Origin of the sequence: Mesorhizobium sp. B2-2-4 (genome assembly GCF_006442375.1) — a bacterium.
Taxonomy (GTDB): Bacteria; Pseudomonadota; Alphaproteobacteria; order Rhizobiales; family Rhizobiaceae; genus Mesorhizobium.
The window spans coordinates 391,730-502,524 of the sequence record NZ_VFWB01000001.1; the positions used below are offsets into that span (position 1 = coordinate 391,730).

Below are 110,795 nucleotides of genomic sequence, written 5' to 3' on the forward strand. Positions count from 1 at the left end.
ATGCAGTTCGCCAGCAAGCCATTCATCGCCGATGCGCTTGGCGGCCGCGGCGCCGCCCCACAATCCTATCTGCAGACCAGCTATGCCCTGGTATCGCAATCGCTCGGCACCGTGTTCGGCGTGGCGCTGGCCTTGCTGGCGCTGGCCATACTGGTGCGCGACGTGCTCGCCGAGGCGACGTCGAAATCGGAAACGGACACGCTGTCGCGGCTCCTCAACCGCGGCGGCTTCGAGCATCACGCCGAGAGGGCGCTGGGGGAAGCGGCGCGCCGGGGCGTCCCAGTCGCGCTGGTCATCGCCGATCTCGACCACTTCAAGTCCATCAACGACAATTACGGCCATGCCTCGGGCGACCGGGTCATCGAGGCCTTTGCCCGCTTCCTGCGCGAGGCCGCGGCCGACCACCATGTCGCCGGTCGTATAGGCGGCGAGGAGTTCGCCATCATCCTGCCAGGCACCAACCTTGCCGCCGCGCGGCTGTTCGCCGAAGGCGCGCGCAGCGCCTTCGGGACGCTGCCCATCGACGGGCTCCCCGCCGACAATCGCTGCACGGCAAGCTTCGGCGTCGCCGAGCTTCATGCCGGCGAGCATTTTTCCGATCTGATGCGGCGTGCCGATGAAGCGCTCTATCAGGCCAAGGATGCCGGGCGCGACTGCGTGCGCGTTTCCGCCGGGCCAGCCAGGCCAGAGGCCGTGGCGCTGTTCAGCGGCAGGGGCTGAGCTCGGGCATTTCGCCGTCGGAGAGGCCATACATATAACTGCGCCCCTTCACGAACACCGGCGGCCGATAGCAGTCGCCATAGCCCGACATCTCGTCAGCCCCGTTCTCGTAGATCACCTTGGGCTGGCCGGCGCTGGTATAGTCGGACAGCTGCTTGGCGAGCTTGCCTTCGCCGACGAGGATGCGCTTGTAGCCGGCGGCACTGTCGATGACGAGATTGCCGAAGGAATCGGCGTAGACCCGATCCTGGTGGCGTCCGTCCGCCAGCGCCGGCGCGGCGAAGCCGACGGCCAATACCGCCACTGTGAGCGCCGCAAGGCGCGATCTGCCCGAATTCGAACGCATGGCGTCCTCCATATTGGAGACAAAGCCTCCTCGATTCGGAAATTAACCTTTTCTTAACCTTTGTTAAGAGGCTGGCGCGGTTCTCACCCATGTCTTGATAAACATGGTTAACGAGGCACATGACGCGATCGTGATCGACGGTCGCGAGGCGCTGGTGATGAAGGCGGGCTCGCGCCGCTGACCTGCACCCGCTGAGCCGAAGCCCGCGCCCGCCACATATATGCTGCACCGCAGCGAGAACGGGCCGGCTTGGCATCGTCGACGCCTAATCGATTGAAGCCCGGACCTGCCTTTTAATCAGACTAAATTACGTTTTCGAAACGGTTTTCTGGCTTTGACGCGGTGCAAAAAGAGCATTAGAAACCGGCTGTCCGAAGTCGCAACCGGAAGCGGCAATGCCGCATTTCCACCTGAGGCTCCAGGAACGCCGAACTGGGGGAGCCATGAGCAAATCACCAGCCACCCGCGAATTCGCCAGACGTGAACGGCCGCTTTCGCCGCACCTCAGCGTGTACCGGCCGCCGATCACCATGACGATGTCGATCATCCATCGCATCACCGGCGGCGCGCTCTATTTCGGCACGCTCCTGGTCGCGATATGGCTGATGGCGGCGGCGAGCTCGCAAGCCACTTTCGATTGGGTGAGCTGGGCCTTCGGAACCTGGCTCGGACGGCTGATCCTGTTCGGCTACACCTGGGCGCTCATGCACCACATGCTGGGCGGCGTGCGCCACCTGATCTGGGATACCGGCGCCGGTCTCGAAAAGCATACCGCCTCCAAGATCGCCTGGGCGACCCTGGCCGGCTCGGTCCTGCTCACGCTGCTGATCTGGATCGCCGGCTATATGGCGCGAGGAGCCTGACCATGAGCACTGGAAAGACCGACATGCGCACGCCGCTGGCGAAAGTCCGCGGCCTGGGGTCCGCCCGCGAAGGCACCGGGCATTTCTGGCGCCAGCGCCTCACGGCAATCGCCAACATCCCGCTGATCCTGTTCTTCACCGGGTTCCTGGTCGCGCTCAACGGCGCCGGTTATGCGGAGGTGCGGGCAGCGCTCGCCGACCCGCTCGTGGCGCTGATGATGGCCCTTGTGCTCATCTCGCCGCTTTATCACATGCGGATCGGCATGCAGGTGATCATCGAGGATTACGTGCATGGCGAAGGCATGAAGCTGGCGCTGATCGCCCTCAACACTTTCTTCACCGTAGCGGTCGGCGTGGCTTCGCTCTTCGCCCTGCTCAAACTGGCATTCGGAGGCTGACGTTTTGGCCAAGGACGCGAAAGAAGCCAATACGGCAGGCTATACCTATGTCGACCACAAATTCGACGTCGTGGTCGTCGGTGCCGGGGGCGCGGGACTGCGCGCTACGCTGGGCATGGCCGAACAGGGCCTGCGCACCGCCTGCATCACCAAGGTTTTCCCGACCCGCTCGCACACGGTGGCGGCGCAGGGCGGCATTGCCGCTTCGCTTTCCAACATGGGCCCGGACTCCTGGCAGTGGCACATGTACGACACCGTCAAGGGTTCGGACTGGCTGGGCGATGTCGACGCCATGGAATATCTGGTGCGTGAAGCGCCGGCCGCCGTCTACGAACTCGAGCATTACGGCGTGCCGTTCTCGCGCACGGAAGAGGGCAAGATCTACCAGCGGCCGTTCGGCGGCCACATGATGAATTACGGCGATGGCCCGCCGGTGCAGCGCACCTGCGCGGCCGCCGACCGCACCGGCCACGCCATCCTGCACACGCTCTACGGCCAGTCGCTGAAGAACAACGCGCAGTTCTTCATCGAGTATTTCGCGCTCGACCTGATCACGGAGCCGGACGGCACATGCACCGGCGTCGTCGCCTGGAACCTCGACGACGGCACCATCCACCGCTTCTCGGCCAAGATGGTTGTGCTGGCGACAGGCGGCTATGGCCGCGCTTATTTCTCGGCCACATCGGCCCACACCTGCACCGGCGACGGCGGCGGCATGGCCGCGCGGGCGGGGTTTCCCTTACAGGACATGGAGTTCGTGCAGTTCCACCCGACCGGCATCTACGGCGCCGGCTGCCTGATCACGGAAGGCGCGCGCGGCGAGGGCGGCTATCTCGTCAACTCCGAGGGCGAGCGGTTCATGGAGCGCTACGCGCCGTCGGCCAAGGACCTTGCCTCGCGCGATGTCGTCTCGCGCTGCATGACGCTGGAAATCCGCGAAGGCCGCGGCGTCGGCAAGAACAAGGACCATATCTTCCTGCACCTCGATCATCTCGATCCGGCGGTGCTGCACGAGCGGCTGCCCGGCATCTCGGAATCGGCAAAGATCTTCGCCGGCGTCGACCTCACCAAGGAGCCGATTCCGGTGCTGCCGACGGTGCACTACAATATGGGCGGCGTGCCGACCAATTACTGGGGCGAGGTGCTCAACCCGACGATCCTTAATCCCGATCGGGTCTCGCCCGGCTTGATGGCGGTAGGCGAGGCCGGCTGCGCCTCGGTGCACGGCGCCAACCGGCTGGGATCGAACTCGCTGATCGACCTGGTCGTGTTCGGCCGCGCGGCGGCGATCCGTGCCGGCCAGGTCATCGACCGCAAGTCGGCAATCCCGTCGCCCAACCAGGCCTCGGTCGACAAGATCATGGACCGCTTCGACCGGCTGCGCCACGCCAACGGCTCGACGCCGACGGCGGTTCTGCGCGAAAAGATGCAGCGTGCCATGCAGGAAGACGCGGCGGTGTTCCGCACGCAGGAATCGCTGGAGAACGGTTGCAAGCGCATTTCGCAGATCTGGGGCGAGCTCAAGGACATAAAGGTTTTCGATCGCTCGATGATCTGGAACTCCGACCTGGTGGAGACGCTGGAGCTGGAAAACCTGATGGCCAACGCCATCACCACGGTCTACGGCGCCGAGGCCCGCAAGGAGAGCCGTGGCGCGCACGCGCGGGAGGATTTCTCGGCCCGCGACGACGCCAACTGGCGCAAGCACACGCTCGCCCATCTGAGCGAGACCGGTGAGGTGACGCTCTCCTATCGTCCGGTGCACACCGAACCGCTGCTGGCCGAAAAGGACGGCGGCATCAGTCTCGCCAAGATCGCGCCCAAGGCCAGGGTGTATTGAAATGACGTCCAGCCGCGTCATCCGAAAGGACCTGAGGTAATGGTCGAACTCACGCTCCCCAAGAACTCGAAGATCCAGCAGGGCAAGACCTGGCCGAAGCCGGAAGGCGCGACCAATCTCAGGGAATATCGCATCTACCGCTGGTCGCCGGATGATGACGAGAACCCGCGCATGGACACATATTTCGTCGACATGGACGATTGCGGGCCGATGGTGCTGGATGCGCTGCTCTGGATCAAGAACAAGATCGACCCGACGCTGACCTTGCGCCGCTCCTGCCGGGAAGGCATCTGCGGCTCCTGCGCCATGAATATCGACGGCTCCAACACGCTCGCCTGCACCAAGGGCTGCGACGACATATCGGGTGCCGTCAAGATCTACCCGCTGCCGCATATGCCCGTCATCAAGGACCTGGTGCCCGACCTCACCAATTTCTACGCCCAGCACGCCTCGATCGAACCGTGGCTGAAGACGGTCTCGCCGCAGCCCGCCAAGGAATGGCTGCAGAGCCATGAGGAGCGTGAGAAGCTCGACGGGCTCTACGAATGCATATTGTGCGCCTGCTGCTCGACCTCTTGCCCGAGCTATTGGTGGAACGGCGACCGTTATCTCGGCCCGGCAACCCTGCTGCAGGCGTATCGCTGGCTGATCGACAGCCGCGACGAGGCCACGGGCGAGCGGCTCGACAATCTCGAGGACCCCTTCCGGCTCTATCGCTGCCACACCATCATGAACTGCGCGCAGACCTGCCCCAAGGGCTTGAATCCGGCCAAGGCGATCGCGGAAATCAAGAAGATGATGGTGGAGAGAAGGGTTTAGGCGCTCGCTCGCGGCAATCTTGAACGCAGCGATCCTTCGCGCCCCCTTTCTCCGGCAGGACAAAAGGGGCGCTGTCTTGCCAGCTTCAAAAAGGATTGCAATCCAATGACGGACCTCCCCATCCTGTCTCCTCCCGAAGCGCGTGTGCTCGGCTGCCTCATCGAGAAGAAGGAGCTGACGCCGGACGTCTATCCGTTGACCCTCAACGCAGCGCTTGCCGCCGCCAACCAGAAGACGGCGCGCGAGCCCGTCATGGCGCTGGAGCAGACAGAGGTGCACCGGGCGCTAAAGCTGCTCGAGCAGAAGGGGCTGGTGCGGCAGATGTTCGGCTCCCGCGTCGAACGCTACGAGCACCAGATGGCGCAGCGCTTCTCGCTGACCACGCCTCAGACCGCCTTGGTCGGTCTGCTTTTGCTGCGCGGGCCGCAGACGGCGCATGAATTGTTGGCACGCAGCGAGCGCATGGCAAGGTTTTCATCGATCGAGGGTTTGCGCGGTGAACTCGATATGCTGATCGGCCGTCGACCGCCGCTCGTTCAGGAAATCCCGCGCGGTCCAGGCCAACGCGAGGACCGCTATGTGCATCTCCTCGCCGGGCCGGTTGACGTTGCCGCCCTGTCGGCGCAGCGCACTGCATCGGCCGTGCCCGCTTCCGACCTCGAAGCGAGAGTGGAGGCGCTGGAGCAGGAAGTCGCAGCCCTTCGCGCCCGGCTCGACGCGCTGGGCGCCTGAGCGGTCGGGCGTGTCCGGCGCGACCATGCGCGCCGGGATGCCGGGGTCTCAGCCGAGCCTGGCGTTGAGCGATACGTTGATGGCGCCCAGCGCTTTGGAAACAGGGCATTCGGCCTTGGCCTTCTCGGCCAATTCCTTGAACTTCGCCGCGTCGATGCCGGGCACCTTGCCGACAAGGGTGATCGCGCTGCCCGTGATGCCGGTGCCGGGAACCAGCGTCACCACGGCCTTGGCGTCGAGTTCGGCTGCCGGGGTGCCGTTCTCGGCCAGGAAATGCGACAGCTGCATGGCGTAGCAGCCGGCGTGCGCGGCCGCGATCAGCTCTTCCGGATTGGTGCCGGATTTGCCGCTCTCGTCCTCGAAGCGTGCCTTGAACGAATAGGGCGTGCCGTTCAGGGTCCCGCTCTGGCTGTCGAGCGTGCCTTTGCCGTCCTTCAGATTGCCCTTCCAGACGGCGGTTGCGGTGCGGTCCATGAATTCCTCCTTGGTTGTCGTGAACTTGTCCAGGTGAGCCCAGCGTCCGGCCAACTATAGCGCGGGCATGCGCGAAGACCACTGCGCTGTTTGGACCACGGCGTGATGACGGTTCATTCCTTTCGAAAAAAATCCGCGTGCAAAAATGTCGGCTTCCATTCGGCCCGACCGTCCTGCGGGCGACCACGGGATTGTGGCCGGATGGAGGTTCACATGGACAATCTGTTTTTCGCAATATGGAAGACCCCGGGCCGCAAGGCTCAACGACGGCAGGACTTCTGGCTGGAGCCGCCGCCGTCCGGTGTCCGCAGGCTGCTGGCGGCTGTCGCCATCGTCGCGGTCGCGGCATGCCTTCTCGACCATGCGGCAGCGGTCGAAGGCAAGGCTGACACGCTCGTCGCCGCATCCTATGATTCATCGCAGCAAGGGAGCGCGAAATGAAATATGTCTGCCTGGTCTATGGTGAGGAGAAAGACCTCTACGCGCTCACTCCGGAAGGATCGGCCAAGCTCGACGCCGATTCGCTGGCCTATGACCGGTCCTTGGACCAACAAGGCAAGCTCATCGTCGCGCAGGCGCTGCAATCGGTGAAGACCTCGAAGACCGTGCGCCGTCGCAAGGGCAAGCGGCTGGTCACCGACGGCCCGTTCGCCGAAACCAAGGAGCAGTTGCTCGGCTTCGTCATGATCGAGGCGAAGGACCTCCAGGAGGCGCTGGACATCGCCGGCGGCATTCCGCTGGCCGAACTCGGCACGATCGAGGTCCGGGCGATCTATGACGTGCCCGGGTCATAGATGGCGCGGCGGGTCAGATCGCCTCGCCCTTCAAAAGGCGCGGCGTGCCGGCCGAAAGCCCCGACGCCTGGCGGATGAAGAATTCCTTCAGCCGCGGCATGCGTTCGACCAGGCCGAGGCCGATGTCGCGCACCGCGCGCAGCGGGCCGATATCGTTGGAAAACAGCCGGTTCAGCACATCTGTCGTGACGCCCATCTGCACCGTGTCGAAACGGCGCCATTGCTGGTAACGCTCGAGCACGTCGAGCGCGCCGATATCCTGGCCCAGCCGGTCGGCTTCTACGATCACCTCGGCCAGGGCGGCGACATCCTTGAAGCCGAGATTGAGGCCCTGGCCGGCGATCGGGTGGATGCCGTGGGCGGCATCGCCGGCAAGCGCCACGCGCGGCGCGACGAAGGCGCGCGCGATGGTAAGACCCAGCGGCCAGGCGCGCGGCTTGTCGGCGACGCGGATCTCGCCAAGCTTGAGGCCGAAACGCTGTTCCAGTTCGTGCTCGAAGAGGAGGTCGTCGCCGGCGACCAGCGTCTGAGCATCTTCCGACCGCTCGACCCAGACGATCGACGAGCGGTTGGAGCCGTCCTCGCCCGGCTTCAGCGGCAGCGTGGCGAAGGGTCCGGCGGGCAGGAAATGCTCTTCGGCACGACCGTTGTGGGGCCGTTTATGTGCCACGGTGCAGACGATGCCGGACTGGCCGTATTCCCACTTCACCGTCTTGATGCCGGCCATGTCACGCAGCTTCGAGTTGACGCCGTCGGCGGCGACCAGCAGCCGCGCCTTCAGCGTCGCGCCGTCGGCCAGATGCACGGTGATGCCCGCACCATTGGTTTCGAACCCTTGCACGGCAACGCCTTCGATGATGTCGACGCCGAGCTTTTCGGCGCTGCGGCGCAAGGCGCCGTTCAGCACCCGGTTGGCCACCATATGTGCGAAGGGCTCGCCCGGCGCCACCTCGCCGTCGAAGGTGAGGAAGACCGGGCGCACAGGATCGGCGGTACGCGAATCGGTGATGATCATCTCGGTGATCGCCTGCGCTTCCGGCGCGATCTCGGCCCAGACGCCGAGCCGCTCGAGCATGCGGCAGGCGGCCGCCGCAATGGCCGAGGCGCGCCCGTCCCTTTGCCAGGAGCCGGCGGGTGCGGCATCGACCAGGGCCACGGCAAGCTCCGGTTGCGCCTGTTTCAGCGACACGGCGGCAGCCAGGCCGACATAGCCGGCGCCGGCGACCAGAACATCGAGCCCGGACCTGGTTTTCGCCTCTGCCTTGCCTTCCATGGTCTTCGCTCCTTGCAAGCCAGCCTGCCATCCGCCCTTGACGGCCCGTCCTTCCTGTCGGAAACCCGCCGAGGAAATCTTGAGGCGAGGTCACGACACATGACGGCGGCCATGGACGAGCTTCTGCGCATTCTCGACCTCGAGAGGCTGGAACACAATCTGTATCGTGGTCGCAGCCCCCAGGTGGAGTGGCAGCGCGTGTTCGGCGGCCAGACCATCGCCCAGGCGCTGGTGGCGGCGCAGCGGACCGTCGAGCCCGACCGCTACGTGCATTCGCTGCACGGCTATTTTATGCGGCCGGGCGACATCAAGGTGCCGATCATCTACGAGGTCGACCGCATCCGCGACGGCGGCTCCTTCACCACCCGCCGGGTGCTGGCGATCCAGCACGGGAACGCGATCTTCTCGCTGGAAGCCTCGTTCCAGGTCGATGAGAAGGGGCTGGAGCACCAGTTCGCTTTGCCCGACGACGTGCCGCCGCCGGAAGGGCTGAAGACGCAGCGCCAACTGCTCGAAAAGGCCGACCGGGTGCCGGAAGCGGTGCGACGCTTCTGGGCGCGCGAGCGACCGCTGGAGCTCAGGCCGGTCAATCTCCAGCACTATGAAAGCCGTGACAAGCTGCCGCCCCGGCAGAATGTCTGGATCCGCCTCGCCGGTCCCGTCCCAGACGACCGCGCGCTGCAATCGGTGTTGCTCGCCTACCTTTCCGACATGACGCTGCTCGACACCTCGACCTTCGCGCATGGGCGCGGGCTGTTCGATCCCGACATCCAGGCGGCCAGCCTCGACCATTCGATGTGGTTCCACCGCCCGCATTCGCTTGACGGCTGGCTGCTCTACGCGCAGGACAGCCCCTCGAGCTCGGGATCACGCGGATTCAGCCGCGGCACGCTCTATGCCCGCGACGGCACGCTGATCGCCTCGATGGCCCAGGAAGGCTTGATCCGGCTCAAGCGTTGAGCAGTCCTTTCGCCCAAAGCCTTCCAAATAGGCGTTTTCAGAAAATTGCTTAATTATTGAGCAGAAGCTGTGCCGCGCCCATCGGCACGGTGCGGTTGCGGGCGCGTCAATTCCTTTATTTACAACAGGTTAACACGCTGCTTCGGCAATTGGCACGGAGCTTGAATCCTCGTCGGCACTCTCCGGCTCCTCGGGATCGGTGAAGGTGTGCAAACGCGGGGGACCGCAACAGCAAAAGGGTGAAACCTTATGAAAATCGTGATGGCAATCATCAAGCCGTTCAAGCTCGACGAGGTACGCGAAGCGCTTACCGCCGTCGGCATCCAGGGCCTGACCGTCACCGAAGTCAAAGGCTACGGGCGTCAGAAGGGGCACACGGAAATCTATCGCGGGGCGGAATACGCGGTCAGTTTCCTGCCGAAGATCAAGATCGAGGTCGCGGTCAGCGCCGACATGGTCGACAAGGCCGTGGAGGCCATCACCGCAGCCGCCAAGACCGGTCAGATCGGCGACGGCAAGATCTTCGTTTTCGGCATCGACCAGGCGGTGCGCATCCGCACCGGCGAAACAGACACCGACGCGCTCTGAAGCGGCGAACACGTATTCCAATGGAGAGTTCAATGAATATTCCTTCCACCTTGAAGAAGACGGGACGCGCCGCCCTTTTTGGCTCGCTCGCTCTCGCAGCGTTGGGCAGCGTCGCCGCCCTCGCGCAGGAAGCGGCTCCGGCCGCGGCTGCCGCCGCCCCGGCCGCTCCCACCCCGGTGCTCGACACCGGCAACACCGCCTGGATGCTGACTTCGACGGCGCTGGTGCTGATGATGACCATCCCCGGCCTGGCACTGTTCTACGGCGGCATGGTGCGCAAGAAGAACGTGCTTGCCACCGTCATGCAGAGCTTCGCCATCACCTGCCTGGTGACGGTGCTGTGGTTCATGTTCGGCTATTCGCTGGCCTTTTCCGACGGCGGCGGCATGAATGCCTATCTCGGGGGCTTCTCGAAGTTCTTCCATCACGGCATCACCACCTCGACGCTGTGGGCGCCGGGCGTGGCCAACATTCCTGAATTCGTCTTTTCGATGTTCCAGATGACCTTCGCCATCATCACCCCGGCCCTGATCGCCGGCGCCTTTGCCGAGCGCATGAAGTTCTCGGCCCTGCTGATCTTCATGGCGCTGTGGCTGCTGGTCGTCTATGCGCCGATCGCGCATTGGGTCTGGGGCGGCGGCTTCCTCGGCGCTGCCGGCGTGCTCGACTTCGCCGGCGGCACGGTCGTCCATATCAATGCCGGTGTCGCGGGTCTCGTCTGCGCCCTGGTCCTTGGCAAGCGCGAAGGCTACGGCACCACCAACATGGCGCCGCATAACCTGGTCTATTCCGTGATCGGCGCTTCGCTGCTGTGGGTCGGCTGGTTCGGCTTCAACGCCGGTTCGGAACTCGCCGCCGACGGCCTCGCCGGTGCCGCGATGCTCAACACCCAGGTTGCCACCGCGGCAGCGGCGCTGGCCTGGATGTTCGCCGAATGGATCGTCGCCAAGAAGCCCTCGGTGCTCGGCATCATCTCCGGCGCCGTCGCCGGCCTTGTCGCGGTGACGCCGGCTTCCGGCTTCGTCAACCCGACGGGCGCCTTCATCGTCGGCATCGTCGCCGGCGTCGTCTGCTACATCTCGGCGGTCAAGGTAAAGCACATGTTCGGCTATGACGACTCGCTCGATGCCTTCGGCGTCCATGGCGTCGGCGGCGTGGTCGGCGCATTGCTGACCGGCGTGCTCGCCGACCCGGCAATCAACAGCCTGTCCTCGGGCGCGTCGATCGGCAAGCAGCTCTACGGCATCGTCTTCACCATCCTGTGGACGGCAATCGCCACCTTCGTCATCCTCTACATCGTCAAGGCGCTCGTCGGCCTGCGTCCATCGACCCAGGAAGAGGTCGAGGGTCTCGACATCAGCCAGCACGGCGAAGTGGTGCCGTAAGGCCTCTTTGCCATGGGACCGGCGGACCTCCTCCCGCCGGTCCCATCTCTTTCTGTAATCGCGTACGGAAAACCGCTGCACGTCTTCTGGAACTTGAAATCCCGTCGTGACGCTCCGCAAGGTGCTCACGCCTTGAGGCCCGGATCGCTCCGGGCCTCTTTTTTGGAGCCCGTTTGATTGAACGAGCGCAATCACGTTCGCGTGATTGAGATTTTCGAGGAAACATCGGACGTCTTGGCATCGAACTCCCGGGCACGACCACTGTTCGGCGGTCGTTGCAAACAATAGGGAAGGAAACTATCCAATGAACGTCAAGAATATCTGTCTCGGCGCGCTCGCTCTTTCCATGGTCAGCGGCATGGCATTTGCCGGGGCTCTCGACGAACCCGACAATATGGCCCCGTTCTTCACCGATTCCAGCATGAAAACCATGAAGCCGATGGCGGAATTCAAGACCGCTTTCATGGCCATGCCAATGGAAAAACAGGATACGATGAAGAAGGAATGCCAGGACGCGGCGATGAGCAAGCCGCACGCCGAGTTCTGCGCCAACGTCCAGGCGCTCGGCGGAGCCAACTGAGACCGCAGCGGATCAGGCCCACCGAGCCTGATCACCCTGCCGTTGCCGATGCAGAAATGGCGGGCCGTGAGGCTCGCCATTGTTACTTGCGGCAGGCGGGTGGGGCCCTTGCCATGGTTAATGCGGCCTTAACCTTCCCACGCATAGTCTGGCAGCCAAATCTGCCGAAGTGCGTCACGCGCTCGGGCCAGGCAATCACTGACGGGGAAGAGCATGCGTTCAGGGGCTTCAGCACCGCTCGCGCTGACCGATACGGGGCACGGCATCCAGGCATTCGCGCGACGCCAGGTCGGCCGGCTTGTCGGCGCCGGCATGTTCGCGTTCACCGCTTTCGGCGTCGCCAGCCTGGCCACCTGGAATGTCGCCGACCCGAGCTTCTCGCACGCCACAGCCAACACCGTCACCAATGCCATGGGCTATGCGGGTGCTGTCTTCTCCGACATCGCCATGCAGTTCTTCGGCCTTGCCGCCGTGGCGGCGCTGGTTCCGGCCGTGATCTGGGGATATCTCCTGTTTTCGGCGCGTGGCGTCGACAGGCTGCCCAGGCGCGGTCTGTTCTGGTTCGGCTTTGCCCTGCTGGCCGCTGCGATCGCCGGCTGCGTGGTGCCGCCCAAGACCTGGCCGCTGCCGACCGGGCTCGGCGGCGTGTTCGGCGACATGGTACTGAAGATTCCGGGCGTCGTCATCGGTGGCTATCCGACCGGGCTGGTGGCCAGCGTGCTCGCCATTCTGATGGCCGGTCCGGCGCTATGGCTGTTCGCCTACGGTTCGGCGCTGATCGCACGCAAGAACGGTTTCGCCGTCATGGAGGAACCGGCCGCCGCCGATCCGCGTGAGGATGAGCTGCTGTTCGACAATGACGAGGATGAAGGCGACGAAGGCATGCTGGCGCTCGGCGCAATGACCCATTGGTGGCTTTCGTTCCGCGCGTGGATGCACCGCCGCGCCGTGCGCCGCAGGCAGCGGCGGGACGAATTCGAGCCGGGAATGGAGCCGCGCGCCAGCGCCTGGCGGCGTGCCGCCGAACGGGTCGAATCGGCCGAGTTCGCCGAGCAGCGGATGAGCCCGGATGGCCGTGCCCGCGTCGAACCGGAATTCTTCGCCGCCATGGTCAACGACCGCAGCGTTTCCGTCGATCCGGACGATGACGTCTTCGACGATCGCTTCGACACCGGCGATGACGATGTCGATTTCGACGATGAACCCCTCGTCCAGCGTCGCGCGGCTTCCACCGCAAAGGTCCAGCCGTTCCGCTCGGATGCCGCCACGCGCGTTGAAGCGCCGGCGCCGCGCCCGGCTCCGGGTGCGCGCGTCCAGCGCGAGGCGCAGGCCTCGTTGATCGGCTCGGAAAAATTCGAGATGCCGTCGCTGCATTTCCTGTCCGAACCGAAGAACGTCGCGCGCGACCCGAGCCTCTCGAAAGACGCGCTGGAACAGAACGCCCGCCTGCTCGAAGGCGTGCTGGAGGATTTCGGCGTCAAGGGCGAGATCATCCATGTCCGCCCCGGCCCCGTCGTCACGCTCTATGAGCTGGAGCCTGCGCCAGGCATCAAATCATCGCGCGTCATCGGCCTCTCCGACGACATCGCCCGCTCGATGAGCGCCATCGCCTGCCGCGTCGCCGTGGTGCCGGGCCGCAACGCCATCGGCATCGAATTGCCGAACGCCAAGCGCGAGACGGTGTATCTCAGGGAAATCATGGCCAGCCGCGATTTCGAGACCACCAAGGCCAAGCTGGCGCTGGCGCTGGGCAAGACCATCAACGGCGAGGCGGTCATCGTCGATATCGCCAAGATGCCGCACGTCTTGGTCGCCGGCACCACCGGCTCGGGCAAGTCGGTCGCCATCAACACCATGATCCTGTCGCTGCTCTACCGGCTGACGCCGCAGGAATGCCGGCTGATCATGATCGATCCCAAGATGCTGGAGCTCTCGGTCTATGACGGCATCCCGCACCTTTTGACGCCTGTCGTCACCGACCCGAAGAAGGCGGTGGTTGCGCTGAAATGGACCGTGCGGGAGATGGAAGACCGCTACCGCAAGATGTCGAAGGTCGGCGTGCGCAATATCGACGGTTTCAACGCACGCGTCCAACAGGCGGAGAAGAAGGGCGAAAAGATCTCGCGCACGGTGCAGACCGGCTTCGACCGCCAGACCGGCGAGGCGATCTACGAGACCGAGAATCTCGACCTCGAGCCGATGCCCTACATCGTCGTCATCATCGACGAAATGGCCGATCTGATGATGGTTGCCGGCAAGGACATCGAGGGTGCCGTCCAGCGCCTGGCGCAGATGGCGCGCGCCGCCGGCATCCATGTCATCATGGCGACGCAACGTCCGTCTGTCGACGTGATCACCGGTACCATCAAGGCCAACTTCCCCACCCGCATCTCCTTCCAGGTGACGTCGAAGATCGACAGCCGCACCATCTTGGGCGAGCAAGGCGCCGAGCAGCTGCTCGGCATGGGCGACATGCTCTACATGGCCGGCGGCGGCCGCATCCAGCGCGTGCACGGCCCGTTCGTCTCCGACGACGAGGTCGAGAAGATCGTCGCGCATCTGAAACTGCAGGGCGTGCCGGAATATCTCGACGCCATCACCGAGGACGATGATGAGGACGAGGACGAGCCCTCCGGCAAGGGCGGCTCGGGCGGCGGCGGCGGCAATTTCGAGGATTCCGACGATCCTTACGACCAGGCGGTGTCCGTGGTGTTGCGCGACGGCAAGGCCTCGACCAGCTACATCCAGCGGCGTCTGGGCATCGGCTACAACCGCGCCGCTTCGATCATCGAGAAGATGGAAAAAGAAGGCATTGTCGGCCCCGCCAACCATGCCGGAAAACGCGAGATCCTGGTGCCGACCGAAGAGGACAAATTCTGATCGCGACAAATACCGGCGGCAACTTTGAACCTTCTGGCGCGTTCAAGCGGTCAAGCAGTGTTCGCGCCGTCAAACTTCAGCCCAACTGGGGGTTCAGGACAACAACAAATCAGGACTCAAGATGAGAGTGACCGACATGAAAAACGATCTTTCCGCGCTCGGCAATCTTGCCCCGACGCGCCGTCAGTTGCTTGGCCTCGGCCTGGTGCTCGCGGGCGCTGCCCCCCTCAACGTGGTGCCCGGATTCGAGCTGCTGGCATCCGCGCAGGCGGCCGTGCCGGCGGCCGCGCAGAAGATCGCCGATCATTTTTCCTCGGTTAAGTCGATGAGCGGCGAATTCGTGCAGTTCGGCCCCAAGGGCGAACAGACCGGCGGCAAGTTCTTCCTGGAAAGACCGGGCAAGATCCGTTTCAATTATGACGGATCCTCGAATTTCCGGGTGATTTCGGACGGCAAGTCGGTGGTCATCCTCAACAAGAAACTGAACACGTCCGATCTTTATCCCTTGTCGAAGACGCCGCTGAAACTGTTGCTCGACGACCGGATCGATCTCTCCGGAAACCGCGTCAAGAGCGTCAAGGAAGAGGACGACCTCACCACCATCCAGCTCTCGGACAAGTCGGTGTTCGGCAATGCGCGGATCACCATGATGTTCGATCCGAAGACCTATGATCTGCGCCAGTGGACGATCACCGATGCGCAGGGCAAGGACACCACGGTGATGATCTTCAACACCAAGGAAGGCGTCAGCTTCGCTCCCGACACGTTTGCCATCGACTATACGGCCAATCGCGAGCTGAATACGAAAACCAGATAGCTTTCCTCGCGCTGGCGAAGCCTTTCGTGCAGTTTCGGCGGCGCGGCGCCGACCTCCGCAACTGCTGCAATGCTTGTCTTTATGGCGCGGGGCTGGCAGTAGTTCGGCGATCTTTCGCCGGACCCGCCAAATGCCCTTTTCCATCGCCACCTGGAACATAAATTCCGTTCGCCTGCGCATGCCGATCATCGAGCGCCTGCTCGATGAATACGCGCCCGATGTGCTTTGCCTGCAGGAAACAAAAGTTCCCGACGAGCTGTTCCCCGAAAAGGCCTTCCGCAGGCTCGGCTACGGGCACATCGCCTTTCACGGTCAGAAGGGCTATCACGGCGTGGCGACGGTCGCGCGCCGGCCGATCGCGGTGGTCGAGAAGCGCCGCTTCTGCGACATCGACGACAGCCGGCATTTGTCGGTGACCGTGCGGGCCGGCGGCAAGACGATCCTGCTGCACAATTTCTACGTTCCGGCGGGCGGTGACGAACCGGACCCGGAAGTCAACCGCAAATTCAGGCACAAGCTCGATTTCGTCGCCGAGATGAACGCAATCCGCGCCGAACACAGCGAAGTGTCCGCCTCGGTCCTGGTCGGCGACCTCAACATCGCGCCGCTCGAACACGATGTCTGGTCGCATAAGCAACTGCTCAACGTGGTCAGCCATACACCGGTCGAGACGGAGAGTTTCGAGGCCATGCGGCTGGCCGGCGACTGGGTCGACCTGATGCGGCTCAACGTGCCATCAGAACAGAAGCTCTACACCTGGTGGAGCTACCGCGCGCAGGACTGGGAGGCATCCAACCGCGGCCGGCGGCTTGACCATGTCTGGTCGTCACCGAACCTGGTGCCTGATTTCACCGGCTACGAAATCCTGCGGGCGGCGCGTGGCTGGGAACGTCCCTCGGACCATGTTCCGGTCATCGCGCGGTTCAACCTGGACTGATCAGCCGGGCCGGCGCTTTTCCCACTCCGGCGACAATTGCGTCAAGCCGCTCGGTCGCCATGATGAAGGGCAGGTCATTTTCGGTGGCGCGAACCAGCCGGAACTCCACCTGTCTCTCCCGTTCACTCGGAAAAGCGCGGCGCCAGCTTCTCGATGCGGTGGATCATTGCCTGAAAGTCTTCCAGGATGCGCTGGTGGAGCTGTGCCGCCAAATCCGGATATTCCTCCAGGATGCGGCGGAACATCTTTCGGCTGAGCCGGATCACCTCCGAATCGACCGCGGCCGATGCACTGGTCAGCCGGTTGGTGTCGGCGATCAGCGCCAGTTCGCTCAGCATGGTGCCGGGGCCGGCCGTGCCGATAGGGATGCGTTCGCCTGTCTGCTCGCGGTAGAGCACGATCTCTCCGCTGACCACGATATAGGCCGAATCAGCCATATCGTCCTCGCGATAGAGCTTGTGGTCTGCCTGCAGCAGCATGGTCTCGGCGCCGAAGGCGAGCAGGCGCAATTGTTCCTGCGTGAAGCCCTCGAAAAGCCTCACGGCTGACAGGATGCGGATGTCGTCATCCAGCGCCATCTAGCTGTGTCCCCGAACGGTCAGTCCAATCCCTCCTCTGCGGTGCGATCCAGAATCCCGCTCCAACAGGATCGCACCCAAAAGCAGCCCCGCCCAGACCGCTTATTGGATAATAAAATGTTTAAGGAACCAGCTTGTAGCCACCGCTTTCTGTCACAAGAATTTCCGCATTGGAAGGATCGCGCTCGATCTTCTGGCGCAGGCGATACACATGGGTTTCCAGCGTGTGCGTGGTAACGCCGGAATTGTAGCCCCACACCTCCTCGAGCAGCACGTCGCGCGTCACCACCTTCTGGTCGGCGCGGTAGAGATATTTGATGATCGAGGCCTCCTTCTCCGTCAGCCGCACCTTTGCGCCGCGCGGGTCGATCAGCAGCTTCTGGCTTGGCTTGAAGGTGTAGGGGCCGACCGAGAAGGTGGCGTCCTCGCTTTGCTCGTGCTGGCGCAGCTGCGCGCGGATGCGCGCCAAAAGCACCGCGAAGCGGAACGGCTTCGTCACGTAGTCGTTGGCGCCGGCTTCGAGGCCAAGGATCGTGTCCGAATCGGTGTCGTGGCCGGTCAGCATGATGATGGGCGCCTTGTAGCCGCCCTTGCGCAGGATCTTCACCGCTTCGCGGCCGTCCATGTCGGGCAGGCCGACATCCATGATCAGCAGGTCGATGAGGCCGCCACGCGCCGCGGCGACGCCTTTTGCCGCAGTGGACTCCTGCAGCACGTCGAATTCCTCATAAAGGGACAATTGCTCGACCAACGTGCCGCGCAGGTCGTCATCGTCGTCGACGATCAGGATGGTTCGTGAAGTCATGGATCAATCCGTTGTTTTGAAAAGAAAATTCAGTTGACCGCTGCCTGTTTATGCGGAAGCTGACCGGCACAACAGCCGATCACAGTGATTTGTTCCGTGGCACGATCATACAAGAAAAAACACGATCGCAATGCAGCCGGCGCAATTTTGCGAAAAGGACTGCGGGTGCTGACCGTGCGGGCAAGGCCCGGCCGTCCCAGCCAGGGGCTGCTGCAGGCGGGCAGAACGGTGTTTGCCTGCGCGCTGGGGCGTGGCGGCATCTCGGCGGGCAAGCGCGAAGGCGACGGCGCCACGCCGCTTGGCCAAATGCGGATCCTGTCGGGTTATTTCCGGGGAGACCACTTCTCCAGCGGCCGCATCACCCGGCTGGCGATGACGCCGATCGGGCCTGATCTCGGCTGGTGCGAAGTGCCCGACGACCGAAACTATAACAGGCCAGTCAAGATCCCCTACGGCGCCAGCCACGAACGCATGCGGCGCGACGACAGGCTCTATGATGCCTGCCTTGTGCTCGACTGGAATATAACGCCGCGCCGCCGCGGACGCGGCAGCGCCATCTTCTTCCACCTGGCGCGCCCGGGCTTCACGCCCACGCAAGGCTGCGTCGCGGTGACCGCACGCACGATGGCGCGCCTTTTGCCGCTGCTGTCGGACCGGACGGTGGTGAGGGTGGTAAGGTAGGGAATGGTGTAGGGAATAGGGAATAGGCAGTAGGCAGTAGGGTTCTCTTTCTATTGCCTACTCCTAATTCCTATTCCCTTTCCTTACCTGCCAGCCGATGTCGAGCAGGCCCAGCCGGCCGAGTTCGCGGTCCATGGCGCGGGAGACGTCTTTGCGCGTGGCGCCAACATCGCGCAACTGGCGATCCGACAGGTCCTCGATGTCGTCCTGCGGCAGGCTTGCCGCGACCTTGGCCTGGCGGAGCCAGTCGAACGCGGCGGTCAGCCAGTTCAACCGGCTCGCGGGAGCTCTCAAAGCTATGTGAGACATGATGCGGTTCCTTCCATCCGGACATAAAATCCGGTTTGATATTGGTTCGATGGTTGCATCATGCCCGATTGAAAGATTGGAGAGAAACGAGTAGTTCTTTCCGGATTATCAAGTTTTCTTTGAGGATCAGGGCGCCATGACCGCGTCTGTTCTGGGGCCGCGCTGATGGCCCGCCTGGTGCCGGGAACCCGGGCGCTGAGGACGCTGGAGGCAGCGGCCCGGCATCTCAATTTCACCCGGGCCGCCGACGAACTCGGCCTGACGCCAGCCGCCGTCAGCCACCAGATCAAGGAGATCGAAGACCAGCTCGGCATCGTCCTGTTCACGCGCTCCAGCCGCAGCATCCGGCTGACGGAGGCCGGAACGGTGCTGTTCGAGGCCTCTGCCGATGCGCTCGACCTGCTTGGCAAGGCCGTCTCGCGGGCACAGAAGATGACGCGCGGCACGACGCTGCTGAAAGTGACGCTCGACGCCCAATTCGCGACGAAATGGCTGATGCGGCGGGTCGAGGATTTTCGAAAAAAACATGAAGGCATCGAACTCAGGTTCGACATCGCCTACGGATTGCGGGATTTCGACCTTGACGATGTCGATGTCGGCATCCGCTTCGGCGCCGGCAGATATCCGGGACTTTGCGCGCATCGGCTGTTCGACAACGTCATCATCCCGGTGTGCAGCCCGAGCCTGCTGGCGTCAGGTCCGCCGCTGCGCGAACCGCGCGATCTCTTCCATCACACGCTTGCCCATATCGAATGGGCGCGTCAGGGCGTGACCTGGCCGAACTGGCGCATGTGGATGGCGGCAGCCGGCGTCGACGATTTCGACGACAGCCGCACCATCGTTTTCGGCACCTCGGCCGACGCGGTCCAGGCGGCGATGGAGGGCAGCGCCGTGGCGCTCGCCGATTTCGCCATGGTGGCCAACGACCTTTCCGAAGGTAGGTTGGTGCGGCCTTTCGAACTCGGCATCAAGGTCGCGCCGGAATTCGCCTATTTCCTGGTCTATCCCAAGGAACTGGTGAACGATCCGCGTATCGTTGCCTTTCGCACGTGGATTCTGGAGGAAATGGCAAAATCCCAAACCGCGGACCGGGTGTAGCGGAGGCCTTCAACTCGCTGCGGCGCCGAACCAGCCGACCACGGCGCCGACGATCAACAGCACGCCAAGCCAGTGGCCGCCGTCGATGATGGTCAGGTCCCAGCCGAAATTCTCGTAGCGATGATTGACCGACAGCGTGGTTGCGACGAAGCCGAGCCAAAGCACGAAACCGAAGACCAGTCCCGCCAGCAATGTCGGCTCGCCGCCAGTCACCGCGCCGACGACTAGGGCCATCACAAGCGCCATGACCAACTCGGCGATGAAAGAGATGAGAAACGGCAGCAACGATCTCTTCATGGTCGCCGGATCGAGTTTTGCAGCCTTCAGCCATGGCTTACTCAAACCGGTGTACCAGCCGGCGCCGAACAGCCACGCCAGGATTGCGGCGACGATCACCGCCAGCCAGTTAACCGCTGAAAAATCCATGATATCCCCCTCTGATACGGAGCTCATGGAAACGCCTGTTCAGTGGCGGCGTCAAGCCGGGCGCGCGATGCTCCACCGCCAGACGGTGGTGCGTTTTATTTCGGCATCCTCGAGCGCCCGCGTCACCGGCACCTGGTAGACGCCAAGCGGTTCCAGCCCCGACCGCGGCAGATAAGAGCGGCCGGGATCGCCGATCAGGATATCGGCGCCGCGCCGCTTCAGAGCCGCGAACCAGGGCGTCAGCCGGTCTGCGAACGGCTTGTCGTAGAAGACATCGCCGGCAAGAACCACGTCCCAGTCCGCATCCGTTCCGACGCAGTCATTCTGGACGAATTCGACCGCGACGCCATTGGCTTGCGCATTGAGGCGAACCGCCGTGGCGCAGAACGGGTCGATGTCGGCGGCGGTCACCCCTGCCGCGCCGGCTTTGGCCGCGGCGATGGCGACGAGACCGGAGCCGGAGGCGAAGTCGAGCACGCGCTTGCCCCGCACCATGGCCGGGTTGTCGATGATATGGCGGGCAAGCCCCTGGCCGCCGGCCCAGGCAAAGGCCCAGAAAGGCGGCGGCAGCCCGATCTCGACCAGCTCGTCCTCCGTCCGCTGCCACAGATCATGCGCCTCGTCGGCAAGATACAGCGCAATCTCGGGCACATGCGGCGGCGCCATCAGCGCCGTATTGTCGAGGATGAAGCGTTCGGCGCTATGGCTCGTGAGAACCGTCACGGAGCCGGCGTCAGGCCACCCATGCGGCAGACTTCCTTCCATTCGGCCGGCGTCACCGGCTGCACGGAAAGCCGTCCGAGCCGCACCAGCGCCATGTCGGCGAGCTTGGGATTGGCCTTGACCTGCTCCAGCGTCGGCGGGTTCGGCACATCCTTGAAGGCGCGGATGTCGACGCATTCCCAGCGCGGATCGTCCGATGTGGTGTCGGGATGAGCCAGTGCGCACACTTCGGCGATGCCGACCACGTTCAGCCCCTCGTTGGAGTGGTAGAAGAAGCCGAGATCACCGATCTGCATGGCCTTCATGTTGTTGCGCGCCGCATAGTTGCGCACGCCGTCCCATTGCGTGCCTGCCTTCCCCTTGGCCTTCAACGCCTCGAAGGAGAACACCGAGGGTTCGGATTTGAACAACCAGTAGTTCATTCGTATTGCTCCTCCAGCCTTGTGCCGATTAATTAGCCGCCGGCTTGTTGAAGGTCCAGTTCCACTGGCGGACCTCGACGCTTTCGAACAGTCCCGCCTTGGCATAGGGATCGGCGGCCGACAGCGCCTGCGCGCCTGCCATGTCAGGCGCTTCGACGACGACGAGGCTGCCGTTGGACTTGCCGTCGGCGTCGAGGAACGGACCGGCGAAGGCCAGCTTCTTGTCGCTGTTCAGCCCTTCGAGAAAAGCGAGGTGCTCCGGCCGCGTATCGATGCGCACTTGCGTGCTTCCGGGCTTGTCCTTGCAAATCAACGCGAACAACATGTCTCTGTCTCCTGATGCTGGAATCAATCGTCGGTTTCGGTCTTCAGCGGCCGGGTCATCAAGGCCGCCACAGCCTGCCGGATGGTGATGGTGCCGTCCAGTATGGCGGCGACTGCGGCGATGATAGGCGCGTCGATGCCGCGCTCGGTGGCGATGCGGGCGGCGATCGCCGCCGTCGGCACGCCTTCCGCCAGCGGCAGCCCGCCAAGCGGCTTGCCCTGGCCGAGCGCCAGTCCGTAGGCGAAGTTGCGCGATTGCGTGGACGAGCAGGTGAGCAGCAGGTCGCCAAGGCCGGAAAGCCCCATCAACGTCTCGGGCCTGGCGCCGAAGGCGGCACCGATGCGGCGCAGTTCGACGAAGCCGCGCGTCACCATGGCGGCCTGGGCACTGGCGCCAAGCCCGGCGCCAGTGACGGCACCCGCGGCGATGGCGAAGACGTTCTTCAAGGCGCCGCCGATCTCGACGCCGATCAAATCATCATTCGAATAGCAGCGCAGATTTTCCGCCGAGAAGCGCGCGGCAAGCTTGGCCGCCAGCGCCTCGTCCCGGGCGGCAACCACCACCGCCGTCGGCAAGCCCCGGGCAACGTCCGTGGCGAAGCTCGGACCGGACAGAGCGGCGACCGGATTCCGCGGCAGGATTTCCCCGACGATCGCCGACAGCAAGGCGCCGGTATCGCGCTCGATGCCCTTGGCGCATAGCACCAGCGGGACGCCGGCCGGCATATGGCCGTTGGCGTGAGCAAGCATCGCCCGCAACGATTGCGCCGGCGTCACCGCCAGCACGCAATCGGCACCGTCGAGCGCGGCTTGGATGTTGCTCGTCGCCACGATGCCGGCCTGGAGCGCGATGCCAGGCAGATAGCGTCGATTTTCGCCGTGATCGATCGCGGCGACGGTCTCCGGGTCGCGCGCATAAAGGCGGACGAAATGGCCGGCGCGCAGCATGGCCAGCGCCAGAGCGGTACCCCAGGCCCCGCCACCGAGCACGGCAACGCGCCAGCCGGTTGGCGCGGTCTCGATGCCGCTCCTGCCCTCCTTGCTCATGCCCTTGTTCATGCCTTGGCCCCGCGCCGGCCCGAGCCGATCATCGGCGCGGAGATGCTGTCCAGCGGCCAGCGCGAGCGCGGCACGAAATCGAAGCCGTTTTCTTGCGCCAGGCCTTCGCGCATCCGCTCGATGCCGGCCCAGGCGATCATTGCCGCATTGTCGGTGCAAAGTTTCAGCGGTGGCGCGACGAAGGCGAAGCGCGCCTCGGCGCACAGCCGTTCCAGCGTCGCCTTGATCGTGTGGTTGGCGGCGACGCCGCCGGCGACGACCAGCGCCGGCGCGGCCGTGTCGGGGAATTCCCGGCGGAACCGGGCGAGCGCGCGCGAGACACGGTCGCCCAGCGCGTCGGCCACCGCCGCCTGGAAGGACGCGCAGATATCGGCGACGTCCCGGTCGCTCAAGGGCTCGATCGCGCTCGCCGCCTGGCGCACAGCGGTCTTCAAGCCGGAGAACGAAAAATCGGGCTGCGCCGATCCCTTCATCGGACGCGGGAAGGCAAAACGACCCGCATCGCCCGATGCCGCCGCCTTCTCGACATTGGGACCGCCGGGATAGGGTAGGCCAAGCATCTTGGCCGTCTTGTCGAATGCTTCGCCGAGCGCGTCGTCGATGGTCGTCGCCCAGCGTTGGTAGTCGCCGACACCGCGCACGGCCAGGATCTGTGTGTGGCCGCCGGAGACCAGCAGCAGGAGATAGGGAAAGTCGAGCCCATCGGTCAGCCGCGCCGTCAAGGCATGGCCTTCGAGATGGTTGACGGCGATCAGCGGCTTGCCGGTTGCGGCCGCGATCGCCTTGGCCGTCATCAACCCGACGATGAGGCCGCCGACGAGGCCCGGACCTGCGGTCGCGGCGATGGCGTCGATGTCGGCCAGCGCCACGCCCGAATCGGCAAGGGCTGCCTCGACAATGCCGTCCAGCGCCTCGACATGGGCGCGCGCGGCGATCTCCGGCACCACGCCGCCGAAGGCGGCATGCTCCTCGATCTGCGACAGCACGATATTGGACAGGATTTTGGGCGCGGCATTGCCTTCCAGCGCCACGACGCTGGCGGCGGTCTCGTCACAACTCGTTTCAATGCCCAGAACGCGGATCAATTGGTCGCTGTCCCCTAGAGATTGTGTATCGGGGCAATCCCCGGTAGGAGACGCCCGGAAAAGGCGACTTCGCCTGCCGGGGGTTATCACGGACCGCGCGCCATGCAAACAATCTTGAAGATCGGAACACGCGGCAGCCCGCTGGCGCTGGCGCAGGCGCAGGAAACCCAGGCGCGGCTTATGGCGGCGCATGGTTTGCCGCAAGAAGCGTTCGAAATCGTCGTCATCTCGACCACCGGCGACCGCATCCAGGACCGGCCGCTGTCGGAAGCTGGCGGCAAGGGCCTCTTCACCAAGGAGATCGAGGAGGCGCTGCTCGCCCGCGCGATCGACATTGCCGTGCATTCCTCGAAGGACATGCCGACGCAGTTGCCCGATGGGCTGGAGCTGTCTGCTTTCCTGCCGCGCGAGGACGCGCGCGATGCTTTCGTCGGCAAGGCGGCTAAGACGATTGCAGACCTGCCGCGTGGCGCCAAAGTCGGCTCGTCGTCGCTCAGGCGGCAGGCGCTGATCCGCCGCATGCGGCCGGATCTCGACGTGGTGATGTTTCGTGGCAATGTGCAGACGCGGCTGCGCAAGCTCGATGAAGGCGTTGCCGCCGGCACCATCCTCGCCCATGCCGGGCTGAAGCGGCTCGGGCTCGGCCACGTGGTCACCGATCTGATCCCGCTCGACATCTTTCCGCCGGCGCCGGGCCAAGGCGCGATCGGCATCGAAACCCGCATAGGCGATGGCGACGTCGAACAGATGCTGGCGGCCATCCACGACCTGCCGACCGGACAGGCGCTGGCTTGCGAGCGCGCTTTCCTGGCGGCCCTCGACGGCTCCTGCCGCACGCCGATTGCCGGTCATGCCGTGATAGACGGCGCGGACCTTTCTTTCGCGGGATTGATCATCTCGCCTGATGGCACGCAGTCGCACATGGTCGAGATGAAAGGCCTGGCGCTGGATGCCGCCCGCATCGGTGAAGAGGCGGCAAGGACGGTGCGGGCCAGGGCCGGCGAGACATTCTTCGACGGCTGGGCCTGACGGTGCAGCGCGTTCTGGTGACGCGGCCTCAACCGGGCGCCTCCCGCACCGCGCGAATGCTCAAGGACATGGGGTTTCTACCGCTGCTTTTGCCGCTGACCGAGACGGTGGCCTTGCCGATCGATACGGACCTCGTCATCGGCAATGCCGTGGCCGTTGCGGTGACCAGCGCCAATGGCGTGCGCTTTGCGCCTAAGGAGGTCGTCGCCCGGCTTTCGGACTTGCCTTGCCATGCCGTCGGCAAGAGGACCGCGCAAGCCGCGCGTGAAGCAGGATTTTTGTCCGTCAGCGAAGGTCCCGGCAATGCCGAAGGTCTTGCCGGCAGTCTTGCCGGCGAATTCCAGGGCAAGACCATTGTCTATCTCTGCGGACGCGTGCGCTTCCCGGCATTCGAGCAGCGGCTGCAAGCTGCCGATGTCAGGGTCCGCCCCGTCGAGACATACAACACCCTCGCCGTGACCTATTCGGACGAGGCCGTGCTTGCCCGTCTGTCGGGGCAAACCGCGGATGCGGTGCTGCTCTATTCCGCCAGGGCGGCTGCCGCGCTGCAGGCCCTGGTCAGGCGGCCTGCGCTGCATGAAGCCTTTGACAAGACGCGGGTTTTTGCCCTGTCGCATCGCATCGCCGCTGTCCTTGGCGACGTCGCTGGCGACCGTATCCACATAGCCGCACGGCCCGACGAGGGTGCGCTGCTTTCGCTTTTGCGGCCCCGGTCCTGAGCCGCGTCATCACACCGCCCCTTTTCACCGCTTGGTGATGTGCTAGACCCTCTTTGAACCATCCCCAAGCGAATTTGCGGAGCCCAAGCATGGTGAAGACGCCGAAGATGCGACATTCGAAAAGCCGCCGCGAGCCGGTGACCATCGAACTTGAGCCCGGCGCCGTTTCCCGCATCGCCGACGAGAATGCCGCCAGGGCCGGGGCGCAAACCGACGAGGCCAAGGCGGAGGAAGCCGCGAACGCCTCGCGGCCGGAGGCGCCCGAAGAGCCTGTGCACGCCGACCAGACCGATCTAGAACCCTGGGAGCACGCCGAGGCGACAGCGCCCCGATCGGAACGATCCGCGGAACGCGCCGCCGAGGCGGACGAACCGGCGGCAGCCTACCCCGGTTCCCCGGACGACGCCGCTGGCAAGGCCGGCGCCTTCGACTACAGTTTCGAGGACACATCGGCGAAGCGCGCCGAACCTGAACCGGCCGGGCCAGTGACCGGCGCCTCGGCGGGGAACGGGAAAACCGCATCCGCACCGCCACCGCCGAAGCGGGTCAACGGCATCGCGGCCGGCATCATCGGCGGTGTCATCGCACTGGTCGGCGCCGGCGGATTGCAGTTCGCCGGCCTGCTCGGCGCGCCGGGGTCCGCTCCCAGCGTCTCGCTCGAAGGCGTCAACGGCGAAATCGCCGCGCTCAGAACCGAGATCGCGGATCTGAGGCAAGCCGGCGACGGCGGTGCGTCGGCCAAGGTCGACGGGTTGTCCGCGGCGTTGGATCAGGTCAGGACGGATGTCGCAGCGCTCAAATCGGCGGTCGAGCAAGGCGGAGCGGGCGACAATGCCGGGCTGGCCGCGCTTGGCGACAAGGTCAGGCAGATCGAGACGGCGGTTACGGCGCTCGGCAAGGCCGGCAACCCGGCCCCAGTCGATCTCGGTCCGCTCAATGAAAGGGTGGCCGGCCTCGATGCGCTGGTGAAATCGGCCGGCGAGTCGGCGGCGAAGCAGGACGGCCGGCTCACCGCGCTGGAGCAGTCGGTGGCGCAGCTTTCCGGCAAGGTCGAGGCGCAGGCCGGACAGCCGAAGGTTGCGCTCGCCATCGCCGCTTCGGCACTGAAGGCGGCGCTCGACCGGGGCGCGCCGTTTGGTGCCGAGCTTGAGACCTTCGCCGCGATCGCGCCGGACGCGCCGCAGCTTGCGGCTCTGCGTGCCTACGCGCAAAAGGGCGTCCAGACCCGCACCGAGATCGCATCGCAGATGGATGCCGCCGCCAACGCCATGGTCGCGGCGGCCACGCCGGTCGACGAAAATGCCGGGCTGCTGCAGAACCTTCTGTCGAGCGCCGAATCGCTGGTCAAGGTCCGGCCGATCGGCGCTGTCCAGGGCGCCGGCGCGCCGGAAACCATTGCGCGCATGGAGGTGGCGGTCAATCAGGGCGACTATGCCAAGGCGCTCACCGAATATGAGACGCTGCCCGCGCCTGCAAAGGCGGCCGGCGCCGATTTTGCCGGCAAGCTGAAGGCACGCATCGAGGTCGAGACGCTGATCGATGCGCTGATATCAGGCGCGATGAAGGCGTGAGGAACTGGCGATGATCCGAATCCTGCTCTTCCTCGCCGTCGTCTTCGCGCTGGGCCTAGGCTTTGCCTGGCTGGCGGACCGGCCGGGTGACATGGTCATCACCTTCAACGGCTACCAGTATCAGGTCAGCCTGATGGTGGCGGCGGTGGCGGTGGTCGCTGTCGTCGCGGCGGTCATGATCCTGTGGTGGCTGATCAAGTCGGTCTGGAACAGCCCCTACACCATTTCGCGCTATTTCCGGGTGCGGCGCCGCGACCGCGGCTATCAGGCGCTGTCGACCGGCATGATCGCCGCCGGCGCCGGCGACGGCGCGCTGGCCCGCAAGAAGACCAAGGAAGCGGCCAAGCTGATCCGCTCCGACCAGGAGCCATTGATCCATCTGCTCGAGGCCCAGGCTTCGCTGCTCGAAGGCGACCACGAAGGCGCGCGCCAGAAATTCGAGAGCATGCTCGACGATCCCGAAATGCGGCTGCTCGGCCTGCGCGGGCTTTATCTCGAAGCCGAGCGCCTGGGGGACCGCAATGCCGCCAGGCACTATGCCGGGCGCGCCGCCGGCATGGCGCCGCAACTGGCCTGGGCGGCCGAATCGACGCTTGAAGAGCTGACCGGGCGCGGCGACTGGGACGGCGCGCTGAAGCTGGTCGAGGCGCAGAAGGCGACCCGCCAGATCGAACGTGACGCCGCCAACCGCCGACGCGCCGTGCTGTTGACCGCCAAGGCGCAGTCACTCGCCGACAGCGATCCCGCAGCCGCCCGCACGGCGGCGATAGAGGCCAATCGGCTGCAGCCGGAGTTCGCGCCGGCCGCGGTCGCGGCTGCGACGCTGCTGTTTCGCCAGAACGACGTGCGCAAGGGCTCGAAGATCCTCGAGACAGCCTGGAGGGCCGAACCGCATCCGGAGATAGCGGAGCTCTATACCCATGCCAGGCCGGGTGACGCCGTGCTCGATCGCCTCAACCGGGCGAGGAAATTGCAGGAGATGAAGAAGAACCACGCCGAATCCTCGATGACGGTGGCGCGCGCCGCGCTCGATGCACAGGATTTTGCGACTGCCCGCCGCGAAGCCGAGGCGGCGATCCGGATGGACCGCCGCGAGGGCGCCTATCTGCTTTTAGCCGACATCGAAGAAGCCGAGACGGGCGACCAAGGCAAGGTGCGACAGCTCTTGTCCAAGGCGGTGCGGGCGCCGCGCGACCCGGCTTGGGTCGCCGACGGCGTCGTCTCGGAGCGCTGGGCGCCGGTATCGCCGGTCACCGGCCGGCTTGACGCCTTCGAGTGGCGCGCCCCGATGGAGCGTCTCGGCCAGCTGATCGACAGCCGTGACGATGCGCCGGACGCCCCGGCGGTGGCGATCGAGGCGCCGGGCAGGCCGGCGCAGGAAGAGTCGGTCGAGGTGATCGATCACGCTGGCCCGGGCGGCGAGACGGCCGGCAAGCAGGCCGAGAACGATCAGGACCACGTCAGGCCGGTGACGGCGCAGGCTTTCGCCGCGGTGCCCGCCGATGCCGAGGCCGTCGAACCGGCGCAGGAACTGGCACGCCTGCCGGACGATCCCGGCGTCGATCCGGACGATGCGGCGGAAAAGTCGCCGCGCCGGTTCCGGTTGTTTTGAGTTGGCTGGGTGGCCCGGCCGTTTGGGAATGGATCGATGTTCGAACGCGTTTTGTCGTTTCTGAGGGATTTGCCGACCGGCACCGGCGCCCGCGCCAGCGCCGATGATCCGCGCGTGGCAGCCTCGGCGCTGCTCTACCACGTGATGAGCGCCGACGGCGTGCGCCAGGACGTCGAGTGGGAACGGTTCAAGGCAGTGCTGGCGCAGGCCTATTCGGTCAGCGGCAACGAGCTCGACGCGCTGGCCGCCGCCGGCGAGCGCGCCGACAACGAGGCGATCGACCTCTATGCCTTCACCAGCGTGCTGAAGCGCCACCTCGATGCCGAAGGCCGCAAGGCTTTCATCGGCCTGATGTGGGAGATCGTCTATGCCGATGGCGAGCTGCACGAGTTGGAAGACAACACGGTCTGGCGCGTTGCCGAGCTGATCGGCGTCGAACGCCAGGATCGCATCGAGGCGCGCCGCAAGGCGGCGGCCGCGGCGCCGGGGGCCCGTGGAACGTCGAGCGACGAATAGGATCCATCCGCCGATGCCGCCGATGCCGCCGCGTTCGAAGCCGAGAATCCTGATCGTGCTGCATCAGGAGAATTCGAGCCCCGGGCGCGTCGGCCACATGCTTCTCGAAGAGGGCTTCGATCTCGACATCCGCCGCCCGCCGCTTGGCGATCCCTTGCCAGAGACGCTCGACGGCCATGCCGGGGCCGTGGTGTTCGGCGGGCCGATGAGCGCCAATGACGAGGACGAGTTCGTCCGCCGCGAGACCGAGTGGCTTGAGGTTCCGCTGCGCGAGAACCGGCCGCTGCTGGGCATCTGCCTTGGCGCGCAGATGCTGGTCAACCATTTGGGCGGCAAGGTCGAGGGGCATGGCGAAGGGCTTGTCGAGATCGGCTGGTATCCGTTGAAGGCGACGGAAGCGGGCCAGAAACTGATGCGCTGGCCGGAAATGGTCTATCAGTTCCACCGCGAAGGTTTTTCGCTGCCGAGCGACGCGACCTTGCTGGCGACCGCCGAGACCTATCCCAACCAGGCTTTCCGCTACCGCGACAATGCCTGGGGCATCCAGTTCCACGGCGAATTAACCAGGCTGATGATGCAGCGCTGGGTGGTGCGCGGCGCGCACCGCTTCGAATTGCCGGGCGCCCAGCCCGGCCGCGACCATCTCGGCGGCAGGCTGATCTGGGACATGCACCTCAAGCGCTGGCTGGACGAGTTCCTGGTGCTGATTTTCGGCGGCCGACGGCGCGGTCGCGGCACAACCATCCCCTGATGGCGGGTCGTTTAACGCCTGCTAGTTCGAAAACGTCACGCTCACGCCGCGCTGACGAAAATAAGCCTGCATCAATTTGCGGCCCGAGCGGTTGTTCTGCGCCAGTTTGGTGGGATCGAACACCGCCTGCTTCATCCCCTCTCGTGCCAGCGCTGCCTTAAGCGTCGCGATATGGGCGTCGAGATCGGCATTGTCGGCCCGCAGCGACACATAGATACTCTCGGTTGCCTCAGCCACGGTCGGTTCGCTCACAGGTATCGTCCTTTGGTTGGTCGGGCGGCGGCTTAGCACAGATTCGCAGCCCGCCGATACCGGTGGACCTGAATTCGATGCCCGTCAGTTTCGTCCACTGAGGTGCCGCACCCTTCGGAGCGCCGGGAACAGATAGGCCCACAGGCCGGCAACGGCAATGGCGCCGACGCCGCCGATGACGACGGCAGGCACCGTGCCGATCAGCGCCGCCATGGTGCCGGCGCGGAATTCGCCGAGCTCGTTGGAGGCGCCGACGAAGACCTGATTGACGGCGTTGACGCGGCCGCGGACATGATCGGGGGTCCAGAGCTGGATCAAGGTTTCCCTGATGTAGACGCTGAACATGTCGGTGGCGCCGAGGAAGGCCAATGCCAGGATCGACAGCCAGGTGAAGGTCGACAGGCCGAACAGCACCGTAAAGGCGCCGAACGCGGCCACGAAGCCGAGCATGATCAGGCCCGCGTGGTTGCGGATAGGATGACCAGCGAGCCAGATGGCGACACAGATGGCACCCACCCCTGGCGCCGAGCGCAGCAAACCAAGCCCCCAAGGGCCGAGTTGCAATATGTCGCGGGCATAGATCGGCAGCAGCGCCGAGGCGCCGGACAGCAGCACGGCGAAGAGATCGAGCGAGATGGCGCCAAGCACGATCTTCTCGCCCCAGATGTAACCGAAGCCGGCGAACAGGGTCTGCATGGTCGGCTTGTCGGTCTCGCTGCGCTGCGCCGGCCTCGGTATGGTGAAGATCAGCAGCCCGGCGACGAGCATCAGCGCCGTGGCCGTGCCATAGGCCACCTCGGCCGATACGCCGTAGAGCAGGCCGCCGGCGACCGGCCCGACGATGGTCGCCGTCTGCCAGGCCGACGAGTTCCAGGCGATGGCGTTGGCGAAATCCCGGGGCGGCACCAGATTGGCGAACAGCGACGACGAGGCCGGTCCGAAGAAGGCGCGGGCAATGCCGAACATGGCGAGCACGATGAAGATTGGCAGCGGGCCGCTGATGCCGCGCAGGGTCAGGATGAGCAGCGCGAGCGCGCAGATCGCCTCGAGCAGCACCGCCAGCGCCATGATCAGCCGGCGGCCGAAACGGTCGGCAACGACCCCTGTGACCAGCACCAGGAGCAGCGCAGGCAGGAACTGGACGATGCCGACAAGCCCGAGATCGAGCGGGTCGCGGGTCAGATCGTACATCTGCCAGCCGACCGCGACGGACACGATCATGGTGGCGAATGTGGTGAGGAAGCGCGCCGCCCAATAGCTCAGGAAGGAGCGATGGCGGAACGCGGCATAGCGCTGGTCCGGTGATATCTGTTCGGAGGTCATGGAACGAGGCCCCGTTAGAAGGATGGAGGCCGGCGGGGCACTTCCACGATGGACGCTGGTCCGGCCGGGGAACCCTTTAGCCCAGTTCGACGTATGACGCGCGCAAAAAACAGGTTCTGGATCAAGGATTTTGTGACGTGTTCCATCGAACGCACACGAAACTCACCCGCCAAGACCCGGCGGGACAGGAAAGCCTATCGGGTGTCTCGAAGACCGCATGTCTCCCCCATCGTGCACGCGATAACCTTGAAAGCCGATCCGTGAGCAGCATTCTTTTGGCCTGCCCACTGGCCTGGCCGAAACCTACCAATACATTGGGGTTCTGGCGATAATGTCGAGCGTAACTTCACCCTTATATATCGTCGTCCCTTGTGAATTGGAATAATAGACCATTTTATGCTGGAATAGTCGAAAAGCGTAGGCGTAACCCAGCAATCTTTTTGCTGGAGCCTTTCTGTCAATTGTATTTAAGTACTTGCTAAATCAAGCAGGGCGCTTACTGGATTATTAAGCATTCTCAAAACAGGACTCAAGATCTGGCAATTTTCCCTTGCTAGCCGGCGACATCGGCTACAACCTATGGATACATCAACCGCGCCGGCGGATCGTTGGCATGCTTGGGCGGATGGGCGCTAGGCATGGAGAGGGAAATGGACATTCGCCAAGGCGGCTCCCGCTGGGAGCGCTCCCCTCGACTTGAGGAATTGCGACGGCCGGCCGCAAAGTCGTCGAATGCATGGGCCACAGCCCGGCAATCCAAGCTTCGATACGCAGGGCAACTATCAGGGGTGCAATGGCATCGGCTGCCAGGTCGATGCGCCTGACGATGACAATTCGTCCGATGACGACGATTCCGACTGACAGCCACACTCCGCAAAGGAAGAGGAAAACCACCCATGTCTGAATTCGGCGACTTGGTTCGACGGCACGCCAAAACCGTCATGATCGGGCTGGCGGGATTGATACCGACATCTGCTTTCGCGAACGATGCCTGCGACGGCGTCGAGGTCGAAGTGACGAAGGCGCGCAAACAGGAATATGCACCGCTCGTCGCTTCGGCGATGGACAATAAGTTCAAGCCCGCCCGCGCCAAGTTCATCACCATCTTGGAAAGCGGCAACTGGAGCGCCGCTTATGTCTCCACGCCTGTGAGCGATGACGGCGTGATGTTCTTCCAGACCGTCGACGGAAAGAAGCAGTTTCGTGACGTATGGGGCGGCTATGCCGATCCATCGGAAAAGCCTGGACTGGTATCCTGGGCGAAGAAGCTTGGAGCACCGGAAAAGCTGGCCAGGTGCTTCGCCGAAACCGTTACGGAATGACGATGCCGCTCACCTGCAAAGAGGACGAGACCAATGAAAACCGCAATTCTGACCACCGCCGTGGTTCTGGCCATGCCGGCTTTCGCTTTTGCCAAGGACAAGTGTGCCGACGCCAAGGATCAGGCCACCATGAACCAGTGCGCCGATGCTTCGTTCAGGAAATCCGACAAGAAGCTCAACGAACTTTACAAGCAGATCGAAACCCGCCTGAAGGACGACGCGGATACCAAGAAGCTTCTTGTCCAAGCGCAGCAGAATTGGATCAAGTTCCGCGACGCCGAGTGCAATTTCCAGATCGCGGGAGCGGCCGGAGGCAGCGTGGTCCCCATGCTCCTCTCGATGTGCATGGATGGCCTGACGCAATCCCGGGTCAAGGATTTCGAGGGTTACCTGAATTGCAAGGAAGGCGATCTGAGCTGTTCCGTTCCGGCAGCGAACTGAGGTTTCCTGCCAGTCTGCAGACGGGGTGGAAAATCATTCCCTCAGCGCGCCGGAGATGGCATCGAGCCCGCCCTGCAATTGCGCGCTCGCCATGGAAGAGCGTAAGATCGGGCAGCCTGCCAAGACGGACCGCCGGCAGGCCTCAATCAAACCATTGGCTCAGCGCCGGAATGCGCGCTCAGGCCGAGACCTTGGCTTTCCTGCCCCTGGCCGGCGCTTTCGGGGCGACGGCCTTGCGGCCGAGACCGATCGACTTAGCCAGTTCCGAACGCGAGGCCGCGTAATTGGGAGCGACCATCGGATAGTCCGACGGCAAGCCCCATTTGGCGCGGTAGGCGTCCGGCGTCAGGCCGAAATGCACGCCCAGATGACGCTTCAGCGATTTGAACTTCTTGCCGTCCTCCAGGCAGATGATGAAATCCGGCGTCACCGACTTCTTGGGATTGACCGCCGGCACGAGCGGCGCCGCCACGGGTACGGCCGGCTGGCCGAGCCCGCTGATCGAAGCGCTGACGCTGGCGATGAGGTCGGCCAGGCCGGAGGCGGGCAGGCGGTTCTTCTCGACGTAAGCCGACACGATATGGGCGGTCAGCTCGAGAAGGTCGATATCCTTGCGAGCGTCGTTGCTGTCGTCGGTCAATCTATTTTCCTCCGTCTATGGCGTATGGGGCCCGAAATCGGCACAGTTTCGGATGGGATGATGCGCAAAGTTAAAGTGCGGCGGCGTCTTTGCACGTCCCTCGCGGTTCGTCGCGATGTAGTGCGCCGGAATTCCTAGTCGGCAAATCTGCGCAATGCAACGACTTGGCCCCGCGTCACACATTATTTTGAATAACTATACTGAACTGTAATACTATCAGACGATCAGGGCCTTGTCTCGCCACAGACGAAATCCGCCTTCGAAGGCGCGTGTGTTGTCGCCGCGCCTGCTGTCGGCGGGCAAATCGCCGAGCTTGTCGACATTGCCGCCGCCGATGACGACATAATCGGGCTGCATGGCGGCGCGCAGCCGGTCGACGACGTCGAAAACGGATTTTCGCCATTTCTTCTTGCCGCGTTTTATCAGGCCGCGCTCACCGACATAGTCCTCGAAGCTCTTGCCCTTCTTATAGGGAAGATGGGCGAGTTCCATCGGTTGGGCGACGTTGTCGACGATCATCGCCGCACCCAGGCCGGTTCCCAACCCCAGGAACAGCATGCGACCGCCTTCATAGCTGCCGATGGCCTGCATCAGCGCGTCGTTGACCACCTTGACCGGTTTGCCGAACTGCGCGGCGAAGTCGAAGCCGGCCCAGCCTTTGCCGAGATTGGCGGGATCGAACAAGGGCCTGTTGTGATGCACCGGGCCGGGATAGCCCATCGAGATGACGTCGTAGGACAGTCCGTCGGCCAGCGCCTTCACCGCATCGATCATCTGCTGGGGCCTCAGGTCCGGCCCGGAATCGGCGCGGCGCTCAGCACCGCCTGAGCTGGTGAGGATCTTGACGTGCGAGCCGCCTATGTCGATCGACAGCACGATCGGATCGCCGCTCGCCGCTTTCGGCCTTGCCGTCCTGGCCATGCTGCCCTCTCCCAGCCTATTTCGATGGATTGATCCAGCCGTTCGGCGGCCCGAAGCCGTTCATGGCGGCTGCCGGCCCCCAGGTCTTCGGTTCATAAAGATGCGGCGGCGTGGTGTCGCCGAGGACCGGCCCGACGATGCGCCAGGCAAGTTCGCTGGCGTCCTGGCGGGTAAAAAGCTGGCCATTGCCGTTCATGGCATCGCCGATCAGCCGTTCATAGGGCGGCATATCGCCCTTGCTGTCGTCGAGCGCCGTCAGTTCGACCTGTTCGCCGACCATGTCGTCGCCCGCTGCCTTGCGCTGGGCGCCGATCGAGATCGCCACCTGCGGGTCGATGCGGAAGCGCACATAGTTGGCGTCGTTCGGCTTGATCGGGTCGAAGACATCGAGCGGCGGCCGCTTCAGCCGCACGATCACCTCCGTGGCATGCACCGGCATGTTCTTGCCGGCGCGGATGAAGAACGGCACGTCCCGCCAGCGCCAGGTGTCGACGAGGAAGCGCACCGCCGCGAAGGTTTCGACCGGCGAGTTGGGCGCCACGCCGGGCTCGGCGAGATAGCCGTCGAATTGGCCACGCACGATATCGTCCTTGGTCAGGGTGCGGATCGCGCGCAGCACCTGCACCTTCTCGTCGATCAGGTCGTCGGCGGAACGGCCGACCGGCGGTTCCATCGCAAGCAGCAGGAGGATGTTGAGCAGATGGTTCTCGATGACGTCCCTGACGCAGCCGACCTCGTCATAGAAGCGGCCGCGCCCATCGATGCCGAAATCCTCGGCCATGGTGATCTGCACGCTCTCGACGAAATTGCGGTTCCAGATCGGTTCCAGGAAGGAATTGGCGAAGCGGAAATAGAGCAGGTTCTGGATCGCCTCCTTGCCGAGATAGTGATCGATGCGGAAGATCGACTGTTCGTCGAACACCAGATGCAGCACTCGGTTCAGCCAGCGCGCCGATTGCAGGTCATGGCCGAAGGGCTTTTCCACCATCAGCCGCGCGCCGCGCGCCGTGCCCGATTGCTCCAGGCCCTGGACCACCGTCTCGAACATGGTCGGCGGCACCGCCATGTAGTGCAGCGGCCGCTGGGCGGTGCCCAGCGCGCTCTTCAGTTTCTCGAACGTGGCCGGGTCGCGATAGTCGCCGCTGACATAGCGCAGCAGCGAAGCGAGCTTGGCGAACACCTTCTCGTCGATCTTGCCGAGCGTATTGACGATGCCGTCGCGCGCGCGGTCCTGCAATTTCCTCAAATCCCAGGCGTCGAAGGCGACGCCGATCACCGGTTCGGTAAGCGTTCCCTTGGCGACCATGGCATAGAGGGAAGGAAATATCTTCTTGTGGGCGAGGTCGCCGGTCGCCCCGAAGAGCACCAGCGTATCGGACCGTTCCGGGCTCATGAGCGCGTCTCCCCTGCCGCCGTCACTTGCCGGCCTTCGGTTTTTCGACATGGCCGCCGAATGCATAGCGCATGGCCGACAAGAGCTTGTCGGCGAATTCGGATTCGCCTTGCGAGGAGAAGCGGTCGAAGAGGGCCGAGGACAGCACCGGCGCAGGCACGCCGGTGTCGATGGCCGCTTTCAGGGTCCAGCGGCCTTCGCCGGAATCGGACACCCGTCCGCCAAACTGGGTCAGGCCGGGATCGCTCTTCAACGCGCCGGCGGTGAGATCAAGCAGCCACGAGCCGATGACGCTGCCATGCCGCCAGACCTCGGCCACTTCGGCAAGGTCGATGTCGAACTGGTAGTATTCGGGGTTCTGCAACGGGCTGGTCTCGGCATCGGCCTCGCGCTTGACCTTGCCGGCATTGCCGGCCTTGAGAATATTCATGCCTTCGGCATAGGCGGCCATGACGCCGTACTCGATGCCGTTATGGACCATCTTGACGAAGTGGCCGGCGCCACTCGGGCCACAATGCAGATAGCCGAAGGGCGCCGTGCCGGCCGTCTTGTCGGGAGCGGGCGCACCCGCATCCGCGCCGGGCGCCAGCGTGGCGAAGACCGAATCGAGATGCCGGACCGCGTCATCGGGCCCGCCGATCATCAGGCAGTAGCCGCGATCCAGGCCCCAGACGCCGCCGCTGGTGCCGACATCGACATAGTTGAGGCCTTTGGCGGCGAGCTTGGCGGTCCGGTCGACGTCGTCGTGATAGTAGGAATTGCCGCCGTCGATGATGATGTCGCCGGGTTCCATCAGCGCCGCCACCTGATCGACGATCTTGCCGGTGATGGCCGCAGGCAGCATCAGCCACACGCAGCGCGGCTTGGCGAGCTTGCCGACGAATTCCGCCATCGATGCAGCCCCCGAGGCGCCGTCGCCGACCAGGGCCGCGACGCTTGCCGGGTTGATGTCGTAGACGACGCATTCGTGGCCGTCACGCATCAGGCGCCGGACCATGTTGGCGCCCATTCGGCCCAGTCCCATCATTCCGATCTGCATGGTCTCATCCTTGTGTCTTGAAGAGGATCTGTCGGGAAGGATCTACAGTCTGTCCTGTTCACCAATGATGACGGAGAAGTCGACATTCTCCCAATCGCCGCTGCCGGGCCAGAAAAAAGTGAAGATCAGCGTGCTCCCCTCGGGCAGGCCGGCGACCGGCAGATCAGCGAGGTGGATGCCGAAAGCATTCTCGCTGGTCGCGCTGTCATGCACGGCCGCCCAATTGTCGACGCTCCAATGGACGGTCGCCTTCGCCAAAAGCTCGAGGCGCATTGTCTTGCCGGCCGGCATGGAACGGATTTTGTTGTTGAAGCGCCATGTCCGGAACGGCGAGACGGTCCTATTGTCGATATAGCGTTCGACGCCTTGCGGCGGCATGTCGAACACCGCGCCGTCGCGCAGCGAGCGCAGCAGCTTGATATGTTCGGAATGCGCCCAGACCAGCGGCATGGCGCTGCCCGAGGGCTTGCCATGCAGCAGTTCGCGCTCGGGGAGGTCGGCGCCGTCCCAGATCTGCTCCGGCAACAGGCCGCCCGGTCCGGACGAGCCCTCCATTGCCGCCAGCAGCGAGGTCGCCTTGTCCTTGCGTCCGGCCGCCAGCTCGTAATGGGCCCGTTCGCCGGCGAGCAACGGCCAGGGGCGGCCCTGGCCGGTGCCGTCGAATGGCGCGCCGTCCTCGTGCTCGCCATAGCCGTCGCCGGTGTAGCGATACCAGAGCGGCCCCTGCGGCAGTTGCCGGCGCAGCTGCGCGTCGATGACCTTGACCGTGTCGACGATGCGCGGATCGTCGGCTGCCCTGAGGCCAAAGCGCACCAGGGCCAATGCGTCCGGGCTGACGATTTCCTGCGCCGGCCGGTCGGCATCGCCAGGCGGGCGGTTTTTGATCGGCACATAGCCGTCCTTCGGCGAACCGGCCTCGGCGCTGTCGGGCGGTGCGATGCGGACATAGTAACCCGCGACGCCGGTCGCCTCGCAGCTTGCCGTGCCGGTGACATAGGTCCAGCGCTCGACTTGGTCGTTCCAGCCGTCGGCGGTCTCGCGCAGATAGCTTGCTGCGTCCTGCTTGCCGCAGGCCTCCAGCATATCCGCGGCGGCAAGCAGCGCCGCGATCTCAACGGCGAGCGTGAACGGGCTGTAACCGGAATCCTCCTCCCAACGGTCCTCGCCGGTGACGGGTCCATTGCGCACGACATAGGCTGCGGCGCGCTCGATCATTGGCAGGAAGGCCAAAAGCCTGGCGCGCGGCAAATGGCCCTGGCGCCGCAGCGCATCCGCCAGCAGCAGCGGAAAGGCGCATTCGTCCATCTGGATGCCCGGCCAATAAGCTGTCCCATCGAGCCAGGCGTTCTGCGGCCAGTGGCCATCCGGCTGCTGGATGGAGCAGAGATAGTCGAGGGTTTGCAGGGCCGAAGCGGCATCGCCGGCGGCGAGAAAGCCGCCCGCCGTCTCGACCAGATCGCGCGGCCAGACCAGATGGTAGCCGCCGAGATCGTCGTCGCCCTTGTCGAAGCCCCATGGGATAGACAGGCTGGCGACCGCCGCGCCCGGCATGAGCGATGACCGGTGCGTCGCCAGGACGGCGGTGGAGATCCTGTAGCTGTTCACTCCGGACGCGCCACGGCGGTCCAGCCGCAGCAGGCCAGCCTGCCATTCGCGCCATTGTTCGGCGTAGGACGTCGCCGCCGCCGCGAAACCCTGACTGAGGCTGGCGAAGGCATTTCGAGCGGCCTCTTCGGACGTCGCCCCGAAGCCCAGCGCCAGTACCGTTTTGGTGCTGTTGGCGGAAAACCCGATTTCGCCGGTCAGCGCTACATTGCCGTCCTCGGCTTGCTGAAAGGCTGGATCGAGCCGACCGGTGTTGCGCAGTTGCTGCCAGCCGTCGGAGACGCCGACATAGCCGGCCGAGCCGTTCCGCCAGGGCAGCGATGAGGCCAGCGCAAGGCAAGTGCCGCGGCCCGAGGCGAACAGCACAGGCTCTCCCTCATGGTCGCCGACCCAGGCGGTGTTGCCCATGCCGGCATTGACCAGATGCGGCGCCAGCAAGGCGTGGACGCGGTAGTCGCCCGGCGCGCCCTTGAGCGGCGTGAAGGTGATCTCCTGCAGCAAGGTGGGTCGTGCAGGGTCGGCCAGGATACGCTTCTCGATCCGGTAGGCGCCGTCATCAGCGGTGTTGACCAGCCTGTAGGCTGGCACGCCTTCTTCGAACGGTTCGATGCCATGCGCGGCATCACGTTTTTCTTCCGAGAAATATCCGTTCGGGCCGGTGACAATCAGGCCGAGGTCGCGGGTGCAGGCACTGCCGACACCGGGATAGTAGATCTCGTTCAGGATGCCATGGCTGACCGTGAACCAGACGCGGCTCGACGGCGAAAGCGCCGCGCCGACGCCGCTTTTGGCGCTTGACGTCCAGCGCGCCGGAATTCCCGGAGCCCCCGGGGGAACGATCGGCGTCACTGCCATGCGTCTGCGGCCTCCTGCCCGCATGCCTAGCCCATCCACCGAAGCCTTTTCAATCGTCGCACCGCAATGTGATCAGCGGCATCTTATGGATTGCAGTTGACAGCTCGCCGGCCTTCTGCACTTTTGTCTGACAATAGATAAAAAACAGGTACGCAAGCGCGATAGTCACCAGCAGCCATCAAGACCAGCAACTCGGGAGGAGTATGACATGAAGAAACTGTTCGTCCTGGGCACCCTTGCAGCGGTGCTCGCAGCCGGTACGGCGTTTGCCGACACCAGCGGCAAGAAGATCGCTTTCTCCAACAATTACGCCGGCAATTCGTGGCGGCAGGCGATGCTCGACAGCTACAACGCCGTCACCAAGAAGGCGGTGGCCGACAAGGTGGTCGGGGCCGCCGATGTCTTCACGACGGCCGACAAGGAAGTGCCGACCCAGGCAGCCCAGGTGCAAAACCTGATTCTACAGGGCTATGACGCCATCGTCATCAACGCCGCCTCGCCCGACGCGCTGAACGGTGCCATCAAGCAGGCCTGCGACGCCGGCATCGTGGTCGTTTCCTTCGACGGCATCGTCACCGAACCCTGCGCCTACCGCGTCGTCGTCGACTATAAGGACATGGGCAAGCAGGAAGTCGAGCATATGGCCAAGTTCCAGCCCAAGGGCGGCAACCTGCTCGAGATCCGTGGCCTCGCCGGCACCTCGATCGACGACGCCATCCATGCCGGCATCCTCGAGGGCGTCGCCGCTCACCCCGAATTCAAAATCGTCGGCTCGGTGACCGGCGACTGGGACCAGACGACGGCGCAGAAGGCGGTGGCGACCATCCTGCCCTCGCTGCCCGAAATCGTCGGCATCGTCGACCAGGGCGGTGACGGCTATGGCGCCGCGCAAGCCTTCGCCGCCGCCGGCAAGCCGCGCCCGACCATCATCATGGGCAACCGCCAGGACGAGCTGAAATGGTGGAAGGAACAGAAGGAAAAGGACGGCTACCAGACCTGGTCGGCCTCGATCGCGCCCGGTGTCTCGACGCTCGCCTTCTGGGTGGCGCAGCAAGTGCTCGACGGCCGCAAGGACATTCCCCACGACCTGCTGGTGCCGTATCTCGCCTTCACTCAGGACGATTTCGAGGCCGCTCTGCCGAAGATCAAGGAGGGCGGTGTCGCCACGCACGAATACACACAGGAAGATGCCATCGCGGCCATCAAAGCCAATATCAAGTGAATGTCGCACACGCGTTGCCGTGCACATCGCCGACCGGATATCGTTGAGCATGCCTGAAGGGAACGCGGACATCATCAGACTGAGCGGCGCCGAAAAACACTTCGGCGCCGTTCGCGCGCTTGGCGGCGTCGACTTCACTGTCGGGCCCGGCGAGTGCGTCGGCCTCGTCGGCCACAACGGCGCCGGCAAATCGACGCTCATGCACATGGTGGCGGGCACGCTGACACCCGACAGCGGAACGATCGGCGTGCATGGTGAGGCCGAGGAGAACTACTCGGTGTCGCGGGCACAGCAGCTCGGCATACGCTGCGTGTTCCAGGAATTGTCGCTGTGCCCCAATCTCAGCGTCGCCGAGAACACGCGCATCAACCACGCCTCGCTCACCGGCTTCGGCTGGCGGCGCAAGGCGGCCGAGCTGATCACGGCCAAGCTGGACGAAATCTTTCCCGACCATGGCATTTCGGCGGCCGACATCGCCGGTGACCTTTCAATCGGACGGCGACAGATGGTGGAGGTGGCGCGCGCGTTCACGCTGACCCGCGAGCCGCTCCACCTGGTCATCCTCGACGAGCCGACGTCCTCGCTCGACGCGCACACGGCGGGGCAGTTGCTTGCCTTCGTGCGCCGCTTCGTCGCGTCGGGTGGGAGCTGCATTCTCATCTCCCACGTGCTGGGCGAAGTGCTGCAGAACGCCGATCGCATCGTCGTGATGCGCGACGGCAAGGTTGTCGGCGCCGACGCGGCGAACGCTTTCGACCGCGATAGGCTGGTCGCCACCATGGGCGGCGCCGAAGGACATCGGAGGACCGCCACCGAAATCCGGAAAGCCGAGGCCGGCCCGTTGCGCGTGCGCGCCCGGCCGGCGCGGCAGCAGGACGGCAAGGAGCTGGTGGCCCGCGCCGGCGAGATCATCGGACTTGCCGGCCTGGCCGGCCATGGCCAGACCGACCTGCTGCTGGCGATCTTCGCCGCGGCATCGCGCGCCAAGGCCGGCGTCGAGGTCACCGCACCGGTGGCGCTTGTGGCCGGCGACCGCCAGGCGGACGGCATCTTTCCGCAGTGGTCGATCGCTGAAAATATCGGCATCCGCTCGCTGGCTCGGCTGCGCAACGGGCTGCTGATCTCGCCGCGGCGAGAGGCCGAACTGGCCGGGTTCTGGCAAAAGAAGATCGGCATCCGCACGCCGGATATGAACAACAACATCTTTTCGCTGTCGGGCGGCAACCAGCAGAAGGCTTTGTTCGCCCGGGCTCTCGGCTCCGACGCCGGGATCGTGCTGATGGACGACCCGATGCGCGGCGTCGACATCGGCACCAAGCTCGAGGTTTACGATCTCGTGCGCGAGGAGGCCGGCAAGGGCCGCACCTTCCTCTGGTACACCACAGAAACGGAAGAACTCGACAATTGCGACCATGTCTATGTCTTCAAGAACGGCCGCATCGTCGCCAATCTGACGCGCGACGAGCTGACGGAAGAAAAGATCATCCAGTCCTCCTTCGGCGACGCGGCCTGAGATGACGGCCGTCTCTGTTCAAAACGGTTCGAAGACCTTTGGGAGCGGGGCGGCACGCGCCCGCCTGCTGCGTGGGCTGCTGCCGGCGCTGTCGCTGGTGCTGGTGCTGCTCGCCATCGCCTGGCTCAATCCGCGCGCCATCAGCTATTTCGGCTTCGGCCTGATGCTCAACCTGGCGATCCCGATCGCGCTGGCGACGATCGCGCAGATGTTCGTCATATCGGGCAACGAGCTCGACCTGTCGATCGGCACCTTTGTCGGTTTCGTCGGTTGCGTCACCGCGACGTGGTTGAAGGACGCACCGCTCATCGGCGTCCTCGTCCTGCTCGGATCGATCGGTGTCTATGCGCTGCTCGGCGCGCTGATCCATCTGCGCAATTTGCCATCGATCGTGGTGACGCTGGGCATGAGTTTCGTCTGGCAGGGGCTGGCCATCCTGGTGCTGCCCAAGCCCGGCGGCAAGGCGCCGGACTGGCTGCTGGCGATCATGGCGTTCAAGCCGCCCTTTGTGCCCTTCCCGATCATCGCGGCGCTGCTGATTGGCCTCATCGTCCATTTCGGCCTGATGCGCACCTCCTATGGCGTGATTCTGCGCGGCTCGGGCGGCAACCCGGCTGCGCTCAAACGCGCCGGCTGGTCGCTGCTCAAGACCAAGGTCGTGTTGTTCGCGCTGACGGGTCTGTTCGGCGTGCTGTCCGGCATGGCGCTGATCGGCATCACCACTTCGGCCGATGCCAATATCGGCAATGGCTACACGCTGCTTTCGATCGCCGGCGTCATCCTCGGCGGCGGCGAATTCGTCGGCGGACGCGTGTCGCCGATCGGCGCGGTGATCGGCGCGCTGACCTTGGCGCTGGCGGCATCGCCGCTGCTCACCTTCATGCACATCCCGCCCGACTGGCAGGTGGCGGCCAATGGCGCCATCCTGATCATCGTGCTGGCGGCGCGGGTGCTGATCAGCCGCAAGGAGAGGTGAGCGATGACGCTGGTTAGATCGCTGGCTGCCAAACCCTGGATCTGGTCGTTCGTCGGCGCGCTTGTGGTGTGGCTGGCGACGATCGCCTTCACCGGCGGCTATGGCGCCGGCGGCATGGTAACCGCTGCCCTTTCGCTCGCGGTGTTCACCGTCATCGTCGGCGTCGGCCAGATGTTCGTCATCACGCTTGGGCCGGGCAATGTCGACCTGTCGCTACCGGCCAATATCGGGCTCGCCAGCGCGGTGGCCATGAAGGTGATGGGCGGCAGCGATGCCATGATCGTGGTCGGGCTGCTGGCCGCGCTTGCCTGTGGTGCCGCGATCGGTGCCGTGAACTATCTGCTGATCTGGGCGCTGCGAATACCGCCGATCATCGCCACTTTGTCGGCGAGCTTCATCATCCAGTCGGTCGACATCAGCTATGGGCGCGGATTGCAGATCAAGCCGCCGCCGGGCTTTGCCGATTTCGCCAACCGGCAGGTTCTCGGCATTCCGGTGCTGGCGGTTCTCACCGTGCTGTTTACCATCGGTGCGGCCATCGCCTTGCAGCGCATGATCTATGGCCGCTCGGTGCTGGCGATAGGCCAGAACATCCGCGCCGCCTGGCTCGCCGGCGTCAATGTCGGCCGCGTCCGTTTCCTCACCTACACGCTGTCGGGCGCGCTCGGCGGCATCGACGGCGCGCTGCTCGCCGGTTATTTCCGCGGCGCCAATGTCGATATCGGCAACGAGTATTTGCTGGCTTCGATCGCCGTGGTGGTCATCGGCGGCACCTCGGTGGCCGGCGGCAAGGCCAATGTGCCCGGCGTCTGGGGCGCGGCGCTGTTCCTGGTGCTGCTTTTGACCATGCTCAACACATTCGGCGTCAGCGCCGGCGTGCGCCTGCTTTTGACCGGGCTGATCATAGTCGGCGTCATCACGGCGGCAGGCGGGGAGAAGGCGGTGCGGTGATATTCGCTTCTCTTCAACCGCAACTCGCCAGCGTGCCGTCTTACAGCCTGTCCTGACAAGTCCTGTGCCAGTGCGGCACGCGGTTCCCATTCGCGGCGCAGCCTAGTAAACCCTCCGGATCGCAGCCGGTGTCGGGAGGGTCAACTTGTCCAATTTTGTCAGCGTCGCCAGGGACAGCGACGTCGCCATCGTCGCCATCGACAATCCGCCGGTCAACGCGCTGAGCTTTCATGTCCGCGAACCACTGATGCACGCGCTGGCTGCCTTGCGTGACGACGCATCGGTCGGAGCCATCGTCGTCGCGTGCGCGGGCCGGACCTTCGTCGCCGGCGCCGACATCACCGAATTCGGCAAGCCGGTGCAACAGCCCGAGCTGCGTGCCATCATTGGGACGCTGGAAACCATCGCCAAACCTACGGTCGCCGCCATCCACGGCACCGCGCTGGGCGGCGGGCTGGAGCTGGCGCTCGGCTGTCACTTCCGCGTTGCCGATGCCGACGCCAGGCTCGGCCTGCCCGAGGTGAAGCTTGGACTGCTGCCGGGCGGCGGCGGCACGGTGCGGCTGCCGCGCCTCGTCGGCGCGATCAAAGCGCTCAGGATGATCGTTTCCGGTGCGCTGGTCGGTGCTGATGAGGCGCATGAAGCCGGACTGGTCGATGCTGTGTTCGAGAGTAACGTGATCACGCATGCCGTGAACTTCGCCAGGGAGATCGCTCGCAAGGGCGGGCCGTTCACGCCGGTGCGCGATCGCGATGACGAGATCAAGAAAACCGAGCTGGCCGCTTTCGATGCCGAGGCGGCGGATCTCGCCAGGAAGGCGCGCGGCCTCGACGCACCGATCGCTTGCGCGCAAGCGGTGCGCAACACCGTCACGATGTCGTTCGAGGAAGCTCTGGCTGCCGAACGCGCGCTGTTCATGAAGCTGGTCGCCGACGATCAGTCGCGGGCGCAGCGGCATCTGTTCTTCGCCGAGCGTGAAGCGGCAAAGGTCCCGGGCAAGGATCTTGTCCGGCGCAGGATCGCCCGTGTCGGCGTCGTCGGCGCCGGCACGATGGGCGGCGGCATCGCCATGGCCTTCGTCAATGGCGGTTTTCCAGTCACGTTATTGGAGACCAGCCAGGAAGTCTTGCAGCGCGGGCTCGGCATGATCGACAAGAACTATGCCGTCTCGGTCTCGCGTGGCTCCTTGACCGAAGACGCCAAGCGCCAACGCCTCGCTCAATTCAAGGGCTCCACCGACTATTCCGACCTCGCCGATTGCGACCTGATCATCGAGGCGGTGTTCGAGGACATGGCGGTCAAGAAAGAGGTGTTCGGCAAGCTCGATGCCATGGCCAAGCCGGGAGCGATACTCGCCACCAACACCTCCTATCTCGACATCGACGAAATCGCCGCCTCGATCTCGCGCCCGCAAGACGTGCTCGGCCTGCACTTCTTCTCGCCGGCCAACGTCATGAAGCTGTTGGAGATCGTGCGCGCCGACAAGACCGCGCCCGACGCGCTGGCAACCGTAGTCGACTTGGCGCGGCGGATCGGCAAGGTGGCGGTCGTCGTCGGCGTCTGCCACGGCTTCGTCGGCAACCGCATGCTGGCCGCGCGCGGCTCCGAATCGGAAGCCTTGCTGCTGGAAGGCGCGACGCCCAGCCAGATCGACAAGGCCTTCACCGATTTCGGCTGGCCGATGGGGCCGTTCCAGATGGGCGATCTCGCCGGCCTCGACATTGGCTGGCGCAACCGCAAGGCGCGAGGCCAGACGGCCGTGATCGCCGACATGTTGTGCGAACAGGGGCGTTTCGGTCAGAAAACCGGCCGTGGGTTCTATCTTTACGAGAACGGGTCACGTATGCCGGTCCGGGACCCGCAGGTCGAGGCGCTGATCCGCGGTAAGGCAGCCGAGAAGGGCATCGCGCCGCGCGAAATCAGCGCGGAAGAAATCATCGAGCGCACCCACTACCCACTAATCAATCAAGGAGCGAAAATCCTCGAAGAAGGGATAGCCGCCCGCGCCTCCGACATCGATGTCATCTGGGTCAACGGCTATGGCTTTCCCATCGGCAAGGGCGGGCCGATGTTCTGGGCCGGTCTGGAAGGCGCGACCAGGATCGTCGAGCGGCTCGAATATTGGCATCAGCGGACGGGCAAGGATGTTTTCAAGCCGGTGCGGCTGCTGAAACGGATGGCCGAGACCGGCTCCTGGGAAGCTGGTGCAAGACCCTGATCGAAAGGTGGTCGAAGTGGGTCGGACTATCTTATCCGCGCGTCGATGATTTCGACAAAGCGGGCAAAAAGGCCGGCCTGCGACTTGATCTTGAGCTTGCGATAGATGTTGCGGCGATGGACCTTCACCGTCCCCGGCACGATGCGCATGGCCCGGGCGATCGATTCGGTGGAATGCCCTTGCAGCACCAGGTCGACGACATGCTTTTCGCGCGGCGTCAGGGACAGACTCTTCCAGATATGGGCGCGATCGAACTCGTTGACCGCCGCCAATGCATCGGCTTGCCCGGCCTCGGCCGGCTCGTCGGCGGGAAGGGCGGGCCAGCGCAATCGGGCGAAGGCGACCACCGCCGGCGCCATGTCGCGCAGCAGTCTGGCGTCGGCGGTCCCGAACGGACCTGAAGCGCGCAACCGCATCAGCGACAGCACCAGCGCATCCTTGCCCGGCAGCGGAACGAAGAAGCCGACCTCCTCGGCCAGCCTGGTCTGGCTGTAGTAGGAGCGAAAATATTCGCTGGCGTAGAAGCGGTCGGGCGCCAGCTCGCGCATGCGCCAGAACCCTTCCTTGCGTTCGACCGCCGCGTGATGGAACGGGTCGAGCAGGTATGGGCCTTCCTGATAGAGCGCGACGAAGACATGGCTCTCGGCCGACGAGAAGGTCTCGAACAGCAACGGCGGACGGGCAGCGCCGCGGTAGCCGAAGATCACGCAATGATCGAAGTCGACGTGCTGCCGCAGCCAAGCGACCATCGCCCTGCCGAAGACGTCGCCGCTCGTCTCCCGCGTCGCCGCGACCAGCGCGGCGAGCTGGCTGTAGTCGTCGCTGCGGGACATCCAATACCCCCTTAAACAAGAAAATAGGTCAGATATACCACCTGCGAGGTATATACTAGCTGCCGTTGGCTCTGGTAGCGTCCCGAAATCGCATCGTCCTGTCGCTGGAGCCCGCAGCCTTGACCGCAGTGCCCGACATCGAGTTTCGCGGCGTCACCAAGCGCTATGGCGCGGTGACCGCGGTCAGCGGCATCGATCTGGCCGTGCCGCCCTCCGCCTTCGTTGCCCTGCTCGGACCATCCGGCTGCGGCAAGACGACCTGCCTGCGCATGATCGGCGGCTTCGAACAGCCGAGCGAGGGCAAGGTGCTCATCCGCGGCCAGGACATGGCCGACACGCCGCCCTACAGGCGGCCTGTCAACATGGTGTTTCAGCAATATGCACTGTTCCCGCATCTGGACGTGAACGACAATGTCGCCTACGGGTTGCGCCAGGCACGACCGCGGCTGTCGTCGCGCGAGATCGGCCTGCGGGCAGGCAAAGCGCTGGAAATGGTGCGGCTCGCCGGTTATGGCGGCCGCAAGGTCCACGAACTGTCCGGCGGCCAGCAGCAGCGTGTCGCTCTCGCCCGCGCGCTGGTCAACAAACCGGCGGTGCTGCTGCTCGACGAGCCGCTGGCGGCGCTCGACAAGAAGCTGCGCACCGACATGCAGATCGAATTGCAGAACCTGCAACGCGAGATCGGCATCACCTTCGTGCTGGTCACCCACGACCAGGAGGAAGCGCTGTCGATGAGCGATTTCGTCTGCGTCATGAATGGCGGCCGCATCGTTCAGCTTGGGCAGCCGAGCGAGATTTATGACGAACCGGCCGACCTGTTCGTCGCCGATTTCGTCGGCAAGACCAATCTCTTGAGCGGCGCCGTCGCAGGGCATTCGGGCGATCTGGTGGATGTGAAGCTGGCCGATGGCACCGTCATCGCGGCGCGCAAGCGGGTGGATTTGCGGCAGGGCGAAACCGTTTCGGTCAGCCTGCGTCCTGAATCGCTCAGTCTCGGTGGCCCGACTAGCGGCCCGCTCAAGGGCATCGTCCGCAACCGGATCTTTCTGGGCTCCACGGCGGAATACGCAGTCGAGGTCCAGGGCATCGGAACGCTGCTGGCCAAGGCCGACCACATGATCGGCCAGGGCAATCTCTTCAAGCCGGGTGAACCCGTCGCCATCGGCTTTGCCGCCGGAACGCCGTTGGCGTTCGCGGATCCAAAGAACAACGGGACCAACCAGAGGGTAGAAAAACATGTCGAAATCATATCGTGACGGACTGCCGATAAGCCCCGAGAATTTCGTCGACCAGCTGATGCGCCTCAAGCGCGGCTCGATCGGCCGCCGCGACTTCCTTGGCCTCACCGGCCTCGGCATCGCGACGGCGGTGATGGCGCGCGAGATCGGCATCATGCCGACGTCGGCCTTTGCCGCCGAGAACCTCGGCGACCGCATGTCGATTGCCACCTGGCCCAACTATCACGACCCGCAGACCTTCGAGAATTTCAAGAAGGACACAGGCGTGGCCGTCGAGGTCAACGTGTTCGGCTCGAATGAGGAGATGCTGGCCAAATTGCAGGCCGGGGCGTCGGGCTGGAGCCTGTTCGTGCCGACCAACTACACGATCTCGACCTACAAGAAGCTCGGCATCATCGAGCCGCTCGACATGGCCAAGCTGCCGAATTTCGACGGCACGCAGGAAGATCCGCGCTTCACCTCGGAAGGCACGATCGACAGCACCATCTATGCGGTGCCGAAGAACTGGGGCACCACTGGCTTTGCCGTCAACACCAAGAAGCTGACCAAGCCGATGACGAGCTGGAAGGAGTTCTGGGACACGGCCATGGCGGAAGGCGATGGCCGCACTATGGTGCACGACTATCAGCTGACCACGATCGGCAATGCGCTGAAATATTATGGCTACTCCTTCAACTCGCTGAAGCAGGACGAGCTCGCCAAGGCCGAGGAATTGCTGCTCAAGGTCAAGCCGCATCTGTTCGCGGTGTCTTCCGACTACCAGCCGGGCATGCGCGCGGGCGATGCCTGGATGACAATGTGCTGGACCAATGACGGTGCGCAGCTCCATCGCGACATTCCGGAGATCGCCTATGTGCTGGGCAAGGAAGGCGGCGAGATCTGGACCGACTTCTACGCCATCCCGAAGGACGCGCCGAACAAGCCGGCCGGCTACGCCCTGCTCAACTATCTGATGAACCCGCAGGTCGCGGTCAAGGAGCACCTCGCCAACGGCGCGCCTTCCACCGACGCCCGCGTCAACAAGCTGCTGCCGAAGGAGGTGCTGGACAATCCGATCCTCTATCCGGCGGCCGACCTGTTGACGCCGCTGGAATTTGGCGCTGCGGCAACGCTGACCGATCCGGGTCGCGCCGAGCTGATGGCGCGCTTCAAGTCTGCTTGAGCCAGGCGGGGCAACAAATCCCATTCGAGACAAACTTGACCGGCGGGCCCAGACCCGCCGGCACCGGGGCAATCCTTCGATGCGCGGCATTCGCAAAAATCTGCTGACGGCCATGCTGCTCGGGCCGGCGGCCGCGTGGCTCGTCGTGTTCCTGGTGCTGCCGTTCATGGCCATCGCCGTCTTCAGCGTCGGCGAGCGGGCGCCGGAGGGCGGCTATCAGGCGGCCTTCACGCTGGCGCAATATGCCAATCTTCCGGCGCGGGCGACCGCGTTCTGGAACACGATGGTGCTGGCTCCGGTGGGCGCGCTCGCCTGTCTGCTCGTGGCCTATCCCGTCGCCTATTACCTCGCCCTGCGGGCGCCGCAGCGCTGGCGGTTGATCCTGCTCGCGCTGGTCGTCATACCGTTCTGGACCAGCCTTTTGATGCGTACCTATGCCTGGATGTACATTTTGGGTGGACGCGGCATCCCGGCGCTGCTCGCCTTTGTCGGCATCGAGGACGTCAGGCTGATCAACACGCCGGGCGCCGTCCTGCTCGGCATCGTCTATGGCTATCTGCCGCTGATGATCCTGCCGATCTATGTCAGCCTCGAGCGGCTCGATCGCCGCCTGCTGGAGGCCTCCGCCGATCTCGGCGCGACGCCGCTCTCCACTTTCTTGGGCGTGACCTTGAAACTGTCGCTGCCCGGCGTGATGACCGGCTTCTCGCTGGTGATGATCCTGCTGCTTGGCGAGTACCTGATTCCGACGCTGCTTGGCGGCGGCAAGGTGTTCTTCATCGGCAATGCGCTGGTCGACCTGTTCCTGCAGTCGCGCAACTGGCCGTTCGGATCGGCCATCGCGATCACGCTGGTGCTGGTTTCGGTTGTAGTGCTGATTGCCGCCAACCGCATCTCGACCCGCGTCTCGGGCGCCCGCCGGGTGGATCTGATCTGATGCGCGTCTTCGTCGTAACCGTCTTCGCCTTCCTCTATCTGCCGATCGCGTTGGTCGTGCTGTTCTCCTTCAACGCCGGCCATCATGCCAGCGAGTTCACCGGTTTTTCGGTGCAATGGTACGGCAAGGCGCTGGCGAACCCATTCCTGGTCGAGGCGCTGAAGAACAGCCTGTTCATCGCCACCACCAGCGCCTTGCTGGCGGCGGTGTTCGGCACCGCGGCCGCGCTCGGCCTGGCACGCGTCGGGGTGCGGACCCGCGCCGTCTTCGACGCCTTGCTTGGAGCCGCAATCGTCGTTCCCGGCGTCGTCATCGGCATTTCGACACTGGTCGCACTCGTCCAGCTGTTCGCCGTCGTCAATCCGTTCCTCGCCTCGATCTGGCCGGACGATCAGCCGCCGCGCCTGTCGCTCGGCTATGGTTCGATCATCGCCGCGCACGGCCTGTTTTCGATGGCGCTGGTGACGATGATCGTCGGCACGCGGCTGGGCAGCCTTGATCGCAACTTGGTCGAGGCATCCAGCGATCTCTACGCCACGCCGCTGACGACGTTCCGTTCCATCGTCCTGCCGCAGATCTTGCCGGCGGTGGTCGCCGGCTTCCTGCTCGCCTTCACCTTCTCCTTCGACGATTTCATCGTCGCCTTCTTCGTCGCCGGCGCGCAGACGACGCTGCCGATCTATGTCTTTGCGTCGATCCGGCGCGGGGTGACGCCGGAGATCAATGCCATCGCGACGATCGTGCTCGTCGCCTCCGTCCTGCTCGTGGTGCTTGCCCAATGGCAGCTGCGCCAGCGCAAGCCGTCAAACTAAAGGTCGCATCATGATCCTCGAAGACCGCATCGCCGTGGTGACAGGCGCCGGTTCCGGCATCGGGCGCGCCGGCGCCATGATCATGGCCAGGGAAGGCGCGGTGGTCGTCATCGCGGACAGGGATCGGACCAGCGGCGAGGCGACGGCTTCGGATATACGCGCCGCGGGCGGCCGGGCGGAGGCGGTCGCCACCGACGTCTCGGACGACAATGCGGTCGAGCAGCTCCTTGCCGGTACGCTCGACCGGCATGGGCGCATCGACATCCTGCACAATCATGCAGGTATCCAGGTCGGCGGCACGCTGACCGAGGTCGAGACCGGCGGCATGGACGCTTCCTGGCGGGTCAATGTGCGGGCGCAGTTCCTGGCGGCAAGGATCGTCATGCCATCGATGGTCGCACAGGGCGGCGGCGTCATCCTGAACACGGCCTCCAATTCGGGCGTGTTCTACGACCGCGAGATGATCGCCTATGCGACCTCGAAACATGCCGTGGTGGCGATGACCAGGCAGATGTCGCTCGACTATGCCCGCCACAATGTGCGCGTCAACGCGCTCTGCCCCGGCTGGGTCGACACGCCGTTCAATGGACCGTTCATCGCCCAGATGGGCGGACGCGAGGCAATCGAAGCCTATGTCCGCACCAAGATCCCGATGGGCCGCTGGGCCAGCGCCGAGGAGATCGCCGAGGCGATCCTCTTCCTCGTGTCCGATCGGTCATCCTTCATGACCGGCCAGGCGTTGGTGATCGACGGTGGCGAAAGCATCGGCTGAATCAGCCGTCTGGGCCTTCGGCCGATTGGTGAAAAGCGCCGTCGCCTGCGCGTTCTGGGCCAGAGCCGCGTCGCCGGCCGGCAGCGCCGAAATCAACTCTGACCGGCAGTTCGGACCATGGTCCGACCGGCATGGGACTTCAGTACCACAGCCGTTCAAAAACGTCGATTTCTGTTGGATATCAAGCAGTTGCCGTACCGACAGGTTCCCTGCTCTCTTATTGAGACAGTCTTTGTCTAAAGTTTACTGCGCATAATTAGCGGCTTCTCATACGAACTTACGATAGCAGCGGGCGCAGAGCGGCGTTTCCCCAGGAGACTGACATGACAAACCGGAAAACTGTGTTGGCGGCGCTAGCCGCACTGGCGCTTCTGGCGTCTCCGGCACTGGCCGGCAATGGACACGGCGGAGGCCATGGCGGTGGTCACAGCGGCGGCAATGGCAATGGTGGCGCCCACGGCAACAGCGGCGCTACGCACGGTAAGTCCTCGTCGGCCCGCGGGCAGGTAGCCAAGGCGACAAGGGACGCAACGATCACGGTCGATACGAAGACAAAGGTTTCGTCCCTGCCCAAGGAAAAGAACCTCCACGCCAAGCTCGGCCGGCTGAACTCGCTCCAGCGCAACGTCAACGCCTATATGGATTCCAAGAGCAGGAAATTCGCTGCGCTTCAGGCCTTCGTGGCGCAGTCGGCAAAAGCCAAGGTCGCACAAACCCAGCTGGATGCCCTGAATTCACAGCTGGACGCACTGACATCTCTGACGCCGGACCAGATCGCCGCCATGACCCCCGAGGAGCAGGCGGCCCTGCCTGGACAGATATCGGCTCTGCAGGACCAGATCGACGCCCAGCAGGAAGTGGTCGACGCCGCGGCGGTCGGCACCGACCCGGCCGCGCTCGACGCGGCGTTGACGGATATGGCCAACAAGCCCGTCGACGCCGAGGTCACCGCTTGGGCCCAAGGCGTCCTTGCCGGCAAGATCGACGAGACGGCCGCTGCAATGCAACCGACGCCCTAGCATCGCCAGCGATAACGGGGCATCCGGCCTCACATGTGTTTGCGGCCAACCGCTTCGTGGCCGATGTCTTGTCCGATCACCTCAAGCTGCGGCGGCTGCCGGCATCTATGCCGGTGGCCGCCAATGTCTTTCGGCTGCGGCAATCGCTGCGCGAACGTCTGAAAGCACTCGACCAGCTCGAAAGCCGGCAGTATTAGGTGACTGCCGATCTGCTTCGCGTCCATCTGCGGCTCTCGCAAACTGCGACCGCAAGCGGCCGGCCGCGGCGCTCCCGCGCCGTTCGGCATGATCAGCCGGCCGGATTGAAGAGGAATAATTGACGCGTAAAGCCAGCCCGACCATCGCGCTGTTTCCCGAAGCAGGCTTCGGCGCGGCGTTGAATTGCGTCGGCATCGCGCAGGCCGTGCGGGGCGCCCGCCCCGTCTTCATCTCCCAACCCGGCCTTTCCGGTGTCTTTGCCGACAAGCTGCCGGCGCGCTTCATCGTCAATGTCGGCGGCCTGCGCGACGCTTACCGAGCGGTGCCCGACAATGTCTATCTCGGCGCCTGGTTTCCGCAGTCCTCGGCGGTGGCGAAGTTGGATTTGTTCATCCACCACGGCGGCAACACCGGCTTTGCGAGGCGCTGCGCTTCTGTGTGGCGTCGCTGATCATGCCCTATTGCCGGGACGGCCACGACAATGCACCTCGCGCCGAAGAGACCGGCACCGGCGATCATATCGGCCGTGACGGCTGGACCGAAGGAGTATTGGAGAGAGCCATTCCCGGCCTGCTGGCCGACGACGCCATGCGCGCCCGCCTCAAGGGAAATGCAGCCAGATGGCGCTGACACCCAGAACGTGGCCGCGCAAGCCATACTCTCTCTGATACGGACTTGAACGAAATGCTTGAGAAGAACACGAATACCGCGCCCTTCAGCGATCCCAAGGCATGGTTGGCGCAGCACGGCATCAACGAGGTCGAATGCCTGGTGCCCGACATGAACGGCGTGCTGCGCGGCAAGGCGCTGCCGACGGCAAAATTCCTCACGGCGCTGGAAGACCGCGCGCTTTATCTGCCGAGCAGCGCCTTCCTGGTCAGCATAGACGGGCGCTATTCCGGTTCCATCGACGAGGGTTTTGCGTATTCGGACCCCGACATGCGCATGGTGCCCGATGTCTCGACGCTTTGCCTGGCGCCGGGCGCCGGCGCTGGCAAGGCCTACGTCTTCGCCGACGCCTTCCACATGGACGGCCGGCCATGGATGGCCTCGCCGCGCCATGTTCTGCGCGCCGTGCTCGATCTCTACCGGCAGCGCGGCTGGCGGGCGGTAGTGGCGCCGGAGCTCGAATTCTACCTGACCGCGCCCAATCCCGATCCCGACAAGCCGCTGACCGCGCCGACCGGCGGCAATGGCCGCGCCGAGGCCGTGCAGCATCCCTATGACATGGCGGCGCTCGAGGAATATGAACCGGTGGTCCGGCGCGTCTATGACTATGCGGAGGCGGCCGGACTGCCGCTCGATACGCTGATTCATGAATCGGGACCGGGGCAGTTGGAGATCAACTTCCTGCATGGCGACGCGCTGCCGCTGGCCGACAAGGTGCTGCTGTTCAAACGGCTGACGCGCCAGGCCGCCCAGCAAGACGGCATGTATGCGACCTTCATGGCCAAGCCGATCGCCGCACAGGCCGGCAGCTCGATGCATCTGCACATGTCAGTCATCGACGAGGCCGGCAACACGTTGTTTGCCGGCAGCGATGATGCCGATACCGCGATGTTCGGTTATTTCATCGGCGGCCTGCAAAAATACATTCCCGAAATCATGCCGCTGTTCGCGCCCAACGTGAATTCGTTCCGACGCGTTAGACCAAACCACAGCGCGCCGGCCAACATCGAATGGTCGCATGACAACCGTTCCTGCGGCCTGCGCGTGCCGGCCGGCGGGCGCGCCGCGCGGCGGGTGGAGAACCGGCTGCCGGGTGCCGATTGCAATCCGTATCTGGCGATCGCCGGCTCGCTTCTGGCGGGCTATCTGGGCGTCGAACAGAAGCTGGCGCGCTCGGCGGAAGCATCCGGAAATGCCTACAAGATCAAGAGCACGCTGCCGAAAACGATGGAGGAGGCGCTGGATCGTTTCGAGGCCTGTGAACCGGTGCGCAAACTGCTCGGCGAGGACTTCTTCCAGACCTATCTGCGCGTGAAAAGCGTCGAGCTCGACCTGTTCCAGAGCGTGGTGACGAGCTGGGAACGCGACCACCTGCTCTTGAAGGTGTGATCATGGCATCTTCAACGGGTTTCAATTCCGGTCTCGACATCGGCAAGTCCTACTATGTCGCCACCGCCAATCCGGCGCCGGACCATCCGGCACTTATCGGCGATGTCGAGGCCGACCTGGTGGTCGTCGGCGGCGGCTGCACCGGTCTGTCGGCCGCTCTTCACGCCGCCGAACGCGGCTTGAAGGTGGTGCTGCTGGAAGGCGGCAAGATTGGCTGGGGCGCTTCGGGCCGCAATGGCGGCCAGATGATCCCCGGCCTGCGCAAGGGCGCCAAGGGTCTGGTCAAGCTTTATGGGCCTGAACGGGCAAAGGCGCTGTTCGATCTCGCCTTCGAGGCGCGCAGCCTGGTGCTCGACATTATCGAGCGCCATACGATCGACTGCGATCTCAGGCTGACCGGCCATCTGGTCGGCGCGGTCAACGGCTCCGATCTCAGGGATTTGGAGGAAGAGGCGAAATGCCTCGAGAGCGTGATGAAATTCCGCGACCTCGAGATCCTGTCGGCGGCGCAGGCCCGGGCCAAGGTCGACACGCCCTATCACGGCGCGATGTACGAGCCGCTCGGCGGCCACATGCATCCCTTGAATTACACGCTCGGGCTTGCCCGCGCTGCAAGCGCGGCCGGCGTCGTCATCCACGAGAATTCGGTGGCCGTGCGGCTTGAGCGCGAGCCTTCGATCCGGGTCTCGACGTCAAAAGGATCGGTGCGCGCAAAGCATGTCGTGCTGGCTGGCGACGCGCTGCTCAATGGGCTGGAGCCGCGCGTCAACAGCCGCATCATGCCGGTCGGCAACTACATCGTCGCCACCGAGCCGCTGGAGGGCTCCCGCAACGTCATTCCTGCCAATGTCGCGGTGTCCGACACGCGCTTCGTCGTCAACTATTACCGCATGTCGGCCGACGGTCGCCTGCTGTTCGGCGGCGGCGAGCGCTACACGCCGTCGCCGCCGGCCGATATTGCCGGTTTCGTGCGGCCGCACATGGAAGGCACCTTTCCGCAGCTCAAGGGCTGCCGGATCGACCATGCCTGGGGTGGGCTGGTGTCGGTGACGACGTCGCGACTGCCGCATGTCGGGCACTATGGCGAGGTCTATTACGCGCACGGCTATTCCGGCAAGGGCGTCATCCTGTCGACGCTGTCGGGCAAGCTGCTCGCCGAAGCCATCACCGGCGACGCCTCGCGGCTGGACCTGTTCTCGACGCTGACCCCGATGCCCTTCCCCGGAGGCACGGCGCTGCGCGGGCCGCTCTATGTGCTGGGAATGCTGTGGTATGCGATGAGGGATCGGATGAAGCATTGAGCTCGCGGCCAACCGGCTGATCGTGGCGCTGCATCCAAGCGTGATTCGCCAGCAGGGCAGGAGAGCTGTGGCTGGGTGGTTAAGTTCGCGCAGGCGCTTGACGAAATGCCGGCGCCAAGCGAACCGAGCTACGACATTGCGCGACCTGCACGCGTCGCACCAAGGCGGCGCATGAGGGAAACGGGAGAGCTGACTGACATGGCCGAAGCCTATATCTGCGACTATATCCGCACGCCGATCGGCCGCTTTGGCGGCTCGCTGTCCTCGGTACGCGCCGACGACCTCGGTGCCATTCCGCTGAAGGCACTGATCGAGCGCAATGCCGGCGTCGACTGGCAGGCGGTCGACGACGTTGTCTACGGTTGCGCCAACCAGGCCGGCGAGGACAACCGCAACGTGGCGCGCATGGCGCTGCTGCTGGCCGGCCTGCCGAAGGAAATCCCCGGCTCGACCGTCAACCGCCTGTGCGGCTCGGGCATGGATGCGCTGACCATCGCCGCCCGTGCAATCAAGGCCGGCGAGGCCGAGCTGATGATCGCGGGCGGCGTCGAATCGATGAGCCGGGCGCCCTTCGTCATGCCCAAGGCCGAGACGGCGTTTTCACGCAATGCCGAGATCTACGACACCACGATCGGCTGGCGCTTCGTCAACCCGCTGATGAAGAGTCAGTATGGCGTCGATTCCATGCCGGAGACGGGCGAAAATGTCGCCGAGGATTTTTCGGTTTCCCGCGCGGACCAGGACGCTTTCGCGGTGCGCAGCCAGGACAAGGCCGTCGCCGCGCAGTCCAATGGCCGGCTGGCCAAGGAAATAACCGCGGTGACCATTCCGCAGCGCAAGGGCGATCCGGTTGTCGTCTCGAAGGACGAGCACCCCCGCGCTGGCACCACGATAGAGGCCTTGGCCAAGCTGCCGACGCCGTTCCGGCAAGGCGGCACGGTGACCGCCGGCAATGCCTCGGGCGTCAATGACGGGGCGGCGGCGCTGATCGTCGCTTCGGAAGCGGCGGCCAGGAAATACGGCCTGACGCCGATCGCCCGCATCCTCGGCGGGGCCGCCGTCGGCGTCGCCCCGCGCATCATGGGCATCGGCCCGGCGACGGCGACGCAAAAACTGTGCACACGGCTTGGCCTGACGCCAAAACAGTTCGATGTCATCGAGCTCAACGAAGCCTTCGCCTCGCAAGGCATCGCAGTGCTGCGCCAGCTCGGCATCGCGGTGGATGCGCCGCACGTCAACCCGAATGGCGGCGCCATAGCGCTCGGCCACCCCTTGGGCATGTCGGGCGCGCGCATCTCCGGCACGGCGGCGCTGGAGCTGCGCGAACGCGGCGGCCGCTATGCGCTGGCGACCATGTGCATCGGCGTCGGCCAAGGCATCGCCATCGTGCTCGAACGGGTCTGAACAACCGCTCTCCCGGCTAGTCCAGGAGAGTGGATATGATCGATCTGCCAAATTTGACCATGTGGACAAAAGTCCGGACCCGTTCCATAGTTCCTCGTCTGATTTTTAGAACGGCCGGCTCGACACGGCTGTCGAACAGAGGGGACTGCAATGGAAAACCGGAAGAACAAATCTCATTCAACGCGCGAAGGCCTTTCGCGGCGCAACGTGCTGGAACTGGGCGCGCTTGGCCTGGCCGCGGCGATGCTGCCGGGCGCCGCCTTCGCCAAGGACAAGAAGCTGAAAGTAGCGGCGATCTTCGCCACGCCCATCGAGGAGCCGTGGGACAACCAGATCCATGTCGCTTTGCAGAAGGCCGAGAAGGAACTCGGCATCGAGTATAAATGGTCGGAGAAGGTGCAGACCGCCGACTTCAGCCGCGTCATGCGCGAATATGCACAGGGCGGCTATGAACTGGTGCTGGGCGATGCCTTCGCCGCCGAGCGTGAATCGCGCCGCACCGCCAAGCAGTTCCCGAAGACTGCCTGGCTGTTCGGCTCCGGCGCCGGGCCGGCGGAGCCCAATTTCGGCGTCTTCGACAATTGGATCCACGAGCCCGCCTATCTCTCCGGCATGATCGCCGGCAAGATGTCGAAGTCGGGCACGGTCGGCGCCGTCGCGGCGATGGGCATTCCGGAAGTGAACCGGCTGGTCAACGCCTTCTTCGCCGGCGCCAAGGAGGTCAATCCGAACATCAAGAAGAAGGTCGCCTTCATCGGTTCCTTCTTTGATCCGCCCAAGGCCAAGGAAGCGGCGGTGGCGCAGATCGACGCCGGCGTCGACGTCATCTATGCCGAGCGTTTCGGGGTCATCGAAGCGGCGGTGGAGAAAAAGATCTACGCCATCTCCAACATGTCCGACCAGTCGAGCCTTGGCCCCGACACCGTCATTACCGGCCCGGTCTGGGATATGTATCCCACCGTCGAACAAGCCATAAAACTGGTCAAGGCCGGCGTCTTCACGGCGCAGGACTATGGCGATTTCTCGCGCATGGCCAAGGGCGGTTCTCACCTGGCGCCTTACCATAAGTTCGACAAGACGCTGCCGGCCGAGGTCAAGGACATGGTCGAGAAGAAGAAGGCCGAAATCCTCGAAGGCAATTTCCGCGTCGACGTGGACGAGAACACACCGGTTTCGGATTGAGTTCCTTAACCCTCCCCATTGTGGGGAGGGTCGATCCGCGAAGCGGAGCGGGTTGGGGTCGGCGCCGCACCCCACCCCGTCTTACGATCTTCGCTTCGCTGCGATCGCAAGCCGACCCTCCCCACAAGGGGGAGGGTGAAGCAGAGCCATCTCCGCAGGAGCGCCCTTGCCCGCCCCCCTCATCGAAATGCGTGGCATCACCAAGAGTTTCGGCGCCGTCAAGGCGAACGAAGCCGTCGACCTCAGCGTGGCGCCCGGCGAGATCCTCGGCTTGCTGGGCGAGAACGGCGCCGGCAAGACGACGCTGATGAACGTGCTGTTCGGCGCCTATGCGCCCGACGCCGGCGAGATCCTCATCCAGGGCCGGAAGGTGCGGATCACCAGTTCGGCCGATGCGCTGGCCGCCGGCATCGGCATGGTGCACCAGCATTTTCAACTGGCGCCACGGCTCACGGTACTGGAAAACCTGCTTATCGGCATACCGGGCAAATCCGGGCGGATCGACCGCGCCGGCGGACTGGCGCGGTTGGTTGAAATCAGCCGCCAGCACGGGCTGACACTCGATCCCAGCCTGCCGGTCTCGGCGCTGTCTGTCGGAGAGCAGCAACGTCTCGAGATCGTCAAGGCGCTGTTTCGCGGCGCAAAACTGCTGATTCTCGACGAGCCGACCGCGGTGCTTGCGCCGAGCGAAGTCGACGGGCTGTTTTCGGCCTTGCGGTCGATGGCGGCGCAGGGTCTGGGCATCATCTTCATCTCGCACAAGCTCAACGAGGTGCGCGCGCTCACCCATCGCTGCACGGTGCTGCGGCATGGCCGCGTCGCCGGCCGCGTCGACGATCCGGCCAACACCACATCGGCGGAAATGGCGCGACTGATGTGCGGCCACGAGATCGTGCCGCCGGCCAAGGGGCCGTCGACGCCGGGGGCAGCGGTGCTCACTCTCGACGGCATTTCCACCTCGAGCCATTCGGGCACGCCGCTGCGCGATGTGTCGCTTTCCGTGCGCGCCGGCGAGATCCTCGGCATTGCCGGTGTCTCCGGCAATGGCCAGCGGGCACTGGCGGAGGTGATCTCGGGTGTGCGAGCCCCGGATGCCGGTCTGATGACGATTGCGGGGCAGAAAGTGTCTCGCTTCTCGCCGCGCGAGGTGCAGGCGCTGGGCCTTGGCCGCATCCCGGAAGATCGCATGACGACGGGACTGGTCACCAACTTGCCGCTCGCCGATTCCATGGTGCTGCCGCGCATTGGCACCGCCGCTTTCAGCAGCAAGGGCCTGCTCAAGCCGGATGCGATCCGCGCCTTCGCCGAGGCGCAGATCAAGGCCTATGATATCAGATGCCCCGGGCCGATGACGCGCGCCGGCGCCCTGTCCGGCGGCAATCTGCAGAAGGCGCTTTTGGCGCGCGAGCTCGCCTTCGATCCGAAGGTGCTTGTCGTTTCGCAGCCGACGCGCGGCCTCGACATCGGAGCCGCGCGCTTCATCCATGAAAAATTCCTCGACATGCGCGCCAAGGGCTGCGGCATCATCGTCATCGGCGAGGATCTGGAAGAGTTGCTCGTGCTCTGCGACCGCATCGCGGTGATGTATGAGGGCCGCATCGCCGGCACGCTTCCCAGCGCCGATGCGACGATCGCACGGCTGGGGCTGCTGATGACCGGAGCGGAGGGCCATAGCTGATGTTTCGCCTCGAAGTCCGCAGCTCGACGCCCGCCTGGTTCAACCTGGCTCTGCCGTTGCTGGCGATCGGTGCCGCGCTTGTGCTGTGCAGCGGCCTGATCGCGCTGGCCGGCGCCGGCGTGCTCGAATCCTACGGCGTTATGTTCACGGCGTCGCTCGGCGACAGCTATGCGATCACCGAAACGCTGGTGCGCGCCGCGCCCATGATCTTCACCGGGCTGGCGGTGGCTGTCGCCTTCCGCGCCAAATTCTGGAACATCGGCGCCGAAGGGCAACTGCTTGCCGGCGCGGTGGCGAGCTGCTTCGTCGGCGCGATCCCGATGCCGGGACCGCTCGCCATGCTTTTGATGGCAGTGGCAGGCGCCGCGGCCGGTGCAGCCGTCGCGCTCGTGCCGGCAACGCTGCGGGTGAAATTCAAGGTCGACGACGTCGTCAGTTCGCTGCTGCTCAATTCGGTCATCTATTACGCGCTGATGGCGCTGATCGAAGGGCCATGGAAGGATAGTTTCAGTGGCTATCCGATCTCGCCTCCGATTGAGGATTCGGCCAATTTTCCGGTGCTGATCGAGGGCACGCGGCTGCATCTCGGCGTCATCGTGGCGCTTATCGCGGCACCGCTGATCTGGTTCCTGATCGTGCGCACCACGCTCGGCTTCCAGATCCGGGTCACCGGCGAAAATCCGGAAGCGGCCAGATATGGCGGCATCAATGTCCAGCGGGTGCTGCTCTCGACGGCGTTGCTGTCCGGGGCGCTAGCCGGGCTCGCCGGCGTCGGCGAGGTTGGCGGCGTGCATTTTCAGGTGATGAGCGACATCTCGCCGGGCTACGGTTATTCCGGCATCGTCGTTGCAATGCTGGCGCGGCTCAACCCGCTCGGCGTGGTGCCGGCGGCAATCTTCCTGGCTGCCGTGATGACCGGCGCCGAGGCGATGTCGCGCGCGACCGGCGTGCCGGCCTTCCTCAGCGATGTCATCCAGGGCACGGCACTGCTTGCCATGCTGGTGGCGCTGCTGTTCACCACCTATCGCATCCGCCGCGTCGGAGCCTCCCGATGAGCGCGGTGTTCGAACAGATCTTCCAGGTCGGCTTCTTGGCCGCCATCATCCGCATCGCCACGCCCTTGGCTTTCGCCACCCTCGGCGAAATGTTCTCCGAGCGCGCCGGCGTGCTCAATCTCGGCATCGAAGGCATCATGCTGTTGTCGGCAATGGCCGGCTTCACCGCCGCCAGCCTCAGCGGCAACCTGTGGCTGGGCGTCCTGGCGGCGGTGCTGACCGGCATGCTGATGGGGGCGCTGCATGCGCTGTTCACGGTGGCCCTGGGCCTAAGCCAGCATGTCTGCGGCATCGGCGTGACGCTGCTTGCGTCGGGTCTGGCCTATTTCCTCTACCGGCTGATCTTCGGCCAGCAATCGGTGCCGCCGAGCATCAAGGGTTTTCAGACGCTGCCGATCCCGGTCCTCTCCGACATTCCCGTGCTTGGGCCGGCGGTGTTCAACCAGTTCGCGCTGGTCTACATGGCGATCCTGGCCATCCCTATCGCCGCCTTCGTGCTCTACCGCACGCCATGGGGGCTGTCGGTGCGCATGGTCGGCGAAAACCCGCGCGCCGCCGACTCCGCCGGCGTCAGCGTCATTGTCACCCGCTTCCAGGCGGTCATTCTCGGCGGGGCGCTGATGGGGCTGGCCGGCGCCTTCCTGTCGATGGCGCAGTTCAACGCCTTCACCTTCGGCGTCGTCTCCGGGCGCGGCTGGGTGGCGATCGCCCTGGTCGTGTTCGGCCGCTGGGACCCGTGGCGCTCGGCGGGGGCCGCATTGCTGTTCGCCTTTGTCGATGCCTTGCAGTTGCGCATGCAGGCGAGCGGCCTCGGGCATATCCCCTACGAGGCGTTCCTGATGCTGCCCTTCATCTTCACCATCGTCGCCATGGCGGTGATGTCGCGCAATGCGGTGGCGCCGTCGGCGCTGCTGAAACCGTTTCGCCGGGAAGAACGATAGACGAGTAGGGCTCGGTGTCTTTTCCTCTCCCCCCGGAGGGGGTAGAGGAAGGGCGCCAAGCTGTCCTTGGGACGTCTCACATCGCCGTGAAGCCGTTATCCACGAACAGATGGGCCCCGTTGACGAAGCTCGATTCGTCGCTGGCGAGGTACAGCGCCGCCTTTGCCACCTCTTCCGGTTCGCCGATCCGCCCTTGCTGCGCAGCCAGCGCCGCGTCGGAGACATCGACGCCGAGCTTACCCAGATCGGCGACCTCGCGCAGCCCATGCGGTGTGCGGATGAAGCCGGGGCAGACGGCGTTGCAGCGGATGTTGCGGTCGCGGAATTCCACGGCGATGGCGCGCGCGAACATGTGACAGGCGCCCTTGGTGGTGTCATAGAGCACTTCGTTCGGCGTCGCCGCCACCGCCGAGATCGACGAGGTGCAGACGATCGAGCCGCCGCCGGCCGCGATCATGCCGGGCAGCACGGCGCGGGTCATCAGGAACATCGAGCGCACGTTGACGGCATGCAGCCAGTCCCATTCCTGCACGCTGGTCTCCAGGAACGGCTTTATCACGATGGTGCCGGCATGATTGAACAGGACGGTAACCGCGCCGAACGTCTCGGCCGCGCCCTTCACGGCCGCCTCGACCTGCGCCTCGTCGGAAACGTCGGCGACAAAATGCTCCGCGATTTGGCCGCGCGCCCGGATCGCCGCGGCGGTGGCTGCCGCCGCTTCGCCATTGCGGTCGATGATCGCCACCTTTGCGCCTTCCGCCGCGAACAGTTCCGAGGCCGCCCCGCCCATTCCCGTCGCGCCGCCCGAAACGATGGCGACCTTGCCGGCCAGTCTTGCTCCCATTTCCTTGCTCCTCCCAAATGTCCTTTGGACGATCTCGCATTGTGGCTCTGCCGCGATGCTATCCTGCCCGCGCGGGGCGGCCAATGCACGAATGGATCGGCAAGTGAAGTGCCGTCGAGCGCCGGAAGTGAAACCGACGCTGCCATGTCCGTCGATCACGCCGATGCCGCTCTGCAGCAACTCAGCGCCAGTTCTCACGGCGCTGTTAGAAAAAAATTCTGCGCATGGCCGAAAAATAGCAATCGACAAAGTCTACAACTTTTATAGATTAACCGGCGAGACGGAGGTCGACATGTCCTATATGCAGAACACCGAGACCCGCAGCAGCGGCCAGAGGCTGGCCAATGCCCAGAGCTTCCGCCCGGCCTATGCCGGTGCTTTCGCCTATGTCGTCTTTGCCCTTGCGTTCGTGTTCACCGGGGCTGTTGTTCTGGGCCTCATTCCCTGAGCCGTGGTCCGGCCAGGCTGACGACCCACCGCCTTCAGGCAATCGGAGTTGAATGAACCGGATCCCGGTGCGCTTTCGCGTGCGCCATTGATTCGTATTTGACCGCATCCGTGATTCCAGAGATGGAGGAGATGGCAATGCCGATCGAATTCACGCATGTGCCCGGCAAGACCTATCCTGCCGATAGCGCAGTTTCCTTTTTCTACGACTTTGCCGAGACGGCGACCAGGCTGGCGCTGATCGAGGATGGCGGTTTCCGCAACCTCGTCGTCGACGATCCGGCCGGCCTGCTGACCAATATGGATCTTGCCGCCCAGGTGCTGGACCGCAGCTCGTCGCTGGAAGTGGTCCTCACCCATTGGGCCGGCGTGGTCGAACCGACCGTGGCGGCGCGGCAACTTGCCTCGATCGACGCCCGCAGCGGCGGCCGCCTGGCGCTCAGGATGATCAGCGAGCCGTTAAGCGACGACGATGCCGAAGCGCGTCCGGTCGGACACGGTGTCCTCTGGCAGCGCATCGACGAATATCTGGTTCTGTTGAAGCGGCTATGGTCGAACGAGCGGCCTTTCGACCATGAAGGCGCGTTCTACAGCATCAAGGGCGGCTATGTTCCGCGCAAGGGGCCTCATGGTGCCGACCTCGTCATCCGCATGGGCGGGCAGTCCGGCACGGCACTGAAAGTGGCCGGCCGGCATGCCGACGTCTTCGAACTGGCGCCCGGTTCGATCGACGATGTCAGGCAGTTGATGGAGCGTGTGCGCGGCGCCGCCGCCGAACATGGCCGGGCCGCCAGACTACGCTTCGCCCTTCCGGTCCGCATCCACCGGGGAATTTCCTCGGCAGGGCACAAGGCGGTCGATGTCTCCGGTCCGCCGGCCCAGGCCGCCCTGTCGCTGCTTGCTTACGCGGCTCTCGGCATCGATGAATTCATGATCGTCGGTATCGACACGCCGCGCGAGATCGCGACAGTCGGCCGCGAGACGATCGCGCTGCTGCGCAATTCGCTGGCGCGGCGTGAAAGCGGCGAGTTCCAGCATGGGGCTTTCGCGCAGCGCACGGGACTGGAAACACGGGCAACGGGCTGAACTGCGGAGAAATTTCCTTTCCAACCGCTCTGGCCTGCCGGAGGGTGCTATCCTGCCGTGTCTATGACGTGCGAGGCTGCTCTGCGGTACCTAATCCTTTAACGCGCCTTGTTACCCAGCCGTGACAGGCCTTCAATGACTGCACCAGAATCCGCCAGCACGCCGAAGACGCCGTCTTCGACCGTCACCATGTGAAGGGCCGCCTCATGCGCCCGTCTGTCGCCGCTGGCGCAGGCGTCGGAGATCGTCAGGCACTGGAAGTTGCGATCGCAGGCTTCGCGCAGCGTCGTGTGCACGCAGACATCCGTCGTGCATCCGCAAAACAGAAGATGCGTGATGCCTCGCGCGCGCAGCACGAGCTCGAAATCCGTATAGGTGAAGGCGCCGTTGCAGGTCTTGTCGACGATGATGTCCCGCGGCGCGACGTCGATCTCCGGAACGATCTGAAAACCCGGACCCGAACGAAGCAGGATTTCGGTGCCGTCGAGGCCGGCCCGCCTGCGTCGCCATTTCTCGTAAGGCGTCATGTCGGCCATGTCGGCCCGGTAGCCCTGCCTTGTATGGACGATGCTGACGCCCGCCTCGCGGGCAGCGGCGATCAGCCGGCTCACCGCGGGCAGGATCGCTCTCAACGGCGACGGATCATATCCCTTCCTGGCGAAGTAACCCGTCGTCGACAGGAAATCCTGCTGCAGGTCGATCACGACCAGCGCGGTGTTCTCGGCCACCAGCCTGCCGTCATAGGGAAAGTCGAAGGGTGTCGCCTTGATCATGCGCGGTTTCCTGTTTCAGCGAAGACCTTAGAGCGGTTCATCGCTTCACGGAAACGCTTCGTTGCCTGAAATTCGAAGCGGCATCAGGCGTCACGGTGTTTTGTTGATGCAAAAACTCAACTTAATTGTTGACTAGTAAAGTCATGTTTCATAGTCAACCGGGCACGGTTGCCGAAAACCGGATTGATGACATGCCCGCAGCCGTACTGGAGACGGACCTTGACCGGAATTGACACCCAGACTGCTTTCCACATCGACGCGTTGCGCTTTGCCGTGGGCGAGCGGACGCTGCTCGGTCCGGTTTCGCTCGAATTGCAGTGCGCGCGCGTCTACGGGCTGATCGGCCACAACGGGTCCGGCAAGTCGACGCTGGTCAAGCTTTTGGCGCGCCAGCAGCCGGCAAGCTCTGGCGCCATCACCTTCGCCAGGCGGCCTTTGGCCCAGTGGGGTGCGCGCGAACTGGCGCGGGCGCTTGCCTATCTGCCGCAGACGACGCCGGCGGCGACCGGCTTGACCGTGCGCGAGCTGGCGGCGCTCGGACGTTATCCCTGGCATGGCGCGCTCGGCCGCTTCGGCCAGGACGACAGACGGCATGTCGAGGAAGCGCTGGCCCTGACCGACATGGCCGGCTTTGCCGACCGGCTGGTCGACGAGCTGTCGGGCGGCGAGCGCCAGCGCGCCTGGCTCGCCATGCTGGTGGCGCAGAATGCCGGCGTCATGCTGCTCGATGAGCCTATCTCGGCGCTCGACATCGCCCATCAGGTCGAGGTGCTTGGGTTGGTCAGGGATCTCAGCCGCAAGCGCGACCTTTGCGTCGTCGTGGTGCTGCACGATCCCAACATGGCGGCGCGCTATTGCGACGAGCTGATTGCCCTGAAGGACGGCAGGCTGCTGACGCGCGGCACGCCCGGCGAAATCATGCAAGGCGATGTGCTCAAGGGCATTTTCGGAGTGGAGATGGGCGTGTTCGCGCACCCCGTCACAGGCCAGCCCGTCGGCTACGTCCAGTGACGCTTCAGCGCCACGGCGGGGAAGACTGGCGGCTGTGAGAACGAGGAAGAAGACGATGTCGAGAACCGGTTTGGTCGCAGCGCTGTTTGCATCCGCCATGCTGGCGGCCGCCAGCGCGCCGGCGCAGGAGCAGCCGGCAAGCGGCACGCCCGCCACCATTACGGCGCCAGCACCATCGCCGGCCGCGCCCGCCGCTCCCGTGGGAGCCCTAGCGCCTGCACAGCCGCAAGCCGGGGCCGGTACGGCGGCCGAGCCCTCGCCGGCGCTGAGCTTGCCGCACGATCTGTCGCCATGGGGCATGTTCATGGCTGCCGACATCATCGTCAAGGCGGTGATGATCGGGCTGGCCTTCGCCTCGCTCGTCACCTGGACGATATGGCTGGCCAAGTCGCTGGAAGTGCTTGCCGGCAAGCTTGGCGCTCGTCGCGCCGCGCGGGCCATCGGCAATGCCGCGACGCTGAAGCAGGCGAGCCGCGCGCTCGACCGCAACGGCGGCACCGGCGCCCTGCTGGTGCGGGCGGCGGAGGAAGAAGCGGCACTTTCGGCCGGCGCGCTCGACCATGCCGGCGGCGACGGGCTGAAGGAACGGGTCGCCTCGCGCCTGACACGCATCGAGGCGGCGGCGGCGCGACGCATGTCGCGCGGCACCGGCCTGCTGGCGACGATCGGCTCGACCGCGCCTTTCGTCGGTCTGTTCGGCACGGTATGGGGCATCATGAACGCCTTCATCGGCATTTCGCAGGCGCAGACCACCAATCTGGCGGTGGTGGCGCCGGGCATTGCCGAAGCCCTTCTCGCCACCGCAATGGGGCTCGTCGCCGCGATACCGGCCGTCGTCATCTACAACGTCTTTGCGCGCTCGATAGCCGGCTACCGGCAGATCCTCGCCGACGCCTCGGCTGGCGTCGAGCGGCTGGTCAGCCGTGACCTCGATTTCCGCACGGTGGCGCCGGCAACGGCGCTGGCGGCGCAGTAGCGGGGCAAGACCATGGGCAGCCGCATCCGTCAGACCATGGACGACGATCTCGAGGAAAGCCACGAGATCAATGTCACGCCCTTCATCGACGTCATCCTGGTGCTGCTGATCATCTTCATGGTCGCAGCGCCCTTGGCGACGGTGGATGTCAATGTCGACCTGCCGGGCTCGACCGCGACGCCGGCGCCGCGGCCGGAGACGCCGCTGTTCCTGACGTTGAAGGATGACCTCTCGCTAGCGATCGGCAACGACACCGTGCCGCGCCAGGTTTTCGCCGCCACGCTTGACGGCAGGACCAAAGGCGACAAGCAGGCGCGCATCTTCCTTCGCGCCGACAAGGCGGTTGCCTATGGCGACCTGATGGAGGCGATGAACCTGCTGCGCGGCGCCGGCTACCTGAAGATCGCCCTGGTCGGCCTGGAGGCTGCGCCCGCCGGCGGTGCTCCCGCAGCGGATCCAGGCGGAGCCGCTGGTCCATGACCGGGCAAGCGGCCGCCTCGCCCACGGTGGAGCTGTCGCGCCTCGGCTGGCGCGACCTCGGCCTGTGGGCGGTTGCGGCCGCGCTGGTGCTTGGGGCGCATGTTGCGGTCGCCTATGCGGTACAGAGCTTCACTCCGGTCGACCCGGCGGATGGCGGGCCGCCGCCGGCGCTGGCCATCGAGATGGCGCCGATGGTCGCGACGCCGGCCGTGCCCGAACAAGCCGCGATGTTGGACGCCGCTGTGCCCGACCAGGCCGAGCCGGTCGAGGACACCGAAAAGGCCGCCGAAGCCGAGCCCGAGAAAATGGCCGAGCAAGCGGAGCCCGTTGCCGAGCCGGATGCAACGCCGCCTGACACGACCGAACCGACTGAAACGACGCGGGCTGAGCCGGCCGACCAACCCCCGCTTGAAGAGATCGTCCCTGACATGGTCGAGACGGTCGCGCCTGACGTCGTCGTGCCGCTGCCGCAGCCGAAGCCGGTCGAGACGCCCACGGAAAAGAAACCCGTCCAGGCCAAGGTGAAAAAGCCGGTCGAGAAGCCCAAGCCGAAAAAGGATAAGGCGCCGCCGAAGACGATAACCGCCGCGAGCGCGGAAGCAAAGCCCGCCCCCAGGACAGCGGCGCCGAAATCGGCGTCCGGGGCGTCCGGCGTCAGCCCGGCCAAGTGGGAATCGCGGCTGCTGTCATGGATCAAACGGCATACGCGCTATCCGAGCGCCGCGAAATCGCGACGCTCGCAAGGCAATGCGAACGTCACCTTCACGGTGGACGCCTCAGGCCGGGTGACGTCGGCGCGCGTCGTCCGCTCCTCGGGCGATCCCGACCTCGACCGCGCCGCGCTCGCCGTGCTGCAGGGCGCCACCGTGCCGCCGCCGCCGCCGGAGCTGGGTTCGCGCGTCAGCCGCACGGCGCCATTCGTATTCAGCCTTCGGAACTGATGCATGCCGCCCAAAACTGAGCCCGGTTCGGGAGAAACGACATACACGGATCAAAGCAAGGTCGAACGGTCGGCCTACTGATAGCTCATCGACAGACACAGGGCCTCGACCTGCTCGAGGTAGAAGCGGCATCTCATGCGCAGGATCCTGAGGTTCGGATCGCCGGCGCCGTTGATCTCGATGGTCTGCATCATGAAGTCGAAATGGGCATGGAAGGCATCCACCGCGCCCCAGAGACTGTCGGCGTGCCAGGTGTCGGCTATCGCCGTGGAAACCAGTTGGCGCGCTTGAAGGCGCGCCGCATCCGGCGATGCCGGCCGGCTGGCGATCAGGGCATGGAGGCGGCTGAAGACACTTTCACCGGCATCGGCGCTTTTGATGGCTGCGATCATGTTCATTTGTGGGTTCCCCTCAGGTCGTCGTGCATAAATGCCGGTTCGGCGGGCTGCGGGCGATCATTGCAGCGATCGCGGCGACATCGGCCGGCCGGCCTTGGATGATGTTGCCTCTGCGCCCGCGTGTTCCAACCAAACCAATAGGCCATCTCGATGCGGTCAAGCCGACGGCGGCCTTCCTCAAGGACGGCAGCAGGTCTTGCCGCGCACGTCCCGGGGCACGCCATTGCGCACCGAGATGATGGCCGCATCTGGCTATGCTCTCCTCGGCTGGACGCGATTGTCTTTCGCCTGCGTCTTGGGGTGCATCGAATTGCCGCTGAGCTGCGGATGCCTCGCCGGCCGGGCGCCGCGAAGGACGTCGAAAGCCTCGGCATAAGCCATGCCCAGCAGATAGGACATCATGGGGAAACGGCTTGCTTCGGCCATCTGCACCAGCTCATTGGCCATCGACGCGATATATTGGAGACTGTCGATCTCGGACTGGCGTAGGGATTGGTTGGCCACTTGCTGCTCCTGTGATGTGGTGGAATTCAGGGGACCCCCTCACCGGGCACTCTGAACATAATCAATCGGCTAATTGATCGACCCCGCTGCCGGGCGCGGATCGGTTTCCGGGATAGACAGTGTCAAGGCGTAGATGGGCGCGTCGGTGAGCCGGTTGAGGCCGAGCAGGCGCTTGATCGCCGAGTGGCTGAGCGCCGCGGTCGGGCAGGCCGACAGGCCGTGCCTGGTCGCTGCAAGCATCATGTTCTGGCCGATATGGCCAGCTTCGATCAGCACGACACGATAGGCATTGGCGTCCTCATACTTCCACATGGTGCGGTCGAGCCTTGCGCAGAGCAGGACCAGGCAGGGCATGGGATCGGCCCATTCCTGTCCGCCGACCAGCTCGGAGACTTTCGGCAGGTGGTTCGCCGAAATCCTTTCAAGATCGTGTCCGACAGCCGAGTAGTGATAGACGCCGGGCTCCAGCCCTTCCACCGCCGGCGCGACCACATAGGCTTCGTAGGGGTTTCTCGCGCCGCCGGAAGGGGTCATGCCCAGCGGCAGGGCGCCAATGCAGTTGCTGGTCTCGCCGGTGATGCCCATGCCCGCGAACAGACAGTCGGAAAGCTGTTTCGCGGTGATGGTGGGCGCCGCCGCCGTTCGGTTCGTGCGACGCTGCGCCATCAGGGCAATGAGTTCATTGTCGTCCAGCGCGTCCGGCAGCCGGATGGCCGTCGCGGAATTCCTGAGCACGAGGTCGGGCTGCACGGTGTGACCGGCGCGTTCGATCTGCCGTGCCTCCGCCTGTTCGATGGTCATGAACTCGCTGTCCTGGACGCAGAAATGCATCAGCGCGGTCGGAATGCCCCAGTTCCATTGTCCCGAGAATTGGCTCTCCTGTTCGGCCAGTTGCGACCCGGCGGTCACCAGTGCGGAAAAATCGAGCAATTGGGGGATGACGGCATCCAGCTCTGATCGCGACCATCCGTGGTCCCGCGCGATCTCCGCGGCGGATGCCCATTTGTCCCAGGATGCGAGAAGACCGATCACCTCGGAACTGCATTCGAAGACGCTTCTGGTCAGGAAATTGCACGCCGTGACCTTGTTGGCGCCGGGGTAGAAGACAAGCGTTTTTGCGGAGCGCATTTTCATGATGCCGAAAGCCGAATGCAGAAATGTCATTGCGAAGGCGAGGCGCCGACGAACAACCGTCGCCGGCGCCTCGGGCAGCTCAGCGCTTGTTGTAGTGCATGCCCTGCGAAAAGAAGACGGTCTGGGTGCCTGCGGCAATCGTCAGCTTCGGAGCAGTGTTCACTTTCTTCGCCATTTTCATCCCTTCCTGACCCCCAAATGGGATCTGTTGAAAAGATCCCCAAAAACGGGATCCACGGGCGGAAGGTAAGATCGAAAGAGTTAATGGTTTGTTAAAATGGTAGTAAAACTGCATTAATCTAAATTATCTTTCTTAGCCCTAAAGTACAAAAAATCGATTTTACTCACATACGGAGTAGATGACTGCCGGCATACGCTATTTCCGGATAGAGTTATTCTTATTTAGCGTAAAAAGGGAAGATTCTGACGCGATCAGTCCAGCCCGTCCCGAGCGAGGCTGACCACGAGGTGGTCGAGGCTCGGGTCGTCGAGCTTGACGACGTGCGCCATGCGGATCGCCTGCCGCGGGCCGATGGATACGTCCTGCCGCATGATGACCGACACGAAGGCCGGCCCGGCTTCCGTTAGAAGCATGGCCTTGCCAATCAGTACCGGTTCCGAGATGGGAGCCCACTGCACCGAGATCAGCGATGGTTCACCGGTCTGGCGGCGATTGACGCCGCTGAAGTAGATCCAGTTCAGGCGCGAGATCGCCACGCCGTAATGATTGCCGCGCGCCCGCGCCCATGTCGTTCCCCGGCGCTCCGACCATCCGGTAACCCTTCGGAACGTCACCAGCTCGGCGTCGCGCCGCACGAAGGTCACCGACCGCATCAACAGGTCGGGGCGGGCCGGGATCGAAAAATAGGTGAAGTAGGTGCCGCCCGCGATCGACGGGGCGGGCGGCCGGATCATTTGGTTGAACAGGCTTTCGGAAATCGGTGGCAGGCCGCGAACCGCAGGTTTCGGCGCGCCCGGTTCCCGGTACAATTCGGCTTCGTCGATGCGGAAATAGTCGCAGATCAGCTTGGCTGTCGCTTTGTTCGGAACAGTCTGTCCCTGAAGGTAGCGTTCGAACTGCGTGCGATTGATGCCCAGTTCCCGGCATACCGCGCTTACCGAGGCATGCTCCTTACAGAGCCGTCTGAGATTTGCAGCGAGATACTCGCGAATTGACACGTTTTGCTTCCGCGGGCGGGTTCTTCATATCGACTTCCAAATCCGTATAGCGCCGTCAGCCGCCCCCACCGAAACGCCTTGCTACAACACACAGAAAAAACTGATTTGGTAATGTCACTCTAATGGGGTGGATTCCAAAAAAAATAGCGCGATTCCATAGCGATCACCGCCATAAGTCCAATTGACAGGCGTTTGCCCCGGTAGGCTCTCGCAATCCTTCATGATGGACGGAAAAGGGCGCCAGTGTCGTGACATTTCGCACCGTAGCCACCGACGTGGCTTCGGCTGTTGCAATGCAGCGAAGAGAAGAAAACGACTATCCCGCTGGTGGAGCTGAGGGGGATCGAACCCCTGACCTCGTCATTGCGAACGACGCGCTCTCCCAGCTGAGCTACAGCCCCGTCCAGCGGATGGCGCATTTATCGGGCACGGCAGTTTTCTGTCAAGGCGACGTTTTGCCGAAATCCTGGCGGCCGAAGCCTGCCCTTGCCGGTTTCGCGCGCAATGGCTACATGTCGGCAACAATTGGAGACCGGCATGCTCGCCCTCATTCAAACAATCGTCATGGCGCTCGACCTCTATTGGTGGGTCATCATCATCTCGGCGATCTTTTCCTGGCTCTATGCCTTCAACGTCGTCAACTCGCGCAACCAGTTTGTCGGCAGCATCGGCAATATGCTCTACCGGCTGACCGAACCGGCGCTCAGGCCGATCCGACGTTTCATGCCGGACCTTGGCGGTATCGACATCTCGCCGATCATCCTGCTGCTGATCCTGTTCTTTCTCAGGCAGTTCCTGCTCACCACCGTGGCACCGCTGGTGCTGTGAACCCGATGCTCGCATGAGTGCCCCGTTCCGCATCCGCGAGAACGGCATCGAATTGTTCGTCCGGCTGACACCGAAGTCTTCCATGGACAGGTTCGAAGGCATAGAGAGATCGGCTGATGGGCGAAGCCATTTGAAGGCACGGGTCCGCGCCGTACCCGAAAACGGCGCCGCCAATCAAGCGCTGGAGAAGCTGGCCGCCAAGACGTTTGGAGTGCCGGCCTCAGCCGTTTCGGTTGTCGTCGGCGGCACGGCACGGCTCAAGACGCTGCGCGTGACGGGTGAACCCCAGGTGCTGATGCAGCGTATCGAGGCGCTCAGTGCCTCGGCCTGAAGTTCAATCGCCCAGCGGCAAACGCGGATCGTCGACCTTCAGCGTGTTCACGCTCTGCTTGATGCGGCGCAAATTCTCCAGCACCTTCGGGCCGCGCGTCTCGGCCACCGACGTGACGATCATGTCGACGATCGCCAGCAGCGCATAGCGCGACGATGTCGGCTTGTAGATGTTGCCGTCCTCGAGCGGCTGCAAATGGATGACGGTGTCGGCGGCCCTGGCCAATGCCGAGTCCGGCGCGGTGACGGCGACCGTTGTGGCGCCATATTGCTGCGCGACCTGCACCGCCTCGATGACCGACCGTGCATAGCCGGAAACCGAGAAGGCGACCAGCGTGGTGTCGGGCGTGGCCACGGCGGCGTACATGCGCTGCAATTGCCCGTCGATCTGCGCCAGCACCGGCAGGCCCAGCCTGAACAGCCGGTTCTGCATTTCGGTCGCCATCATCGAGGAAATGCCGCCGGAGCCGACGCACAGCACGTTGCCTGACGTGGCAATGCGCGCAGCGACATCGACCAGCGTCGTCATGTCGAGGTTTTCGCTGGCGCGCTGGATGGCCGATATCGCCGCCTCGGTGATGGCCGATGCGATGCGCTGCTCGCGGGCGTCGCGGCTCAGCGGCTCGGGCGACAGATACTGGCCGCCAATGGCGATCGCCTGCGCCAGATAGAACTTGAAGTCGCGCAGGCCTTCGCAGCCGAGATTGCGGCAGAAGCGGGTCACCGTCGGCTCGCTGACACCGACGCGCGCGGCGATCTCCGAGATCGCCGCCTTGGAGGCGAAATCGAGATCGGACAGGACCAGGCCCGCCAACCGACGATCCGACTTGGTGCCGTCCTGCGACATCAGCTGCAACCGGGTGATGATGTCGGCCGGTGTCTTCATGCCGGTGTCTTCACGCTTGTGCTTTCATAGAGGCAGGCCCGTCGCCTTCTCGAAAAGATGGATGTTGCGCGGCTCGACCGAGACCGGCAGGCGGTCGCCGGGCTTCACCTGCATCCGGTCTCGGAAGACGACGCGCACCGTATCGTTGCCGATAGCGCCGTAGACATGGGTTTCGGAGCCCGTCGGCTCGACGACGTCCACTTTGATGGTCATCGCGTCGGCAGCTTCGCCGATGACAAAATGTTCGGGCCGGATGCCGGCCTCCACCGCACCGCCTGTCGGCACCTCTTTGCCGCCAAGCGCAAGCCTTCCGCCGCCGGTCGATTCGAACCAGCTGTTCGTGGCCGTCGTCTTGAGGGACCCGGAAACGAAACTCATCGAAGGCGAGCCGAGAAAGCCGGCGACGAACTTGTTGGCCGGCCGGTCATAGAGCTCCAGCGGCGGCCCGACCTGCTGGATCCGGCCGCGATCCATCACCACGATGCGGTCGGCCATGGTCATGGCCTCGATCTGATCGTGGGTGACGTAGACGACCGTCGATTTCAGTCTCTGGTGCAGCGCCTTGATCTCGGTGCGCATCTGCACCCGCAACTGCGCGTCGAGGTTGGACAGAGGTTCGTCGAACAGGAAGACCGAGGGTTCGCGCACGATGGCGCGGCCCATGGCGACGCGCTGGCGCTGACCGCCCGACAATTGCCGGGGGTAACGGTCGAGATAGGAGAACAGGTTGAGGACGCCGGATGCCTTCTTGACCTTGTCCTCGACCGCGGCGCGGCTCTCGCCGCGGATTTTCGGTCCGAAGCCGATATTGTCGGAGGCCTTGAGATGCGGAAACAGCGCATACGACTGGAAGACCATGGCGATGTTGCGCTGCTGTGGCGGCAGGTCGTTGGCGCGCACGCCGCCAATGACGAGATCGCCCGAGCTTATCGTTTCCAGTCCAGCCAGCATGCGCAGCAAGGTCGACTTGCCGCACCCGGACGGGCCGACCAGCACGACGAATTCGCCGCTCTCGATGTCGAGGTCGATGTTCTCGAGGATGCTGTGCTGGCCGAAGGATTTCGAAAGATCGCGGAACTGGACGTCGGTCATGGTCACGCTCCCAATATGTCGTCGATGAACGGCAGGCAGCCGGCGGTCAGGCCGGCATCCACCGGCATCACCACGCCCGTTACGCCGGACGCCCGGTCGGAGGCAAGAAACGCCACGGCTTCCGCCACCTCCGAGGCATTGACGATGCGGCCGAGCGGATAGAGCCGCTGGAGCTTGCCGAGAATATCCGGGTTCTTGGCCAGGCGATGGTCCCAGGCGGCGGTACGGATCGATCCCGGACAGACGACATTGGCGCGAACGCCGCTGCGGCCGAGCTCGACGGCGATCGCCTTGGCATAGGCGTTGATACCGGCTTTGGCGGCGGCATAGGCGGGGTTGCCGAAATGGGCGATGGCGTTGACGGAAGAAATGAAGACGACGCTGCCCGAACCGCGCGCCGCCATCGCCTTGACCAGCGGGTCGGCAAAAGTCATCACGCCGGTCAGGTTGAGGTCGACTTCCTGCCCTATCCTGTCGGTCGTCAATGCGCCGAGCGTCTCCGCGCGCGTCCAGCCGGCATTGTTGATCAGGATGTCGGGCACGCCGTCCTTGTCGAGCACGGCCGCGATGGCTGCCTCGACTGAAACCCGGTCGAGAAGGTTGAAGACATGACGCGAGGCGAGGTGCGGGCTTGCCAGCGCCTCCTCCGATTGATCGCAGCCGATCACCCGCGCGCCTCTTCCGGCCAGCAACGCGACGATCGCCGAGCCGAGGCCACCGCCGGCGCCCGTGACAACGACAATGCGGCCTTCGAACTCGGCTTTCGAAACCACGGCGCTTGCTCCTCCGGCAGTTCGAGCAATTCCAGGAAAGTGTATACGGTTTTCCGTCCGGAATTGCGTCAAAACAAAGAGTTAGAGTGGTTCTCCGTTTCCTTGAAACGGTGAACTGCTCTAGGCAGATGTCGGCAGGCTAGTGAATGGAATGTAATTAAGCAACACCATAATCTGCTTGCGTACGGCCAGATCGTCGATAATGTAGGAAAGTCACATAATCCTGCGCCAACATCGGCGTGAGGAGCGCAAAAGCGCGGAACAAAATGGGAGAGATCGGATGAGCATTGCGAAATGGACTGTCGGCTTGATGGCCGGAATGAGCATGCTGGCCTTCGCGGCACAGGCACAAGCCGGCGAGGTGCGCGTCACGGTCGCCGAATACAGCGCCAAGACCGGCCCCTACTTCGAGGAGGTCAAGAAGGAGTTCGAGGCAAAGAACCCCGGCATCACGGTCAAGTTCGAAGTGGTGCCGTGGGATGTGCTCTTGCAGAAGCTGACCACCGACATCACCGCCGGCACCAATGCGGATCTCTCGATCATCGGCACGCGCTGGCTGATCGACTTCGTGCAGCAGGACGTCGCCGAGCCGCTCGACAGCTACATCACGCCAGACTTCAAGGGCCGCTTCATCGACACGTTCTTGTCGCCCTCGATCATGGACGGCAAGACCTACGGCCTGCCGATCGCCGCTTCGGCGCGCGCCATGTATTACAACAAGGAGCTGTTCGAGAAAGCAGGCATCGCCAAGCCTCCGGCCAATTGGACCGAGCTGCAGGAGGACGCCCGCAAGATCAAGGCGCTGGGGTCCGGCACATTCGGCTTCGGCCTGCAGGGCAAGGAGATCGAGACCGACGTCTACTATTACTATGCGATGTGGTCATACGGCACCGAGATCCTCAACAAGGACGGCACATCGGGCTTGAGCACGCCTGGCGCGCTCGAAGCCGCCAAGCTCTACAAGTCGATGATCGACGAGGGCCTGACGGAGCCCGGCGTCACCTCCAACAACCGTGAGGACGTTCAGAACCTGTTCAAGCAGGGCAAGGTCGGCATGATGATCACCGCACCCTTCCTGTCCAACCAGATCAAGGAAGAGGCGCCGAGCCTGAAATACGGCGTGGCGGCTATACCCGCCGGCCCGACGGGCGCGCGCGGCACCTATGGCGTCACCGATTCCATCATCATGTTCAAGAACTCCAAGAACAAGGACGAGGCCTGGAAACTGCTCGACTTCCTGTTCACCACGGAACAGCGCGCCAAGTTCACGCAAGGCGAAGGCTTCCTACCGGTGAACAAGGAAGAGGCCAAGATGGACTATTACGTCAACAATGCCGACCTCGCCGCCTTCACCGCGCTGTTGCCCGACGCCCGCTTCGCGCCGGTCATCCCGGGCTGGGAAGAGATCGCCCAGATCACCTCGGACGCGATCCAGAAGATATACCTCGGCGGCGACCCGGAGGCAGGTTTGAAGGATGCGGCGGCGAAGGCCAACGCCGTGCTGAAGAAATAGGGCGTATCTCCCTGCGCCCGTGGCGCGCCCCACTCAGGCGGGGCGCGCCACATCTTTGGTCTCCCGATCCGAAATCCGCATAAGCAGAACCTTCCGATCCCGTGCGCCGAGGTTGCAGGCCAGCCGATGCAAAATCGCTTCTTGCCCTATCTGCTGACCTTGCCCAGCCTGTTCCTGGCGGCAATCGTGATCTTCTGGCCGGTCTGGGACCTGATCCAGATCGCCACGCATGACGTCAACCGTTTCGGACAGCTGCGCGAATTCAGCGGTCTTGCCAATTTCGCCGCCCTCACCGCCGATCCCGATTTCGTCGCCGCACTGTGGCGCACGGGGATATGGACCGTGCTGGTGGTTGGCGGCGCGCTGCTTCTGTCGATCCCGGTCGCGATCATCCTCAACACCGATTTTTACGGCCGCGGCCTTGCCCGCGTCATCATCATGCTGCCCTGGGCGGTGTCGCTGACCATGACGGCGGTGGTCTGGCGCTGGGCGCTGAGCGGTGAAAGCGGCATGCTGAATTCGGCGCTGCTCGGGCTCGGCCTTATCGATCACAACATCCAGTGGCTGGCGCAGGCCGAGACGGCGTTCCCGATGCAGGTGCTGATCGGCATATTGGTGACGGTGCCGTTCACCACGACGATCTTCCTCGGCGGCCTGTCTTCGATTCCCGACGATCTCTACGAGGCCGCCGCGCTCGAAGGAGCGACGCCGGCCCAGCAGTTCCGCGAAATCACCTTTCCGCTCCTGAAGCCGTTCATCAACATCGCCATCGTGCTCAACACCATCTATGTCTTCAATTCCTTCCCGATCATCTGGGTGATGACGCAGGGCGGGCCGGCCAATTCGACCGACATCCTGGTCACCCACCTCTACAAGCTCGCCTTCCGCATCGGCAAACTGGGGGAGGCTTCCGCCGTGTCGCTGGTGATGTTCGCCATATTGCTGGTCTTCACCATGATCTATGTGCGCCTCGCCATGCGGGAGCAGCGCGCATGAGGAACAAGCTGAAACGAACCGTCGTTGCCTGGCTGCTGCTGGCGCCTTTGATCGTGGTGACGATCTTTCCGTTCGCGGTGATGTTCCTGACCGCGGTCAAGCCGCGGCAGGAGGTGCTGTCGCCGACATGGTGGCCGAGCGAATTCCGCTGGTCGAATTTTGCCGACATGTGGGTGGCGACCGGCTTCGGCCGGGCGCTCGCCAATTCCCTCTATGTCTCGGTGATCGCCACCGTCGGCGCCATCCTGATCTCCGTGCCGGCGGCCTATGCCATGTCGCGCTTTCGTTTTGCCGGCTATGGCGCCTTCCGCCAGTTCCTGCTGATCTCGCAGATGATCTCGCCGATCGTGCTGGTGCTGGGCCTGTTCCGGTTGATGGCCGCCTGGGGGCTGGTCGAATCGACGACCGCGCTCGGCTTCATCTACATGGCCTTCAACGTCGCCTTCACCGTGTGGATGCTGCAGAGCTATTTCGACACCATCCCGCGCGATCTCGAGGAGGCGGCCTGGATGGAAGGCGCCGGCCGCTGGCTGACGCTGCGCAAAGTGTTTCTGCCGCTCTGCCTGCCGGCCATTGCCGTCACCGCCATCTTCACCTTCATCAACGCCTGGAACGAATTCGTCGTGGCGCTCACCATGCTGCGCAGCCAGGAGAGCTATACGCTGCCGATCCAGGTGTTCTCGCTGGTCGCCGGGCGCTACACCATCGAATGGCATCACGTCATGGCCGCCACGCTGCTGGCGACGTTGCCAGTGGCGATCCTGTTCATCTGGCTGCAGCGCTACCTCGTGCGGGGGCTGGCGCTCGGGGCCGTCAAATAGCAATTCCATTGAAATAGCAATTCCATTGAAAAAGTGTGTGGCGGTTTTCCGTCCGGAATTGCGAGAACGAAGAGTAACCTGTCCACGGAGCTTTCATGCGCATCTTCACCGCCTCGCTGGCGACGGAAACCAACACCTTTTCGCCGGTGCCGACCGACAGGGCATCGTTCGAGATGGCCTTCTATGCCGGGCCGGGCAAGCATCCGGAGACGCCGACGCTGTGCTCCTCGCCGATCGTCGCCCTGCGCCGGCGCGCGGCCGGCGAGGGGCTCGACGTCATCGAGGGCACCGCCACCTGGGCCGAACCCGGCGGCCTGGTGCAGCGGCAGACATACGAGGAGCTGCGCGACGAGATCCTCGCCCAGCTCACGGCGGCACTGCCGGTTGAAGCGGTTATCCTCGGACTGCACGGCGCAATGGTGGCGCAGGGCTATGACGATTGCGAAGGCGACCTTCTCGAACGCGTGCGCGGGATCGTCGGCCCGAAGGTGGTGATCGCCTGCGAGTTCGACCCGCACAGCCACCTGACGCCGAAGCGCGTGGCAGCGTGCGACGTCATGGCTTATTTCCTAGAATTCCCGCACACCGATTTCTACGAACGCGGCGAACATGTCGTCGAGCTTGGCCTCGCCGCGGCGCGTGGCGAGATCAAGCCCGTCATCTCGACCTTCGACTGCCGCATGATCCAGGTGCTGCCGACCAGCCGCGAACCGATGCGCTCCTTCGTCGACCGTATCAAGGCGCTGCACGGCAGGGACGGCGTGCTGTCGGTTTCGGTCATCCATGGCTTCATGGCGGCGGATGTGCCCGAAATGGGCACGCGTATCCTCGTCGTCACCGACAATGACAAGGCCAAGGGCGACGCGCTGGCCGAAACGCTGGGACGCGAGCTCTACGCGATGCGCCAAAAGACGGCGATGACGATGCTGAGCGCCGGCGATGGCATCGATCGGGCGCTGGCGGTGCACGCTGAAAAGCGCGGCAGGCCGGTGGTCATCGCCGACATCTGGGACAATCCGGGCGGCGGCGTGCCGGGTGACGGCACCATCGTGCTGCGGGAGCTTTTGGCCCGCGGCATCGACAATGTCGGCGTGGCGACGATCTGGGATCCGGTCGCCGTGACCTTCTGCCGGGCCGCGGGCGAGGGCGCCGTCATCGACCTGCGTTTCGGCGGCAAGGCCGGTCCCCAGGCCGGCGAGCCGATCGACGCCCGCGTCATGGTGCTGAAAGTTCTCGCCGAAGGTTGGCAGAGCTTCGGGCCGAGCCGGGTGACGCTCGGGCCCGCCGCGTTGATCCGCATCGAGGGCACCGAGGTCGACATCATCCTCAACACCAACCGCACGCAGACCTTCGAACCGGACATTTTTTCCAACATCGGCGTCGATCCGCTGGCCAAGGACATGCTGCTGATCAAATCGACCAACCATTTCTACGCCGGCTTCGAACCGATCGCCGCCGAGATCATCTATCTCTCGGCGCCGAGCGCGTATCCCAGCAATCCGGCGGTGACGGATTACAGGAAACTGAAGCGGGCGATTTGGCCAAGGGTGGCGGATCCGTGGAAGCAGCCGATCTCCCCCACAAGGGGGGAAATTGGCTGATCACACCAGCCCCCGCTTCACCATCATGGCTTCCGGCGACGGCATCTTGCCGCGAAACGCGGTGTAGAGTTCTTCCGGATCCTTCGAGCCGCCGGCGGCATAGATGTTCTTTCTCAGCCGCTCGGCCAGCGCGGGATTGAAGGGGTCGCCCGTCTCCTCGAAAGCGGCGAAGGCGTCGGCGTCGAGTACTTCCGACCACATGTAGGAATAGTAGCCGGCCGAATAGCCCTCGCCGGCAAAGACATGGCCGAAATGCGGCGTGCGGTGGCGCATCGCGATGGTGTCGAGCATGTCGAGTTTTTCGAGCGTTTCGGCCTCGAAACGAAGTGGCTCCTCAGGCGCGTCGGGCCTTGCATGGAAGGCCATGTCGATCAGCGCCGAGGCGGTGAATTCCACCGTGGCAAAGCCAGCCCCGAAAGTGCGCGCCGCCAGCATCTTGTCGAGCAGAGCCTTCGGCATCGGCTTGCCGGTCTTGACATGCAAAGCGTGCTTTTCCAGCACCGCCGGCACGGTCAGCCAGTGTTCGTAGAGCTGCGAGGGCAGTTCGACGAAATCGCGGCTGACGGAAGTGCCCGACACCGAAGGCCAGGTGACATCGGTCAGCATGCCGTGCAGGGCATGGCCGAATTCATGGAACAAGGTCTTCGCCTCGTCCACCGACAGCAGCGCCGGCTCGCCCACGGGCGGCTTGGCGAAATTCATGATGTTGTAGATGATCGGGCTCGCGCCGGGGCCCAGGCGGTAGCCTGATTTCAGTGCGCTCATCCAGGCCCCGGAGCGTTTCGACGGCCGCGCGAAATAGTCGGCCAGGAACAGGCCGCGCTCGCTGCCATCGGCATTCTTCACCACGAACACACGCGCGTCCGGATGCCAGGCGGCAATGCCTTTCCTCTCTTCGAAGGTGATGCCGAACAGTCTTGTCGCGACGTCGAAACAGGCATCGATGATCCGGTCGAGCTGGAGATAGGGCTTCAATTCCGCCTCGTCGAAGGCGAATTTCTCCGCGCGCAGCTTCTCCTGGTAGAAACGCCAATCCCAGGCGGCGAATTTTTCGTTGCTGCCGGCTTCCGCCGCCAGCCGTTCCAGCTCCTTTTGGTCGTCGGCGGCCTTTTCCAGCGCCTTTTCCCATACGGGATCGAGCAGGTCGTGCACCGCCTTGGGCGTCTTGGCCATGGTGTCGTCGAGCTTCAGCGCCGCGAAGGAGCCGTAGCCGAGCAGCTTCGCCTTCTCGGCGCGCAGCTTCAGCATGTCGCGCACGACGGCTGTATTGTCCGTCGCGCCGCCATTCTGGCCGCGCATGGTGAAGGCGCGAAAGGCGATCTCGCGCAAGTCGCGGCGCTCCGAGAAGGTCGAGAACGGCTCGTAGATCGAGCGCGACAAAGTGACGGCGTAGCGGCCTTTCTGGCCGCGCGTCTCGGCGGCTTCGGCCATCGAGCTCTTCACGAAATCCGGCAGGCCGGCCAGGTCGGCCTCGTCCAGGAACAGCGCCCAGTCGCGTTCGTCGGCAAGCACGTTCTGGCCGAAGCTGGTGCCGAGCGACGACAGCTCCTCGTTGATCCCTGCCAGCCGCTTCTTGCCATCCGCATCGAGTTTCGCGCCCGAGCGGACAAAACCCTTCCAGGTCTTTTCCAGCACCCGCAACGTCTCGGCATCGAGCTTGAGCGTCTCGCGGCGCCGGTAAAGGTCGTCGATGCGGGCAAAGAGCCTTTCATTCATCGAGATCGCCGAGAAATGCCTCGACATCCTTGGCGAGATGTCGCGCTCCAGCGCCTGGATGTCCTCGTTGGTGTGGGCCCCGGCACGGCACCAGAAGATCGACGAGACATGGTCGAGCGCTTCGCCGGCGAGCTCCAGGGCTTGAAGCGTGTTCTCGATGGTCGGCGTATCCTCGTTCGCGGCAATGGCCTCGATCTCGGCCTCATGCGCCTTCAGCGCCGCGTCGAAGACGGGTGCGAACTCGTCGTCGCCAAATCGGGCGAAATCGGGCAGGCCGAGTGGCCCTTGCCACGTGGTCAGCGGATGGGCGGCGAGGTCGACGGCTTTCGTGGCGGGCATGGATTGTCTTTCGGGCTGGCAGGTCGGGAGGGGCTGAAATCACCGATGTAGGGCGCTCGTCCGGCGCGCGCAACAGCGCTGCCGGTCAGTAGGCTTCGCAGCTTTCCGCAAGCGCTTTCTGCGTGCTGGCCGTGATGCGGTCGCCCGCTATGGCGAAGGTCTCATGCATCAGCATGTCGTTGTCGGGGAAGTCGTAGCAGGCGATCACCGTGGTGACGCCGCCTTCGTTCTTCTCGATCCGGTGTCGGATCGCGGCACCAGCAACCGCACCTTTCCATTCGTCGAGCGCGGCGATGAACTCCTGCTTTCCCTGCACGATGCCGAGGTCGTCGAGTTCGATGCGCACATTGTCGGCGAGCAGGTCGGAAAGTTCGGTGCGGTCGGCGACCAGCAGGGCCGAATACCAGCGGCTGATGATGGCGCCGTCATCGGCACGGGCGGCCATGATCGCCATCAGCAGTGCGGCGGCGGTGAACATGACCGGCCGGATGTTCATTGCCTGGCGTGCCGTTTCGGTCACTCCAGCACCGGGCGCTCGAAATCGCCGGTTTCCTTGTTCATCACCCAGAGCTCGCCGGTCGAAATGTCGAACCAGGCACCGTGCAGCGACAGCCGCCCCTTGCCCTCAAGGATCGAGACGCAGGGAAAGGTCCTGAGATTGGCGAGGGAATAGCGGATCGAGATGCGCTCCAGCGCCGTCTGGCGCTCCGTCGCAGTCATGAAGGTGCTGGCCGACACGGTCTCGGCGGCCGGCGCGATCAGGCTCATCCATTTGCCGATGAAATCGCCCGGCGACAGTGGCGCGGAATTGGCGTCGAGCGCGGCACGGATACCGCCGCAGCGGCCATGGCCCATGACAACGATGTTCTTGACCTTGAGGCTCTGCACCGCGAATTCGAGCGCGGCCGAGGTCGAGTGGAACTCGCCGTCCGGCTCGTAAGGCGGCACCAGATTGCCGACATTGCGCAGCACGAAGAGTTCGCCGGGCCCTGCGTCGAAGATCGCCTCGGGAGCCGAGCGGGAATCGCAGCACGCGACGATCATGGTTTCCGGCGCTTGCCCCTCCCGGGCGAGCTCGCGATAGCGGCCGCTCTCGGTGAGATAGCGACCGTTCATGAAATTGCGGTAGCCGGCAAGAAGGTGGTCGGGAAGGTGAGGCATGGGCGGCTTTCCGGGTTGGAGGCGGCAGCTCGTTGCGGTCGAGAAAACGCTCTAGCGGTAAAAGCCCGTCGCGAGCAATGCAGAATTGTGGGGTTGGTGAGAAATGCCCTGCGTCAGGCGCAAAGCTGGGCAATGTTGTCACGCCCAGATGGCGACCGGTATGCCAAAGCCGTCGGTAAGTGGCGGGTCGGGAAACGGCCGTGCCGTGCAGGCGGCGATGCGGCCGGCGATCAGCATCATCGCCGCCGCATCGAGGAAATCGTCAGCGGCCGCACCGCGCGGCGGCGCCTGATCGAGGAAGTCTATGGCATAGCCGTGCCGGCTAAGCAGCGCCTTGCGTTCCGCCATGCCGGCCGGATTGATGCTGCCCTTGACCTTCTTCGGCAGCAGCATGGCCTGCCCGCCGTTGAGCCGACAGAAAGCCACTTCCGGATGCGATTCGAAGACGCGGCCACGCAGTTCGGGCCGCGAGATCAGCAACGTATCGATCTCGCGTATTTTGCCAAAGATGCCGAATGCCTGGATCGAAACGCCGCGCGGCGGATCGGATGTCGTCCTGGCCACGTCGCTCGCCCGGCGGTGCGCGGCGTACCAGGCTTCGATCGAAGTGAACTCGGCGGTATCGGCGTAGAGTGCCGCACGAGAGGGGATCGAGAAGACGCTGGATTGGCGTGGCCCGAGCAGCGACCTGACCTGCGCCTCCGGTCCGCGCCCGCCCTTGCTCGAAAATTCAGGCAGGCCGATCGGCATGTCGACGGCGACGATCGCGTCGTCGGGAACCGCAGCGAGCAGCATGGCGAAGCTGGCGAAAATTTCGACGGAGGGCAATGAGCCGGGTGCACGTCGAACGACGATCCAGCCGGCCTTGCAGCCGTCGACGCCGGCAACAACGACTTCGGCCGATGTCACGCGCGGCGGTCCCGCCCCGGATGCGTGAGACGGCGAAGCTGCACCATCGCCATCGGGTGCGACAGGCTCTGCGCATCGGTTTCGAGCTGCAATTCGTCGCCGCCGCGTTTGGCCGTGCGCGCCAGGATCTCGTAGACCGCCGCCGTCGTCGATTGCAGCGCCTTGATCGCCGGCTGGCCGGAGAGGATGCGCGCCAGGTAGACCGCCGCTGTCAGGTCGCCCAAACCGTTCGGCGGCTTGTCGATGACGCGGTGCTCGGCGAGCAGCGCCTGGCTGCCGTCGAGCAGAAGATTCCCGGTGCCGCCTGAAATCATCGACGGCGCCGAGGTGACCAGCATGGTTGAAGGCCCCGCATGGAGCGCCGCGGCCATCACCGACTTCAGGTCGGGCAACGGCACGCCGGCCATCCATTCCAGCTCATAGCGGTTAGGGGTAGCAATGTCGGCGATCGGCATCAGCCGGTCGCGCATGGCGATCGCCGTCGGCTCCGGCACATAGAGCCCGCCCGAATCGCCCATTACCGGATCGCAGATATAGACGGCGTCGGGCGTCCTCGCCTTGACCGCGGCGACCAGCGAGGCGACGGCTTCGGCCTGGCCGGCCTCGCCGAGATAGCCCGACAGCACCGCCCCGACCTCGCCCAGCCACGGCGCGCGCTCCAGATCGGCCATCAATGCCTTGAACTGATCGAGCGGCGGCACGATGCGGGTCGCGCGCCCATGGCCGGGATGCCAGGGCAGGAGGATTGTCGGCACCGCCCATACCGGGAAACCCAGCGATTCCAGCGCAAAGACGGCGGCGCGATTGCCGACCGAGCCGCGTGCGACATGGCTGGAAATGACGATGACCGCGCGCGGCGCGTCGGCTTGCTCGGTGCTCATTGGAATCCTAACTGCCCCGGGTGAGGAAAAGCACGAGCCAGACCATCAGGCCCAGCGCCAGCAGCAGCCCAATTATCCGGCCAATGCGCGTGCCCCAGACTTCGATCGGATCCGCGCGGTCGGCATCGGCCGCCGCGACGTGGTCGCGAACGGCCTTCGCGGTCCGCGCCGCGAGCGAAGTGGCGGCCGGATCGGTTTCGCGCGCGACGCGCTCGAGGATGCGGCGCGATTCGGTGTCGCTGTCCTGGCGCTGCACCATGATGCTGTCCTGTTTCGTGGCGACCTTACCGCGTTCGCTCCGTCAATTACAGCGCCTTGCGACCGACCGTAACCCCATCGGTAACCGTCTGCGCCGAGGTCGTTTTCTTGCGCGCCGATTGTGGTAATGCTTCGCATGCAACTTCTACCGAGGGGACCGATCATGTTTGCCCAGCGCCTTGCTTTCCCGACATTCCGCACGCTGCCCGCCTTGCTGGTGATGGCCGTCATGCTGCCGCTGCTTGCCGGCTGCGGCTACAACACCATCCCGACGGCGGAGGAGAACGCCAAGGCGGCGTGGAGTGAGGTGCTGAACCAGTATCAACGCCGCGCCGACCTCATCCCCAACCTGGTCGAGACGGTCAAGGGCTACGCCTCGCACGAAAAGGACACGCTTGACGCGGTGGTCGAGGCGCGCGCCAAGGCGACGCAGGTCACGGTAACGCCAGAAACGTTGAAGGATCCCGAAGCCCTCAAGAGGTTCCAGGATGCCCAGGCAGGGCTGACCAGCGCGCTGTCGCGGCTGCTTGCTGTGTCGGAGGCATACCCGGACCTGAAGGCCAACCAGAACTTCCTGGCGCTGCAGGCGCAGCTCGAAGGTACCGAGAACCGCATCGCGGTGGCGCGGCGTGACTACATCCAGGCGGTCAGGGACTACAATCTGACGCTGCGGACCTTCCCCTCGGTGCTGTGGGCGACGTTCTGGTTCCGCGGCAACGAGCCCTTCGCCAATTTCACGGTCGAGGAGGACAAATTGCAGACGCCGAAGGTCGATTTCGGCACGAAACAGGGCGGATGATTGCCGGATTCCGACGTGGTGATCCTGCTCGCCAATGAGGGACGACGCGCCATGTATCGCGTCGCTGTCCTGCTCCTCGTTCTCGTGGTGCCATTTGCGGCCCTCGCCGCCGAGCTCCCGGCGCTGACCGGCCGTGTCGTCGACAATGCAGGCATCATCGATGCGGCGACCAGGGCGGCACTGACGCAGAAGCTTGCCGATTTCGAGACGAAGGGCTCCGATCAGATCGTCGTCGCCACCATTCCCAGTCTCGGCGGCGAGGAGATCGAGCCCTATGCCAACCGGCTGTACCGGTTCTGGAAACTCGGCCAGGCGAAGGAGAACAACGGCGTGCTGCTTCTGGTCGCGCCGAACGACCGCAAGATGCGCATCGAGGTCGGCTACGGGCTGGAAGGCACGCTGACCGACCTGCACACCAAGCTGATCATCGAAAACGACATGGTGCCGGCCTTCCGTGCCGGCGATTTCTCCGGCGGCATCACCAAGGCCGTCGACGACATGATCATGGTGCTCAACGGCAATCCCGAGGAGCTGGAAGCACGCGGCAAGCGCAACCAGCAGGCGCCGTTCAATTCCGACGATTTGTTCTTCGCCATCTTCATCGGCATCTGGGCGCTCATCTTCTTCGGCAGCATAGCGGCCTCGGTGTTGCCGCCGATCTTCGGCCAGAAGATCGGTCCCGGCCGTTACCGCTGGCTCGGCATGACGTTCGAGCCGAGCCGGCGATCGTCGGGTGGCGGCTGGTCGTCAGGTGGCGGCGGCTGGTCGGGCGGCGGCGGCTGGTCCTCGGGCGGTAGCGGCGGTGGTTTCTCCGGCGGTGGGGGCTCTTCCGGCGGCGGCGGCTCTTCGGGAAGCTGGTGAGAGGGATCATGGCGATACGACCGATCAGCCCGCAGGACCATGAGCGCATCGCCGGGGCGATCCGCGCCGCCGAATCAAGGACCGACGGCGAAATCTACTGCGTGGTGGCGCATGCCAGCGGCAACTACTTCTTTCCGGCTGCCTTCGTGGCGGCTCTCGCCACGCTGCTGGTCAGCCTCGCCGTCGCCTATGGGCTCGAGGCCTGGTGGCTCACCATCCGTCTGCCGCACTTCGTCATTGCCCAGCTTCTGGCGCTGGCCTGCTTTCTTTTGCTGTTATGGGCCTTTCCGGGGCTGCGCATCCATATGGTGCCGAGACGGCTGCGCTATCAGACCGCGCATGACAACGCACTGAAGCAGTTCCTGGCCCGCAACGTCCACCGCACGACCGCGCGCACCGGCGTGCTGGTCTTCGTCTCGGTCACCGAGCGCTACGCCGAGGTGGTCGCCGATTCAGGCATCGACGCCAAGGTCGGCCAGCATGTCTGGGACGATGTGGTGCGCGAGCTTACCGCACATGCCGGCGACGACCGGCTTGCCGACGGCTTCGTCAAGGCGATCCGATCGGTTGGAGCGGTGCTCGCCGAGCACTTCCCGGTCACGTCGGGCGACACCAACGAGCTCGACGATCATCTGGTCGAGATTTGAGCTCCACCGACAGCCTCGAACGCGCATCGCGCAGGCGATGACGGCCTGTGAGAAAGCGTCCTCCGGACTGCCCGGACTCTTGCATTCGAGCGATGCGGGTTTATGGTTAACAAATCATGAATACGCTGAGCATCGATATCCGCAAAGCCGAATCGCGCGACGCCGCGGCGATCGCCGACGTGCATTTGCAGGCTTGGCGCGGCGCCTATAGCGGCATCATCCCGCACCGCACCCTGACATCGATGATCAACCGTCGCGGCGCCGACTGGTGGGCCAATGCCATCCGCCGCGCCGCCACCGTCCTGGTGATCGAGATTGGCGGCACGGTTGCCGGCTACGCCACGATCGGCAAGAACCGGGCCCGCGAACTCAAGCAGCAGGGCGAGATCTATGAATTGTACCTGCGGCCGGAATATCAGGGCATCGGGCTCGGCAGCCGGCTTTTCAAGGCGGCACGGGCGCGGCTTGCCGACCACGGATTGAAGGGCACGGTGGTGTGGGCGCTGGAAGACAATCAGAACGCGCTCGCCTTCTATTCCGGCGCCGGCGGCCGCGATATCGCCGAAGGCGTCGAGATATTCGAGCAGAAGGCGCTGAAGAAGGTTGCTTTCGTCTGGGAATGACCGGCGAGGAACGATCGCGTAAGCGGCGCGAAGCGCAACCTACGCAATCACGACACTGAAACATCTTCTGCTAATGATTGAACGCATTGAATGCCATTGCGTCTTGCTGGGCGTTCTTGAGCACCATTCGCCGCATTGCACCATTTTGCGCCGCCCGCTATCGGTCTGCCAATCGAGAGAGGGATAAGTCATGCGTATTGAAGCCATCGCCACCGGAAAGAATCCGCCCGAGGACGTCAACGTCATCATCGAGGTGCCGATCGGCGGCGAGCCGATCAAATACGAGATGGACAAGGAGGCCGGCACGCTGTTCGTCGACCGTTTCCTGCACACCTCGATGCGCTATCCCGGCAATTACGGCTTCGTTCCGCACACGCTGTCTGGCGACGGCGATCCGATCGACGTGCTGGTCTGCAACACGCGCGCGCTGGTGCCCGGCTGCGTCATCAATGTGCGGCCGATCGGCGTGCTGATCATGGAAGACAATGCCGGCCAGGACGAGAAGGTCATCGCCGTGCCGTCGCCGAAGCTGACGCTGCGTTACGAGAACGTCACCGAATACACGCAGCTGCCCGAGATCACCCGCGATCAGGTGCAGCACTTCTTCGAGCACTACAAGGATCTCGAACCCGGCAAATGGGTCAAGATCGAGGGCTGGCACGATTCCAAATACGCCAAGAAGATGATCGTCGACGCGATCGAGCGGGCCAAGGCAAGCAAGTAGGCCGGCCAGTCGCCTCAGTTCGGCGCGGCCAGCGCCTTCTCGATCTGCGGCAACAGCAGCGTCCGAGCCGTCTCGGCCGTCAGCGGGCCGACATGCTTGTAGGCTATTTTGCCGTCCTTGCCGATGACGAAGGTTTCCGGCACGCCATAGACGCCCCAGTCGATCGCCGTGCGGCCGGCCTCGTCGACGCCGATCGCCTGGAACGGATTGCCGAGATCGCCGAGGAATCGGCGGGCGTTTTCCGGCCGGTCCTTGTAGTTCAGCGCCGCCATGGTGAAGCGCCTGTCCTGCGCCAGCCCCAAAAGCACCGGGTGCTCTTCGCGGCAAGGCGCGCACCATGAGGCGAAGACGTTGACCAGCGTCACCTTGCCGGCAAACGATTTCGAATCGAGTCCCGGCAGGTTCGTGCCGTCCAGCGGGGGCAGGTTGGTCGGCGGCGCCGGCAGGCCGATCAGCGCCGACGGCACCTCCGAAGTGTCGCGCCCCGACAGGAGCTGCGCCAGGAACAGCCCCGCCAGCCCGAGGAAGACCAGCAGCGGCAACAGCACGAACAGGCGGCGCCGGGCCGGCGCCGGCGTTGGCATATCCGTGCTCATGACACGCGCTCCCCGCCCTTGTCGGAGCGTCGGCGCACGCCCGCCGCCTCGAGTTCGGCCAGTTCGCGCTTGCGGGCCCGTTGATCGAGCAGGATCCAGCCGATCAGCCCGGCCAGCGCAATCGCCGTGACGGCATAGGCGGCGGTGACGTAGAGCGCATGCGGGCTCATGCCGTCCACCTCGTCGGCATGCCGCCCGCCAATTCGATCCTTCCGCCGTGCTCGATCATGCCTTCCCTTAGCCCCGCGCCGGTGACCGCGCAATTGGCCGCCGCGCCGCAGCCCTTGCCGGTCATGGCCGCCTCAATCCGTGCCATGGCGCAGCGCCAGCGCCGCCGCCAGCGGTCCGAGCACGGCAAGAAACAACGTCAGCGCGGCAAGAATGAGGAAAGGTTGCAGGAACGGATCGGGATTGGCCGTCGCGCCATAACTCGCCGAAACCCCGAAGATCAGCACCGGGATGGTAAGCGGCAGCACCAGCACCGAAATCAGGAGCCCGCCGCGCGGCAGCGCCACCGCCACCGCCGCGCCGACGGCGCCGATGAAGGTGATCGCCGGCGTGCCGACCAGCAGCGTAAGCGCCGTGGCGCCGATGGCGATCGGCTCCATGTTCATGAACAGGCCGAGCAGCGGCGCGGCGACCACCAGCGGCAGCACGCTGCCCGCCCAATGCGCCAGGCATTTGGTGAGCACCGTCAGCGCCAGCATGTGGCGGTCGTTGCCAAGCACCAGGAGATCGAGCGAGCCGTCCTCGCGGTCGGCCTGGAACAACCGGTCGAGGCCGAGCAAGCAAGAGAGCAGTGCTCCGATCCACAGGATCGCCGGGCCGATGCGGGCAAGCAGTCTCAGGTCCGGCCCGACGCCGAAGGGAATGGTGGCGATCACAGCGAGGAAGAAGATCACGCCCGTCAGCGCCCCGCCGCCGGCCCGAATCGAAAGGCGGATATCGCGGAGGAGAAGGGCTAGCATGATATGAGATACTCGCGCTTGAGCGCCCCCCTCTGTCCTGCCGGACATCTCCCCCTCGAGGGGGGAGATTGGCAGCTTCGGTGGCGCGCCAATCTTTCAACCGTTGTAATTGGCGAAAGCCAAGCTGGCAGCCGATCTCCCCCTTCGAGGGGGAGATGTCCGGCAGGACAGAGGGGGGCGCCGTAGAGTGCCGTCATCAAAAGGCCTGCCCCATCCTCAACGTCTGCGCTCCCTCGATCCCGAGCGGCAGATGCGTTGCCGCGACGATCATCCCGCCCTCGGAACAATGCCCCCTCATCAATCCCGCGAATCGCGCCTCCGAATCCTTGTCCAGACCCGCCGTCGGCTCGTCGAGCAGCCAGATCGGTCGGTGGCTGACCAGCAGTTTCGCGATCGCCGCGCGTCGTCTTTGCCCGGTCGAGAGATAGCCGAACGGCAGATGGCCGATGCCGCCCAGTCCGACCGTCTCCAGCGCCTCCTCGACGCCGAAGGATCCACCGCCGTTGAAGTCGCGCCAGAAGCGCAGGTTTTCCGTCACGCTGAGCGCCGTTTTCATTGCGTTCTGATGGCCGAGATAGTGGCAGGCCGAAGCGATCGACGGAAATTCATCGCCGCCGCCCTCGATCAGCAAATTGCCTTCAGCCTTCGGCAGCAGTCCGGCGACGATCCTGAGCAAGGTCGATTTGCCTGATCCGTTCGGCCCGGTGACCACAAGCGCCTGGCCTTGATCGAGGTCAAAGCCAATGCCCGAAAACACCGTCTCGCCGCCGCGTTCGCCGCCCAGATTTTCGGCGATAAGCCGCATCCCTCGCCCGCCCTGAAACAATCCGCCTCGGCCCCTGCCGCATCGCACAAATTTGCTTTTTAACTGTCTAGAACTATTCCAGAAAATTCTCTATATGCGGTGCATCCGTGCCAGCGGTCGGCGCGGGAACAGAACTAGCGCCGAACCAGCGCACGCGCCGCCTTGAACGGCTCGGGTTGCTTGGGAGCGGACAGCGGAAATGGCCGTACCCGCACCTTTGCGCGTGATTGCATGCCATCGGCGTCCGTTCCCTTTCAGGCTGAACAGACAAGGACGGATCGCACGTGTCAAAATCCCTCGACAGTTTCAATTGCCGCCGCACGCTGAAAGCGGGCGACGCCGAATATACCTATTTCGACCTCGTCGAGGCCGAGAAGAACGGGCTCACCGGCATCGCCCAATTGCCTTATTCGATGAAGGTTCTGCTGGAGAACCTTCTGCGCAACGAGGACGGCCGCTCCGTCACCAAGGACTCGATCAAGGCCGTCGCCGGCTGGCTGACCGACAAGGGGACGGCCGGCGTCGAGATTGCCTATCGCCCTGCCCGCGTCCTGATGCAGGATTTCACCGGCGTTCCGGCGGTGGTCGACCTGGCGGCGATGCGCGACGCCATGGCCTCGCTCGGCGGCGACCCGCAAAAGATCAACCCGCTGGTGCCGGTCGACCTCGTCATCGACCATTCCGTCATTGTCGACGAGTTCGGCTCGCCAATGGCCTTCGCCCGCAATGTCGAGCTCGAATATGAGCGCAACGAGGAACGCTACAAGTTCCTGAAATGGGGCCAGCAGGCGTTCCGCAATTTCCGCGTCGTGCCACCCGGTACCGGCATCTGCCATCAGGTCAACCTCGAATATCTCGGCCAGGTGGTGTGGACCAACACCGAGGACGGCGAAACGACCGCTTATCCCGACACCTGCGTCGGTACCGATTCGCACACCACCATGATCAACGGCCTCGGCGTGCTCGGCTGGGGCGTCGGCGGCATCGAAGCCGAGGCGGCGATGCTCGGCCAGCCCGTCTCCATGCTTTTGCCCGAGGTCATCGGCTTCCGCCTCACCGGCAAGCTGAAGGAGGGCGTCACCGCCACCGACCTCGTGCTCACCGTCACCCAGATGCTGCGCAAGAAGGGCGTCGTCGGCAAGTTCGTCGAATTCTTCGGTCCCGGTCTCTCCAATATGACGCTGGCCGACCGCGCCACCATCGGCAATATGGCGCCTGAATATGGCGCCACCTGCGGCTTCTTCCCGGTCGATAGCGAGACCATCCGCTATCTCACAATGTCGGGCCGCGAGGAAAGCCGCATCGCGCTGGTCGAAGCCTACTCCAAGGCGCAAGGCATGTGGCGTGACGCAGGCTCCGCCGACCCGGTCTTCACCGACTTGCTGGAGCTCGATCTCGGCGACGTCGTGCCGTCGATGGCCGGCCCGAAGCGCCCAGAGGGCCGCGTCGCGCTGGAAGGCATCCCGGCCGGCTTCGTCAAGGCTATGGACACCGAATACAAGAAGGCGGCTGAAATCTCGAAGCGCTACGCCGTCGAAGGCACCGGCCATGATCTCGGCCATGGCGACGTCGTCATCGCCGCCATCACCTCCTGCACCAACACCTCGAACCCGAGCGTGCTGATCGGCGCCGGCCTGCTCGCCCGCAACGCCAATCGCCTTGGCCTCAAGCAGAAGCCCTGGGTGAAGACCTCGCTGGCGCCGGGCAGCCAGGTGGTCGCCGAATATCTCGAGAAATCCGGCCTGCAGAAGGAGCTCGACCAGATCGGCTTCAACCTGGTCGGCTTCGGCTGCACCACCTGCATCGGCAATTCCGGCCCGCTGCCGGCGCCGATCTCCAAGACCATCAACGATAAGGGTCTGATTGCCGCCGCGGTGCTTTCCGGCAACCGCAACTTCGAGGGCCGTGTCTCGCCCGACGTGCAGGCCAACTATCTCGCCTCGCCGCCGCTGGTCGTGGCGCACGCGCTGGCCGGCACGGTGACGAAGGACCTGACCACCGAGCCGCTCGGCGAGGACAGGAACGGCAAGCCGGTCTACCTCAAGGATATCTGGCCGAGCTCGGCGGAGATCCAGGAGTTCATCGAGAAGAACGTGACGCGCGAGCTGTTCGCCCGCAAATATGCCGACGTCTTCAAGGGCGATGAGAACTGGCAGAACGTCAAGGCACCGGAAGGCCAGACCTATGCCTGGGACGACAATTCCACCTATGTGCAGAATCCGCCCTATTTCGCCGGCATGACCACGGGCTTCGGCAAGATCGGCGACATCAAGGGCGCCCGCGTGCTGGGCTTGTTCGGCGACAAGATCACCACCGACCACATTTCGCCAGCGGGCTCGATCAAGGCCGCATCGCCGGCCGGCAAATACCTTACCGAGCATGGCGTCGGCGTTGCCGACTTCAACCAGTACGGCACGCGCCGCGGCAACCATGAGGTGATGATGCGCGGCACCTTCGCCAACATCCGCATCCGCAACCACATGCTGGGCGAGAATGGCAGGGAAGGCGGCTACACCATCCATTACCCGTCGAAGGAAGAGGAATCGATCTACGACGCGGCGATGCAATACAAGAAGGAAGGCGTGCCGCTGGTCATCTTCGCCGGCGTCGAATACGGCAACGGCTCGTCGCGCGACTGGGCGGCCAAGGGAACGAATCTCCTTGGTGTCCGCGCGGTCATCGCCCAGTCCTTCGAGCGCATCCACCGCTCCAACCTGGTCGGCATGGGCGTCATCCCCTTCGTCTTCGAGGAAGGCACCTCATGGGCTTCGCTCAACCTGAAAGGGGATGAGCTGGTCGAGATCGACGGCCTGGACGCCCTCAAGCCGCGCCAGAAGATGGAAGCCAGGATCACCTATAGCGACGGCACGGTGAAGAAGGTGCCGATCATCTGCCGCATCGATACGCTTGACGAACTCGACTACTTCAAGAACGGCGGCATTTTGCAGTACGTGTTGCGCGATCTTGCCGCGTAGCGGCAAGGGAGTAGGGCTTAGGCAGTAGGAAATAGGACCTACTGCCTACTGCCTCGCTGTGGCGCGCCGTAGCGCGCCGCGGCGGCCAGCAGCACGCCCAGCATCAGCCCGTTGAGCAGGTGCCAGAGGAAGTGCGTGCCGAGCGGGAAGCTGGTGCAGACCAGCGGATCGACCATGCGGCAGATGACCGACAGCACGAAGATCGCCGATCCGGCCAGATTATACCAGCCGGCGCGATTGCCGCTGGCCGCCACCCAGACACCGAAGAAGGCGAGCGCCAGGAACGGCGGCAGGTAGCCTGTGGTGCCGTTCGACGCCTGGCGCAGCCAATCCGGTACGGCCAGAGTTATCGCTCCGACAACGGCATAGAAAACGACGAAGATCGCGATCGCCTTGCCCCATTCCAGGCGCAGGAAGCGGCGCAGGTTGAACAGCGTGTAGGCCAGCGTGAAGCCGGCGATCGGCACCACGTCTGCCCAGACCGTTCCCTTGGTAGCGAAGATGTGAAAGATCGTCGAGCCGACGCCGATCGCCACCACCCACCAGGCCAGGACCTCGGCGAAAATGCCGGTCCTGCATCGCCGCACTTCGCGGACGCCCCATAGTCCCGCGGCAATGAAAGCCAGGTTGGTCAAAGCATTCACCGGCTCGGCCCAAAGTTCAGGACCCGTTCGCTCGCAATAGAGATCGACTGGAGCCAGGAAACTTTGCCACATGATGATGATCCCGCCCCCGAATCGAACCGCCGGTTGAAATGCAGTGGGCTTCTCCTATTGCCGCCCTACCCAGGCTTGCAATGGCAAAATTTCACCGCAACGTGACTTCCCGTTGACTTCCGGTTCTGCCACATATTTCAGCCAATCAAAACAAAGCCGGCATCACCGGCGGGAATTGGAATGGTCATGGCCTCGCGTAGATCATTGTGGCTGGCAGCGTTCGCGCTGGCCTTCTCGGCGTTTGCCGGTGCCGGGCACGCCGGCGAGTCCGGCAGGCTCCCGGCCGACAAGCCCCAGGGCGACAGGCCCGTGGGCGTGGTCGAGCTGTTCACCAGCCAAGGCTGCAGTTCCTGCCCGCCTGCCGACGCCTTCTTCTCCGAACTTGCCGCCAGGCAGGATCTTGTCGCGCTCTCCTATCACGTCGGTTATTGGGATTATCTCGGCTGGCGGGACACGCTGAGCAGCAAGGAAAACACCGAGCGGCAATATGAGTATATGCGGGCCTTCGGCAACCGCTCAGTCTATACGCCGCAGGCGGTCATCAACGGCCGGGTCCATGTGAACGGCGCCAATCGCGGCGAGGTCGATGGCCAACTCGCCCGCATGGCAAGGATCGGCGAAGACATGCGGGTCGCCATCAAGGTCAGCCGGACCAGCGACCGCGTCATGATCGATGCCGGCGATGGCGGGACCGGTCCCAGCGATGCTCATGTCGTCATCGTCTATTTCGAGCCGCCGCAGACGGTCACGATCGGCCAGGGCGAGAACACGGGCCGCAAGATGACCTATTGGAACGCGGTGACCGGCATCCAGACAGCGGGCATCTGGCACGGCAAGGCGCAGCGCTACGAATTGCCGATGAGTGAGATTTCCAAGAAGGGCGGCTGCGCCGTGCTTTTGCAGTCCGTCGGCAAGGACGGCCTGCCAGGGCCCATCCTGGGCGCCGCCTTCATTCACCGCCCCGGTTCCGATGCGCCGTTCGATCGAAGGCTCTGAAGCGCGCCGCCGAAAACGGAAATGATGCGACGCGCTGTCGGTCTCCATTCATGCCTGTCGACCAAACGGAATCGCGTTTGAGTGACCTGCCTCAATGGCCGGTCAGGCGATCAGCGAAAGCGGCGAGGCGCGACGTCCGCCCCAGGCCGTTTGCCTCCCGCCGGTCGGCGATGCGGTAGAGCTGGTACATGGCGTGGACGCCGAGCCAGCGCAGCGGCTCCGGCTCCCATTTCTTCACCGTGCGGTTGACCCAGGGCAACCGGGTCAGCTCCGTGTCGTGTCCGAGCACCAGGTCGCGCAAGGTGCGGCCGGACAGGTTCGAACTGGAAACACCGAGCCCGACATAGCCGCCGGCCCAGCCCATGCCGCTTTCGCGATCGAAGCCGCACGTCGTGCACCAGTCGCGCGGCACGCCGAGCGTGCCGCACCAGGCATGGTCGAGCCGCACGCCTTTGGTCTGCGGCAGCAGCCTGGTCAGGATCTCGTGCAGCTGGTCGATGGTCGCCTGTTGTGTCTTGCCGCGCGTGTCGGTGCGCGATCCGAAGCGGTAGGGCACGCCCCGGCCGCCCATGGCGATCCGGCCTTCCCGCGTGCGCTGCGCATAGCAGTAGGTATGCGCGGCATCGCCCAGCACCTCGTAGCCGCTCCAGCCGATTTCGTCCCAGAGCTTCTGCGGCAGCTTCTCGGTCACCACGATGGCGCTGTTCAGCGGCAGCCAGAGACGCTCGTAGCCGGCAATGCCGGCGGTGAAGCCCTCGGTGGCGCGCACGATCTTTTCGGCGCGCACGACGCCGCGGTCGGTGGTGACCTTGCCCTTCTCGAGCGCCAGCACCTGCGTCTGTTCGTAGATGGCGACGCCGAGCCGCGCGACCGCCGCCGCCAGACCCTGCACCAGCTTGGCCGGCTGCACGCGCGCGACGTCGCGCACGACGAAGGCGCCCAATACATTGTCGATGGCGATGCGCTCGCGCGCTTCCTGCGCACCGAGGAAGGCCAACCGCTCCGGCGGCATTTCCCAGTGCCGGGCCTCTTCGTACTCGGCTTTGGCGCGCTTAAGCTGCGCGGCGTTGGTGGCGACGGTGATGTTGTCGACGCGGCGGATGTCGGCGTCGATCCCTTCGGCAGCGGCAATCGCGATCACCTCGTCGACCGTGCCGGACATGGCGCGCTGCATGTCGATCACCGCCCCGCGCGAGGAGGTTTTTGCATATTTCTCGCGCGACCAGCTGAAGCCGCCGGACAGCCATCCGCCATTGCGGCCCGAGGCACCGAAGCCGGCGAACTCCTTTTCGACGATGGCGATGCGCAGCGCGGGCTCTGCCTTCTTCAGATAGTAGGCCGTCCAAAGTCCGGTATAGCCGGCGCCGACGATGCAGACATCGGCCTCGATGTCGCCGGGCAAGGGTGGGCGGCTGGCCGGCGGGCCACCTATGTCGGCATACCAGAACGACACGTCGCCATTGCGCTGGGCTTGCATCTTGTGATCCGTTCTCCGTGCGATTCCAGGAAAGTGTGGAGCGGTTTCAGGTAAGCGTCAGGTCGGCCTTGTCGTCATCGGCGAGCAGCTTCACGTCGCCGCCGGCGAAGAGCACGTCGACCTCGTCTCCAATGGCAAAAGTGTCCGCCTCGAGCGTCGAGCGCACGATGGCTTTCGAGCCGTCGGCGAGCTCCACTTCGTATTTGGAGCCGGAGCCGAGATAGATGGCCTCGCCGATACGCCCGGCGAGCCGGTTGCGGCCATCCCCGCCGCCGCCGCGACGAGCAAGCGCCAGCTTTTCGGGACGCAGCAACATCACCGGCTTGCCGCCATCGGCGAGACGCTTGGCGGTCGCCACTCTCTGGCCTGATATCTCGATCGCCGTCTCGTTGCCCGAGGTGGCGGCGGGGCCGCGCAGCACGGTGGAATCGCCGATGAACTTGCCGACGAAAAGCGTCGCCGGCTCGTCGTAGAGTTCGCGGCCGGTGCCGATCTGCTCGATGCCGCCGCGGTTGAACACGGCGATGCGGTCGGAGAGCACCAACGCCTCCTCCTGGTCGTGCGTCACATAGACGAAGGTGGTGCCGAGTTCGCGGTGGATGCGCTTGATCTCGAGCTGCAGCCATTCGCGCAGTTTCTTGTCCAGCGCGCCGAGCGGCTCGTCCATCAGCAGCAGCGGCGGATCGAAGACGATGGCGCGGGCCAGCGCCACGCGCTGCTGCTGGCCGCCCGAAAGCTCGCTCGGAAAGCGGTGGCCGAAATCGGCCATCTTGACCATGTCGAGCGCGTGGCGGACGCGGCGTTCGCGTTCTGCCCCGGTGACGCCGCGTAGCTTCAGCGGATAGGCGACATTGCGGCCGACCGTCATGTGCGGGAACAGTGCATAATGCTGGAAGACCACGCCGATGTTGCGCTTGTGCGCCGGCACGCCGACCACGCTCTTTTCCCCGACCAGCAGCTTGCCGCTGGTCAGGTCGGTAAAGCCGGCGATCACGTTCAGCGTCGTCGTCTTGCCTGAGCCGCTCGGGCCCAACAGCGTCATGAATTCACCCGGCTCGATTCGCAGCGACACGCCGTCGAGCGCCTTGAAGGAACCATAGGCCTTGCTTACCGACTCCAGGTCGATCGCCGCACCGCGATTTTCCGCTTTCTGATTCATAAGCCTCCCTTCCGCTCACGGCCAAGAAGCAGCATGCCGCCGCCGATCAGCAGTGTCGTTGCGCATAAGAGGATCGTGCCGACGGCCGCGACCGTCGGGTCGGCGTCGCGCGTGATGGAAGCGAAGATCTGCACCGGCAACGTCTTGAGATAGGGATTGGTGATGAACAGCGACACGACGATCTCGTCGAAGGAGGTGGCGAAGGCGAACAGCAGGCCTGACAGTACCCCGGGGGCAATCAGCGGCAGCGTCACCGTGCGGAACGTGGTGAGCGAACCTGCGCCCAGGCTCGCCGCGGCTGTCTCCAGCCGCTTGTCGAACACTTCGAGATTGGCCGAAACGGCGATCAACACGAAAGGCAGCGCAAGGATGGTGTGGGCCAGAACGAAGCCGAGCAGTGTGCCGACAAGCCGCGTGTCGAGATAGACGGCGTAGATGCCGATGGCCAGGACCACGCCCGGCACCACCATCGGCGTCAGCATCAGCATGCGCAGGAGGTTTGCCGGCCGCGCCTGCATGCGGTCGAGGCCGAAGGCGGCAAGGGTGCCGAGCACCGTTGCCAGAACCGCAACGATCGATGCGACCTTCAGTGAGTTGAGGAAGCTGGTCGACCAATCCGGATTGGTGACAAAATTTTCGTACCATTGCCAGGAGAAGCCCTGGGGTGGAAATGCCAGCGATTTGTTCTCGTTGAATGACATCGGCACCACGACAAGCGTCGGTGCCACCAGCCATATGGCTACCAGCAGGCAGACAAGGCCCAGCATGACGCGGGTGAGCGGCTTCATCTCCATCAGGGCCGCCCCGCTTGCCGATGGCTGGACCGCATCACGGGCGCGGCAAGCGCCAGCAGCACGAAGGTCGTGACCAGCAGCACCACGCCCATGGCGCCGCCCCTACCCCATTGCAGGAGGCTGAGCACCTGTGTCTGAACCAGCGTGGACAGCATCGTCGAGCGCGGTCCGCCGAGCAGGGCCGGCGTGATGTAGAAGCCGAGCGCCAGGATGAAGACGATGATCGCGCCGGCATAGACGCCAGGCAGAGACAGCGGCAGATACACCGTGAGGAACGCGCGCGAGGGTCTCGCCCCGAGGCTCCGCGCGGCTTGCATCAGCCTGAGATCGATGCCTTTCATGACCGAATAGAGCGGCAGGATCATGAAAGGCAAAAGCACCTGCGCCATGCCGATGACCACGCCCGTCTGGGTGCGGATCAGCCTGATGCCACCGAACCCGAGCGCCCGCAGGATCGAGTTGATGACCCCCGAATCCTGCAGCAGTATCACCCAGGACAAAGTGCGTACCACGCCGCTCACCCAAAACGGGATCAGCACACAGAGCAGCAGCACCAAGCGCACGCGTGGTCGGACCGCGGTCATCAGATAGGCATAGGGGTAGGCGCAAACCACGCAGACCAGCGTGACCCATGCTGAAATGAGGAAGGTGCGCTGGAGCACGGCCAGGTTGATGGGCGCGCCGAAGAACCAGATATAGTTCTGCAGGCCCCACTGCGGCTCCGACAGGCTGCGCACGACGATGGTGAGCAGCGGATAGCCAATCACCCCGAAGAGCAGGACCAGCGCCGGCAGCGCGAGCGCGAACGGCCGCCATGCCCGGCGCCTTTCGGCGGCCGGAATGGTTGGCTGGGACGCGCTCACGGCTTTTGGTCTCCCTCAGCCGGTCAGTTGCCGGACATCAGCGCGGACCACTTCTCCTGCGCGACCGCGAAATTCGGGACCCAGAACTTGAAGTTCTGCTTATAACCCTGCTTCTGGCGTTCGGGCGTGTTGGTCAGGAAAGCGGAGACGGAAGCGTCGACCTTGGGCTGCGCTTCACTGTTGATCGGCGTGTAAGACGTTTGCTCCGTCAACACCTCCTGCGCGTGCTTGCCGAGATAGGCGTTGAGCAGCGCGTAGGATGCCTCCGTGTCCTTGGCGCCGACGGGGATCGTCATCTGATCCATCACCACCAGCCAGTCCTGCCAGGCCGGTGCGTATTTGGCGCCGTTCTTGACCGCGGTCATGGCGCGGCCTGTCCACATCATCAGCATGTCGGCCTCGCCGGATTCGGCGAGTTGCTGCGATTCTGCACCCGTCTTCCAGAAGATGGTATCGGGGCCGAGCTTGCGAACCACATCGATGGCCTTGTCGATATCGGCCACCGTCATCGCCTTGGGGTCCCCGCCGGCAACCTTGAACGCCTGTTCCAGCAAGCCACCGGTCGGGCTGCCGGAGCCGTCGATTCCGCGCACGCCGGGGAATTTCTGCGTGTCGAAGAAGTCGGCCCAGCTCTTGGGCGGATTGTCCTTGTACTTTTCGGTGTTGTACATCAGCACGACGCCGTAGTTCATCGCCGGCACCGAGCACTCGCCGACCTGGCCCTCGGGAATTTTCGAGACGTCGAGTTTGGTGAAGTCCAGCTTCTGGAACAGTTTGCCGCAATAGACATAAGGCGGCAGATCGTCGGTATCGACAACGTCCCATGTCACATTGCCGGACTCGACCTGCGCCTGCAGCTTGGCGATCTCGGTCGGGCCGTCATTGAGCAGCTTGACGCCCGACTTGTCCACGAACTCCTTGAGCGCTGCCGCCTGGCCGTCCTGGTAGATGCCGCCATAGGACACGAAAGTCAGGCTCTTGCCCTTCAGCGAGCCTTCGGCCACCTCTCCGGCAACCGGCTTCGATTGCGCGAGCGCGGCCGTCGCCGCCAGAAGCACGCCCAGGCACGCCGCATGTGCAAATTTCACTCTCATGTTCAACTCTCCCATTCCAGAGCTCGCATTTGTTCTCATTCACCCGGATGCGAGCGGTTTCCGGGCCTGTACTGATCGAGTTCCAGCGCGCCGGCGGTCGGCGGCGCGATGATCCAGAGCACCTCCGCCGGTGTGTCGCCGACATTGACCGTGCGGTGCGGCACCGAAGTCGCGTATTCGACGCTGTCGCCTTCGCGCATCAGATGGCGCTCGTCGGCAAGCGTCAGTTCGACGGTTCCCTTGAGCACCATGAACATCTCATGCTCGCCGCCATGCACATAGGCGTCGTCGCCGGTCGAGCCGCCGACCTCGAAATGCCCCGCATAAACCTCGAACTGATGGATCGGCCGCCGCGACAAAAGCATCTTGCGGCCTCGCACGCCGACGGGAACGACAGGCCGTTCCGCGCGCCTCAGCACCTTGTGCAACGGACGGCTGCTGCCCTCGAACAGGTCGTTGATGCCGAGATCGAGAGCGGCGGCGATCCTGAGCAGCGTGCCTGTGTTGGCGCCGCACAGATTGCGCTCGAGCTGGCTGATGAAGCTCGCCGTCGTGCCGGTCATGTCGGCCAACCGGCGCAGCGACACGCGCCTTGCCATGCGCAGCGCCTTGATGCGGGGACCGACGCCGCCCGCCTCAGGGGTGGCCGCGACCGTGCCATTCACCTCTTTCACCGTGGAGTCCGATACGCGTGGCATTGCCGCTCCCGTTTCACTTAACACCTTATTAAGTGGCGATAGCGTTGGCAAGCGCGGACGGCATGCCAAGATTTCGGCGCGCATCGATCCTGCCGGTCGCACCGGATCGGGCTGAAAACCGTCCTATGGCGGGAAATCCACCTTAGCGGCGATCCAGACATGAAAAAACCGACGTCAGCTTGCTTCTGACGTCGGTCATTTAGGTTTTGGGATCGTCGCACCCGGTCTTTCCGAGGAAAAACCGAGGTTGGTTCGATCCGACGCAGACCCGTGGGCGGGGGGCTTGGGGTTTACGAGCCGGTGCCGGACCGAACCGTCTCAGGCAACGCCGGTAAATTCGTCGGACATTGGGGCATGAGCGCGGATAAAAAATGGCGAGAATGTGGCGGAGCATCACCAATTCCAACATGTCGTTTGCAAACGTGACTGGACGCGACGGAAATGGCGCGGGTCCGCACCGCTTCGCCGGCACTTGCAATTCGATGGCGAAAGCGCCAACTTTGGTTGGCAAAGATTCATTTTTGAAGGATCGAGGCATGACCGATCATGGCGGCGGGACGGAGGATGGCGACGCATCCGCAATACTGATCCCGCTCCACGAGGCACGCCGTGCGCGCCTCGACCAGCCGGTGCGCTTCGAGCGGCGCGAACTGGACCAGATCCTGAAACTCTACGGGCGCATGGTCGCCGCCAATGAATGGCGCGACTACGCTATCGATCATCTCACCGACAGGGCCGTGTTTTCGGTGTTCCGCCGGGCCAGCGAGGTGCCGCTGTTCCAGATCGTCAAGGACCCGAAGCTGGCACGCAAACAAGGCGCCTTCGCCGTCATCGCCGCGGGCGGCCGCATCCTCAAGCGCGGGCAGGAGCTTGGCCGTGTGCTCGGCGTCTTCGACAGCAAGTTGAAGCTGGTCGAGGCCTGAAACAGCGGCGCAATTGCTTCGGTTGGCCTCAGTCTTGGGCTCATCTAAGCCATTACTTTTCTTGACGGAATTTCCGCTCCGGCAATGATTCCGGATCGGGCGGGGCGGATGCCCCGCCGTTCAGCGCCAGTTGCATGAACACCGTGTCCAGCCAGCGGCCGTGCTTGTAGCCGGAGCCTTCGAGGCGGCCGGAATGACGAAAGCCGAGCTTTTCGTGCAGCTTGACGGAAGCGCTGTCGGGATGGCCATCGCCGATCACCGCGACGATCTGGCAAAAGCCCGCAGCCTCGGCGGCCGCGATCAGGCTTTGCATCAGTTTGAGGCCGACACCCTGGCCCTTGGCATCAGGCGCGACATAGACGGAGTCCTCGACGACAAAGCGATAGGCCGGGCGCGGCCGGAAGGGACCGGCATAGGCATAGCCGAGCACGGCGCCATCCTTTTCCGCCACAAGGTAAGGGAAGCCGCCGGCCTGGAGCGTGTCGAATCGCGTGCCCATTTCGGCGCGACCTGGCGGCTCCAGCTCGTAGCTCGCCGTGCCGCGGGTCACAGCGTCGGCATAGATTTGCGTAATGGTGTCGAGGTCGGCCGCGCGTGCGGCCCGTATAACGATAGTGCTCATTCTTTATGCAGGCCTCTTTGTCTGCCTGCAATAACAGCAAAGGTCGGCGCAAAAGAAAAGGGCGGCCGTTGGGCCGCCCCTTCCAAACCCGATGGTCCAGTCAGACCATGACGCGGACCAGCCCTTAGCGGCGGTCGCCCATGAACTGGAGCAGGAACATGAACAGGTTGATGAAGTCGAGATAGAGCGTCAGCGCGCCCATGATGGCCTTGCGGCCAGCGACGTCGGAGGCGTCGCCCTCGAAATACATCTCCTTGATCTTCTGCGTGTCGTAGGCGGTGAGGCCGGCGAAGACCAGCACGCCGATCGCCGAGACGGCGAAGGACAGCGCCGACGACTGCAGGAAGATGTTGATGACCATCGCGATGATGATGCCGAACACGCCCATGATCAGGAACGAGCCCATCGCCGTCAGGTCGCGCTTGGTCGTGTAGCCGAACAGCGACAGCGCGCCGAAGGCCGCGGCGGTGGCGAAGAAGGTCTGCGAGATGCTGGCGGTGGTGTAGACCAGGAAGATCGACGACAGCGACAGGCCGACCAGGCCCGCATAGACCCAGAACGTCGTCTGCGCCGCCGACACGCTCATCGACTGGACGCGGAACGACAGGAACAGAACGGCGGCCAGCGGGGCCAGCATCACCAGCCAGCGCAGCGGCGAGCCGAAGATCGCGTAGCCGAACGAGGTCAGCATCTCGCCGCTCGGCAGCGTCGCGACAGCCGAGGCCGGATCGGTGGTTGTGGCCAGCATGATCGTGCCGACGGCGGCAAGACCAGTGATGAGGAGACCAAGCCCCATCAAATTGTAGACCTTGATCATATAGGCGCGCAGGCCCTGATCGATGTCGACGGCGGCGCCGGGCACGGCGCGCGTCTGATAGTTGCGAATGGGTTCAGCCATTGTGGTCCTCTATTGCTTCTGCCCCGTCCGGTGTCGGGTCCACCCGGACCCAGGCGCCGCTGGCGGGACTCCAGCATGCCTGCGGCGAAATATGATGGTTATTCGCGTCAAGAACAAGACCGTAACCGGGTGTAATGCTTCGTGAGGCACGCATGGCGCGGTTTTCCAGCCCTTTGGCCGCGAAACATTACGTCGATTTAACCAAATGCCGGCCGTCGGCGGGGTGGAACCGATGCGGACTCAGAGGTTTCGCAGCACGGGCGCTGCCTTGTGGCCGAGCACCCGCCAGGTGCCGGCGAGACCGATGCCGACGGTGATGACCAGCGCAAAGAGAATGGTCGCCACCGCCACTTCCGGCATGAAATGCGACGGCAATGTCATGATGCGGGCGACGACGAACCATGCGGCGGCACTGCCGGCGGCGAGCGCGAAGACCGCCGTGGCGAGGCCGATCAGCATGTATTCGAGCGAGAAGGCCGATATCAGCGTCAGCCGCGTCGCACCAAGCGTCTTCAGCACCACCGCGTCATGGATGCGCGCCCGGTTGCCGGCGGCGAGCGCGCCGGCCAGCACCAGCACCGACGCGATCAGTGCCACGCCGGCCGCCGCCCTGATCGCCGCGCCGAGCTGTCCGACCAGACGGTTGACGATGTCGAGCGCGTCCTTGACGCGCACCGTGGTGACTGCCGGGAAGGCGCGGGTGACGGCATTGAGGATGCGGGCGTCGTCAGCCGCGGTGGCGCTCTTTTCGGTCAGCGTCGCCACCCAGCCATGCGGCGCGCCGGCAAATGTGTTGGGCGAGAACACCATGACGAAGTTGATGCCCATCGTCTCCCATTCGACCTGGCGGAAATTGGCGATCCTGGCCGTGACATTGCGGCCGAGCACGTTGACGGTGACGGTATCGCCGAGCTTCAGCCCGATTTCCTTGCCTTCCTTGTCGGAAAACGAGACGAGCGGCTCGCCGGTATAATCGGCCGGCCACCAGTTCCCCTCGGTCAGCGTCGCGTTGTCCGGCTGCTTGGCCTCATAAGTCAGGCCGCGGTCGCCGCGCAGCACCCAGGCGCCCTCCGCCGGCACCCTGACCTTGTCGACGGCAACGCCGTTCAGCGCCATCACCCGGCCGCGCAGCATTGGCACCTTGGCAAGCGTCCCCTGCGGGGCCTCCTTGCTGATCAGACTGGAGAAGCCGTCGACATCGCTGCTCTGGATATCGACGAAGAAGAAGTTCGGCGCCCGCTCCGGCAGGCTGCCGGAGATCTGCCGCCGCAGATTGCCGTCGATCAGCGCCAGCGTCACCAGCAGCGTCAGCCCAAGCCCCAGCGACAGCACCACCGACGGCGTCAGCGCGCCCGGCCGATGGATGTTGCCGACGGCGAGCCTGAGCGCCACGAAGCGCACGCGCGGGCTCTTCCTTGCCGCCCATTGCACCAGCGCGCCGACCAGGCGCAGCACCAGAAAGGCGAAGATGGTGGCTCCGACGAAAATCGAAGCGATGCGCTGGTCGCCCGAAAACAGGATGGCGAGCGCTGCAAGAAGCACTGCGATGCCGAGCGCCGAAACGACATAGATAGCGCGTGGAAAACCGCGGCCTTCCAGTCCCATCTCGCGGAACAGCGCGGTCGCCGGCACATCGCGGGCGCGACCGAGTGGCAGCAGCGCGAAGGCCAGCGTCACCAGCAGCCCGAACAGCGCCGCCATGCCGAGAGCGCCGGGATAAAAGCCGCCTTGCGCCGGCACCGGAACGACCGACTGAAGCGCGGCGCTCGCGGCAAAGGGCATCAGTGCGCCGAGCACCAGACCTGCGGCGATGCCGAGGGCCGCGATCATCAGGATCTGCACGAGGTAAACGGCAAAGACGAAGCCGCCCGATGCGCCCAGGCTCTTGAAGGTGGCGATGACGCCGCGCTTGCCGTCGAGATAGGCGCGCACCGCGTTGGCGACGCCGACGCCGCCGACCACCAGCGCCGTCAGCCCGACCAGGGTCAGGAATTGCGAAAAGCGTTCGATGTTGGAAGAGAGCGCCGGGGCCGCATTGCTGCGCGTGCGGATCGACCAGCCGGACTCCGGGAAATCCTTGGCAGCCTTGTCCTGGATGGCCTTGAGCCGCGCCTCGTCGGCGTCGGGGGCCAGCCGGATCTTGTAGGAATTCTCGACGAGGCTGCCCGGCTGAACCAGCCCTGTCGCGACCAAGCCCTCGGTCGAGATCATCAGGCGCGGCGCGAAACCGAAACCTTCGGACACGGCATCGGGCTCGGTGACCAGCCTGGCGCGCAGTTCGAAGGTGGCGGTTCCGAGCTTCAGCCGATCGCCGAGCTTCACATGCAGCCGCTCGAACAGCAGGTCGGGCGCGGCCGCGCCGAAAACACCGAACTGTTCGCCAAACAGTTCCTGCTTCGTCAGCGCCGGCTCGGTTTCCAGGGCACCGTAAAGCGGATAGGCCTCGTCGACGGCCTTGGCCTCGACCAGCGCCTGATCGGAGCCGTCGGCAAGCCGCGCCATCGAACGCATGCTGACGGTTCTCGACACCGTGCCCAGCCCATCGAGGAAGCCGCGTTCGGCTTCGCTTGCGTCGCGCTGGTTAAGCTGGAAGCGCAGATCGCCGCCAAGCAGCGTCTGGCCCTGGTTGGCGACGCCGGCACTGATCGAACGGGCCACGGAATTCACGCCGCCGATCGCCGCGACGCCGAGCGCGATGCAGGCAAGGAAGATCAGGAAACCGGACAGGCCGCCGCGCATCTCGCGCAAGGAGAAGCGGACGGCGAGTTTTAACGTCCGCGCCGGTGACATCAGGCGATGGCCTTGGTCGGCGCCGGTGTCTCGATCCTGCCGGAGCGCATAGAGACCTGGCGCGAACAGCGCGCCGCGAGCGCCGGATCATGCGTGACCAGCACCAGCGTCATGCCGCGCTCGGCCGCCTTGGCGAACAAAAGGTCGGCGACCTGCCTACCGGTCGCCTGGTCGAGATTGCCGGTCGGCTCGTCGGCGATGAGGATGCGCGGCGATGGCGCAAGCGCCCGGGCGATCGCGACGCGCTGCTGCTCGCCGCCCGAAAGTTCGCCGGGATAGTGCGTCACGCGGTCGCTCAGACCGACGGCCGCCAGCTCGCGTTCCGCCACCGAGAACGGATCGGCATGACCGGCCAGCTCCAGCGGCACGGCGACATTTTCGAGCGCCGTCATATTGGGGATGAGATGGAAGGACTGGAACACGATGCCGATGTTTCGCCCCCGAAACGATGCGATCTGATCCTCGCTCTTGCCGTTGAGCAGCTCGCCGGCGATTCGTACCGTGCCCGAATCGACCCTTTCCAGACCTGCGAGAACCATGAGCAGCGTCGACTTGCCCGACCCCGACGGTCCAACGATGCCGGTCGCCTCGCCGCGCGCCACATCGAGGCTGACGCCCTTCAGCACATGGACGGACGAGGCGCCTTCGCCCAATGTCAGCGATACGTCTTTCAGCTCGATGACGGCTTCTGTCAAAATGAAAGCGTCCTATATGGAGATGAGGGCTCCGCCTGCGGGCCGTCGCCGGAAGAATTCTCTGTCATATGGGACCTGCCGCATGTCTTTCCAACGCAGAATTGCCGCAGGCCTGATCGTTTTCCTCGCCATTTGCGGCGCCATCTCGTCGGCACGCGCCGAGCCTTTCAAGATCGTCGGTTTCGGTGACAGCCTGATGGCCGGCTACGGCCTCGGACCCGACGAGGGTTTTACCGACAGGCTGCAGGCGGCGCTGCGCGCCAGGGGCAGGGATGTAACCGTCGCCAATGCCGGCGTTTCCGGCGACACCTCCAGCGGCGGGCTGGCGCGGCTCGACTGGTCGGTGCCGGACGGCACGCAGCTTGTCATCCTCGAACTCGGCGCCAACGACATGCTGCGCGGCGTTTCGCCCGATATCACCCGCAAGAACCTGGATACGATGCTGGCCAAGTTGAAAGAGCGCAAGATCGCCGTTCTGCTGGCCGGCATGCGCGCAGCGCCCAATCTCGGCGCCGACTATCAGAACGCCTTCGACGCCATCTTCCCGGAACTGGCTGCAAAATACGGCGTTACCTTGTACCCGTTCTTTCTCGACGGCGTAGCCGGCCAGTCCGCCCTGCAGCTTGAGGATGGCTTGCATCCGAACGCCAAGGGGGTCGCCCAGATGGTCGAGCGCATCCTGCCTGCGGTCGAGAAGGCCATCGCGGCGGCGCCGGGAGGATCGTAAGACGGGATAGGCCCTTTCCGTTGGGGAAATCTTTTTGACGAGACCTGTGACCAACAAACCTCTTGCCCCGCTTGATTATCGATGATTCGCTGG

Annotated in this window: 116 protein-coding genes, 1 tRNA gene and 1 pseudogene (1 of these 118 cut by a window edge); 65 read left to right on the top strand and 53 right to left on the bottom strand. The window is 64.4% G+C overall.

Going from position 1 to position 110,795, the window contains the following annotated elements; all coding sequences use genetic code 11:
- Positions 1 to 720 carry the 3' portion of a GGDEF domain-containing protein gene (locus FJ959_RS01995; protein ID WP_140518098.1) on the top strand. Its footprint begins 483 nt before the window's first position, so the window shows 720 of its 1,203 coding nt (coding positions 484–1,203); its start codon lies beyond the left edge, outside the window; its stop codon occupies positions 718 to 720.
- Here the strand turns inward: FJ959_RS01995 and FJ959_RS02000 are convergent.
- Entirely contained in the window at positions 704 to 1,066 is a 363-nt protein-coding gene (locus tag FJ959_RS02000) for a hypothetical protein (RefSeq protein ID WP_140580167.1), read from the bottom strand. The two genes, FJ959_RS01995 and FJ959_RS02000, sit on opposite strands and share 17 nt — an antisense overlap.
- Positions 1,067 to 1,509: 443 nt before the next feature.
- On the opposite strand from FJ959_RS02000, the gene sdhC reads away from it, so the two are divergent.
- The 5 genes from sdhC (at position 1,510) to FJ959_RS02025 (ending at position 5,718) form a co-directional block, all read left to right on the top strand.
- Positions 1,510 to 1,929 (top strand): succinate dehydrogenase, cytochrome b556 subunit, encoded by a 420-nt coding sequence (gene sdhC, locus FJ959_RS02005; protein ID WP_140518100.1) that lies wholly within the window; start codon positions 1,510 to 1,512, stop codon positions 1,927 to 1,929.
- 2 nt (positions 1,930 to 1,931) lie between these two features.
- Positions 1,932 to 2,327, top strand: coding sequence for a succinate dehydrogenase, hydrophobic membrane anchor protein (gene sdhD, locus FJ959_RS02010; protein ID WP_140628162.1), 396 nt, complete (start codon positions 1,932 to 1,934; stop codon positions 2,325 to 2,327).
- A gap of 4 nt (positions 2,328 to 2,331) precedes the next feature.
- A complete protein-coding gene (sdhA, locus tag FJ959_RS02015) occupies positions 2,332 to 4,167 on the top strand; it encodes a succinate dehydrogenase flavoprotein subunit (protein ID WP_140524668.1) in 1,836 nt (611 codons plus the stop codon).
- 39 nt (positions 4,168 to 4,206) lie between these two features.
- Complete coding sequence (locus FJ959_RS02020) at positions 4,207 to 4,986, top strand: succinate dehydrogenase iron-sulfur subunit (RefSeq protein ID WP_140518103.1); 780 nt, start codon at positions 4,207 to 4,209, stop codon at positions 4,984 to 4,986.
- Positions 4,987 to 5,091: 105 nt separating this feature from the next.
- Positions 5,092 to 5,718 (top strand): DUF480 domain-containing protein, encoded by a 627-nt coding sequence (locus tag FJ959_RS02025; RefSeq protein ID WP_140628164.1) that lies wholly within the window; start codon positions 5,092 to 5,094, stop codon positions 5,716 to 5,718.
- A gap of 48 nt (positions 5,719 to 5,766) precedes the next feature.
- Here the strand turns inward: FJ959_RS02025 and FJ959_RS02030 are convergent, their stop codons facing one another.
- The gene (locus tag FJ959_RS02030; protein WP_140628167.1) at positions 5,767 to 6,192 is read right to left on the bottom strand and encodes an OsmC family protein; all 426 of its coding nucleotides are present in this window, start codon (positions 6,190 to 6,192) and stop codon (positions 5,767 to 5,769) included.
- A gap of 213 nt (positions 6,193 to 6,405) precedes the next feature.
- Between FJ959_RS02030 and FJ959_RS02035 the strand changes: the two genes are divergently transcribed.
- On the top strand, positions 6,406 to 6,633 hold the full coding sequence (locus FJ959_RS02035; RefSeq protein ID WP_140492694.1) for a hypothetical protein: 228 nt from the start codon (positions 6,406 to 6,408) through the stop codon (positions 6,631 to 6,633).
- Positions 6,630 to 6,986, top strand: a complete 357-nt coding sequence (locus tag FJ959_RS02040; RefSeq protein WP_140492691.1) for a YciI family protein — start codon at positions 6,630 to 6,632, stop codon at positions 6,984 to 6,986. The genes FJ959_RS02035 and FJ959_RS02040 overlap by 4 nt, the downstream gene beginning before the upstream one ends.
- Before the next feature lie 13 nt (positions 6,987 to 6,999).
- Here FJ959_RS02040 and FJ959_RS02045 read toward each other — a convergent pair whose 3' ends face one another.
- A complete protein-coding gene (locus tag FJ959_RS02045) occupies positions 7,000 to 8,259 on the bottom strand; it encodes a ubiquinone biosynthesis hydroxylase (protein ID WP_140628170.1) in 1,260 nt (419 codons plus the stop codon).
- Between the two features lie 99 nt (positions 8,260 to 8,358).
- Between FJ959_RS02045 and tesB the strand changes: the two genes are divergently transcribed.
- From tesB to FJ959_RS02080, 7 genes are all read left to right on the top strand, one after another.
- A complete protein-coding gene (tesB, locus tag FJ959_RS02050; RefSeq protein ID WP_140524665.1) occupies positions 8,359 to 9,219 on the top strand; it encodes an acyl-CoA thioesterase II in 861 nt (286 codons plus the stop codon).
- A 249-nt stretch (positions 9,220 to 9,468) separates the two neighbouring features.
- Complete coding sequence (locus FJ959_RS02055) at positions 9,469 to 9,807, top strand: P-II family nitrogen regulator (protein ID WP_013528889.1); 339 nt, start codon at positions 9,469 to 9,471, stop codon at positions 9,805 to 9,807.
- 32 nt (positions 9,808 to 9,839) lie between these two features.
- The gene (locus FJ959_RS02060; RefSeq protein WP_140492683.1) at positions 9,840 to 11,192 is read left to right on the top strand and encodes an ammonium transporter; all 1,353 of its coding nucleotides are present in this window, start codon (positions 9,840 to 9,842) and stop codon (positions 11,190 to 11,192) included.
- A gap of 304 nt (positions 11,193 to 11,496) precedes the next feature.
- On the top strand, positions 11,497 to 11,772 hold the full coding sequence (locus tag FJ959_RS02065) for a hypothetical protein (RefSeq protein WP_140492681.1): 276 nt from the start codon (positions 11,497 to 11,499) through the stop codon (positions 11,770 to 11,772).
- Positions 11,773 to 11,985: 213 nt separating this feature from the next.
- Complete coding sequence (locus FJ959_RS02070) at positions 11,986 to 14,652, top strand: DNA translocase FtsK (protein ID WP_140492677.1); 2,667 nt, start codon at positions 11,986 to 11,988, stop codon at positions 14,650 to 14,652.
- Positions 14,653 to 14,788: 136 nt separating this feature from the next.
- Positions 14,789 to 15,469, top strand: a complete 681-nt coding sequence (locus FJ959_RS02075) for an outer membrane lipoprotein carrier protein LolA (protein ID WP_140628173.1) — start codon at positions 14,789 to 14,791, stop codon at positions 15,467 to 15,469.
- Positions 15,470 to 15,599: 130 nt separating this feature from the next.
- Positions 15,600 to 16,406 (top strand): exodeoxyribonuclease III, encoded by an 807-nt coding sequence (locus FJ959_RS02080; protein ID WP_140492674.1) that lies wholly within the window; start codon positions 15,600 to 15,602, stop codon positions 16,404 to 16,406.
- A gap of 122 nt (positions 16,407 to 16,528) precedes the next feature.
- On the opposite strand, the gene FJ959_RS02090 is transcribed toward FJ959_RS02080, so the two are convergent.
- Together FJ959_RS02090 and FJ959_RS02095 are read right to left on the bottom strand one after the other, a co-directional pair.
- Entirely contained in the window at positions 16,529 to 16,984 is a 456-nt protein-coding gene (locus FJ959_RS02090; protein ID WP_140492671.1) for a cyclic nucleotide-binding domain-containing protein, read from the bottom strand.
- Positions 16,985 to 17,105: 121 nt separating this feature from the next.
- Positions 17,106 to 17,789: a response regulator transcription factor gene (locus FJ959_RS02095; protein WP_091576052.1), complete on the bottom strand. Its 684-nt coding sequence runs from the start codon at positions 17,787 to 17,789 to the stop codon at positions 17,106 to 17,108.
- Between the two features lie 144 nt (positions 17,790 to 17,933).
- Here FJ959_RS02095 and FJ959_RS02100 point away from each other — a divergent pair, with 144 nt between their 5' ends.
- The gene (locus FJ959_RS02100; protein ID WP_181165209.1) at positions 17,934 to 18,470 is read left to right on the top strand and encodes a L,D-transpeptidase; all 537 of its coding nucleotides are present in this window, start codon (positions 17,934 to 17,936) and stop codon (positions 18,468 to 18,470) included.
- A gap of 63 nt (positions 18,471 to 18,533) precedes the next feature.
- Here FJ959_RS02100 and FJ959_RS02105 read toward each other — a convergent pair whose 3' ends face one another.
- On the bottom strand, positions 18,534 to 18,779 hold the full coding sequence (locus FJ959_RS02105; protein WP_140554835.1) for a hypothetical protein: 246 nt from the start codon (positions 18,777 to 18,779) through the stop codon (positions 18,534 to 18,536).
- 165 nt (positions 18,780 to 18,944) lie between these two features.
- On the opposite strand from FJ959_RS02105, the gene gcvA reads away from it, so the two are divergent.
- On the top strand, positions 18,945 to 19,877 hold the full coding sequence (gcvA, locus tag FJ959_RS02110) for a transcriptional regulator GcvA (RefSeq protein WP_140492662.1): 933 nt from the start codon (positions 18,945 to 18,947) through the stop codon (positions 19,875 to 19,877).
- Positions 19,878 to 19,886: 9 nt separating this feature from the next.
- On the opposite strand, the gene FJ959_RS02115 is transcribed toward gcvA, so the two are convergent.
- Genes FJ959_RS02115 through tsaD form a run of 6 tightly spaced genes read right to left on the bottom strand, consistent with a single transcriptional unit; the run spans position 19,887 to position 23,913 of the window.
- Positions 19,887 to 20,303: a DUF1761 domain-containing protein gene (locus tag FJ959_RS02115; RefSeq protein ID WP_140628176.1), complete on the bottom strand. Its 417-nt coding sequence runs from the start codon at positions 20,301 to 20,303 to the stop codon at positions 19,887 to 19,889.
- Between the two features lie 51 nt (positions 20,304 to 20,354).
- Entirely contained in the window at positions 20,355 to 21,026 is a 672-nt protein-coding gene (locus FJ959_RS02120) for a methyltransferase (RefSeq protein WP_140628179.1), read from the bottom strand.
- Positions 21,023 to 21,448 (bottom strand): EVE domain-containing protein, encoded by a 426-nt coding sequence (locus tag FJ959_RS02125; protein WP_140492656.1) that lies wholly within the window; start codon positions 21,446 to 21,448, stop codon positions 21,023 to 21,025. The genes FJ959_RS02120 and FJ959_RS02125 overlap by 4 nt, the downstream gene beginning before the upstream one ends.
- Positions 21,449 to 21,476: 28 nt before the next feature.
- Complete coding sequence (locus tag FJ959_RS02130) at positions 21,477 to 21,773, bottom strand: YciI-like protein (RefSeq protein ID WP_140492651.1); 297 nt, start codon at positions 21,771 to 21,773, stop codon at positions 21,477 to 21,479.
- 23 nt (positions 21,774 to 21,796) lie between these two features.
- Positions 21,797 to 22,831 carry an NAD(P)H-dependent glycerol-3-phosphate dehydrogenase gene (locus tag FJ959_RS02135; RefSeq protein ID WP_246678914.1) on the bottom strand — a complete coding sequence of 345 codons (1,035 nt, stop codon included), beginning with the start codon at positions 22,829 to 22,831 and terminating at the stop codon, positions 21,797 to 21,799.
- Positions 22,828 to 23,913, bottom strand: a complete 1,086-nt coding sequence (gene tsaD, locus FJ959_RS02140; RefSeq protein ID WP_181171872.1) for a tRNA (adenosine(37)-N6)-threonylcarbamoyltransferase complex transferase subunit TsaD — start codon at positions 23,911 to 23,913, stop codon at positions 22,828 to 22,830. Before tsaD ends, FJ959_RS02135 begins: the two co-directional genes overlap by 4 nt.
- A 105-nt stretch (positions 23,914 to 24,018) precedes the next feature.
- Between tsaD and hemC the strand changes: the two genes are divergently transcribed.
- The 6 genes from hemC (at position 24,019) to FJ959_RS02170 (ending at position 30,114) form a co-directional block, all read left to right on the top strand.
- A complete protein-coding gene (hemC, locus tag FJ959_RS02145) occupies positions 24,019 to 24,945 on the top strand; it encodes a hydroxymethylbilane synthase (protein ID WP_140554831.1) in 927 nt (308 codons plus the stop codon).
- A gap of 2 nt (positions 24,946 to 24,947) precedes the next feature.
- Positions 24,948 to 25,664, top strand: a complete 717-nt coding sequence (locus tag FJ959_RS02150; RefSeq protein WP_140628185.1) for a uroporphyrinogen-III synthase — start codon at positions 24,948 to 24,950, stop codon at positions 25,662 to 25,664.
- An 89-nt stretch (positions 25,665 to 25,753) separates the two neighbouring features.
- Entirely contained in the window at positions 25,754 to 27,235 is a 1,482-nt protein-coding gene (locus tag FJ959_RS02155; protein WP_140628188.1) for a COG4223 family protein, read from the top strand.
- Between the two features lie 10 nt (positions 27,236 to 27,245).
- On the top strand, positions 27,246 to 28,847 hold the full coding sequence (locus tag FJ959_RS02160; RefSeq protein ID WP_140513961.1) for a heme biosynthesis protein HemY: 1,602 nt from the start codon (positions 27,246 to 27,248) through the stop codon (positions 28,845 to 28,847).
- A 36-nt stretch (positions 28,848 to 28,883) separates the two neighbouring features.
- Complete coding sequence (locus tag FJ959_RS02165) at positions 28,884 to 29,363, top strand: TerB family tellurite resistance protein (protein WP_140492633.1); 480 nt, start codon at positions 28,884 to 28,886, stop codon at positions 29,361 to 29,363.
- Positions 29,364 to 29,385: 22 nt separating this feature from the next.
- Positions 29,386 to 30,114 carry a glutamine amidotransferase gene (locus tag FJ959_RS02170; RefSeq protein ID WP_140492630.1) on the top strand — a complete coding sequence of 243 codons (729 nt, stop codon included), beginning with the start codon at positions 29,386 to 29,388 and terminating at the stop codon, positions 30,112 to 30,114.
- 21 nt (positions 30,115 to 30,135) lie between these two features.
- On the opposite strand, the gene FJ959_RS02175 is transcribed toward FJ959_RS02170, so the two are convergent.
- Entirely contained in the window at positions 30,136 to 30,366 is a 231-nt protein-coding gene (locus FJ959_RS02175) for a hypothetical protein (protein ID WP_140492627.1), read from the bottom strand.
- Between the two features lie 84 nt (positions 30,367 to 30,450).
- Complete coding sequence (locus tag FJ959_RS02180; RefSeq protein ID WP_140628191.1) at positions 30,451 to 31,689, bottom strand: MFS transporter; 1,239 nt, start codon at positions 31,687 to 31,689, stop codon at positions 30,451 to 30,453.
- 896 nt (positions 31,690 to 32,585) lie between these two features.
- On the opposite strand from FJ959_RS02180, the gene FJ959_RS02185 reads away from it, so the two are divergent.
- Both FJ959_RS02185 and FJ959_RS02190 read left to right on the top strand, forming a co-directional pair.
- Entirely contained in the window at positions 32,586 to 33,011 is a 426-nt protein-coding gene (locus FJ959_RS02185; RefSeq protein WP_140492621.1) for a hypothetical protein, read from the top strand.
- Positions 33,012 to 33,044: 33 nt separating this feature from the next.
- Positions 33,045 to 33,452, top strand: coding sequence for a lysozyme inhibitor LprI family protein (locus FJ959_RS02190; protein ID WP_140492618.1), 408 nt, complete (start codon positions 33,045 to 33,047; stop codon positions 33,450 to 33,452).
- Between the two features lie 178 nt (positions 33,453 to 33,630).
- Here FJ959_RS02190 and FJ959_RS02195 read toward each other — a convergent pair whose 3' ends face one another.
- From FJ959_RS02195 to FJ959_RS02215, 5 genes are all read right to left on the bottom strand, one after another.
- The gene (locus FJ959_RS02195; protein ID WP_140492615.1) at positions 33,631 to 34,092 is read right to left on the bottom strand and encodes a MucR family transcriptional regulator; all 462 of its coding nucleotides are present in this window, start codon (positions 34,090 to 34,092) and stop codon (positions 33,631 to 33,633) included.
- Between the two features lie 216 nt (positions 34,093 to 34,308).
- On the bottom strand, positions 34,309 to 35,013 hold the full coding sequence (locus FJ959_RS02200) for an ROK family protein (protein ID WP_140492612.1): 705 nt from the start codon (positions 35,011 to 35,013) through the stop codon (positions 34,309 to 34,311).
- 16 nt (positions 35,014 to 35,029) lie between these two features.
- Positions 35,030 to 36,406 (bottom strand): glucose-6-phosphate dehydrogenase, encoded by a 1,377-nt coding sequence (gene zwf, locus FJ959_RS02205; RefSeq protein ID WP_140492609.1) that lies wholly within the window; start codon positions 36,404 to 36,406, stop codon positions 35,030 to 35,032.
- Between the two features lie 22 nt (positions 36,407 to 36,428).
- Positions 36,429 to 37,445 carry a phosphogluconate dehydrogenase (NAD(+)-dependent, decarboxylating) gene (gene gnd / locus FJ959_RS02210; protein WP_140628194.1) on the bottom strand — a complete coding sequence of 339 codons (1,017 nt, stop codon included), beginning with the start codon at positions 37,443 to 37,445 and terminating at the stop codon, positions 36,429 to 36,431.
- A 42-nt stretch (positions 37,446 to 37,487) separates the two neighbouring features.
- On the bottom strand, positions 37,488 to 39,905 hold the full coding sequence (locus FJ959_RS02215; protein WP_140628197.1) for a glucan 1,4-alpha-glucosidase: 2,418 nt from the start codon (positions 39,903 to 39,905) through the stop codon (positions 37,488 to 37,490).
- 208 nt (positions 39,906 to 40,113) lie between these two features.
- On the opposite strand from FJ959_RS02215, the gene FJ959_RS02220 reads away from it, so the two are divergent.
- The 5 genes from FJ959_RS02220 (at position 40,114) to FJ959_RS02240 (ending at position 46,785) form a co-directional block, all read left to right on the top strand.
- Positions 40,114 to 41,127 carry an ABC transporter substrate-binding protein gene (locus FJ959_RS02220; RefSeq protein WP_140492600.1) on the top strand — a complete coding sequence of 338 codons (1,014 nt, stop codon included), beginning with the start codon at positions 40,114 to 40,116 and terminating at the stop codon, positions 41,125 to 41,127.
- A gap of 49 nt (positions 41,128 to 41,176) precedes the next feature.
- Positions 41,177 to 42,640: a sugar ABC transporter ATP-binding protein gene (locus FJ959_RS02225; protein WP_140559251.1), complete on the top strand. Its 1,464-nt coding sequence runs from the start codon at positions 41,177 to 41,179 to the stop codon at positions 42,638 to 42,640.
- 1 nt (position 42,641) lies between these two features.
- Complete coding sequence (locus tag FJ959_RS02230; protein WP_140559250.1) at positions 42,642 to 43,616, top strand: ABC transporter permease; 975 nt, start codon at positions 42,642 to 42,644, stop codon at positions 43,614 to 43,616.
- 3 nt (positions 43,617 to 43,619) lie between these two features.
- Entirely contained in the window at positions 43,620 to 44,567 is a 948-nt protein-coding gene (locus FJ959_RS02235; RefSeq protein WP_140554821.1) for an ABC transporter permease, read from the top strand.
- 145 nt (positions 44,568 to 44,712) lie between these two features.
- On the top strand, positions 44,713 to 46,785 hold the full coding sequence (locus FJ959_RS02240; RefSeq protein WP_140628200.1) for a 3-hydroxyacyl-CoA dehydrogenase NAD-binding domain-containing protein: 2,073 nt from the start codon (positions 44,713 to 44,715) through the stop codon (positions 46,783 to 46,785).
- 26 nt (positions 46,786 to 46,811) lie between these two features.
- On the opposite strand, the gene FJ959_RS02245 is transcribed toward FJ959_RS02240, so the two are convergent.
- Positions 46,812 to 47,618 carry a LuxR C-terminal-related transcriptional regulator gene (locus FJ959_RS02245; RefSeq protein WP_140628203.1) on the bottom strand — a complete coding sequence of 269 codons (807 nt, stop codon included), beginning with the start codon at positions 47,616 to 47,618 and terminating at the stop codon, positions 46,812 to 46,814.
- A gap of 119 nt (positions 47,619 to 47,737) precedes the next feature.
- Between FJ959_RS02245 and FJ959_RS02250 the strand changes: the two genes are divergently transcribed.
- From FJ959_RS02250 to FJ959_RS02275, 6 genes are all read left to right on the top strand, one after another.
- The gene (locus FJ959_RS02250; RefSeq protein ID WP_140513973.1) at positions 47,738 to 48,874 is read left to right on the top strand and encodes an ABC transporter ATP-binding protein; all 1,137 of its coding nucleotides are present in this window, start codon (positions 47,738 to 47,740) and stop codon (positions 48,872 to 48,874) included.
- Positions 48,855 to 50,018 (top strand): spermidine/putrescine ABC transporter substrate-binding protein, encoded by a 1,164-nt coding sequence (locus FJ959_RS02255; protein ID WP_140524650.1) that lies wholly within the window; start codon positions 48,855 to 48,857, stop codon positions 50,016 to 50,018. Before FJ959_RS02250 ends, FJ959_RS02255 begins: the two co-directional genes overlap by 20 nt.
- A gap of 79 nt (positions 50,019 to 50,097) precedes the next feature.
- Positions 50,098 to 50,955, top strand: coding sequence for an ABC transporter permease (locus tag FJ959_RS02260; RefSeq protein ID WP_140492578.1), 858 nt, complete (start codon positions 50,098 to 50,100; stop codon positions 50,953 to 50,955).
- Positions 50,955 to 51,767, top strand: coding sequence for an ABC transporter permease (locus tag FJ959_RS02265; RefSeq protein WP_140628206.1), 813 nt, complete (start codon positions 50,955 to 50,957; stop codon positions 51,765 to 51,767). The genes FJ959_RS02260 and FJ959_RS02265 overlap by 1 nt, the downstream gene beginning before the upstream one ends.
- 10 nt (positions 51,768 to 51,777) lie before the next feature.
- The gene (locus FJ959_RS02270) at positions 51,778 to 52,539 is read left to right on the top strand and encodes a glucose 1-dehydrogenase (RefSeq protein WP_140492572.1); all 762 of its coding nucleotides are present in this window, start codon (positions 51,778 to 51,780) and stop codon (positions 52,537 to 52,539) included.
- 323 nt (positions 52,540 to 52,862) lie between these two features.
- Positions 52,863 to 53,558 (top strand): hypothetical protein, encoded by a 696-nt coding sequence (locus FJ959_RS02275; RefSeq protein WP_140628208.1) that lies wholly within the window; start codon positions 52,863 to 52,865, stop codon positions 53,556 to 53,558.
- Positions 53,559 to 53,587: 29 nt separating this feature from the next.
- Here FJ959_RS02275 and FJ959_RS31520 read toward each other — a convergent pair whose 3' ends face one another.
- A complete protein-coding gene (locus FJ959_RS31520) occupies positions 53,588 to 53,782 on the bottom strand; it encodes a hypothetical protein (RefSeq protein WP_181171870.1) in 195 nt (64 codons plus the stop codon).
- A gap of 218 nt (positions 53,783 to 54,000) precedes the next feature.
- Here FJ959_RS31520 and FJ959_RS32570 point away from each other — a divergent pair.
- The 8 genes and pseudogenes from FJ959_RS32570 to FJ959_RS02320 all read left to right on the top strand — a co-directional run.
- Positions 54,001 to 54,386, top strand: a pseudogene (locus tag FJ959_RS32570) (nucleotide disphospho-sugar-binding domain-containing protein); the annotation flags it as partial.
- A gap of 54 nt (positions 54,387 to 54,440) precedes the next feature.
- Complete coding sequence (locus FJ959_RS02290; protein ID WP_140524685.1) at positions 54,441 to 55,814, top strand: glutamine synthetase family protein; 1,374 nt, start codon at positions 54,441 to 54,443, stop codon at positions 55,812 to 55,814.
- A 2-nt stretch (positions 55,815 to 55,816) separates the two neighbouring features.
- Positions 55,817 to 57,115 carry an FAD-binding oxidoreductase gene (locus tag FJ959_RS02295; protein WP_181165198.1) on the top strand — a complete coding sequence of 433 codons (1,299 nt, stop codon included), beginning with the start codon at positions 55,817 to 55,819 and terminating at the stop codon, positions 57,113 to 57,115.
- A 198-nt stretch (positions 57,116 to 57,313) separates the two neighbouring features.
- Positions 57,314 to 58,519, top strand: a complete 1,206-nt coding sequence (gene pcaF, locus FJ959_RS02300) for a 3-oxoadipyl-CoA thiolase (protein WP_140628211.1) — start codon at positions 57,314 to 57,316, stop codon at positions 58,517 to 58,519.
- Positions 58,520 to 58,669: 150 nt separating this feature from the next.
- Positions 58,670 to 59,701 (top strand): BMP family protein, encoded by a 1,032-nt coding sequence (locus tag FJ959_RS02305; RefSeq protein ID WP_140492560.1) that lies wholly within the window; start codon positions 58,670 to 58,672, stop codon positions 59,699 to 59,701.
- Between the two features lie 166 nt (positions 59,702 to 59,867).
- The gene (locus FJ959_RS02310) at positions 59,868 to 61,379 is read left to right on the top strand and encodes an ABC transporter ATP-binding protein (protein WP_140628213.1); all 1,512 of its coding nucleotides are present in this window, start codon (positions 59,868 to 59,870) and stop codon (positions 61,377 to 61,379) included.
- Positions 61,379 to 62,434: an ABC transporter permease gene (locus tag FJ959_RS02315; RefSeq protein WP_140628215.1), complete on the top strand. Its 1,056-nt coding sequence runs from the start codon at positions 61,379 to 61,381 to the stop codon at positions 62,432 to 62,434. The genes FJ959_RS02310 and FJ959_RS02315 overlap by 1 nt, the downstream gene beginning before the upstream one ends.
- Positions 62,431 to 63,375 (top strand): ABC transporter permease, encoded by a 945-nt coding sequence (locus tag FJ959_RS02320; RefSeq protein WP_140559242.1) that lies wholly within the window; start codon positions 62,431 to 62,433, stop codon positions 63,373 to 63,375. Before FJ959_RS02315 ends, FJ959_RS02320 begins: the two co-directional genes overlap by 4 nt.
- Before the next feature lie 76 nt (positions 63,376 to 63,451).
- On the opposite strand, the gene FJ959_RS02325 is transcribed toward FJ959_RS02320, so the two are convergent.
- Complete coding sequence (locus tag FJ959_RS02325) at positions 63,452 to 64,219, bottom strand: SDR family oxidoreductase (RefSeq protein ID WP_140628218.1); 768 nt, start codon at positions 64,217 to 64,219, stop codon at positions 63,452 to 63,454.
- Positions 64,220 to 64,511: 292 nt separating this feature from the next.
- Here FJ959_RS02325 and FJ959_RS02330 point away from each other — a divergent pair, with 292 nt between their 5' ends.
- Both FJ959_RS02330 and FJ959_RS02335 read left to right on the top strand, forming a co-directional pair.
- Entirely contained in the window at positions 64,512 to 64,667 is a 156-nt protein-coding gene (locus tag FJ959_RS02330; RefSeq protein ID WP_140492547.1) for a hypothetical protein, read from the top strand.
- Positions 64,668 to 64,804: 137 nt separating this feature from the next.
- Complete coding sequence (locus FJ959_RS02335; RefSeq protein ID WP_140628221.1) at positions 64,805 to 65,752, top strand: LLM class flavin-dependent oxidoreductase; 948 nt, start codon at positions 64,805 to 64,807, stop codon at positions 65,750 to 65,752.
- A 98-nt stretch (positions 65,753 to 65,850) separates the two neighbouring features.
- Here FJ959_RS02335 and FJ959_RS02340 read toward each other — a convergent pair whose 3' ends face one another.
- Positions 65,851 to 66,525, bottom strand: a complete 675-nt coding sequence (locus FJ959_RS02340) for an isochorismatase family cysteine hydrolase (protein ID WP_140559240.1) — start codon at positions 66,523 to 66,525, stop codon at positions 65,851 to 65,853.
- A 219-nt stretch (positions 66,526 to 66,744) separates the two neighbouring features.
- Here FJ959_RS02340 and FJ959_RS02345 point away from each other — a divergent pair, with 219 nt between their 5' ends.
- The 4 genes from FJ959_RS02345 to FJ959_RS02360 are packed head-to-tail and all read left to right on the top strand — an operon-like array spanning position 66,745 to position 69,933.
- On the top strand, positions 66,745 to 67,536 hold the full coding sequence (locus tag FJ959_RS02345) for an ATP-binding cassette domain-containing protein (RefSeq protein ID WP_181167272.1): 792 nt from the start codon (positions 66,745 to 66,747) through the stop codon (positions 67,534 to 67,536).
- 55 nt (positions 67,537 to 67,591) lie between these two features.
- Positions 67,592 to 68,512: a tonB-system energizer ExbB gene (gene exbB / locus FJ959_RS02350; protein ID WP_140580192.1), complete on the top strand. Its 921-nt coding sequence runs from the start codon at positions 67,592 to 67,594 to the stop codon at positions 68,510 to 68,512.
- 12 nt (positions 68,513 to 68,524) lie between these two features.
- Positions 68,525 to 68,992, top strand: coding sequence for a TonB system transport protein ExbD (exbD, locus tag FJ959_RS02355; protein WP_140492534.1), 468 nt, complete (start codon positions 68,525 to 68,527; stop codon positions 68,990 to 68,992).
- Positions 68,989 to 69,933, top strand: coding sequence for an energy transducer TonB (locus FJ959_RS02360; RefSeq protein WP_140580193.1), 945 nt, complete (start codon positions 68,989 to 68,991; stop codon positions 69,931 to 69,933). The genes exbD and FJ959_RS02360 overlap by 4 nt, the downstream gene beginning before the upstream one ends.
- A gap of 74 nt (positions 69,934 to 70,007) precedes the next feature.
- On the opposite strand, the gene FJ959_RS02365 is transcribed toward FJ959_RS02360, so the two are convergent.
- The 5 genes from FJ959_RS02365 to FJ959_RS02390 all read right to left on the bottom strand — a co-directional run bounded on the left by FJ959_RS02365 (position 70,008) and on the right by FJ959_RS02390 (position 73,549).
- Positions 70,008 to 70,331 carry a hypothetical protein gene (locus tag FJ959_RS02365; protein WP_140628227.1) on the bottom strand — a complete coding sequence of 108 codons (324 nt, stop codon included), beginning with the start codon at positions 70,329 to 70,331 and terminating at the stop codon, positions 70,008 to 70,010.
- 252 nt (positions 70,332 to 70,583) lie between these two features.
- The gene (locus FJ959_RS02370; RefSeq protein ID WP_140628230.1) at positions 70,584 to 70,835 is read right to left on the bottom strand and encodes a hypothetical protein; all 252 of its coding nucleotides are present in this window, start codon (positions 70,833 to 70,835) and stop codon (positions 70,584 to 70,586) included.
- 69 nt (positions 70,836 to 70,904) lie between these two features.
- Positions 70,905 to 71,963, bottom strand: coding sequence for a SagB/ThcOx family dehydrogenase (locus tag FJ959_RS02375; RefSeq protein WP_246678916.1), 1,059 nt, complete (start codon positions 71,961 to 71,963; stop codon positions 70,905 to 70,907).
- A gap of 438 nt (positions 71,964 to 72,401) precedes the next feature.
- Complete coding sequence (locus FJ959_RS02385; protein ID WP_140492521.1) at positions 72,402 to 73,148, bottom strand: helix-turn-helix transcriptional regulator; 747 nt, start codon at positions 73,146 to 73,148, stop codon at positions 72,402 to 72,404.
- A 325-nt stretch (positions 73,149 to 73,473) separates the two neighbouring features.
- Positions 73,474 to 73,549: transfer RNA gene (locus tag FJ959_RS02390), tRNA-Ala, on the bottom strand.
- 136 nt (positions 73,550 to 73,685) lie between these two features.
- Between FJ959_RS02390 and FJ959_RS02395 the strand changes: the two genes are divergently transcribed.
- Both FJ959_RS02395 and FJ959_RS02400 read left to right on the top strand, forming a co-directional pair.
- Positions 73,686 to 73,976, top strand: a complete 291-nt coding sequence (locus FJ959_RS02395) for a YggT family protein (protein WP_140492518.1) — start codon at positions 73,686 to 73,688, stop codon at positions 73,974 to 73,976.
- A 13-nt stretch (positions 73,977 to 73,989) separates the two neighbouring features.
- On the top strand, positions 73,990 to 74,307 hold the full coding sequence (locus tag FJ959_RS02400; protein WP_140628233.1) for a DUF167 family protein: 318 nt from the start codon (positions 73,990 to 73,992) through the stop codon (positions 74,305 to 74,307).
- Positions 74,308 to 74,310: 3 nt separating this feature from the next.
- Here FJ959_RS02400 and FJ959_RS02405 read toward each other — a convergent pair whose 3' ends face one another.
- The 3 genes from FJ959_RS02405 to FJ959_RS02415 are packed head-to-tail and all read right to left on the bottom strand — an operon-like array spanning position 74,311 to position 77,057.
- Positions 74,311 to 75,192 carry a MurR/RpiR family transcriptional regulator gene (locus FJ959_RS02405; protein WP_140492512.1) on the bottom strand — a complete coding sequence of 294 codons (882 nt, stop codon included), beginning with the start codon at positions 75,190 to 75,192 and terminating at the stop codon, positions 74,311 to 74,313.
- A gap of 24 nt (positions 75,193 to 75,216) precedes the next feature.
- The gene (ugpC, locus tag FJ959_RS02410; RefSeq protein ID WP_140628235.1) at positions 75,217 to 76,284 is read right to left on the bottom strand and encodes a sn-glycerol-3-phosphate ABC transporter ATP-binding protein UgpC; all 1,068 of its coding nucleotides are present in this window, start codon (positions 76,282 to 76,284) and stop codon (positions 75,217 to 75,219) included.
- A 2-nt stretch (positions 76,285 to 76,286) separates the two neighbouring features.
- Positions 76,287 to 77,057, bottom strand: coding sequence for an SDR family oxidoreductase (locus FJ959_RS02415; RefSeq protein ID WP_140628238.1), 771 nt, complete (start codon positions 77,055 to 77,057; stop codon positions 76,287 to 76,289).
- A 280-nt stretch (positions 77,058 to 77,337) separates the two neighbouring features.
- On the opposite strand from FJ959_RS02415, the gene FJ959_RS02420 reads away from it, so the two are divergent.
- From FJ959_RS02420 to FJ959_RS02435, 4 genes are all read left to right on the top strand, one after another.
- Positions 77,338 to 78,570: a sugar ABC transporter substrate-binding protein gene (locus FJ959_RS02420; protein ID WP_140492503.1), complete on the top strand. Its 1,233-nt coding sequence runs from the start codon at positions 77,338 to 77,340 to the stop codon at positions 78,568 to 78,570.
- Positions 78,571 to 78,696: 126 nt separating this feature from the next.
- Positions 78,697 to 79,566 (top strand): sugar ABC transporter permease, encoded by an 870-nt coding sequence (locus tag FJ959_RS02425; RefSeq protein ID WP_140628240.1) that lies wholly within the window; start codon positions 78,697 to 78,699, stop codon positions 79,564 to 79,566.
- Entirely contained in the window at positions 79,563 to 80,387 is an 825-nt protein-coding gene (locus FJ959_RS02430; RefSeq protein ID WP_140628242.1) for a carbohydrate ABC transporter permease, read from the top strand. The genes FJ959_RS02425 and FJ959_RS02430 overlap by 4 nt, the downstream gene beginning before the upstream one ends.
- A gap of 95 nt (positions 80,388 to 80,482) precedes the next feature.
- Positions 80,483 to 81,988 carry a M81 family metallopeptidase gene (locus FJ959_RS02435; protein WP_140628244.1) on the top strand — a complete coding sequence of 502 codons (1,506 nt, stop codon included), beginning with the start codon at positions 80,483 to 80,485 and terminating at the stop codon, positions 81,986 to 81,988.
- Here the strand turns inward: FJ959_RS02435 and FJ959_RS02440 are convergent, their stop codons facing one another.
- The 6 genes from FJ959_RS02440 to FJ959_RS02465 form a co-directional block, all read right to left on the bottom strand.
- On the bottom strand, positions 81,989 to 84,043 hold the full coding sequence (locus FJ959_RS02440; protein WP_140628247.1) for a M3 family metallopeptidase: 2,055 nt from the start codon (positions 84,041 to 84,043) through the stop codon (positions 81,989 to 81,991).
- 85 nt (positions 84,044 to 84,128) lie between these two features.
- Entirely contained in the window at positions 84,129 to 84,539 is a 411-nt protein-coding gene (locus tag FJ959_RS02445) for a nuclear transport factor 2 family protein (RefSeq protein ID WP_181169588.1), read from the bottom strand.
- Between the two features lie 20 nt (positions 84,540 to 84,559).
- The gene (locus tag FJ959_RS02450; RefSeq protein ID WP_140492485.1) at positions 84,560 to 85,204 is read right to left on the bottom strand and encodes a carbonic anhydrase; all 645 of its coding nucleotides are present in this window, start codon (positions 85,202 to 85,204) and stop codon (positions 84,560 to 84,562) included.
- Between the two features lie 138 nt (positions 85,205 to 85,342).
- The gene (locus tag FJ959_RS02455; RefSeq protein WP_140524621.1) at positions 85,343 to 86,113 is read right to left on the bottom strand and encodes a DUF429 domain-containing protein; all 771 of its coding nucleotides are present in this window, start codon (positions 86,111 to 86,113) and stop codon (positions 85,343 to 85,345) included.
- Positions 86,110 to 86,994: a pyridoxal kinase PdxY gene (gene pdxY, locus FJ959_RS02460; RefSeq protein ID WP_140514004.1), complete on the bottom strand. Its 885-nt coding sequence runs from the start codon at positions 86,992 to 86,994 to the stop codon at positions 86,110 to 86,112. The genes FJ959_RS02455 and pdxY overlap by 4 nt, the downstream gene beginning before the upstream one ends.
- A 7-nt stretch (positions 86,995 to 87,001) precedes the next feature.
- A complete protein-coding gene (locus tag FJ959_RS02465) occupies positions 87,002 to 87,253 on the bottom strand; it encodes a hypothetical protein (RefSeq protein WP_140492477.1) in 252 nt (83 codons plus the stop codon).
- A 162-nt stretch (positions 87,254 to 87,415) separates the two neighbouring features.
- On the opposite strand from FJ959_RS02465, the gene FJ959_RS02470 reads away from it, so the two are divergent.
- The 5 genes from FJ959_RS02470 (at position 87,416) to ppa (ending at position 90,906) form a co-directional block, all read left to right on the top strand.
- On the top strand, positions 87,416 to 88,051 hold the full coding sequence (locus FJ959_RS02470) for a LemA family protein (protein ID WP_140514006.1): 636 nt from the start codon (positions 87,416 to 87,418) through the stop codon (positions 88,049 to 88,051).
- A 51-nt stretch (positions 88,052 to 88,102) separates the two neighbouring features.
- Positions 88,103 to 88,912: a YgcG family protein gene (locus FJ959_RS02475; protein WP_181165206.1), complete on the top strand. Its 810-nt coding sequence runs from the start codon at positions 88,103 to 88,105 to the stop codon at positions 88,910 to 88,912.
- 8 nt (positions 88,913 to 88,920) lie between these two features.
- Entirely contained in the window at positions 88,921 to 89,559 is a 639-nt protein-coding gene (locus FJ959_RS02480; RefSeq protein WP_140514007.1) for a TPM domain-containing protein, read from the top strand.
- A 116-nt stretch (positions 89,560 to 89,675) separates the two neighbouring features.
- Positions 89,676 to 90,182: a GNAT family N-acetyltransferase gene (locus tag FJ959_RS02485; protein WP_140492466.1), complete on the top strand. Its 507-nt coding sequence runs from the start codon at positions 89,676 to 89,678 to the stop codon at positions 90,180 to 90,182.
- A 190-nt stretch (positions 90,183 to 90,372) separates the two neighbouring features.
- Positions 90,373 to 90,906, top strand: coding sequence for an inorganic diphosphatase (gene ppa / locus FJ959_RS02490; RefSeq protein ID WP_140492463.1), 534 nt, complete (start codon positions 90,373 to 90,375; stop codon positions 90,904 to 90,906).
- Positions 90,907 to 90,920: 14 nt separating this feature from the next.
- Here the strand turns inward: ppa and FJ959_RS02495 are convergent, their stop codons facing one another.
- The 5 genes from FJ959_RS02495 to ccmA all read right to left on the bottom strand — a co-directional run bounded on the left by FJ959_RS02495 (position 90,921) and on the right by ccmA (position 93,275).
- Positions 90,921 to 91,502 (bottom strand): DsbE family thiol:disulfide interchange protein, encoded by a 582-nt coding sequence (locus FJ959_RS02495; protein WP_140492460.1) that lies wholly within the window; start codon positions 91,500 to 91,502, stop codon positions 90,921 to 90,923.
- A complete protein-coding gene (ccmD, locus tag FJ959_RS02500; protein WP_140492264.1) occupies positions 91,499 to 91,672 on the bottom strand; it encodes a heme exporter protein CcmD in 174 nt (57 codons plus the stop codon). Before ccmD ends, FJ959_RS02495 begins: the two co-directional genes overlap by 4 nt.
- Positions 91,669 to 91,818, bottom strand: a complete 150-nt coding sequence (locus FJ959_RS31525; protein ID WP_181170857.1) for a hypothetical protein — start codon at positions 91,816 to 91,818, stop codon at positions 91,669 to 91,671. The genes ccmD and FJ959_RS31525 overlap by 4 nt, the downstream gene beginning before the upstream one ends.
- Positions 91,805 to 92,470, bottom strand: a complete 666-nt coding sequence (gene ccmB / locus FJ959_RS02505) for a heme exporter protein CcmB (RefSeq protein ID WP_140514012.1) — start codon at positions 92,468 to 92,470, stop codon at positions 91,805 to 91,807. The genes FJ959_RS31525 and ccmB overlap by 14 nt, the downstream gene beginning before the upstream one ends.
- Before the next feature lie 196 nt (positions 92,471 to 92,666).
- A complete protein-coding gene (gene ccmA, locus FJ959_RS02510) occupies positions 92,667 to 93,275 on the bottom strand; it encodes a heme ABC exporter ATP-binding protein CcmA (protein ID WP_140514013.1) in 609 nt (202 codons plus the stop codon).
- Positions 93,276 to 93,559: 284 nt separating this feature from the next.
- Between ccmA and acnA the strand changes: the two genes are divergently transcribed.
- Positions 93,560 to 96,250 carry an aconitate hydratase AcnA gene (gene acnA / locus FJ959_RS02515; protein ID WP_140628251.1) on the top strand — a complete coding sequence of 897 codons (2,691 nt, stop codon included), beginning with the start codon at positions 93,560 to 93,562 and terminating at the stop codon, positions 96,248 to 96,250.
- A 38-nt stretch (positions 96,251 to 96,288) separates the two neighbouring features.
- On the opposite strand, the gene FJ959_RS02520 is transcribed toward acnA, so the two are convergent.
- A complete protein-coding gene (locus FJ959_RS02520; protein WP_140580206.1) occupies positions 96,289 to 96,966 on the bottom strand; it encodes a ceramidase domain-containing protein in 678 nt (225 codons plus the stop codon).
- 180 nt (positions 96,967 to 97,146) lie between these two features.
- Here FJ959_RS02520 and FJ959_RS02525 point away from each other — a divergent pair, with 180 nt between their 5' ends.
- A complete protein-coding gene (locus tag FJ959_RS02525) occupies positions 97,147 to 97,962 on the top strand; it encodes a thioredoxin family protein (RefSeq protein WP_140580207.1) in 816 nt (271 codons plus the stop codon).
- A 91-nt stretch (positions 97,963 to 98,053) separates the two neighbouring features.
- On the opposite strand, the gene FJ959_RS02530 is transcribed toward FJ959_RS02525, so the two are convergent.
- From FJ959_RS02530 to FJ959_RS02555, 6 genes are read right to left on the bottom strand one after another with little or no spacing between them, the layout of a single operon-like run.
- Positions 98,054 to 99,439, bottom strand: a complete 1,386-nt coding sequence (locus FJ959_RS02530; RefSeq protein WP_140628253.1) for an FAD-binding oxidoreductase — start codon at positions 99,437 to 99,439, stop codon at positions 98,054 to 98,056.
- Between the two features lie 46 nt (positions 99,440 to 99,485).
- Positions 99,486 to 100,598, bottom strand: a complete 1,113-nt coding sequence (locus FJ959_RS02535; RefSeq protein ID WP_140628256.1) for an ABC transporter ATP-binding protein — start codon at positions 100,596 to 100,598, stop codon at positions 99,486 to 99,488.
- Positions 100,595 to 101,392: an ABC transporter permease gene (locus FJ959_RS02540; RefSeq protein ID WP_140492241.1), complete on the bottom strand. Its 798-nt coding sequence runs from the start codon at positions 101,390 to 101,392 to the stop codon at positions 100,595 to 100,597. Before FJ959_RS02540 ends, FJ959_RS02535 begins: the two co-directional genes overlap by 4 nt.
- Positions 101,392 to 102,255: an ABC transporter permease gene (locus FJ959_RS02545; RefSeq protein WP_140492238.1), complete on the bottom strand. Its 864-nt coding sequence runs from the start codon at positions 102,253 to 102,255 to the stop codon at positions 101,392 to 101,394. The genes FJ959_RS02540 and FJ959_RS02545 overlap by 1 nt, the downstream gene beginning before the upstream one ends.
- Before the next feature lie 23 nt (positions 102,256 to 102,278).
- On the bottom strand, positions 102,279 to 103,349 hold the full coding sequence (locus FJ959_RS02550) for an extracellular solute-binding protein (protein ID WP_181171869.1): 1,071 nt from the start codon (positions 103,347 to 103,349) through the stop codon (positions 102,279 to 102,281).
- A gap of 35 nt (positions 103,350 to 103,384) precedes the next feature.
- Entirely contained in the window at positions 103,385 to 104,047 is a 663-nt protein-coding gene (locus tag FJ959_RS02555) for an XRE family transcriptional regulator (protein ID WP_140628260.1), read from the bottom strand.
- Positions 104,048 to 104,583: 536 nt separating this feature from the next.
- Here FJ959_RS02555 and FJ959_RS02560 point away from each other — a divergent pair.
- Positions 104,584 to 104,970, top strand: coding sequence for a DUF2794 domain-containing protein (locus FJ959_RS02560; protein WP_140514020.1), 387 nt, complete (start codon positions 104,584 to 104,586; stop codon positions 104,968 to 104,970).
- A gap of 52 nt (positions 104,971 to 105,022) precedes the next feature.
- Here the strand turns inward: FJ959_RS02560 and FJ959_RS02565 are convergent, their stop codons facing one another.
- The 4 genes from FJ959_RS02565 to FJ959_RS02580 form a co-directional block, all read right to left on the bottom strand.
- Positions 105,023 to 105,592, bottom strand: coding sequence for a GNAT family N-acetyltransferase (locus FJ959_RS02565; RefSeq protein WP_140628263.1), 570 nt, complete (start codon positions 105,590 to 105,592; stop codon positions 105,023 to 105,025).
- A gap of 124 nt (positions 105,593 to 105,716) precedes the next feature.
- Positions 105,717 to 106,490 carry a Bax inhibitor-1/YccA family protein gene (locus tag FJ959_RS02570; protein ID WP_140492223.1) on the bottom strand — a complete coding sequence of 258 codons (774 nt, stop codon included), beginning with the start codon at positions 106,488 to 106,490 and terminating at the stop codon, positions 105,717 to 105,719.
- Between the two features lie 240 nt (positions 106,491 to 106,730).
- A complete protein-coding gene (locus FJ959_RS02575; protein ID WP_140628266.1) occupies positions 106,731 to 109,280 on the bottom strand; it encodes an ABC transporter permease in 2,550 nt (849 codons plus the stop codon).
- Positions 109,280 to 109,975 (bottom strand): ABC transporter ATP-binding protein, encoded by a 696-nt coding sequence (locus FJ959_RS02580; protein ID WP_140580212.1) that lies wholly within the window; start codon positions 109,973 to 109,975, stop codon positions 109,280 to 109,282. The genes FJ959_RS02575 and FJ959_RS02580 overlap by 1 nt, the downstream gene beginning before the upstream one ends.
- Before the next feature lie 82 nt (positions 109,976 to 110,057).
- Here FJ959_RS02580 and FJ959_RS02585 point away from each other — a divergent pair, with 82 nt between their 5' ends.
- Positions 110,058 to 110,702, top strand: a complete 645-nt coding sequence (locus tag FJ959_RS02585) for an arylesterase (protein ID WP_140628268.1) — start codon at positions 110,058 to 110,060, stop codon at positions 110,700 to 110,702.
- Positions 110,703 to 110,795: the final 93 nt, after the last annotated feature.

Coding starts and splice junctions, on each gene's coding strand:
- FJ959_RS02000 (WP_140580167.1), bottom strand. CDS start 1,066: ATGCGTTCGAATTCGGGCAGATCGCGCCTTGCGGCGCTCACAGTGGCG.
- sdhC (WP_140518100.1), top strand. CDS start 1,510: ATGAGCAAATCACCAGCCACCCGCGAATTCGCCAGACGTGAACGGCCG.
- sdhD (WP_140628162.1), top strand. CDS start 1,932: ATGAGCACTGGAAAGACCGACATGCGCACGCCGCTGGCGAAAGTCCGC.
- FJ959_RS02020 (WP_140518103.1), top strand. CDS start 4,207: ATGGTCGAACTCACGCTCCCCAAGAACTCGAAGATCCAGCAGGGCAAG.
- FJ959_RS02025 (WP_140628164.1), top strand. CDS start 5,092: ATGACGGACCTCCCCATCCTGTCTCCTCCCGAAGCGCGTGTGCTCGGC.
- FJ959_RS02030 (WP_140628167.1), bottom strand. CDS start 6,192: ATGGACCGCACCGCAACCGCCGTCTGGAAGGGCAATCTGAAGGACGGC.
- FJ959_RS02035 (WP_140492694.1), top strand. CDS start 6,406: ATGGACAATCTGTTTTTCGCAATATGGAAGACCCCGGGCCGCAAGGCT.
- FJ959_RS02040 (WP_140492691.1), top strand. CDS start 6,630: ATGAAATATGTCTGCCTGGTCTATGGTGAGGAGAAAGACCTCTACGCG.
- FJ959_RS02045 (WP_140628170.1), bottom strand. CDS start 8,259: ATGGAAGGCAAGGCAGAGGCGAAAACCAGGTCCGGGCTCGATGTTCTG.
- tesB (WP_140524665.1), top strand. CDS start 8,359: ATGACGGCGGCCATGGACGAGCTTCTGCGCATTCTCGACCTCGAGAGG.
- FJ959_RS02055 (WP_013528889.1), top strand. CDS start 9,469: ATGAAAATCGTGATGGCAATCATCAAGCCGTTCAAGCTCGACGAGGTA.
- FJ959_RS02060 (WP_140492683.1), top strand. CDS start 9,840: ATGAATATTCCTTCCACCTTGAAGAAGACGGGACGCGCCGCCCTTTTT.
- FJ959_RS02065 (WP_140492681.1), top strand. CDS start 11,497: ATGAACGTCAAGAATATCTGTCTCGGCGCGCTCGCTCTTTCCATGGTC.
- FJ959_RS02070 (WP_140492677.1), top strand. CDS start 11,986: ATGCGTTCAGGGGCTTCAGCACCGCTCGCGCTGACCGATACGGGGCAC.
- FJ959_RS02075 (WP_140628173.1), top strand. CDS start 14,789: ATGAAAAACGATCTTTCCGCGCTCGGCAATCTTGCCCCGACGCGCCGT.
- FJ959_RS02080 (WP_140492674.1), top strand. CDS start 15,600: ATGCCCTTTTCCATCGCCACCTGGAACATAAATTCCGTTCGCCTGCGC.
- FJ959_RS02090 (WP_140492671.1), bottom strand. CDS start 16,984: ATGGCGCTGGATGACGACATCCGCATCCTGTCAGCCGTGAGGCTTTTC.
- FJ959_RS02095 (WP_091576052.1), bottom strand. CDS start 17,789: ATGACTTCACGAACCATCCTGATCGTCGACGACGATGACGACCTGCGC.
- FJ959_RS02105 (WP_140554835.1), bottom strand. CDS start 18,779: ATGTCTCACATAGCTTTGAGAGCTCCCGCGAGCCGGTTGAACTGGCTG.
- gcvA (WP_140492662.1), top strand. CDS start 18,945: ATGGCCCGCCTGGTGCCGGGAACCCGGGCGCTGAGGACGCTGGAGGCA.
- FJ959_RS02115 (WP_140628176.1), bottom strand. CDS start 20,303: ATGGATTTTTCAGCGGTTAACTGGCTGGCGGTGATCGTCGCCGCAATC.
- FJ959_RS02125 (WP_140492656.1), bottom strand. CDS start 21,448: ATGAACTACTGGTTGTTCAAATCCGAACCCTCGGTGTTCTCCTTCGAG.
- FJ959_RS02130 (WP_140492651.1), bottom strand. CDS start 21,773: ATGTTGTTCGCGTTGATTTGCAAGGACAAGCCCGGAAGCACGCAAGTG.
- FJ959_RS02135 (WP_246678914.1), bottom strand. CDS start 22,831: ATGAACAAGGGCATGAGCAAGGAGGGCAGGAGCGGCATCGAGACCGCG.
- hemC (WP_140554831.1), top strand. CDS start 24,019: ATGCAAACAATCTTGAAGATCGGAACACGCGGCAGCCCGCTGGCGCTG.
- FJ959_RS02155 (WP_140628188.1), top strand. CDS start 25,754: ATGGTGAAGACGCCGAAGATGCGACATTCGAAAAGCCGCCGCGAGCCG.
- FJ959_RS02160 (WP_140513961.1), top strand. CDS start 27,246: ATGATCCGAATCCTGCTCTTCCTCGCCGTCGTCTTCGCGCTGGGCCTA.
- FJ959_RS02165 (WP_140492633.1), top strand. CDS start 28,884: ATGTTCGAACGCGTTTTGTCGTTTCTGAGGGATTTGCCGACCGGCACC.
- FJ959_RS02170 (WP_140492630.1), top strand. CDS start 29,386: ATGCCGCCGCGTTCGAAGCCGAGAATCCTGATCGTGCTGCATCAGGAG.
- FJ959_RS02180 (WP_140628191.1), bottom strand. CDS start 31,689: ATGACCTCCGAACAGATATCACCGGACCAGCGCTATGCCGCGTTCCGC.
- FJ959_RS02185 (WP_140492621.1), top strand. CDS start 32,586: ATGTCTGAATTCGGCGACTTGGTTCGACGGCACGCCAAAACCGTCATG.
- FJ959_RS02190 (WP_140492618.1), top strand. CDS start 33,045: ATGAAAACCGCAATTCTGACCACCGCCGTGGTTCTGGCCATGCCGGCT.
- FJ959_RS02200 (WP_140492612.1), bottom strand. CDS start 35,013: ATGGCCAGGACGGCAAGGCCGAAAGCGGCGAGCGGCGATCCGATCGTG.
- zwf (WP_140492609.1), bottom strand. CDS start 36,406: ATGAGCCCGGAACGGTCCGATACGCTGGTGCTCTTCGGGGCGACCGGC.
- gnd (WP_140628194.1), bottom strand. CDS start 37,445: ATGCAGATCGGAATGATGGGACTGGGCCGAATGGGCGCCAACATGGTC.
- FJ959_RS02215 (WP_140628197.1), bottom strand. CDS start 39,905: ATGGCAGTGACGCCGATCGTTCCCCCGGGGGCTCCGGGAATTCCGGCG.
- FJ959_RS02220 (WP_140492600.1), top strand. CDS start 40,114: ATGAAGAAACTGTTCGTCCTGGGCACCCTTGCAGCGGTGCTCGCAGCC.
- FJ959_RS02225 (WP_140559251.1), top strand. CDS start 41,177: ATGCCTGAAGGGAACGCGGACATCATCAGACTGAGCGGCGCCGAAAAA.
- FJ959_RS02230 (WP_140559250.1), top strand. CDS start 42,642: ATGACGGCCGTCTCTGTTCAAAACGGTTCGAAGACCTTTGGGAGCGGG.
- FJ959_RS02235 (WP_140554821.1), top strand. CDS start 43,620: ATGACGCTGGTTAGATCGCTGGCTGCCAAACCCTGGATCTGGTCGTTC.
- FJ959_RS02245 (WP_140628203.1), bottom strand. CDS start 47,618: ATGTCCCGCAGCGACGACTACAGCCAGCTCGCCGCGCTGGTCGCGGCG.
- FJ959_RS02255 (WP_140524650.1), top strand. CDS start 48,855: ATGTCGAAATCATATCGTGACGGACTGCCGATAAGCCCCGAGAATTTC.
- FJ959_RS02260 (WP_140492578.1), top strand. CDS start 50,098: ATGCGCGGCATTCGCAAAAATCTGCTGACGGCCATGCTGCTCGGGCCG.
- FJ959_RS02265 (WP_140628206.1), top strand. CDS start 50,955: ATGCGCGTCTTCGTCGTAACCGTCTTCGCCTTCCTCTATCTGCCGATC.
- FJ959_RS02270 (WP_140492572.1), top strand. CDS start 51,778: ATGATCCTCGAAGACCGCATCGCCGTGGTGACAGGCGCCGGTTCCGGC.
- FJ959_RS02275 (WP_140628208.1), top strand. CDS start 52,863: ATGACAAACCGGAAAACTGTGTTGGCGGCGCTAGCCGCACTGGCGCTT.
- FJ959_RS31520 (WP_181171870.1), bottom strand. CDS start 53,782: ATGGACGCGAAGCAGATCGGCAGTCACCTAATACTGCCGGCTTTCGAG.
- FJ959_RS02290 (WP_140524685.1), top strand. CDS start 54,441: ATGCTTGAGAAGAACACGAATACCGCGCCCTTCAGCGATCCCAAGGCA.
- FJ959_RS02295 (WP_181165198.1), top strand. CDS start 55,817: ATGGCATCTTCAACGGGTTTCAATTCCGGTCTCGACATCGGCAAGTCC.
- pcaF (WP_140628211.1), top strand. CDS start 57,314: ATGGCCGAAGCCTATATCTGCGACTATATCCGCACGCCGATCGGCCGC.
- FJ959_RS02305 (WP_140492560.1), top strand. CDS start 58,670: ATGGAAAACCGGAAGAACAAATCTCATTCAACGCGCGAAGGCCTTTCG.
- FJ959_RS02315 (WP_140628215.1), top strand. CDS start 61,379: ATGTTTCGCCTCGAAGTCCGCAGCTCGACGCCCGCCTGGTTCAACCTG.
- FJ959_RS02320 (WP_140559242.1), top strand. CDS start 62,431: ATGAGCGCGGTGTTCGAACAGATCTTCCAGGTCGGCTTCTTGGCCGCC.
- FJ959_RS02325 (WP_140628218.1), bottom strand. CDS start 64,219: ATGGGAGCAAGACTGGCCGGCAAGGTCGCCATCGTTTCGGGCGGCGCG.
- FJ959_RS02330 (WP_140492547.1), top strand. CDS start 64,512: ATGTCCTATATGCAGAACACCGAGACCCGCAGCAGCGGCCAGAGGCTG.
- FJ959_RS02335 (WP_140628221.1), top strand. CDS start 64,805: ATGCCGATCGAATTCACGCATGTGCCCGGCAAGACCTATCCTGCCGAT.
- FJ959_RS02340 (WP_140559240.1), bottom strand. CDS start 66,525: ATGATCAAGGCGACACCCTTCGACTTTCCCTATGACGGCAGGCTGGTG.
- exbB (WP_140580192.1), top strand. CDS start 67,592: ATGTCGAGAACCGGTTTGGTCGCAGCGCTGTTTGCATCCGCCATGCTG.
- exbD (WP_140492534.1), top strand. CDS start 68,525: ATGGGCAGCCGCATCCGTCAGACCATGGACGACGATCTCGAGGAAAGC.
- FJ959_RS02360 (WP_140580193.1), top strand. CDS start 68,989: ATGACCGGGCAAGCGGCCGCCTCGCCCACGGTGGAGCTGTCGCGCCTC.
- FJ959_RS02365 (WP_140628227.1), bottom strand. CDS start 70,331: ATGAACATGATCGCAGCCATCAAAAGCGCCGATGCCGGTGAAAGTGTC.
- FJ959_RS02375 (WP_246678916.1), bottom strand. CDS start 71,963: ATGCGCTCCGCAAAAACGCTTGTCTTCTACCCCGGCGCCAACAAGGTC.
- FJ959_RS02395 (WP_140492518.1), top strand. CDS start 73,686: ATGCTCGCCCTCATTCAAACAATCGTCATGGCGCTCGACCTCTATTGG.
- FJ959_RS02400 (WP_140628233.1), top strand. CDS start 73,990: ATGAGTGCCCCGTTCCGCATCCGCGAGAACGGCATCGAATTGTTCGTC.
- FJ959_RS02405 (WP_140492512.1), bottom strand. CDS start 75,192: ATGAAGACACCGGCCGACATCATCACCCGGTTGCAGCTGATGTCGCAG.
- ugpC (WP_140628235.1), bottom strand. CDS start 76,284: ATGACCGACGTCCAGTTCCGCGATCTTTCGAAATCCTTCGGCCAGCAC.
- FJ959_RS02420 (WP_140492503.1), top strand. CDS start 77,338: ATGAGCATTGCGAAATGGACTGTCGGCTTGATGGCCGGAATGAGCATG.
- FJ959_RS02425 (WP_140628240.1), top strand. CDS start 78,697: ATGCAAAATCGCTTCTTGCCCTATCTGCTGACCTTGCCCAGCCTGTTC.
- FJ959_RS02430 (WP_140628242.1), top strand. CDS start 79,563: ATGAGGAACAAGCTGAAACGAACCGTCGTTGCCTGGCTGCTGCTGGCG.
- FJ959_RS02435 (WP_140628244.1), top strand. CDS start 80,483: ATGCGCATCTTCACCGCCTCGCTGGCGACGGAAACCAACACCTTTTCG.
- FJ959_RS02440 (WP_140628247.1), bottom strand. CDS start 84,043: ATGCCCGCCACGAAAGCCGTCGACCTCGCCGCCCATCCGCTGACCACG.
- FJ959_RS02445 (WP_181169588.1), bottom strand. CDS start 84,539: ATGAACATCCGGCCGGTCATGTTCACCGCCGCCGCACTGCTGATGGCG.
- FJ959_RS02450 (WP_140492485.1), bottom strand. CDS start 85,204: ATGCCTCACCTTCCCGACCACCTTCTTGCCGGCTACCGCAATTTCATG.
- pdxY (WP_140514004.1), bottom strand. CDS start 86,994: ATGAGCACCGAGCAAGCCGACGCGCCGCGCGCGGTCATCGTCATTTCC.
- FJ959_RS02465 (WP_140492477.1), bottom strand. CDS start 87,253: ATGGTGCAGCGCCAGGACAGCGACACCGAATCGCGCCGCATCCTCGAG.
- FJ959_RS02470 (WP_140514006.1), top strand. CDS start 87,416: ATGTTTGCCCAGCGCCTTGCTTTCCCGACATTCCGCACGCTGCCCGCC.
- FJ959_RS02475 (WP_181165206.1), top strand. CDS start 88,103: ATGTATCGCGTCGCTGTCCTGCTCCTCGTTCTCGTGGTGCCATTTGCG.
- FJ959_RS02480 (WP_140514007.1), top strand. CDS start 88,921: ATGGCGATACGACCGATCAGCCCGCAGGACCATGAGCGCATCGCCGGG.
- FJ959_RS02485 (WP_140492466.1), top strand. CDS start 89,676: ATGAATACGCTGAGCATCGATATCCGCAAAGCCGAATCGCGCGACGCC.
- ppa (WP_140492463.1), top strand. CDS start 90,373: ATGCGTATTGAAGCCATCGCCACCGGAAAGAATCCGCCCGAGGACGTC.
- FJ959_RS02495 (WP_140492460.1), bottom strand. CDS start 91,502: ATGAGCACGGATATGCCAACGCCGGCGCCGGCCCGGCGCCGCCTGTTC.
- ccmD (WP_140492264.1), bottom strand. CDS start 91,672: ATGAGCCCGCATGCGCTCTACGTCACCGCCGCCTATGCCGTCACGGCG.
- FJ959_RS31525 (WP_181170857.1), bottom strand. CDS start 91,818: ATGGCACGGATTGAGGCGGCCATGACCGGCAAGGGCTGCGGCGCGGCG.
- ccmB (WP_140514012.1), bottom strand. CDS start 92,470: ATGCTAGCCCTTCTCCTCCGCGATATCCGCCTTTCGATTCGGGCCGGC.
- ccmA (WP_140514013.1), bottom strand. CDS start 93,275: ATGCGGCTTATCGCCGAAAATCTGGGCGGCGAACGCGGCGGCGAGACG.
- FJ959_RS02520 (WP_140580206.1), bottom strand. CDS start 96,966: ATGTGGCAAAGTTTCCTGGCTCCAGTCGATCTCTATTGCGAGCGAACG.
- FJ959_RS02525 (WP_140580207.1), top strand. CDS start 97,147: ATGGTCATGGCCTCGCGTAGATCATTGTGGCTGGCAGCGTTCGCGCTG.
- FJ959_RS02530 (WP_140628253.1), bottom strand. CDS start 99,439: ATGCAAGCCCAGCGCAATGGCGACGTGTCGTTCTGGTATGCCGACATA.
- FJ959_RS02535 (WP_140628256.1), bottom strand. CDS start 100,598: ATGAATCAGAAAGCGGAAAATCGCGGTGCGGCGATCGACCTGGAGTCG.
- FJ959_RS02540 (WP_140492241.1), bottom strand. CDS start 101,392: ATGGAGATGAAGCCGCTCACCCGCGTCATGCTGGGCCTTGTCTGCCTG.
- FJ959_RS02550 (WP_181171869.1), bottom strand. CDS start 103,349: ATGAGAGTGAAATTTGCACATGCGGCGTGCCTGGGCGTGCTTCTGGCG.
- FJ959_RS02555 (WP_140628260.1), bottom strand. CDS start 104,047: ATGCCACGCGTATCGGACTCCACGGTGAAAGAGGTGAATGGCACGGTC.
- FJ959_RS02560 (WP_140514020.1), top strand. CDS start 104,584: ATGACCGATCATGGCGGCGGGACGGAGGATGGCGACGCATCCGCAATA.
- FJ959_RS02565 (WP_140628263.1), bottom strand. CDS start 105,592: ATGAGCACTATCGTTATACGGGCCGCACGCGCGGCCGACCTCGACACC.
- FJ959_RS02570 (WP_140492223.1), bottom strand. CDS start 106,490: ATGGCTGAACCCATTCGCAACTATCAGACGCGCGCCGTGCCCGGCGCC.
- FJ959_RS02575 (WP_140628266.1), bottom strand. CDS start 109,280: ATGTCACCGGCGCGGACGTTAAAACTCGCCGTCCGCTTCTCCTTGCGC.
- FJ959_RS02585 (WP_140628268.1), top strand. CDS start 110,058: ATGTCTTTCCAACGCAGAATTGCCGCAGGCCTGATCGTTTTCCTCGCC.